The organism is Pseudomonas putida, assembly GCF_028682395.1.
Classification (GTDB): domain Bacteria; phylum Pseudomonadota; class Gammaproteobacteria; order Pseudomonadales; family Pseudomonadaceae; genus Aquipseudomonas; species Aquipseudomonas putida_AB.
Genome location: NZ_JANHLC010000002.1, coordinates 283,124 through 396,063, shown reverse-complemented (window position 1 = coordinate 396,063; position 112,940 = coordinate 283,124). Strand labels below are relative to the sequence as shown.

General features: G+C 62.7%; 104 protein-coding genes and 2 pseudogenes (2 of these 106 running past the window's edge). 35 read left to right on the top strand and 71 right to left on the bottom strand.

Translation table 11 applies throughout. The annotated features are described in order from the left end of the window. Both NPS46_RS07140 and NPS46_RS07135 read right to left on the bottom strand, forming a co-directional pair. Nucleotides 1-456: the 5' end (the start) of an efflux RND transporter periplasmic adaptor subunit gene (locus NPS46_RS07140; protein WP_274105731.1), read on the bottom strand. The gene continues 864 nt to the left of window position 1, outside the view; only the first 456 of its 1,320 coding nucleotides appear in the window; its start codon is at nt 454-456; its stop codon lies off the left edge, out of view. After that, nucleotides 453-1,238, bottom strand: a complete 786-nt coding sequence (locus NPS46_RS07135) for an efflux RND transporter periplasmic adaptor subunit (RefSeq protein WP_274105730.1) — start codon at nt 1,236-1,238, stop codon at nt 453-455. Before NPS46_RS07135 ends, NPS46_RS07140 begins: the two co-directional genes overlap by 4 nt. 174 nt (nt 1,239-1,412) lie before the next feature. Between NPS46_RS07135 and lexA the strand changes: the two genes are divergently transcribed. From lexA to NPS46_RS07115, 4 genes are read left to right on the top strand one after another with little or no spacing between them, the layout of a single operon-like run. Then, on the top strand, nt 1,413-2,030 hold the full coding sequence (gene lexA, locus NPS46_RS07130; protein WP_274105729.1) for a transcriptional repressor LexA: 618 nt from the start codon (nt 1,413-1,415) through the stop codon (nt 2,028-2,030). Continuing rightward, nucleotides 2,030-2,647, top strand: coding sequence for a translesion DNA synthesis-associated protein ImuA (imuA, locus tag NPS46_RS07125; RefSeq protein WP_274105728.1), 618 nt, complete (start codon nt 2,030-2,032; stop codon nt 2,645-2,647). Before lexA ends, imuA begins: the two co-directional genes overlap by 1 nt. A 7-nt stretch (nt 2,648-2,654) precedes the next feature. Further along, complete coding sequence (locus NPS46_RS07120; protein WP_274105727.1) at nt 2,655-4,070, top strand: Y-family DNA polymerase; 1,416 nt, start codon at nt 2,655-2,657, stop codon at nt 4,068-4,070. Then, on the top strand, nt 4,067-7,144 hold the full coding sequence (locus NPS46_RS07115) for an error-prone DNA polymerase (RefSeq protein WP_274105726.1): 3,078 nt from the start codon (nt 4,067-4,069) through the stop codon (nt 7,142-7,144). Before NPS46_RS07120 ends, NPS46_RS07115 begins: the two co-directional genes overlap by 4 nt. Nucleotides 7,145-7,150: 6 nt before the next feature. Here NPS46_RS07115 and NPS46_RS07110 read toward each other — a convergent pair whose 3' ends face one another. Further along, the gene (locus NPS46_RS07110) at nt 7,151-8,305 is read right to left on the bottom strand and encodes a cysteine desulfurase family protein (RefSeq protein WP_274105725.1); all 1,155 of its coding nucleotides are present in this window, start codon (nt 8,303-8,305) and stop codon (nt 7,151-7,153) included. Between the two features lie 90 nt (nt 8,306-8,395). Next, nucleotides 8,396-8,638, bottom strand: coding sequence for a hypothetical protein (locus tag NPS46_RS07105; RefSeq protein WP_274105724.1), 243 nt, complete (start codon nt 8,636-8,638; stop codon nt 8,396-8,398). A 158-nt stretch (nt 8,639-8,796) separates the two neighbouring features. Between NPS46_RS07105 and NPS46_RS07100 the strand changes: the two genes are divergently transcribed. Continuing rightward, nucleotides 8,797-9,807, top strand: coding sequence for a YopJ family acetyltransferase (locus NPS46_RS07100; RefSeq protein ID WP_274105723.1), 1,011 nt, complete (start codon nt 8,797-8,799; stop codon nt 9,805-9,807). A 160-nt stretch (nt 9,808-9,967) separates the two neighbouring features. After that, nucleotides 9,968-10,975, top strand: coding sequence for an Ldh family oxidoreductase (locus NPS46_RS07095; RefSeq protein ID WP_274106033.1), 1,008 nt, complete (start codon nt 9,968-9,970; stop codon nt 10,973-10,975). A gap of 32 nt (nt 10,976-11,007) precedes the next feature. On the opposite strand, the gene NPS46_RS07090 is transcribed toward NPS46_RS07095, so the two are convergent. From NPS46_RS07090 to NPS46_RS06985, 22 genes are all read right to left on the bottom strand, one after another. Next, nucleotides 11,008-12,588 carry an aldehyde dehydrogenase (NADP(+)) gene (locus tag NPS46_RS07090; protein ID WP_274105722.1) on the bottom strand — a complete coding sequence of 527 codons (1,581 nt, stop codon included), beginning with the start codon at nt 12,586-12,588 and terminating at the stop codon, nt 11,008-11,010. Nucleotides 12,589-12,679: 91 nt separating this feature from the next. Beyond that, nucleotides 12,680-13,597 (bottom strand): dihydrodipicolinate synthase family protein, encoded by a 918-nt coding sequence (locus tag NPS46_RS07085; RefSeq protein WP_274105721.1) that lies wholly within the window; start codon nt 13,595-13,597, stop codon nt 12,680-12,682. A 125-nt stretch (nt 13,598-13,722) separates the two neighbouring features. Then, the gene (locus NPS46_RS07080) at nt 13,723-14,751 is read right to left on the bottom strand and encodes a trans-3-hydroxy-L-proline dehydratase (protein WP_274105720.1); all 1,029 of its coding nucleotides are present in this window, start codon (nt 14,749-14,751) and stop codon (nt 13,723-13,725) included. A gap of 9 nt (nt 14,752-14,760) precedes the next feature. Continuing rightward, a complete protein-coding gene (locus NPS46_RS07075) occupies nt 14,761-15,483 on the bottom strand; it encodes an amino acid ABC transporter ATP-binding protein (RefSeq protein WP_274105719.1) in 723 nt (240 codons plus the stop codon). Next, complete coding sequence (locus NPS46_RS07070) at nt 15,476-16,126, bottom strand: amino acid ABC transporter permease (protein WP_274105718.1); 651 nt, start codon at nt 16,124-16,126, stop codon at nt 15,476-15,478. The genes NPS46_RS07075 and NPS46_RS07070 overlap by 8 nt, the downstream gene beginning before the upstream one ends. A gap of 10 nt (nt 16,127-16,136) precedes the next feature. Further along, nucleotides 16,137-16,802, bottom strand: a complete 666-nt coding sequence (locus NPS46_RS07065; RefSeq protein ID WP_274105717.1) for an amino acid ABC transporter permease — start codon at nt 16,800-16,802, stop codon at nt 16,137-16,139. Then, entirely contained in the window at nt 16,795-18,573 is a 1,779-nt protein-coding gene (locus tag NPS46_RS07060) for an aconitase X (RefSeq protein ID WP_274105716.1), read from the bottom strand. Before NPS46_RS07060 ends, NPS46_RS07065 begins: the two co-directional genes overlap by 8 nt. Before the next feature lie 10 nt (nt 18,574-18,583). After that, entirely contained in the window at nt 18,584-19,402 is an 819-nt protein-coding gene (locus tag NPS46_RS07055) for a transporter substrate-binding domain-containing protein (RefSeq protein ID WP_274105715.1), read from the bottom strand. A gap of 247 nt (nt 19,403-19,649) precedes the next feature. Beyond that, nucleotides 19,650-20,399 (bottom strand): AraC family transcriptional regulator, encoded by a 750-nt coding sequence (locus tag NPS46_RS07050; protein ID WP_274105714.1) that lies wholly within the window; start codon nt 20,397-20,399, stop codon nt 19,650-19,652. 74 nt (nt 20,400-20,473) lie between these two features. Further along, the gene (locus NPS46_RS07045) at nt 20,474-21,730 is read right to left on the bottom strand and encodes an NAD(P)/FAD-dependent oxidoreductase (RefSeq protein WP_274105713.1); all 1,257 of its coding nucleotides are present in this window, start codon (nt 21,728-21,730) and stop codon (nt 20,474-20,476) included. Next, entirely contained in the window at nt 21,727-21,963 is a 237-nt protein-coding gene (locus NPS46_RS07040) for a (2Fe-2S)-binding protein (protein WP_274105712.1), read from the bottom strand. The genes NPS46_RS07045 and NPS46_RS07040 overlap by 4 nt, the downstream gene beginning before the upstream one ends. Beyond that, complete coding sequence (locus tag NPS46_RS07035) at nt 21,956-23,071, bottom strand: NAD(P)/FAD-dependent oxidoreductase (protein ID WP_274105711.1); 1,116 nt, start codon at nt 23,069-23,071, stop codon at nt 21,956-21,958. The genes NPS46_RS07040 and NPS46_RS07035 overlap by 8 nt, the downstream gene beginning before the upstream one ends. Further along, nucleotides 23,068-24,015 carry a 4-hydroxyproline epimerase gene (locus tag NPS46_RS07030; protein ID WP_274105710.1) on the bottom strand — a complete coding sequence of 316 codons (948 nt, stop codon included), beginning with the start codon at nt 24,013-24,015 and terminating at the stop codon, nt 23,068-23,070. The genes NPS46_RS07035 and NPS46_RS07030 overlap by 4 nt, the downstream gene beginning before the upstream one ends. A gap of 113 nt (nt 24,016-24,128) precedes the next feature. Continuing rightward, the gene (locus NPS46_RS07025) at nt 24,129-24,812 is read right to left on the bottom strand and encodes a GntR family transcriptional regulator (RefSeq protein ID WP_274105709.1); all 684 of its coding nucleotides are present in this window, start codon (nt 24,810-24,812) and stop codon (nt 24,129-24,131) included. Between the two features lie 188 nt (nt 24,813-25,000). After that, complete coding sequence (locus NPS46_RS07020) at nt 25,001-25,477, bottom strand: MarR family winged helix-turn-helix transcriptional regulator (protein ID WP_274105708.1); 477 nt, start codon at nt 25,475-25,477, stop codon at nt 25,001-25,003. 141 nt (nt 25,478-25,618) lie between these two features. Then, complete coding sequence (locus NPS46_RS07015; protein ID WP_274105707.1) at nt 25,619-27,169, bottom strand: methyl-accepting chemotaxis protein; 1,551 nt, start codon at nt 27,167-27,169, stop codon at nt 25,619-25,621. A gap of 16 nt (nt 27,170-27,185) precedes the next feature. Then, entirely contained in the window at nt 27,186-27,950 is a 765-nt protein-coding gene (locus tag NPS46_RS07010) for a class II aldolase/adducin family protein (protein WP_274105706.1), read from the bottom strand. Between the two features lie 22 nt (nt 27,951-27,972). Then, complete coding sequence (locus NPS46_RS07005) at nt 27,973-28,959, bottom strand: ketopantoate reductase family protein (RefSeq protein WP_274105705.1); 987 nt, start codon at nt 28,957-28,959, stop codon at nt 27,973-27,975. Nucleotides 28,960-29,023: 64 nt separating this feature from the next. Further along, nucleotides 29,024-29,809, bottom strand: coding sequence for an ABC transporter ATP-binding protein (locus NPS46_RS07000; protein ID WP_425312709.1), 786 nt, complete (start codon nt 29,807-29,809; stop codon nt 29,024-29,026). A 5-nt stretch (nt 29,810-29,814) separates the two neighbouring features. After that, entirely contained in the window at nt 29,815-31,611 is a 1,797-nt protein-coding gene (locus NPS46_RS06995; RefSeq protein WP_274105703.1) for a branched-chain amino acid ABC transporter ATP-binding protein/permease, read from the bottom strand. Continuing rightward, nucleotides 31,608-32,645: a branched-chain amino acid ABC transporter permease gene (locus tag NPS46_RS06990; protein ID WP_274105702.1), complete on the bottom strand. Its 1,038-nt coding sequence runs from the start codon at nt 32,643-32,645 to the stop codon at nt 31,608-31,610. The genes NPS46_RS06995 and NPS46_RS06990 overlap by 4 nt, the downstream gene beginning before the upstream one ends. A gap of 98 nt (nt 32,646-32,743) precedes the next feature. Then, nucleotides 32,744-33,892 carry an ABC transporter substrate-binding protein gene (locus NPS46_RS06985; RefSeq protein ID WP_274105701.1) on the bottom strand — a complete coding sequence of 383 codons (1,149 nt, stop codon included), beginning with the start codon at nt 33,890-33,892 and terminating at the stop codon, nt 32,744-32,746. A 791-nt stretch (nt 33,893-34,683) separates the two neighbouring features. Here NPS46_RS06985 and NPS46_RS06980 point away from each other — a divergent pair. The 14 genes from NPS46_RS06980 (at nt 34,684) to NPS46_RS06915 (ending at nt 47,863) form a co-directional block, all read left to right on the top strand. After that, nucleotides 34,684-35,796: an amidase gene (locus NPS46_RS06980; RefSeq protein ID WP_274105700.1), complete on the top strand. Its 1,113-nt coding sequence runs from the start codon at nt 34,684-34,686 to the stop codon at nt 35,794-35,796. Nucleotides 35,797-35,822: 26 nt separating this feature from the next. After that, nucleotides 35,823-36,995: an acyl-CoA dehydrogenase family protein gene (locus NPS46_RS06975; RefSeq protein WP_274105699.1), complete on the top strand. Its 1,173-nt coding sequence runs from the start codon at nt 35,823-35,825 to the stop codon at nt 36,993-36,995. Between the two features lie 27 nt (nt 36,996-37,022). Beyond that, nucleotides 37,023-37,382: an IacB protein gene (locus NPS46_RS06970; protein ID WP_274105698.1), complete on the top strand. Its 360-nt coding sequence runs from the start codon at nt 37,023-37,025 to the stop codon at nt 37,380-37,382. Between the two features lie 16 nt (nt 37,383-37,398). Continuing rightward, nucleotides 37,399-37,929, top strand: a complete 531-nt coding sequence (locus NPS46_RS06965; protein WP_274105697.1) for a nuclear transport factor 2 family protein — start codon at nt 37,399-37,401, stop codon at nt 37,927-37,929. Nucleotides 37,930-37,976: 47 nt separating this feature from the next. Then, nucleotides 37,977-39,251 (top strand): aromatic ring-hydroxylating oxygenase subunit alpha, encoded by a 1,275-nt coding sequence (locus tag NPS46_RS06960; RefSeq protein WP_274105696.1) that lies wholly within the window; start codon nt 37,977-37,979, stop codon nt 39,249-39,251. Nucleotides 39,252-39,270: 19 nt separating this feature from the next. Next, nucleotides 39,271-39,747 carry an aromatic-ring-hydroxylating dioxygenase subunit beta gene (locus NPS46_RS06955; protein WP_274106031.1) on the top strand — a complete coding sequence of 159 codons (477 nt, stop codon included), beginning with the start codon at nt 39,271-39,273 and terminating at the stop codon, nt 39,745-39,747. Nucleotides 39,748-39,757: 10 nt separating this feature from the next. Next, the gene (locus NPS46_RS06950) at nt 39,758-40,498 is read left to right on the top strand and encodes an SDR family NAD(P)-dependent oxidoreductase (protein WP_274105695.1); all 741 of its coding nucleotides are present in this window, start codon (nt 39,758-39,760) and stop codon (nt 40,496-40,498) included. A 91-nt stretch (nt 40,499-40,589) separates the two neighbouring features. Continuing rightward, nucleotides 40,590-41,549 (top strand): PDR/VanB family oxidoreductase, encoded by a 960-nt coding sequence (locus NPS46_RS06945; protein WP_274105694.1) that lies wholly within the window; start codon nt 40,590-40,592, stop codon nt 41,547-41,549. Between the two features lie 20 nt (nt 41,550-41,569). Further along, entirely contained in the window at nt 41,570-42,070 is a 501-nt protein-coding gene (locus tag NPS46_RS06940) for a flavin reductase (protein WP_274105693.1), read from the top strand. 225 nt (nt 42,071-42,295) lie between these two features. Beyond that, the gene (locus NPS46_RS06935; protein ID WP_274105692.1) at nt 42,296-43,573 is read left to right on the top strand and encodes an OprD family porin; all 1,278 of its coding nucleotides are present in this window, start codon (nt 42,296-42,298) and stop codon (nt 43,571-43,573) included. A gap of 160 nt (nt 43,574-43,733) precedes the next feature. Beyond that, entirely contained in the window at nt 43,734-44,912 is a 1,179-nt protein-coding gene (locus NPS46_RS06930) for an alpha-hydroxy acid oxidase (RefSeq protein WP_274105691.1), read from the top strand. 42 nt (nt 44,913-44,954) lie between these two features. Beyond that, complete coding sequence (locus NPS46_RS06925; RefSeq protein WP_274105690.1) at nt 44,955-45,578, top strand: NIPSNAP family protein; 624 nt, start codon at nt 44,955-44,957, stop codon at nt 45,576-45,578. A gap of 120 nt (nt 45,579-45,698) precedes the next feature. Then, nucleotides 45,699-46,184, top strand: coding sequence for a hypothetical protein (locus tag NPS46_RS06920; RefSeq protein WP_274105689.1), 486 nt, complete (start codon nt 45,699-45,701; stop codon nt 46,182-46,184). A gap of 98 nt (nt 46,185-46,282) precedes the next feature. Next, complete coding sequence (locus NPS46_RS06915) at nt 46,283-47,863, top strand: hypothetical protein (protein ID WP_274105688.1); 1,581 nt, start codon at nt 46,283-46,285, stop codon at nt 47,861-47,863. Here the strand turns inward: NPS46_RS06915 and NPS46_RS06910 are convergent. The 8 genes from NPS46_RS06910 to antA form a co-directional block, all read right to left on the bottom strand. Further along, the gene (locus NPS46_RS06910; RefSeq protein WP_274105687.1) at nt 47,848-48,534 is read right to left on the bottom strand and encodes an ABC transporter ATP-binding protein; all 687 of its coding nucleotides are present in this window, start codon (nt 48,532-48,534) and stop codon (nt 47,848-47,850) included. The two genes, NPS46_RS06915 and NPS46_RS06910, sit on opposite strands and share 16 nt — an antisense overlap. Then, nucleotides 48,527-49,276, bottom strand: a complete 750-nt coding sequence (locus tag NPS46_RS06905; protein ID WP_274105686.1) for an ABC transporter ATP-binding protein — start codon at nt 49,274-49,276, stop codon at nt 48,527-48,529. Before NPS46_RS06905 ends, NPS46_RS06910 begins: the two co-directional genes overlap by 8 nt. Next, nucleotides 49,273-50,298: a branched-chain amino acid ABC transporter permease gene (locus tag NPS46_RS06900; protein WP_274105685.1), complete on the bottom strand. Its 1,026-nt coding sequence runs from the start codon at nt 50,296-50,298 to the stop codon at nt 49,273-49,275. Before NPS46_RS06900 ends, NPS46_RS06905 begins: the two co-directional genes overlap by 4 nt. A gap of 11 nt (nt 50,299-50,309) precedes the next feature. Then, complete coding sequence (locus NPS46_RS06895; RefSeq protein ID WP_274105684.1) at nt 50,310-51,221, bottom strand: branched-chain amino acid ABC transporter permease; 912 nt, start codon at nt 51,219-51,221, stop codon at nt 50,310-50,312. A gap of 63 nt (nt 51,222-51,284) precedes the next feature. After that, a complete protein-coding gene (locus NPS46_RS06890; protein ID WP_274105683.1) occupies nt 51,285-52,445 on the bottom strand; it encodes an ABC transporter substrate-binding protein in 1,161 nt (386 codons plus the stop codon). A 117-nt stretch (nt 52,446-52,562) separates the two neighbouring features. Beyond that, on the bottom strand, nt 52,563-53,588 hold the full coding sequence (gene antC, locus NPS46_RS06885) for an anthranilate 1,2-dioxygenase electron transfer component AntC (protein WP_274105682.1): 1,026 nt from the start codon (nt 53,586-53,588) through the stop codon (nt 52,563-52,565). An 18-nt stretch (nt 53,589-53,606) separates the two neighbouring features. Then, entirely contained in the window at nt 53,607-54,098 is a 492-nt protein-coding gene (gene antB / locus NPS46_RS06880) for an anthranilate 1,2-dioxygenase small subunit (protein WP_274105681.1), read from the bottom strand. 2 nt (nt 54,099-54,100) lie between these two features. Next, nucleotides 54,101-55,489, bottom strand: a complete 1,389-nt coding sequence (antA, locus tag NPS46_RS06875) for an anthranilate 1,2-dioxygenase large subunit (protein ID WP_274105680.1) — start codon at nt 55,487-55,489, stop codon at nt 54,101-54,103. 406 nt (nt 55,490-55,895) lie between these two features. Here antA and NPS46_RS06870 point away from each other — a divergent pair, with 406 nt between their 5' ends. The 3 genes from NPS46_RS06870 to NPS46_RS06860 all read left to right on the top strand — a co-directional run bounded on the left by NPS46_RS06870 (nt 55,896) and on the right by NPS46_RS06860 (nt 59,553). Then, on the top strand, nt 55,896-57,152 hold the full coding sequence (locus NPS46_RS06870; protein WP_274105679.1) for an OprD family porin: 1,257 nt from the start codon (nt 55,896-55,898) through the stop codon (nt 57,150-57,152). Between the two features lie 370 nt (nt 57,153-57,522). Next, nucleotides 57,523-58,536, top strand: a complete 1,014-nt coding sequence (locus NPS46_RS06865; RefSeq protein ID WP_274105678.1) for an AraC family transcriptional regulator — start codon at nt 57,523-57,525, stop codon at nt 58,534-58,536. Nucleotides 58,537-58,539: 3 nt separating this feature from the next. Then, nucleotides 58,540-59,553: an AraC family transcriptional regulator gene (locus NPS46_RS06860; protein ID WP_274105677.1), complete on the top strand. Its 1,014-nt coding sequence runs from the start codon at nt 58,540-58,542 to the stop codon at nt 59,551-59,553. Nucleotides 59,554-59,598: 45 nt separating this feature from the next. Here the strand turns inward: NPS46_RS06860 and NPS46_RS06855 are convergent, their stop codons facing one another. From NPS46_RS06855 to NPS46_RS06830, 6 genes are all read right to left on the bottom strand, one after another. Further along, nucleotides 59,599-60,831: a dienelactone hydrolase family protein gene (locus NPS46_RS06855; protein ID WP_274105676.1), complete on the bottom strand. Its 1,233-nt coding sequence runs from the start codon at nt 60,829-60,831 to the stop codon at nt 59,599-59,601. 69 nt (nt 60,832-60,900) lie between these two features. Then, nucleotides 60,901-61,725, bottom strand: a complete 825-nt coding sequence (locus NPS46_RS06850) for an SDR family oxidoreductase (protein WP_274105675.1) — start codon at nt 61,723-61,725, stop codon at nt 60,901-60,903. Then, nucleotides 61,722-62,315 carry a cysteine hydrolase family protein gene (locus NPS46_RS06845; protein WP_274105674.1) on the bottom strand — a complete coding sequence of 198 codons (594 nt, stop codon included), beginning with the start codon at nt 62,313-62,315 and terminating at the stop codon, nt 61,722-61,724. The genes NPS46_RS06850 and NPS46_RS06845 overlap by 4 nt, the downstream gene beginning before the upstream one ends. Then, nucleotides 62,315-62,848 (bottom strand): aromatic-ring-hydroxylating dioxygenase subunit beta, encoded by a 534-nt coding sequence (locus NPS46_RS06840; protein ID WP_274105673.1) that lies wholly within the window; start codon nt 62,846-62,848, stop codon nt 62,315-62,317. The genes NPS46_RS06845 and NPS46_RS06840 overlap by 1 nt, the downstream gene beginning before the upstream one ends. Next, nucleotides 62,838-64,217, bottom strand: coding sequence for an aromatic ring-hydroxylating dioxygenase subunit alpha (locus tag NPS46_RS06835; protein ID WP_274105672.1), 1,380 nt, complete (start codon nt 64,215-64,217; stop codon nt 62,838-62,840). Before NPS46_RS06835 ends, NPS46_RS06840 begins: the two co-directional genes overlap by 11 nt. Nucleotides 64,218-64,264: 47 nt before the next feature. Next, nucleotides 64,265-65,209 carry a PDR/VanB family oxidoreductase gene (locus tag NPS46_RS06830; protein WP_274105671.1) on the bottom strand — a complete coding sequence of 315 codons (945 nt, stop codon included), beginning with the start codon at nt 65,207-65,209 and terminating at the stop codon, nt 64,265-64,267. Between the two features lie 336 nt (nt 65,210-65,545). On the opposite strand from NPS46_RS06830, the gene NPS46_RS06825 reads away from it, so the two are divergent. From NPS46_RS06825 to NPS46_RS06810, 3 genes are all read left to right on the top strand, one after another. Next, nucleotides 65,546-66,760, top strand: coding sequence for a hypothetical protein (locus NPS46_RS06825; protein WP_274105670.1), 1,215 nt, complete (start codon nt 65,546-65,548; stop codon nt 66,758-66,760). A 559-nt stretch (nt 66,761-67,319) separates the two neighbouring features. After that, nucleotides 67,320-68,363: a hypothetical protein gene (locus NPS46_RS06815; protein WP_274105669.1), complete on the top strand. Its 1,044-nt coding sequence runs from the start codon at nt 67,320-67,322 to the stop codon at nt 68,361-68,363. Between the two features lie 386 nt (nt 68,364-68,749). Continuing rightward, entirely contained in the window at nt 68,750-69,565 is an 816-nt protein-coding gene (locus tag NPS46_RS06810) for a hypothetical protein (RefSeq protein WP_274105668.1), read from the top strand. A 56-nt stretch (nt 69,566-69,621) separates the two neighbouring features. On the opposite strand, the gene NPS46_RS06805 is transcribed toward NPS46_RS06810, so the two are convergent. The 8 genes from NPS46_RS06805 to NPS46_RS06770 form a co-directional block, all read right to left on the bottom strand. After that, a complete protein-coding gene (locus NPS46_RS06805; protein WP_274105667.1) occupies nt 69,622-70,539 on the bottom strand; it encodes a biotin-dependent carboxyltransferase family protein in 918 nt (305 codons plus the stop codon). Further along, on the bottom strand, nt 70,536-71,240 hold the full coding sequence (gene pxpB, locus NPS46_RS06800) for a 5-oxoprolinase subunit PxpB (protein ID WP_274105666.1): 705 nt from the start codon (nt 71,238-71,240) through the stop codon (nt 70,536-70,538). The genes NPS46_RS06805 and pxpB overlap by 4 nt, the downstream gene beginning before the upstream one ends. Next, nucleotides 71,237-71,989 carry a 5-oxoprolinase subunit PxpA gene (locus NPS46_RS06795; RefSeq protein WP_274105665.1) on the bottom strand — a complete coding sequence of 251 codons (753 nt, stop codon included), beginning with the start codon at nt 71,987-71,989 and terminating at the stop codon, nt 71,237-71,239. Before NPS46_RS06795 ends, pxpB begins: the two co-directional genes overlap by 4 nt. An 84-nt stretch (nt 71,990-72,073) precedes the next feature. Further along, a complete protein-coding gene (locus tag NPS46_RS06790; RefSeq protein ID WP_274105664.1) occupies nt 72,074-72,925 on the bottom strand; it encodes an urea carboxylase-associated family protein in 852 nt (283 codons plus the stop codon). A 14-nt stretch (nt 72,926-72,939) separates the two neighbouring features. Beyond that, nucleotides 72,940-73,605, bottom strand: a complete 666-nt coding sequence (locus NPS46_RS06785) for a GntR family transcriptional regulator (RefSeq protein WP_274105663.1) — start codon at nt 73,603-73,605, stop codon at nt 72,940-72,942. A gap of 16 nt (nt 73,606-73,621) precedes the next feature. After that, complete coding sequence (locus NPS46_RS06780; protein ID WP_274105662.1) at nt 73,622-75,130, bottom strand: amino acid ABC transporter permease/ATP-binding protein; 1,509 nt, start codon at nt 75,128-75,130, stop codon at nt 73,622-73,624. A 76-nt stretch (nt 75,131-75,206) separates the two neighbouring features. Beyond that, on the bottom strand, nt 75,207-76,061 hold the full coding sequence (locus NPS46_RS06775; RefSeq protein WP_274105661.1) for an ABC transporter substrate-binding protein: 855 nt from the start codon (nt 76,059-76,061) through the stop codon (nt 75,207-75,209). Between the two features lie 404 nt (nt 76,062-76,465). Beyond that, on the bottom strand, nt 76,466-77,308 hold the full coding sequence (locus NPS46_RS06770; RefSeq protein ID WP_274105660.1) for a LysR substrate-binding domain-containing protein: 843 nt from the start codon (nt 77,306-77,308) through the stop codon (nt 76,466-76,468). Between the two features lie 101 nt (nt 77,309-77,409). Between NPS46_RS06770 and NPS46_RS06765 the strand changes: the two genes are divergently transcribed. Then, complete coding sequence (locus tag NPS46_RS06765) at nt 77,410-78,051, top strand: FMN-dependent NADH-azoreductase (protein WP_274105659.1); 642 nt, start codon at nt 77,410-77,412, stop codon at nt 78,049-78,051. Nucleotides 78,052-78,604: 553 nt separating this feature from the next. Here the strand turns inward: NPS46_RS06765 and NPS46_RS06760 are convergent. From NPS46_RS06760 to NPS46_RS06750, 3 genes are all read right to left on the bottom strand, one after another. Then, nucleotides 78,605-78,802, bottom strand: coding sequence for a hypothetical protein (locus NPS46_RS06760; RefSeq protein WP_274105658.1), 198 nt, complete (start codon nt 78,800-78,802; stop codon nt 78,605-78,607). 231 nt (nt 78,803-79,033) lie between these two features. Beyond that, nucleotides 79,034-79,867: a nucleoside-binding protein gene (locus NPS46_RS06755; protein ID WP_274105657.1), complete on the bottom strand. Its 834-nt coding sequence runs from the start codon at nt 79,865-79,867 to the stop codon at nt 79,034-79,036. A gap of 147 nt (nt 79,868-80,014) precedes the next feature. Next, nucleotides 80,015-80,965, bottom strand: a complete 951-nt coding sequence (locus NPS46_RS06750) for a LysR family transcriptional regulator (protein WP_274105656.1) — start codon at nt 80,963-80,965, stop codon at nt 80,015-80,017. Between the two features lie 129 nt (nt 80,966-81,094). On the opposite strand from NPS46_RS06750, the gene NPS46_RS06745 reads away from it, so the two are divergent. Next, nucleotides 81,095-82,645 (top strand): nucleobase:cation symporter-2 family protein, encoded by a 1,551-nt coding sequence (locus NPS46_RS06745; protein WP_274105655.1) that lies wholly within the window; start codon nt 81,095-81,097, stop codon nt 82,643-82,645. A 109-nt stretch (nt 82,646-82,754) separates the two neighbouring features. Here NPS46_RS06745 and NPS46_RS06740 read toward each other — a convergent pair whose 3' ends face one another. Then, the gene (locus tag NPS46_RS06740; RefSeq protein ID WP_274105654.1) at nt 82,755-83,828 is read right to left on the bottom strand and encodes an NAD(P)-dependent alcohol dehydrogenase; all 1,074 of its coding nucleotides are present in this window, start codon (nt 83,826-83,828) and stop codon (nt 82,755-82,757) included. 194 nt (nt 83,829-84,022) lie between these two features. On the opposite strand from NPS46_RS06740, the gene NPS46_RS06735 reads away from it, so the two are divergent. From NPS46_RS06735 to NPS46_RS06715, 5 genes are all read left to right on the top strand, one after another. Continuing rightward, on the top strand, nt 84,023-84,388 hold the full coding sequence (locus tag NPS46_RS06735) for a VOC family protein (protein ID WP_274105653.1): 366 nt from the start codon (nt 84,023-84,025) through the stop codon (nt 84,386-84,388). A gap of 77 nt (nt 84,389-84,465) precedes the next feature. Then, complete coding sequence (locus tag NPS46_RS06730) at nt 84,466-84,774, top strand: PepSY domain-containing protein (protein ID WP_274105652.1); 309 nt, start codon at nt 84,466-84,468, stop codon at nt 84,772-84,774. After that, the gene (locus NPS46_RS06725) at nt 84,774-85,082 is read left to right on the top strand and encodes a PepSY domain-containing protein (protein WP_274105651.1); all 309 of its coding nucleotides are present in this window, start codon (nt 84,774-84,776) and stop codon (nt 85,080-85,082) included. Before NPS46_RS06730 ends, NPS46_RS06725 begins: the two co-directional genes overlap by 1 nt. Continuing rightward, on the top strand, nt 85,082-85,750 hold the full coding sequence (locus NPS46_RS06720) for a response regulator transcription factor (RefSeq protein WP_274105650.1): 669 nt from the start codon (nt 85,082-85,084) through the stop codon (nt 85,748-85,750). Before NPS46_RS06725 ends, NPS46_RS06720 begins: the two co-directional genes overlap by 1 nt. After that, the gene (locus tag NPS46_RS06715) at nt 85,747-87,069 is read left to right on the top strand and encodes a sensor histidine kinase (RefSeq protein WP_274105649.1); all 1,323 of its coding nucleotides are present in this window, start codon (nt 85,747-85,749) and stop codon (nt 87,067-87,069) included. The genes NPS46_RS06720 and NPS46_RS06715 overlap by 4 nt, the downstream gene beginning before the upstream one ends. Nucleotides 87,070-87,096: 27 nt before the next feature. Here the strand turns inward: NPS46_RS06715 and NPS46_RS25275 are convergent. Beyond that, nucleotides 87,097-87,612 (bottom strand): annotated as a pseudogene (locus NPS46_RS25275) (methyl-accepting chemotaxis protein); the annotation flags it as partial. A 342-nt stretch (nt 87,613-87,954) separates the two neighbouring features. Then, nucleotides 87,955-89,025 (bottom strand): annotated as a pseudogene (locus NPS46_RS25270) (HAMP domain-containing protein); the annotation flags it as partial. 560 nt (nt 89,026-89,585) lie between these two features. Between NPS46_RS25270 and NPS46_RS06705 the strand changes: the two are divergent. Further along, a complete protein-coding gene (locus NPS46_RS06705) occupies nt 89,586-90,905 on the top strand; it encodes a Na+/H+ antiporter family protein (RefSeq protein WP_274105647.1) in 1,320 nt (439 codons plus the stop codon). 100 nt (nt 90,906-91,005) lie between these two features. Here NPS46_RS06705 and yegQ read toward each other — a convergent pair whose 3' ends face one another. Continuing rightward, on the bottom strand, nt 91,006-92,349 hold the full coding sequence (yegQ, locus tag NPS46_RS06700; protein ID WP_274105646.1) for a tRNA 5-hydroxyuridine modification protein YegQ: 1,344 nt from the start codon (nt 92,347-92,349) through the stop codon (nt 91,006-91,008). A gap of 145 nt (nt 92,350-92,494) precedes the next feature. Here yegQ and NPS46_RS06695 point away from each other — a divergent pair, with 145 nt between their 5' ends. Continuing rightward, the gene (locus NPS46_RS06695; protein WP_274105645.1) at nt 92,495-93,559 is read left to right on the top strand and encodes an AI-2E family transporter; all 1,065 of its coding nucleotides are present in this window, start codon (nt 92,495-92,497) and stop codon (nt 93,557-93,559) included. Between the two features lie 2 nt (nt 93,560-93,561). On the opposite strand, the gene NPS46_RS06690 is transcribed toward NPS46_RS06695, so the two are convergent. From NPS46_RS06690 to NPS46_RS06615, 16 genes are all read right to left on the bottom strand, one after another. Beyond that, nucleotides 93,562-94,197: a Vat family streptogramin A O-acetyltransferase gene (locus NPS46_RS06690; protein WP_274105644.1), complete on the bottom strand. Its 636-nt coding sequence runs from the start codon at nt 94,195-94,197 to the stop codon at nt 93,562-93,564. Between the two features lie 27 nt (nt 94,198-94,224). Next, nucleotides 94,225-96,342: a TonB-dependent receptor family protein gene (locus tag NPS46_RS06685; RefSeq protein ID WP_274105643.1), complete on the bottom strand. Its 2,118-nt coding sequence runs from the start codon at nt 96,340-96,342 to the stop codon at nt 94,225-94,227. A 216-nt stretch (nt 96,343-96,558) separates the two neighbouring features. After that, entirely contained in the window at nt 96,559-97,800 is a 1,242-nt protein-coding gene (locus tag NPS46_RS06680; RefSeq protein WP_274105642.1) for a YcaO-like family protein, read from the bottom strand. A gap of 520 nt (nt 97,801-98,320) precedes the next feature. Beyond that, nucleotides 98,321-99,784, bottom strand: coding sequence for an NADH-quinone oxidoreductase subunit NuoN (gene nuoN / locus NPS46_RS06675; RefSeq protein ID WP_274105641.1), 1,464 nt, complete (start codon nt 99,782-99,784; stop codon nt 98,321-98,323). Nucleotides 99,785-99,791: 7 nt separating this feature from the next. Next, on the bottom strand, nt 99,792-101,324 hold the full coding sequence (gene nuoM, locus NPS46_RS06670; RefSeq protein ID WP_274105640.1) for an NADH-quinone oxidoreductase subunit M: 1,533 nt from the start codon (nt 101,322-101,324) through the stop codon (nt 99,792-99,794). A 39-nt stretch (nt 101,325-101,363) separates the two neighbouring features. Next, on the bottom strand, nt 101,364-103,217 hold the full coding sequence (gene nuoL, locus NPS46_RS06665) for an NADH-quinone oxidoreductase subunit L (protein WP_274105639.1): 1,854 nt from the start codon (nt 103,215-103,217) through the stop codon (nt 101,364-101,366). Further along, nucleotides 103,214-103,522, bottom strand: a complete 309-nt coding sequence (gene nuoK, locus NPS46_RS06660; RefSeq protein WP_274105638.1) for an NADH-quinone oxidoreductase subunit NuoK — start codon at nt 103,520-103,522, stop codon at nt 103,214-103,216. Before nuoK ends, nuoL begins: the two co-directional genes overlap by 4 nt. A 4-nt stretch (nt 103,523-103,526) precedes the next feature. After that, nucleotides 103,527-104,027, bottom strand: coding sequence for an NADH-quinone oxidoreductase subunit J (gene nuoJ, locus NPS46_RS06655; protein ID WP_274105637.1), 501 nt, complete (start codon nt 104,025-104,027; stop codon nt 103,527-103,529). Nucleotides 104,028-104,036: 9 nt separating this feature from the next. After that, entirely contained in the window at nt 104,037-104,585 is a 549-nt protein-coding gene (nuoI, locus tag NPS46_RS06650) for an NADH-quinone oxidoreductase subunit NuoI (RefSeq protein ID WP_003174725.1), read from the bottom strand. 11 nt (nt 104,586-104,596) lie between these two features. Next, the gene (nuoH, locus tag NPS46_RS06645; RefSeq protein WP_274105636.1) at nt 104,597-105,604 is read right to left on the bottom strand and encodes an NADH-quinone oxidoreductase subunit NuoH; all 1,008 of its coding nucleotides are present in this window, start codon (nt 105,602-105,604) and stop codon (nt 104,597-104,599) included. Then, complete coding sequence (nuoG, locus tag NPS46_RS06640) at nt 105,601-108,315, bottom strand: NADH-quinone oxidoreductase subunit NuoG (RefSeq protein WP_274105635.1); 2,715 nt, start codon at nt 108,313-108,315, stop codon at nt 105,601-105,603. The genes nuoH and nuoG overlap by 4 nt, the downstream gene beginning before the upstream one ends. A gap of 127 nt (nt 108,316-108,442) precedes the next feature. Continuing rightward, on the bottom strand, nt 108,443-109,798 hold the full coding sequence (gene nuoF / locus NPS46_RS06635; RefSeq protein WP_274105634.1) for an NADH-quinone oxidoreductase subunit NuoF: 1,356 nt from the start codon (nt 109,796-109,798) through the stop codon (nt 108,443-108,445). Then, on the bottom strand, nt 109,795-110,292 hold the full coding sequence (gene nuoE / locus NPS46_RS06630; protein WP_274105633.1) for an NADH-quinone oxidoreductase subunit NuoE: 498 nt from the start codon (nt 110,290-110,292) through the stop codon (nt 109,795-109,797). Before nuoE ends, nuoF begins: the two co-directional genes overlap by 4 nt. Nucleotides 110,293-110,294: 2 nt before the next feature. Beyond that, nucleotides 110,295-112,076: an NADH-quinone oxidoreductase subunit C/D gene (gene nuoC / locus NPS46_RS06625; protein WP_274105632.1), complete on the bottom strand. Its 1,782-nt coding sequence runs from the start codon at nt 112,074-112,076 to the stop codon at nt 110,295-110,297. Nucleotides 112,077-112,148: 72 nt separating this feature from the next. Next, nucleotides 112,149-112,823 (bottom strand): NuoB/complex I 20 kDa subunit family protein, encoded by a 675-nt coding sequence (locus NPS46_RS06620; protein WP_274105631.1) that lies wholly within the window; start codon nt 112,821-112,823, stop codon nt 112,149-112,151. Nucleotides 112,824-112,833: 10 nt separating this feature from the next. Then, nucleotides 112,834-112,940, bottom strand: the final stretch of a protein-coding gene (locus tag NPS46_RS06615) for an NADH-quinone oxidoreductase subunit A (RefSeq protein ID WP_274105630.1). The gene runs 307 nt beyond the window's last position; the window shows 107 of its 414 coding nt (coding positions 308-414); its start codon lies beyond the right edge, outside the window; the stop codon is at nt 112,834-112,836.

Sequence of the window (112,940 nt, the reverse complement as noted above, 5' to 3'; positions counted from 1 at the left end):
GCTCAATTGCGTGAACAGGGTCTGCTCGGCTTCGCTCCAGGGCTGTTCGCGGGCGATCCACAGGCCGCCAAAAGCCTCCTGCCGGCGGTCGAGCAGGGGCAGCCACAACGCCGAGCCGGTGGACAGCGCACGCCAGTCCGCCTGACTTTGGACATCCAGTGAATGGGCATCGACGACCTGGGCCTGGGCCGAGCGCCCTTGGGCCAGCAACTGCTGGGCGGCATGCTCGACAAAGGCGACAAAGGGCGCGTTGGGCTCGACCACGCTGATGCCGGTTAGTGCGCGGACCTTGCCGGCAATCAGCAGGGCGCCATGGCGATAGCCGAACAGACGCTGGGCATTGTTGACCATGGCATAGGCCAGGCTGTCGATGTCGGTGGCAGCGCGGGCCTGCTGTTCCAGTGCGAGGAACTGGGCGAAGACCTGCTGAGCCAGCCCTGGCGCCTGGGCTGTCATGGCGTGGGGGTGAAACGTGCGCTGCCGCTCATGCCGGCCAGCAAGCCTTGGGTGCCGGCGGGCAGGCTGCCGATCAGCAGCAGGGTCTGGCTGCCCTCGTCGATACGTGCGCCCAGACGCTTGATCTCGACTTGCAGGGGTTGCCCGGTTTCATCGGGGATAAAGCTGAAGTGCTCGCCCGGCTTGAGCCGACCCTGCCAGCTGGAGGGCACCAATAGGCGAACCTCCAGGGTGCGGTTGTCGACAATCTCCAGCAGCGGTGTGCCACTGGCCACGCTTTCATGGGGCTGGACCTTGCGCTGCACCACCTGGCCATTGAACGGCGCGGTCACGCTGCAACGGCGCACCTGCACCTGGTAGACCTGGGATTCGGCCTGGGCCTGGGCCTGCTTGGCTTCGGCCAGTGCAACCTCGAACCGTCCGACCGAGTTGAGCGCTGCCAGCTGCTTGTTGTGCTTGAGCTCTTCGCTGGTGGCCCGGGCGGCAGCCTGGGACGCATTCAACTGGGCCTGGTAGCCGCTGCAATCGAAGCGCACCAGTACATCGCCCTTGTTGAAAGTCTGGCCGTCGCTGAAGGGCATCTCGACGATGCGCCCGGCCAGTTCGCTGGACAGCGTGGCCTGGTCCCGCGCCCGCAGAATGCCCCGGGCGCTGGCCTCGGGCGCAGTGGTGGCGGTGGCGGGGGTATCCAGGAGGGGATCGTCCTGTGCGCTGGTGGCATGGCCGGTGGCGGCGGCCAGCAGGCTGGCTGCGGCCCAGGCCCAGCGGGTGGTGGTGTGCATGGTGACGTCCCCTCTATTCCTTGAACGGCGCAGTGTACGGAAGTCGCTGCACGCTGAAAATGGCGTTCTGATAGCAATTTAAGATTAATCCCAGGGCGGAGAATGCCGTCCAAATGCTGAGCAAACAGGCAGTCGACTAGCGGTTCTTGTAAGAAAAATCCTAGAGGAGTACAAATGTACTCCATGACGAATCTAACGCCCCGCCGTAGCGCCATCCTGAACTTTATCCGCGAACGCATCGCCGATAAGGGCCAGCCCCCGAGCCTCGCCGAAATCGCCGAGGCCTTTGGTTTTGCCTCGCGCAGCGTGGCACGCAAGCACGTGGTCGCGCTGACCGAGGCGGGATATATCGAGGTCAATGCGCACCAGGCGCGCGGCATTCGCCTGCTTAACCAGCCGGCGCGGCCCGAGCTGCTGGAGATCCCGGTGCTGGGGCGCGTGGCGGCGGGCATGCCGCTGGGCGTTGATGCCGAGGTGCACGACCGGTTGTTGATCGATCCGGGGCTGTTTTCCCGCACGCCCGATTACCTGCTGCGGGTGCGCGGCGACTCGATGATCGGCGACGGCATTCTCGATGGGGACCTGGTCGCCGTGCGGCGCACCCCCGTGGCCGAGAATGGGCAGATCGTCGTGGCTCGCCTGGAAGGTGAAGTCACCATCAAGCGGTTTCAGCGCGAGGCCGAGGTGGTGCATTTGCTGTCGCGCAACCCGGCGTATGCGCCGATTGTCGTGCAGCCCGATCAGGACCTGGCCATCGAAGGGGTGTTTTGCGGCCTGGTCAGGCCTCACTGATGGGCGCCGTGATTGCCCTGGAGGCGCTGCTCGATCAGCGCCGGGTCTGGAAGGGGCGGCCCGCGCCGGCTCCGGCCAGTGCCCAGCCCAGCGGCCATGCCCAACTCGACGCCGTGCTGCCTAGCGGGGGTTGGCCGCCAGCGGCGCTGACCGAGATTTTGCAGGCCGACGAAGGCGTGGGCGAATTGCATCTGGTCTGGCCAACGTTGGCACGTCTGACCCAGGCCGGTGAGCGCGTGGTGTTGGTCGCGCCGCCCCATATTCCCTATCCCCAGGCCTGGTCCCGTGCGGGTGTCGATCTGCGGTATCTGTCGCTGGTCCAGGCGCGTGGCCTGGATATCCTCTGGTCGGCCGAGCAGTGCCTGCGTTCGGGCAGTTGCGGCGCGGTGCTGTGCTGGCCGCGCCAGGCCGATGACCGCGCCCTGCGGCGGTTGCAAGTGGCCGCCGAGAGCGGCCAGACCCTGGCCTTTGTCTATCGCGCGCTCGCCGAGGCGTGCAACCCGTCACCGGCTGCGCTGCGCATTGCCGTGGAGGCGAGCCCGTCCCGATTGCGGGTGCTCAAGTGCCGGGGCGGGCTGGCCCATGGTGCGCCCATCGCCTTCGACGCCAGGCATTGAGGTTGGCATGCGCTGGGTGTGTATCGTCTTCCCTCAACTGGCCCTCGATGGTGTGCTGCGTACTCGCCCGGAACCAGACACGCCGCTGGCGCTGCTCAGCGGTCCTGCGCAGCGTCGGGTCGTGCAGACCGTCAATAGCGCGGCTCGGGACCTGGGCCTGCGCCCCGGGCAGTCATTAGCGGCCGCCCAGGCCATCAGCCGGGACTTTGCCTGGGTTGACTATGAGCCGGCCGAGATCGAACGTTGGCAGCAGTTTCTGGCGGCCTGGGCCTACCGCTACAGCTCCCAGGTCAGCTTGCGCTATCCCCGGGCGCTGGTGTTCGAGATCGAGTCGAGCCTGGGCCTGTTCGGGCCCTGGCCGCCGTTACAAGCGCGCTTGCGCGAAGAACTGACGCAACTGGGGTTTCGCCATCGCATCGTGGCCGCACCCAATCCGGCTGCGGCGCGGGCCCTGGCCAATGTCCACGACGGTTTGGCCGTGGCAGACCCGGCCAGCTTGCTGGCGCATGTGCAGGCTTTGCCGATCGCACGCAGCGGGCTGGTACCCACGGTGGCCACGGCCCTGGCGCGCATGGGCCTGCGCACGGTACAGCAACTGCTGGCGCTGCCGCGCGAGGCCCTGGCCCGGCGCTTTGAACCGCGGGTGCTGGAGCATCTCGATCAGTTGCGCGGGCTGCGGCCATTGCCCCTGGAGTTCTATCAACCGCCGGAGCGCTTTGAGGCGCGGATCGAACTGAATTTCGATGTGCTGTCGCATCAGGCGTTGCTGTTTCCCCTGCGCCGTCTTACCGCTGATCTGGCGGCGTTTCTGGCCGGGCGCGACAGCGGTGTGCAGCGCTTCGAGCTGCTGCTCGAACATGCCCAGTGTGAGCCGACGCGGGTCCCGGTCGGCCTGCTGAGCGCCGAGCGTGAGCCGGGCCTGTTGTTTGAGCTGGCGCGCGGGCGCCTGGAGCAGATTCAGGTCGGCGCCCCGGTACGGGCATTTGGTTTGCAGGCGGCGGACTTGCCACGCTTTGTCCCGCAACATCGGCAATTGTTCGAGGAACGCCCGCAGCAATCGCTGCCCTGGGAGCAACTGCGTGAGCGCTTGCGCGCTCGGCTGGGCGACGAGGCGGTGCGCAGCGTGGGTTGGCAGGCGGATCATCGTCCGGAGTACACCTGGCAATCGGCGGCCGGGCATTTGTCCGGCCCGCCCGCGGGGGATGTGCGCCGTCCTGGCTGGTTGCTGGCGGAGCCGGTGGCCCTGGCGGCGTCGAGCGTGCGCGTGTTGCAGGGCCCGGAGCGTATCGAGTCGGGGTGGTGGGACGGTGGTGATATCCGTCGCGACTATTTCCTGGTGCAGACCGCCACCGGCCAGCAGGGGTGGGCCTATCGCGCCGTGGGCGAGGAGGGGCCCTTGCTGTTGCAGGGCTGGTTCGCATGAGGCCGGAGTATGCCGAGTTGCATTGCCTGTCCAACTTCAGCTTTCAGCGTGGCGCCTCCAGCGCCGTCGAGTTGTTCGAGCGGGCCCGGGACGAGGGTTACCAGGCCCTGGCGGTGACCGATGAATGCACCCTGGCCGGTATCGTCCGCGCCTGGCAGGCGGCCCGGGCCGCCGGCGTGGCGTTGATTGTCGGCAGTGAAATGCAGGTCGAGAACGGCCCCAAGCTGGTGCTGCTGGTGGAAAATCTTGAGGGCTACCAGGGGCTTTGCCGGTTGATTACCCGGGCCCGGCGCCGCGCGCCCAAAGGCCAGTACCGGTTATTGCGCGAAGATTTCGCCGAGCCTTTGCCCGGGTTGCTGGCGCTCTGGCTGCCGGGCCCGCAGGCCTGTGTGGAGCACGGGCAATGGCTCAGCTCGGTGCTGGCCGCCCGAGTGTGGCTGGCGATCGAACTGCACCATGGCCAGGACGATGACGCGCGCCTGGCCAACGGGTCGGCCCTGGCCGCCCGCCTGGGCCTTGGCGCGGTGGCCAGTGGCGATGTGCATATGCATGTGCGCGGCCGTCGGGCTCTGCAGGACACCATAACGGCTATCCGTCATCATCTGCCGGTGGCCGAGGCTGGTCTGCGGTTGTTCGCCAATGGCGAGCGGCATTTGCGTAGCCGTGAGACCCTGGGCCGGCTCTATCCGCAGCCCTTGCTCGACGAAACCCTGGTGATTGCCCGGCGCTGCACCTTCGACCTGAGCCAGTTGCGCTACCAGTACCCCCGCGAGCTGGTGCCGGCCGGCCAGACCCCAGCCACGTGGCTGCGTCACCTGACCGAAGAGGGCCTGCGCCGCCGCTGGCCAGCGGGGGAAAGTGTCGCTGTGCGCGAGTTGATCGAGAAGGAATTGACGCTGATCGCCGAGCTGGCATACGACAGCTATTTTTTGACCGTGCACGATATCGTCGACTTTGCCCGGCGCCAGGGCATCCTCTGCCAGGGCCGGGGGTCGGCGGCCAATTCGGCGGTGTGTTATGCCCTGGGCATCACGGCCATCGACCCGTCGCTGTCGAGCATGTTGTTCGAGCGTTTTCTGTCGCGCGAACGTAACGAACCGCCGGATATCGATGTGGATTTCGAGCACGAGCGCCGCGAGGAAGTGATCCAGTATGTGTTCCAGCGCTACGGGCGGCATCGGGCCGCGCTGACGGCGGTGGTCAGCACCTACCAGGGGGCCGGGGCGATTCGCGATGTGGCCAAGGCCCTCGGCCTGCCGCCGGACCAGGTCAATGCCCTGGCCGATTGCTGCGGCCGCTGGAGCAATGAACCGCCGAGCGAAGAGCGCCTGCGCGAGGCCGGTTTCGATCCGCAGAGCCCGTTGCTGCGCCGAGTGCTGGTGTTGACCGGGCAACTGATCGGCTTCCCCCGCCACCTGTCCCAGCACCCTGGCGGCTTTGTCATCTCCGAAGCGCCGCTGGACAGCCTGGTGCCGGTGGAAAATGCGGCCATGGCCGAGCGCACGATTATTCAGTGGGACAAGGACGACCTGGACCTGGTCGGCCTGCTCAAGGTCGATATCCTCGCCCTGGGCATGCTCAGCGCGCTGCGCCGGACCTTCGACCTGCTGGCCCGTCATCGCGGCCGCGAACTGACCCTGGCGAGCATCCCCAAGGAAGACCCGGCGACCTACGAAATGATCGGCCGTGCCGACACCGTGGGGGTCTTCCAGATCGAGTCGCGGGCCCAGATGTCCATGCTGCCGCGGTTGCGGCCGAAGAATTACTACGACCTGGTGATCGAGGTGGCGATTGTCCGGCCGGGGCCAATCCAGGGAGGGATGGTTCATCCCTATCTGCGTCGGCGCAAGGGCGAGGAACCCATCGACTATCCCTCGCCCGCGCTCAAGGCGGTGTTCGAACGCACCCTGGGGGTGCCGCTGTTCCAGGAACAGGTGATGCAGATGGCGATTGTTGCGGCCGACTACAGCCCTGGCGAGGCCGATGAGTTGCGCCGTTCCATGGCCGCCTGGAAGCGCCATGGTGGGTTGGAGCCACACCGCCTGCGCCTGACCCAAGGCATGCTGAAAAACGGCTACAGCGGCGAGTTCGCCGCGCAGATTTTCGAGCAGATCAAGGGCTTTGGCAGTTACGGCTTTCCCGAGTCCCATGCCGCCAGTTTTGCCCTGCTGACCTACGCCAGTTGCTGGCTCAAATGCCATGAGCCGGCAGCCTTTACCTGTGCGCTGATCAACAGCTGGCCCATGGGGTTCTATAGCCCCGACCAGTTATTGCAGGATGCCCGGCGCCACGGTTTGCAGATTCGCCCGGTGGCGGTCGAGGCCAGTGACTGGGAGTGCAGCCTGGAACCCATCTCTGGCGCGCAACCGGCGATTCGCCTGGGGTTGCGGATGATTCGCGGTTTTCGCGAGGACGCGGCGCGACGCATCGAGACGGCGCGCACGGTGGCGCCGTTCCATGACCTGGCCGACTTCGATGCGCGGGCCGGGCTCGACGCCCAGGCCCAGGCAAGCCTGGCTGATGCGGGGGCCTTGCGCCACCTGGCCGGGCACCGGCATCAGGCGCGCTGGGCGGTGGCCGGGGTGCAGCGACAGCTGGGGTTGTTTGCCGGCCTGGCGAGTACGGATGAGCAGGTGGTCGAGTTGCCCAAACCCAGCCAGGGGGAGAATCTGCAAGCCGACTACGCGATGCTCGGGACCACGCTGGGGGCTCATCCGCTGGCGTTGCTGCGCGACCAGCTGCGTGCAATGCGCTGTCGCAGTGCCCGCGACTTGGCCAGTGTCGAGCATGGACGGCCGGTCAGTGTGGTGGGGCTGGTCACCGGGCGACAGCGCCCGGGCACGGCCAGCGGGGTGACCTTTGTCACCCTGGAAGATGAGTTCGGCAATATGAATGTGGTGGTCTGGCGGGACCTTGCCGAACGCCAGCGCAAGGTGTTGGTGGGCGCTCAGTTGCTCAAGGTCGACGGGCGCCTGGAAGTCGAGGGCGAGGTCCGGCACCTGATTGCCGGGCGGCTGACGGACCTGTCGCCCATGCTGGCCGATATCACCGTGCGCAGCCGCGACTTCCACTAAGGCGCCTTACCAGAGTGCAGGCGCGGCCTCGACCTGGCGGCTGATGGCGGCAATGGCCTGTTCCACATCCTGTTCGCGGGTATAGCGGCCCAGGCTCAGGCGGATGCTGCTGCGCGCCTGGGCTTCGCCAAGGCCCAGGGCCAACAGCACATGGGAAGCGGCATTGCAGGCCGAGTTGCAGGCCGAGGTGGATGACACGGCAAGGTCCTGGGCCAGGCTGGTGCTGCTGAAGCCAGGTCGCTCGATACACAGGTTCAGGGTGTGGGGGATGCGTTGCTCGGCGCTGCCATTGAGGCGCACACCGGGCAGCGCCTGCAAGCCGTCGCGCAGACGTTGGGACAGCCGGGCGATACGCTGGCCTTCCTCGACCATTTCGGCGCTGGCCAGGGCGAAGGCACTGCCCATGCCGACGATCTGGTGGGTGGCCAGGGTGCCGGAGCGCAGGCCCTGTTCATGCCCGCCGCCGTGGATCTGTGCGTGCAGGGCCCCGCGTGCGCGCTCGCCGACATACAGCGCGCCGATACCTTTGGGGCCATAGGTCTTGTGTGCGGAAAACGACATCAGATCGACCGCCAGTTCGCTCAGGTCAATGGCCAGCTTGCCGGTCGCCTGGGCGGCATCGACATGCAGCAGGGCGCCGTGCTCGCGCACGAATTGGCCGATGGTGGCGATATCCGTGGTGGTGCCCAGTTCGTTGTTGATCAGCATCAGCGACACCAGCAGGGTGTCGGGGCGCAGGGCCTGGCGCACGGCGTCAGGCTGGATCAGGCCCTGGCTGTCGGGTTCGAGCCAGGTGACCGGGTAGCCGGCCAGTTCCAGTTGCCGGGCGGTGTCGATAATGGCCTTGTGTTCGATACGGCTGGTGATGATGTGGCGGCGCTCACCCAGGCTGGCCTGGGCCACGCCTTTAAGGGCGAGGTTGTTTGATTCGGTGGCACCGGAGGTCCAGATCAGCGCCTCGGCGCTGGCCCCGACCAACTCGCCGACCTGCCGCCGGGCCTGTTCAACCGCTTGGCGGGCCTGGCTGCCAAAGGCGTGGGAGCTGGACGCGGGATTGCCGAAATTGGCCTCGCGCCCGAGACAGGCGACCATGGCTTGGATAACCCGGTCGTCGACGGGGGTGGTGGCGGCATAGTCGAAATACAGCGGGGCAGTCGGCATGGGCAGGGCTCTTTCAAAACGGGTTATGCCGAAATGGTACTAGCCTGTTAGGCGAAAAAAATTGCTTTGTTGGCGAATTATTCGGTGTTGCTAAGTATTTGATTCTATTTTTTTGTCTTTAAATGAAAATTTATTCCATTGTCCTTTTAAATTCCAACAAGCATATATCTTTATGGAATAAGCGGGCGATAAAACCCTAAGCGAGCAACGGCCCGCCCACGGAATGATCTTCGGCGGGCCGTTGCGTGTGACTTTCCAGCGCAGCGCTATCAGCGCATCTAGGGGGCGGCTTTGCTTGCGCATGACCGGCTGCGGCGTGTTCCAGGAAGTCATCTAACTGCGCGGACTCCTGGGTGTAGATGCCGGCCGCCTGTCTCGACGCCTGCAATGGGCTGGATTGCTGCAAAGGCGACAGGATTTGATAGGTTTCGCCCGGGCGAAAATCCTAGACTTCGGGCTTCAACAGACCCATCAACGTCGAGGCACCGATCATGAACACCCTGTCTGTCGAAAGGGATGTCAACCCAACGCATACGGCTTTCCGGCACGAGGGCCGGGAGGTTCTGAGCAACCCGAGAGCGGCGCTGGTGGAGACGCCCGGGGATGTCCAGACCCTGCTAGGTTTCGCTGAAGCGTGTGGCGGGCCCCGCTCGCTGGTCAAGACAGTTGCCTCTGGGGAGTGCACAGCCCGGCGCTCGTTTCTTTTGAGCTGTATCGCCTGGGTTGAAGTGTCGCTGAACGATGGTACATGGTGCCAAGGCGAGCCTTTTTACAATGTGGAGCGCATGTTGATGGCGGATCTGGTTCAGATGGCCAATGACCGGAAACCAGGGTTGAACCTGGTCTATCTGGAGGCGCCGGAGCCGCTGGGGGCCTTGATCAAACAAGCGATGGAAGGGGCGGATGCCACTCGCTATGTCGTCAATATGGGCGACGATGGCACGCATTTCGCGGTGTTCGATTGCCGGATTCTGGACGGACATGCCTCCGTCATTCTGTTTGAGCCGACAACGTTTGAGAGGATGATGGCGCCGGCGCCGACGAAACTGGCGCTTCGCGCCAAAACGGCCGTGCAGAGGGCGTGCTCGTTAGAGACTTGCCATTTTTTGACCGTTGAGATGAATCTGCAGAGAAGTGTCAGCGAATGTGGGGTGTTCAGCCTGGCGCTGGGTAAGAAGCTGCACAAAGAGCATCAAGCCTTGAGCTCTCTGCATCAGCTGAATGTCCAGAGAGTCTTTTCTGACAACCCCTTCATGCCGCCTTCCGAGGCGGCCCAATACTTGCCGCCGAGCTTCTACAAACATGTTCAGGGCCGTGCGCGAATGGCCGAGTATCTGGAGACCCGTCCGGATGCCGAGCAAGTCATCCTCAATAAAAAACAGCAGACATTGCGCGAGCGCGTTAACGGGCACATGGAGGCGGTGGGGGGGAGAGTCATATCCAAATCCGCGCACGACAAGAGACTCACGGAGTTGAAGGCCCTTGAGCGCTATCTTGCCTGATCCGGCTGTTGGCCTCTGGCCTTCCATTGCCGATCCTGCACGTTGCCCGTGGAGCCCATGCCTGACAACTGTGCCGAATTCGTCTTCGTGCAGGGCCAAAGGGCTCAAGCCGCCAGCCGGTGCCTGGGGCAAGCTGGAACGCCAGCACGAGGACGTGAAGATGATCCGCATGACCCTGGACGAAGCCCGCGAGTTGGCCGAGTCGATTCTGTTGCACAACGGTTTCAGCCCTGCTCACGCCCAGGCGGTGACTGCCACGGTGGTCGCCGGCGAGCGCGATGGCTGTGCGTCCCATGGGCTGTATCGGGTGCTCGGTTGCGTGAGTTCGCTGCGCAACGCCAAGGTCGAGGCCGCGGCCGAGCCTCGGGTGATCGATCAGGCGCCGTCGATTGTGCGGGTGGACGCCGCTGGCGGTTTTTCCCAGCTGGCGTTCCAGGCCGGCCTGCCGTTGTTGGAAGAGAAGGCCCGGCGCAACGGGATTGCCGCCCTGGCGATCAACCGCTGTGTGCACTTTTCCGCACTTTGGGTCGAGATCGAGCAACTGACCGCCGCCGGCCTGGTGGCCCTGGCGTGCAACCCGAGCCATGCCTGGGTCGCACCGGCAGGCGGCAGCCGCCCAGTGTTCGGCACCAACCCGATTGCCTTTGGCTGGCCGCGCGCGGGCCGTGATCCGTTTGTCTTTGACTTTGCCACCAGCGCCATTGCCCGGGGCGATATCGAGCTGCATCGGCGGGCCGGCAAGGCCATCCCCGAAGGCTGGGGGGTGGATGCCCACGGGCAGCCGAGTACCGACGCCAATGTGGTGCTCGACCAGGGCGCCATGCTGACCTTTGGTGGGCACAAGGGCTCGGCCCTGGCGGCCATGGTGGAGTTGATCGCCGGGCCGCTGATCGGCGATCTGACCAGCGCCGAATCCCTGGCCTATGACGCCGGCAGCAAGTCCTCGCCCTACCATGGCGAGCTGATTATCGCCCTCGATCCCCGGCGTTTTCTCGGCGATGCCACCGAGGAGCACCTGGCACGTGCCGAGACGTTGTTTGCCGGGATCGAAGGCCAGGGCGCGCGCCTGCCGTCGCAGCGTCGCTATGAAGCGCGAGCCCGCAGCCTGGTCGAAGGGGTACAGATCCCCGAGGCACTGTACAACGACCTCAAGGCTTTGATGTTCTAAAGGAAGCGGGCGCCCAAGGCGCCCGCTTCGGTCTACAGCGGGTCGCGGCTGTGCTGGCCGTCGACCAGGCGTGCAATGCCCAGCGGGTTGGCATTTTGTAAGGCCTGGGGTAGCAGGGCGTCCGGGCAGTTCTGGTAGCACACCGGGCGCAGGAAACGCTCGATGGCCAGGCTGCCGACCGAGGTGCCGCGGGCATCCGAGGTGGCCGGATACGGGCCGCCGTGGACCATGGCATCACAGACTTCGACCCCGGTCGGGTAGCCATTGAACAGTACCCGCCCGACCTTCTGCTCCAGCACCGGCAGCACGTGGGCAAACGGCACCAGATCGCCCGGCTCGGCAATCAGCGTGGCGGTCAGTTGGCCATGCAGGCACTCCAGGGCCTGGAGCAGTTGCGCCTGATCGGCCACTTCGACTACGACGGTGGCCGGGCCGAACACTTCTTCCTGCAGTAGCGGATCACTTTGGAGCAGCAAGCTGATATCGGCCTGGAACAACTGCGGCTGGGCCTGATTGCCCTGTTGTGCGCGCCCGGCCAGATGCTGCACGCCGGGGTGGGCGAGCAGGGCCTGAATGCCGTGGCCGTAGCTGGCGAGGGTGCCGGCATTGAGCATCGTCTGCGCTGGCTGGTCGCCCAGCAGGCTCGCCAGGCGGCGGGTAAAGGCGCTGAATTCGGCCGAGCGAATGCCGATCACTAGCCCGGGGTTGGTACAGAACTGCCCGCAGCCCAGCACCACCGACGCGGCCAGCTCGGCGGCGATTTTTTCGCCGCGCAGGGCCAGGGCTTCGGGCAATACCAGCACCGGGTTGATGCTGCTCATCTCGGCAAATACCGGGATCGGCTGCGACCTTGCGGCGGCCATGTCGCACAGGGCACGGCCACCCTTGAGCGAGCCGGTAAAGCCGACTGCCTGGATGGCCGGGTGCTTGACCAGGGCTTCGCCGACGCCGGCACCGTAGATCATATTGAATACGCCTGCGGGCATGCCGGTCTGCTCGGCGGCCCGCAGGATCGCATTGGCCACGTGTTCGGCCGTGGCCATATGGCCGCTGTGGGCCTTGAACACCACCGGGCAACCGGCGGCCAGGGCGGCGGCGGTATCGCCGCCGGCGGTGGAGAACGCCAGGGGGAAATTGCTCGCCCCGAACACGGCCACCGGGCCGACGCCCAGGCGGTATTGGCGCAGGTCGGCCCGTGGCAGCGGTTGGCGTTCGGGCAGGGCGCGGTCGATCCGTGCCCCGTAGAAGTCGCCCCGGCGCAGTACCTGTGCGAAGAGGCGCATCTGGCTGCTGGTACGGCCACGTTCGCCCTGGATACGCCCGGTCGGCAGCGCGGTCTCGCGGGTCACCAGCTGGATAAAGTCGTCGTCGAGGGCGTCGAGTTGCGCGGCAATCGCCTCGAGGAAATCGGCGCGGCGGCTGGCCGGCAGTTGGCGGTATGCGGGGTAGGCGGTGGCGGCCGCGCGGGCGGCGGCATCGACTTCTTCGGCGGTGGCCTGGATGAAGCTGTAGGGCAGGGGCTCGCCGCTGCTGGCATCGTGGCTATGGAGGGTAAAACGGCCGGCGGCGCTGCGAGCGCCGCCGATAAAGTTGTGGCCGATAATTTCGGACATGCGCGGGCTCCTGAAAGGCGCGGGGGAGGGGCGAAACGCTACGCGGTACGCAGGGCCCGTCCCTGGCGGAACGGGCCGATTGCGGGATCGATCAGAGACCGACATCCGGCAGTTGCGGACGGTTGGCCAGGGCCTTGGCCATGATCTGCTCGACAAACACCCGATCCGCTTCTGGCAGGGCCAGGCGTGGTGGGCGGGTCAGCGCGCTGCCGCGACCGGCAATGGCTTCGCACAGCTTGATGCACTGCACCAGGTCGGCACGGGCATCGAGGTGCAGGATCGGCATCAGCCATTCGTAGATCGGCATGGCTTCGGCAAAGCGGCCGGCCTTGGCGAGGCGGAAGATCGTTTCGCCTTCCTTGGGGAACACGTTGGACATGCCCGAGACCCAGCCTTCGGCGCCAACCGCGAGGCTTTCGAGTACCACGTCGTCGAGGCCAGCGAACAGCACGAAGCGGTCGCCGACTTCATTGCGGATGTCGATAAAGCGCCGGGTGTCGCCCGAAGAATCCTTGAAGCACACCACGTTGTCGCAGTCGGACAGCGAAATCAGGATGTCCGGCGTCACGTCGTTTTTGTAGATCGGCGGGTTGTTGTAGACCATCAGCGGCACGTCGGCGTTCTTGGCCACGTAGCGGTAGTGTTCGGCGGTCTCGAACGGCTTGGAGCCGTAGACCAGCGCGGGCATCAGCATCACGCCATCGACGCCGACCTTGCGCACCGCGTTGGCCACTTTGGCGGCCTGCACGCTGGTGAACTCGGCCACGCCGCAGATCACCGGTACACGACCGCGCGAGGCGTCGACGGCGACTTCGGTCACGGCGATCTTTTCTTCGGCGGTCAGCGAGGTGTTCTCGCCCACCGAACCGCAGACCACCAGGCCCGAGACGCCGTCACGGATCACATTGGAGATGACCTGGTGGGTCTTTTCCAGGTTGATGGTGAAGTCGTCGTTGAATTGAGTGGTGACCGCAGGAAAGACGCCACTCCAGTTGATGCGCTTGCTCATGGTTGTCTCCGGTTGTGTCTATTGTATTTCGTATACGATATTTTAAAGCCCTAAGTTGGGCCAGTGTTTTTTTCTGTTCAAGCGGTGTTTAAGTTATTTATCCAACTGAATCATTGGCTTGGCTATCACGCACCGGGCCAGGTGTCCGATAGGCGGTAGCCTTGGGGCCACGGGTCGCTCGGATCGAGCAGCAGTTGATGGGTGCCGGTGATCCACGCACGCCCTGACAAACAGGGGTAGATGGCCGGGCGGCCGGCCAGTTCGGTGGCCGAGTCGATGCGGCACTGGAACTCGGAACCAATGATCGAACGGCCGATAAAGCGGTCGCCAACCTTGAGAATGCCCTTGGCCTGCAGCACGGCCATGCGCGCGGAACACCCGGTGCCGCAGGGGGAGCGGTCAATCTTGCCGGGACGGATGACCACGGCGTTGGCGCCGGTAGCGATACCGTCTTGGTAGACGATGGGCGCGGCGATCTGGCAGAACGAGATATGGGACCAGTCCGGGTTCAGCGGATGGACGAAGCCCAACTGCTCGTTGGCGGCCTGGGTGATTTTCAGGCCGATGGCAACGATGTCCTTGGCTTCATCGGGGCGAATCTCGAAGCCCAGGCGTCGCGCATCGACAATCGCAAAACTGTCGCCGCCATAGGCTGTATCGACCTGGATCGAGCCCAGGCCTTCGACCTCGATCCAGGCATCGAGACGGTCGGCAAAGGACGGTACGTTCTTCACCTCGACCCGTTGGACCTTGCCATCGCGGCACTCGGCCACGGCTTCGATCAACCCGCCGGGGGCTTCGAGGACCAGCCGGGTCTGCGGTTCGGTCATCGGCAGGATGCCGCTGTCGAGCAGCACCGTGGACACGCACAGCGAGTTGGAGCCGGACATCGGCGGCGTGTCGGCCGGCTCCATGATGATCCAGCCCATCTGCGCACGTGGATCCTTGGGCGGCACCAGCAGATTGACATGGCGGAACACGCCGCCCCGCGGTTCATTGAGGACGAAATTGCGCAGGGTCTCGTCCTGGGCGATCCAGCGCGACTGCTCCCAGACCGTAGCGCCCGGCGGCGGAGCCACGCCGCCGACAATCACATCGCCGACCTCACCTTCGGCGTGGCAGCTGACCACATGGATGATTTTCGATGAACGCATTGCCGACTCCTATTTGACCGATTTGAGGAAGGCTGCCGTTTCCGGCTGCATGGGGTTGCCGATCACCTGATCGGGCGAGCCGATCTCGTGGACCAGGCCGTTGCGAAAGAACGCCACGCGGTCGGACACATCGCGGGCAAAGCGAATTTCGTGGGTCACCAGGACCATGGTCATGCCGTCTTCGGCGAGCATGCGCATGGTGTCCAGCACTTCGCCGACCAGTTGCGGGTCAAGGGCCGAGGTGGCTTCGTCGAACAGCATGTAGTCCGGTGACATGGCCAGGGCGCGGGCAATCGCCATGCGCTGTTGCTGGCCGCCGGACAGCTTGCCGGGGAACGTCTTGAACTTGTCGCCCAGGCCCACATGGGTCAGTTGCTGGATGGCCAGGGCTTCGGCCTCTTCGCGGCTTTTGCCGAGCACCTTGCGCGGCGCCAGCATGACGTTTTCCAGCACCGTCAGGTGAGGGAAGGCGTTCCATTGCTGGAAGACGATACCGATCTTCTGGCGCAACTGATTGAGGTTGGTGCCCTTGCCGTGGACCTCGATACCGTCGACGCGGATGCTGCCTTTCTGGATCGGTTCCAGGCCGTTGATGCACATCAGCAGGGTCGACTTGCCGGAGCCGGAGCCGCCGATGATCGACACCACTTCGCCCTTGTTGACGGTCAGGCTGACACCCTTGACCACTTCGAGGTCGCCGAAGGATTTGTGTACGTTGTCGATCTCAATCATTTTCTTGCCACCTTCTTTCCAGACGGGCGCCCAGGCGTGCAACCACCAGGCTCATGACGTAGTAAATGAGGCCCGCGATGCACAGCACCAGCAGGGGTTCCTGAATCCGCGTGACGATGGTCTGCGAGGCCCGCAGCAGCTCGACGATGCCGATCCACATCACCAACGCAGTGTCCTTCATCACGCTGAGCACCAGGTTCAGCCAGCCGGGGAAGGCCACGCGCGAGGCCATGGGCAGGACAATCCAGCGCAGGTCCTGCAGGTAGGTCAGCCCCAGGGAGCGGCTGGCCCGGCGCACGGTCGGCGGCACCGAGAGCACGCCGCTGCGCACGATCTCGGTGAAGTACGCGGCGGCATAGACCCCCAGCACGATGCAGCCGACGCTGAAGGCGCTGATGTTCAGGCCGACGATGCTCTTGAACGAGTTGAACAGCACGAACTGGATCAGCAGCGGCACGCTGCGAAAGATATCCAGCACCCAGGCCAGCGGTAGGCTGGCGCGCGGCAGCAAGGCGCGCAGCAGGCCGAACAGCAGGCCGGCGACGGAGCCGAGGATGATCGACCAGAACGTCAGTTGCAGCGTGACCCAGGCGCCATCGAGCATGAACAGCAGGTCATTCCAGGTAAAACTGGTGGCAAACATGCACAGGTCCTCAGTAACGGAACAGCCGCCAGGCCATCAGCCGGGCTACCGCGACGATCAGCTTGGCGATCAGGTAATACAGCACCGCGGCGATGGCGAAGTATTCGAAGGTACGGAAGGTCTTGACGTTGTAGTCCTGGGTCACGCCGGTGAGGTCGTTGTTCAGGCCGACGATCACCCCCAGGGACGTCATCAGCACCGCCCAGACCATCTGATTGCTCAGCGGGTAGAACACCACCCGCAACAGCTGCGGCACGATGATCATCCGATAGGCCTGGAAGGCGCTCATGCCCAGGGAGCGGGCTGCGCGCATCTGTGTGGTGGGCACGGCCTTAAGGCCGCCGCGAAAGTTCTCCGCCAGGTAGCCGGCGTTGTTGAACGTGATCCCCGCCAGCAGGGCGAACCAGGAGCTGACGTGCAGCCCCAGCGAACCCAGGCCGAAGTAGAGGATGTAGATCTGGAACAGCGACGGCGTGTTGCGGGCAATCGACACCCAGCCATTGCCGATGCCGCGCAGCAGGGGCTGCTTGGCTTCGCGCATGACGGTCAGGCCCAGGGCAATCAGCACCCCGAAGATCATCGACAGGGCGGCGGTCTCGAACGTGACCCAGGCACCGCCGAGCATATCGGGCAGGGCGCGCAGGGCCGCTCGCCATTGGAAGGTATAGTCAAACATGCGCGGGGCTCTCCAGAAGGGCAGCAGGTGCCAGCCAGGTCGGCAGGCGGCCCGTGCTCAGGGCGGTACAGGCCGATTCGACACACTCGCCCAGGCTGGCGAAGTGCACCGGCCGACCGGCCAGGCCGGGGGCGTAGTGGGCGTACTTGCCCGAGTTGGTCATCAGCGTGCGGGCGGCAGGCGGGATCACCGGCTCGCCAAGCATGCACCAGCAGGTGTCGGTCACCAGGGTCGCGCCAAAGGCCTCGATGGCCACCAGATAACCGGCGGCGCGGGCCTGTTCCAGCACGGCGCGCCCGCAGGTAATTGCCAGGCTCACCTGCGGGTGTTTGCGGCGGCCCTGGCACAGTTGCGCGAGGCGCGCGAACTCGCTCAGGGAGAAATGCGGGTTGCCCAGTGAGACCATGTCCACGGCCGGGTCGCGGGCGCTGTTGAGTTCGCGCCAGCTGAGCAGCAGGTCTTGCAGGCGGATGCGGGTGACCGGCAGTGGTTGACCCGGCGCGATGACCTGGGTCGGGTCCAGTGCCTCGGGCGTCACGCCGGCGATATGAAACAGCGGTGCGGCCGAGGTGGTGGCGAAGGCTGCGCCAAAGGCCTTCAGGTCGTCCAGGCTCGGCTGGCGTTGCTCCAGGCCGAGGATCAGCGGCACCTGACTGCCGACCAGCGTGCCGATGTGGTAGCCGAGCAGCGGGTAGAAGGCGTCATCCAGTTCGCCCAGGGGCGGTAGTTCGATCTGCAGCCGGGCCTGGCGCTGGGCGTCCAGGTGGCAGCCGATCAGCGGTGCGCGGCCGGTCAGGGCAATGCAGATATCCAGGTAATCGGGGTACTTCTGGGTGCGCGCGCCCAGTACGCTGTTGGCGTAGACCACGGCGTTGGATTCGGCCCAGACAATCTGCTCGCCCAGTTTTGGCGCGCTGTCGAGAAGATAGGGTGCGCAGGTAAAACTCAGTTGCGCGCCCATGGCCATATAGGCATCACCCAGGGCGCTGGCCGGCTCGCCGAGCGCAGCATCGATGCCCAGTTCGCGCCAGCGTCGCTGGTCCACGGAAATCGAGTTGAGGGTGGTCGGCACCCGCACCTGTGCGCCCCACTGCACCAGTTGCTGGGCAAAGCGCAGGCTGGCGGGACCGGTATAGATGCAGCCGTCGATATGGGCCTGGGTCACGTCCACCAGGCAGGGGGCGCCTTGCAACTGGGCCATGCGCAGAACGATCTGCATAGCGACCTGGGCGGCCTGGCCATGGCGGCCATCGAGTAGCGCCTGGTCGAGTTCGCTGAGGGTCAGGGAGGTATTGGTAGCAAGGTCCGGCGGCGCGTCGGGCGTCGTCGGGGAGGATTCGATAGGGCTGTCGTGCAGTTTCAGCTGTTCGCCCAGGACCTCTGCAAAGCCGTGGCCGCGCAGCGTGGCAAAGGCCTCCCGGCCGATGCAGAGCACCGGCAGGGAGCGGTTGAAGAAGGTCTGGGCCACCAGCACGCCCAGGGTCAGGATCTCGTCGGGTTCAGCCAGCACCAGTGCCGCCGGTGCATGGCCATTGCTGATCAGTTCCATCATCACACTGCTGCCGGTGCATGAGCCCCGGCCGCTGGGGATGGCCAGCACGCGGCCAGCCAGGTGCTGGCCGCTGAGGGGGTGGTGCCGATCGATCACTTCGCCGGTAAACGGATCGACGCCGCCCCAGAAACTCAGCCCGGTGTCGGCAAACAGCAGGGCGCCGTGGCCGGCGCCCTCGACCAGGCTATGCCCGGTCAGGGAAGTGGGCGTGCTGGGCATGCCGGTCACCTCAGTAGTAGACGTGTGGCACGGTCAGGTCGGTCGGCGGGATCTCGGTGCCGACCCACTTGACGAACAACTCCTTGTAGCGCCCGCTGCGTACTTGCTGGTTGACGAACAGATTGAGGTAGTTGATCAGGCCGTATTCGTTACGCTTGGCGCCCAGGGACACGTAGTCGATGACATACGGGGCGTTGCCGGCGATCTTCAGGTTTTTGTACTTGCCCGATTTCAGGGTGGCGGCGGCGACGGTGTTGGTCACCACGGTGGCATCGATATGGCCCTGGGCCACGGCGAGGATAGTGTCGTTCTGCGATTGGTAGGCACGGAAGCTGCCGCTGCCCCAGCTCTTCACGTCTTTTTCCAGGGCGATGGCTTCATAGGTGCCGCTGGTGTTGCCCAGGGCCTTGCCCTTGATGTCGTCGAAGCTCTTGATGCCGGTGTCGTCGCGGGTCAGCACGACCATCTGGAAGGCGAAGTAGGGAATGGTCAGGCCGACGGTCTTGGCCCGCTCCAGGGTGTCGGAAGTGGAGGCGACGATGATGTCGGCGCGCCCGGAAATCAGTGCGGGAATACGATCAGGAAAGGGCGTCTCGACCACTTCGGCATCGACGCCGAGGACTTTCGCCAGGTCGTTGCAGTAGTCCACGTCGAAGCCGGCGGGTTTGTTGGCTTCATCGCGAAAACCCATGGGCGGGAAGTCCAGGGTGACGGCGCAGCGCAGCTTGCCCGAACCGATGATGTCATCGAGTTTGTCGGCCTGGGCGGTGGCAACGAAGGAGGTACTGAGCACAGCGCTGAGGGCTACGGCAAATGCGGGGTTTTTCATAGAGGCCTCGTTATCGGAAAAGTGCTGTTGGCTATCGTAGTGAGAATTTCGTATACGATATTTGTTTTGCAATGGCCGTGCCTATTTCCGCTTCGAGTCTCGATTTTTTCACCGGGCCTTAAGCTATATGTCCTACAGAGAAGGTGATTTGCCAGTGGGCGTCAAGGGCGACGAAAGCGCGGGTTGCCGGGTGTTACATAAGGGAGCAGTGCACACCCGCGACGCCCGCTAAAGGAACACCGGCGTCTTAACGGTGGGTATCGCGGTACTGGCTGGGGGATAGGCTGGTCAGGGCGCGGAACTGGCGGCTAAAGGCGCTATGGTCGGTATAGCCGCAGCGCAGGGCGATCTCGGTGATCGGCAGGTCGTGCTCCAACAGCAGGCGCGAGGCTTCTTCAAGGCGCGCCTTGTGGATCATCTGCCGGGGCGTGAGCTGGAAGATTCGCTTGCAGTGACGTTCCAACTGGGCCACGGACAGGCCGGCAATGGCCGTCAACTCGGCGAGGCTGATGGCGCGGGCGAAGTGGTTGCGGATATGGGCATCCACTGCTGCCAGTTTCTGGAACGCTGGGTGGTTGGACTGGGGCAGCTGCAGGTCGCGGGAGATGCCGGCCAGGCCGACCACCTCGCCCTGTTCATTGCGCAGGGCGAGCTTGTGGGTCAGGCACCAGACGGGCTGGTTGGCGTCATACAGGTGCAGTTCCAGTTGGTCGGCCAGCTCACGGCCGCTGCTCAGTACGCGTCGGTCCTGCTCGGTATAAAGCGGGCCGAAGCGCGCCGGGAAGACCATCTCGGCGGTCAGCCCGAGCAGGTCCTGGCTGTGCTTGAAGCCGCAGCGCCGGGCCAGGGTCTGGTTGACGAAGGCGTAGCGCGCCTCGCGGTCTTTGATAAAGAAGACCACGTCCACCAGGGTATCGAGCAGCGGCGCGATGGGTTGCAGGCTGCCCAGTAGGGTAGGCAGGTCGCAGGGCTTGAGCGTGTTGAGCGATAGGTACATGGCGCCGGGGGTCCGAGGAGTACCCCCGGGATCATAGAGATCCGCTGGCGCGGCCGAAAGCCCCGGCGCGGGGCTTAGAGCGGCGGGGTGTCGTCGAGGCACAACAACGTCTCGATACGCGCCGGGCTAAAAGGCGGGCGTGGCACGGGCGGTGTCCAACCAAACAGATGCTGCGCCGCGCCGCCGCAGACCCGGCCCTGGCAGGCGCCCATGCCGCAGCGGCTGGCCAGTTTGGCGGCGCGCCAGTCCGCATGCCCGGCCAGGGCCTGAAAGGCGACATCCTCGCAGCGGCAAACCAGGGTGTCGGGTTTTGCCAGCTGTTTGAGCGCGGGCGCGATGGCGAAGGCGTGGTTTAGCGTATCGGCAAACCCTTGCCAGCGTGCCCGTTGCGGCCACAACCGTTGGGCCGCATCGCGCTCGCCAACGGCGGCCAAACCGGCAATGGCGCCTTCGACCAGGGCCAGCTCGCTGCCGCCAAAGCCAGTGCATTCACCCGCGGCGTAATGATCGGCCAGGCTGCTGGCTTGCCAGGCATCCACCGCCAATGCCGTGCCCGACAGGGCGCAGCCCAGGGCCTGGCCCAGTTGGGTATTGGGGATCAGGCCGAAGCCCACCGCCAGGCGCTCGCAGGCCAGTTCAACGACCTTGCCCTGCTGGTGCAGGCGCACGCCTTCCAGGCGGTCGCTGCCCAGGGCTTCAAGGACATGGCTGCCTGTGCGGTAGTGATGATCGAACAAGCCAAAGGATTGCAGCAGCTTGTGCGGCCAGCGCGGTAATTGCGCGGCGAAGCCGGCGACGGCCCCTCGCGATGCCTGCTCGGCAATCCGCACAATCCGTGCACCGTTGCTGCGTGCCGTGGTGGCGCTGGCCAGTAGCAGCGGGCCGCTCCCGGCGATCACCAGGCGCTCGCCGCTCACTGGCAAACCGCCCTTGATCAATGCCTGGAGGCCGCCGGCGCCGGTCACGCCGGGCAGGGTCCAGCCAGGGAAGGGCAGCAGCAGTTCACGGGCGCCGGTGCACAGGATCAGTGTTTCGTAGGTCATGACCCAGCCGCGCTCGGCGTCTTCGAGCAGCAGTTGTTTTGGGCCGGCCTGGGCGATAACCCGGGTGTCCGCGTGATGGCGCACATTGCTCAGTCCCAGCAGCTGTTCGCGCATCTGCCGTGCCTGGGCGGGCAACTTGGCTTGGGGGCCGTCGCGCCAGATCTGCCCGCCGGGCAGTGGGTTATCGTCCAGCAGCACGATACGCGCACCACTGGGCGCAGCTGCGAGGGCGGCGGCCATGCCCGCAGGGCCGGCACCGATAATCAGCAGGTCGGCATAGTCGCTCATGGTCGGGTCTCCACGTGCATGCCGTCGCGGCAGAGGGTCTGGCAGGCCAGGCGACGCCGGCCGTCGATGGTGACCCGGCATTCCTGGCAGATCCCCATGCCGCACAGCGGTGCGCGGCGTTGGCCGCTGACCGAGGTGCGGCTGCTACCGTCGCCGCCCAGGGCCAGGGCGGCGGCCACGCTGGTGCCGTCGGCGACGCGCAGCACCCGGCCATCGAGGGTCAATTCAGGCATGGGCGGGTTCTCCAAGGAAACGTTCAGGCAAATAGGCTTGCGCATTCAGCGGCGTGGTTTCGCCGAACAACTGGGCCACCAGCAGATCAGCCGTCGCGGGGGCCGTGGTGACGCCCAGGCCTTCATGGCCGACCGCCAGCCACAGCCCCGGTCGTTGTGGGTGCTGGCCAACCAGGGGCAGGCCGTCCGGGCTGGCCGCGCGAAAGCCGGTCCAGGCGCGGATGGCGTTGAGCTGGGCGAGCCCGGGCAGGTATTCGACGGCGCGCTTGAGCATCTTGGCGAGCATCCAGCTCTCGACCGCCGGATCAGTGGTGCCAAATTGCCGCGAAGCGCCGATAAACAGCTGGCCGGTAGGCCGTGGCTGGATGTTGCAGGCGGTCGAAGGGCCGCTGGCATGGTGAGCGCTGGTGACATAGCCCAGCTCGACCAGGGTATGGGTCACGGTGCCGGGGTAGCGGTCAGTAATCAGCAGATGGCCTTTTTTCGGTTCGATGGGCAGTTCCGGGCACAGTTCGGTGGCTTGAATACCGTTGGCCAGGACCACCGCGCCGGCGCCGAGCCACTGGCCGCTGTCGAGGCGCACGCGCTGGCCGTCGACTTCACTGACGCGCGCCTGGCGCTGGCGGATGCCGGGAGTATCGAGCATCCAGCGGGCGGTGGCCGGGGCGTAGAGAATCCCGTCGCCCTTGATCAGCAGGCCGCCGGTCAGGCCATCGCGCAGGTGCGGCTCGCGCTCGCTCAGGGCCGCGCGGGTCAGGAGTTCGCAGGCTTCGCCGTGTTCGCTCAAGTGGGCGAACTTGCTTTCGGCCACGGCCATTTCCTCGCCATTGGCCGCCAGCCACAGGGTGCCGTTGGTGCGATAGGCGCAGCCTTCGGGCAGCGCCGGCGCGGTTTCACGCCAGCGCCGCAGGGAGTATTGGCTAAGGGCCAGTTCGGCCGGGTTGTCATCGAGCACCAGCAGATGGCCCATGCCGGCGGCAGTGGCGCCGGGCAGGCCGGCGTCTAGCACCAGCACGTCGAGGCCGCGCAGGGCCAGGGCCTGGGCACAGGCGGCGCCGATAATGCCGGCGCCGATCACGATCACATCGGCGTCATGGCCCGGGTTCACAGCTGGATGCCCCAGGCGAACGGATCATCCTGTTCGAGGATCAGTGTGGCTTCGGCGCTGATATGGGCGCGGCCGCGAATGGTCGGGATGATGCGCTCGCCGGCGGTGGTGGCGTCGAGCCGTTCATAGGAGCCTTCGAATTCGCTACCGATGACACTGGCCTGGCGCCAGATCTGCCTGGGTTGCAGCTTGCCGTCGGCGGCCAGGCAGGCCAGTTTGGCGCTGGTGCCGGTGCCGCAGGGCGAGCGGTCATAGGCCTTGCCTGGGCAGAGCACAAAGTTGCGGCTGTCGGCGTGTTCGTCGTCGGCGAACAACTCGATATGGTCGATCAAGCCGCCGTCATCCCCGCGGATGCCTTGGCGGTCAAGGGCCTGCTGGACCGCCACGGTGTAGGCGGTCAGGGCTTCGAGGTTGTCGCCGGCGACTCGCTGGCCATGTTCGGCGATCAGGAAAAACCAGTTGCCGCCCCAGGCGATATCGCCAACCACTGTGCCGATACCCGGGACCTGCAGCGTCACGGCCTGGCGATAACGATAGGCCGGGACATTGCGCACGCTGACCGAGCGATCTTCATGGAGGGTCGCCTGGACCGTGCCCACGGGCGTCTCGATGTTGTGCACGCCCGGGCCAATCCGGCCCAGATGGGCGAGGGAGACCACCAGGCCGATGGTGCCGTGGCCGCACATACCCAGGTAGCCGCTGTTGTTAAAGAAAATCACCCCGGCGCAGGCGCTCGGGTCCACGGGTTCGCAGAGCAAGGCCCCGACCAGTACGTCGTTGCCACGCGGTTCGAGCATGCAGGCGGTGCGCCAGGCATCGTGCTGGTCGGCCAGGCGCTGGCGGCGCTCGGCCATGCTGCCGTGCCCCAGGTCGGGAAAGCCGTGGGTAACCAGGCGGGTCGGTTCGCCGCCGGTATGGGAGTCGATCACGCTGATGCGTTGCATGGGGGCCACATCCATTGAGAAGAGTGGCCATCAGAGTGGTGGATCAGTGGTTGATTCGGCTTGATGGATTTGCCGGGTGCCGATGACGAAATCGGCACAGTGACCAAAAAAATTCAGCGGGCGCTGGGCAGGTGGGCGAAGAGGGTTTGGCAGACCCCAGCAATATGTTCGTCGAGCAGGCCCACGGCACGCTCGACATCGCCATCGCGGCAGGCCTGGAGGATATCGCGGTGTTCATGGTCGGCGCGATCCTTGCCGGCGGAAAGGCTCATCTGCATGCGCAGGTAGCGTTCCAGCTTGTCATTGATCGAACGGATCAGGCTGACCAGGAAGGGCCGCTGGGCCGGCTCGTAGAGGCAGGCGTGCAGCTCCCAGTTCAGTTCGGCCCAGCGACCGACGTCGTTTTCGCCGACGAACTCCCGGCAGATGCGCTCGGCGCGCTCGAAGGTCTCCTCGGTCATGTTCGGGATGGCCAGGCGCAGGGCCTTGTCTTCGAGCAGCATGCGCACTTCGAACATCTGCGCCAGCTCGGCTTCGGACATCCGCGTGACCATGGCCCCGCGATTACGCTGGAACAACACCAGGCCCTCGGCTTCCAGGCGCTTGAGCGCCTCGCGCACGGGGATCTTGCTGACATTGAACTGGCGGGCGATATCGTCCTGGCGGATCGGCTCGTCCTCGGCGAAATGCCCGGCCACGATGGCATCGCGCAAGTGCCGGGTGATGATCTCCGACGTCGAAGGGGTGTTGCCCAGGTTGGGCGCATTGAGTCGAGATGGATTCACGGCGGCGATCATTCGAAAGGAGGTTGGGATATGGTATACGAATTTTTCGGCTGTCGCGCTGCTGGCGGGGCTTCTAGAAGGTCGCCGCAGGGGGTGTGCCTCAATTGCCGTCAGGCAGCGTCTGGGCCTGAGAGCGCTGCGCACTCGGCCGCAGCCTGGCAGTAACGGCTACGGGACGGGCGCAACGGGTTGGCGCTCCATCAATCCTGAGGCAGGTTATTGAAGATCTTTTCCAGCGTGCCGTTGAGCTTGGTGATCTGCGCTTCGGTCAGGCCCTTGAAGCTGGTGCGAAAGATATCGCTGGTGCCCAACTGGATCTTTTCGATGGTCTGGCGCCCGCTGTCGGTCAGTGACACTTGGGTCACGCGTCCGTCACTGGCGCAGGTGTTGGTTTCCACCAGGCCGTCGGCCTTCATGCGGTAGACGATCTTGGTGATAGTCGACAACTTGGCGATGGCATGGATGGAAATTTCCGAAATGCTCGATTCGCCGTTTTCCTTGAGGATAAACAGGATCCGCCAACGGGGGATGTCCATATCGATTTTCTTCAGCGCTTTCTCCATGGCCATGGAGTAGCGTCCGTGCAGGCGAGCCAGCCAGTAGAAGGGGAACTCTTCTTTCTTGAAGTCCTCACTGGCGGGGTTGTAGCGGCTCAAGCGCTTTTTTGGGGTGTTCATAAAGATTCGCGGTGCCTTGGCTCGAAGCCGGATTGATAGGGGCGCAGTGCCGATGGCGCGCGTGCAGGGGGGCAGCGGGCGCCATTGTCGCGCCCGCCGTCGCAAAAAACCAGCCGGGGCTGCGGGCCCCGGTGAGGGGACTCAGCCGTCGATAAAGCGCTCGGCCAGGTCCAGTTGGGAGTTGGCCAAGCGGTGCAGCTCTTCGCCAATCTGGGTGCTGCGCCGGGACTGGTCGCTGCTGGTCTGGGCCAGCTCGACGATCTGCGCGATCTGCCCGTTGATCTCCTGGGCTACCTGGCCCTGCTGCTCGATGGCCGAGGCCATCTGCAGGCTCATGCCGGAGATCTGCCCGACTTCCTCGCAGATGCGCTGCAACGCCGTCTGCACCTGCTCGACATCTGTCCGCGAGGCGCGCGCAGCGACTTCACCGCGCTGGGCGGTGCTCAGGGCCTGGGCGCTGCCCTCGCGCAGTTGTTCGATGGACTGCTGGATCTGCTCGGTGGACTCGCGGGTACGGGTCGCCAGGCTGCGTACTTCATCGGCGACCACGGCAAAGCCGCGGCCGCTTTCGCCGGCCCGTGCCGCTTCGATCGCGGCGTTGAGCGCGAGCAGGTTGGTCTGCTCGGCAATGCTGCGAATCACATGGGCCACGCCACTGATCGACTCAATCGACTCGGCCAGGCGGCTGACCGCTGTGCCGATCTCTTCCACCGACTCGCAGAGGCTGGTCATCGATACCTGGCTCTGATCGGAAATCCGGTCGCCGTCATGGGCCAGTTGGTCCACGGCCTGGGTCGCGGCAGCGGTCTGCTGCAGGTTGCGCGACAGTTCCTGGATGGTTGCACTCATCTGGTGGACCGCCGCCGCCGACTGCTCGGCTTCTTCGAGCTGACGCTGCAATTGCCCGGCTTGGGTCTGCACCAACTGCGAGGACTCGGCCGCGCTCTGGCGCAGGGTCAAGCCATTGATCCGGATCCGTGCCATGACGGTACGCATGCGGGTTTTCTGGCTGGTTAGCGCCATGCCCAGGTGCCCGGACGCGCTGCTCGAATCGCCCATCAGCGGCGCCAGCAGGGCGTCGCTGTAGACCAGTTCATGCTGGGCCATGATTCGCTGTACATCGGCGCGTTGGCGGGCGCTGGCCTGCCAACTGGTCGCCGCCAGGCCGGCCAGCAGGGGCAGGCCCCAGGCCGGTTCAAGCCATTGACCAAGCATGGCGGTGGTGACCCCTGCGCCCAGCAGCCAGGCCAGGCCATGGCTGGCCAGTTGTTCGCGCAGGCGCTCGCCAGCACTCAGCGGGCCCTGGCCGGCATTGAGCCGGCTGTACAGCAGGTCGGCGCGCCGGCTCTGCTCGCGGTCCAGCGGATGATAGGCCGTGCCCAGGGCATTGAGCTGACCGCCTTCGAACAGGGGCACCACATAAAGGTTGCACCAGAAGGTCGTCCCCAGCTTGTCGCGGCCCATCAGCGGGCCGGTCCATGGCACGCCGCTGCGCAAGGTCTGCCACATGCGCTCGATGACGCGGGCAGGCATGCCGGGGTGGTTGATCAGCCCGAAGGACTTGCCCTCCAGCTCGGTGCGGGCATAGCCGCACATCGCCAGGTAGGCATCGTTGCAGGCCAGTAGCTGGCCCTGGGTATCCAGGCGCGAAATCGGCACTTCGTCCGGCATCGCTAGCAAGGCTTGACTCATGACAGGCTCCCGCCAGTTACCAGCTCTGGCCGCGCTCGGCGTGCATCTTGCGTACCATGGCGGTGAAGAATTTATCGGCGAAGCCGCTGTCGCGAATCAGCATCGCGGTGAGGTCGGCGCACTTGGCGCTGATGTCTTCGGGCAAGGGATTGTCTTCGCCACCGTGGGCACCGGCCTGGCACTGGATCTCGGCGGCACGCTGGACGGTCCAGAGCAGGAAGAAGGTCTTGGCGATGCTGCTTTCACCGACCGCGATGCCGTGGTTACGCAGCACGAGGATGTGCTTGTCGCCCAGGCTGTCGATCATCCGTGCCTTCTCGTCATCGAACAGCGTGATGCCTTCGAAGGTGTGGTAACCGATGCGTCCATAGAGCTGGGCGCCATAGAAGTCGTTGTGGGCAAAGCCGGCCTTTTTCATGACGATGGCCGAGATCGGCGTGGTGTGCGTATGGATCACACACTCGATGTCCGGGCGCGCGCCATGCACGGCGCTGTGCAGGGCAAAGCCGGCCGGGTTGGCGTCGTAGGGCGAGTCTTCGAGTTTGCGCCCGTGCAGGTCGACCTTGAGCAGGTTGGCGGGCGTCACTTCGGTGTAGTTCAGGCCGAACGGGTTGACCAGGTAGTGGTGCGCCGGGCCGGGCAGGCGGGCGGAGATATGGTTGAAGATGGTCTCGGTCCAGCCGAAAAAGTCCACCAGGTGATAGCAGTGCGCAAGCTCGACGCGCAGGGCCCATTCTTCGTCGCTGCAGTGGGCCGGTTTTTCCAGGGATGCTTGGTTCATAGCGGATTCCTTGTGCAAAACGTCAGAGGCAGGCCTGGTCGCCACGAAAGCGCGCCAGGGCAATCAGATGTCGGGTCAACGGCATGGGGATGGCCATGCAATCGGCCAGCTCCAGCACGGCGTCGCCAATGGCGGCCAGTTCCAGGGGGCGGCCCTTTTCATAGTCCTGCAGCATCGAGGTGCGCACCGCACCCATGCCGGCGCCGAGGTCGAGAAAGGTCTGCGGATCGATGCTGACCCGCGCCCCGTGGGCGGCGGCGGTCAACAGGGTTTCATGCAGCGAGGTACTGACCAGCGCGCGCAGGGCAGGCTGGCCGTAGAGTTGCTCCAGGGTCGCGCCGGTAATCACCGACAGCGGGTTGGAGGTGATGTTGGCAATGATCTTGGTCCACAGATTGTCGCGAATACGGTCGGTGGCCCGGGCCTCGATCCCGGCGCTTTCGATCAGCGCACGGACGCGCTCCAGGCGCGGGCTCAGGCTGTTGTCCGGCTCGCCAAAAATCATCAGGTGCGGGTTGCTGGATTCGACCACCGCGTTGGCCGGGCACTGGGCGGTGATAAACACCACGCAGCCGAGTACCTGCTTCAGGTCCAGGGCCTGGGTCAGGGCACCCGCCGGGTCGACGGCCTCGACGATCCGCCCGTCCAGCCGACCGCCTTCGCCATGGAAGTACCACCAGGGCACGCCATTGACTACCGGCACGACCACGGTATCGGGCCCGATCATCGGCTGGATCTGGGGGAGCAGGCTGGCCAGGGCCGGAGCCTTGGTGCACAGGAAGATCAGGTCCTGTTCACCCAGTTCGGCGGCATTGGCGCTGGCCTGGACCTGGACATGGTGCTGGCCGTCCAGGTCGCTCAGGTGGATGCCGTCACGCTGCAGCGTGGCCAGGGTTTCGCCCCGGGCCAGGACCTTGACGGCCTGGCCGCTGGCGGCCAGGCGTGCGGCGAGGGTGCAGCCGATGGCACCGGCACCGGCGATGCAGATGCGCAGAGGGGAAGCGTTCATGGTGACTCCGCAGATTCTGGGGCGCCCGCCGCCGGCAGGGTGCGCGGCGGCGGGGCCGGGAGGCTCAGGTGGCGAGCATTTCCTGATGCTTGCTGGCCAGGCCCAGGTAGGCCTCGATCACCCGTGGGTCATCGGCCAGCTGCTGGGCCGGGCCCTGCATGGCGATCTGGCCTGTTTCCAGCACATAGGCGTAGTCGGCGACCCGCAGCGCGGCGCGGGCATTCTGCTCGACCAGCAGGATCGACACGCCTTGTTCACGCAGGGCGCTGATGATCCGGAAGATCTCCCGGGTAATCAGCGGCGCCAGGCCCAGGCTCGGCTCGTCGAGCATCAGCAGCTTGGGCTTGGCCATCAAGGCGCGACCCACCGCCAGCATCTGTCGCTCGCCGCCGGACAGGGTCGCCGCCAGTTGCTCGCGGCGCTCCCACAGGCGGGGGAACAAGTCATAGACTTCGGTCAGTGTCTGGCTGTAGTCGCGGTCACCCTTGCGATGGCGCTGGAAGGCGCCGAGCAGCAGGTTGTCGGCCACGCTCATGCTGGTGAACAGCTCGCGTTTTTCCGGCACCAGGCCCAGGCCACGGGAGACCATGACTTCGACCTCCGGCACGGTTTCCAGGCTGCCATCGAAGTTGACCTGGCCGCGCGAGCCGAGCACGCCCATGATCGCCGAGAGCAGGGTGGTCTTGCCGGCGCCGTTGGGGCCAATCACGGTGACGATCTGGCCCTTGCCCACCGTGAGGCTGGCATTGCTCAAGGCCTCGACCTTGCCGTAGGCCACGCTCAGGTCGTTGATCTGCAAGACGGCATCGCTGACCTGGTTGTGGCTGACGGCTTGTGGTTCCACGGACATATTCATTATTCGACCCCTCCCAGATACGCTTCGAGTACCGCCGGGTTCTTCTGCACCTCTTCGGGCAGGCCCTGGGCGATACGCTGGCCGAACTCCATCACCACCACGCGATCGACCAGGCCCATGACGAAGTCCATGTCGTGCTCGACCAGCAGGATCGCCATGCCTTCGCTGCGCAGGCGGCTGAGCAACAGGCCCAGGGCTTCTTTTTCCTTGTGGCGCAAGCCGGCGGCCGGCTCGTCGAGCAGCAGCAGACAAGGGTCGGCACACAACGCCCGGGCGATTTCCAGGATGCGCTGCTGGCCGAGGGCCAGGCTGCCGGCTTCTTCGTACAAGTAGTCGCCCAGGCCAACGCGTTCGAGCTGGCGGCGGGCTTCGTTGAGCAGTTCGGCTTCTTCACGACGCTCCAGGTGCAGGGCTGCGGACAGCACGCCCTGGCTGCCGCGCAGGTGGGCGCCGATGGCCACGTTTTCCAGCACGGTCATGGTCGGCAGCAGCTTGACGTGCTGGAAGGTCCGGCTCATGCCCATGCGGGCAACCTGGCGTGAGCTCAGGCCGTTGATCTTCTGGCCAAGGAAGTGCACGTCACCGGAGGTCGGCGTGTCGACGCCGGACAACTGGTTGAACATGGTGCTCTTGCCGGCGCCGTTGGGGCCGATCAGCGCGAGGATTTCACCGGAGTGGATATCCAGGCTCATGTCGTTGTTGGCGACCAGGCCGCCGAAGCGCTTGGTCACATTGCGCGCTTGCAGAATGACCGTGCCGTGTTCGGGCAACTGGCGACGGGGCAGTTCCTTGGCGCTGTCATCGAGGGCGATGACCTTGCGGCGCGAACGGGTCGGCACCAGGCGTGCGAGCAGCGGCCAGAGACCACCCGGCGCACGTTGCATCAGCACCACGATGAGGATGCCGAAGACGATGGTTTCGTAGTTGCCGGTGTTGCCCAGCAAATGCGGGAGCAGATCCTGCAGCCATTGCTTGAGCATGGTCAGGATGCCGGCGCCGAGCAGGGCGCCCCAGACGCTGCCCACACCACCGATCAGCGCCATGAACAGGTAGTCGATCCCCATGTTCAGGCCGAACGGCGTCGGGTTGACGAAGCGTTGGGTGTGAGCGTACAGCCAGCCGGAGATCGCGGCGAAGACGGCCGAGATCACGAAGATCACCATCTTTGAGCGGAAGGTGTTGACCCCCATCGATTCGGCCATGACCTGGCCGCCCTTGAGGGCGCGGATCGCCCGGCCTTCACGGGAGTCGAGAAGGTTCTGTGTGATCAGGATGGCCACCAGCAGCACCGCCCAGATCAGGTAGAAAATCTTCTCGCCCTTGTCCAGGTCGAAGCCGAACAACGACACTGAAGGCAGGCCGCTGACCCCGGTATGGCCGCCCAGGGAGTCGAGTGTGCCGAACAGGTAGTAGAGCGACAGGCCCCAGGCAATGGTGCCCAGCGGCAGGTAGTGCCCGGAGAGCTTGAGGGTCAGCGCGCCGAGAATCAGCGCCACACTGGCGGTCAGCAGTACGCCGGCCAGCAGTGCCAGCCAGGGCGAGGCGCCGGCCCAGGCCAGCCAGGTCGGTAGCTCGGCACTGGTGGTCAGGTAGGCCGAGGTGTAGGCCCCCAGGCCGACAAAGGCGGCCTGGCCGAAGCTGGTCATGCCGCCGACGCCGGTCAGCAGGACCAGGCCCAGCACCACCAGGGTGTACAGGCCGATGTAGTTGAGCAGCGTCACGTAGTAGGGCGGTAGCACCAGCGGCGCCAGGCCAACGACCAGGAGCAGGGCAAGTAACAGGTAGCGCGGGTTCATTCTTCTTCCTCCACATGCCGGCTGGTCAGCGAGCGCCAGAGCAAGAACGGGATGATCAGCGTGAACACGATGATCTCCTTGTAGGTACTGGCCCAGAACATCGAGAAGGCTTCGATCAGGCCGACCGCCAGTGCGCCGACGGCGGCGACGGGGTAGCTGACCAGGCCGCCGATGATGGCGCCGACAAAGCCCTTGAGGCTGATGATGAAGCCGGAGTCGAAATACAGTGTGGTGATTGGCGCGATCAGGATGCCCGACAGCGTGCCGATCAGGGCCGCCAGCAGGAAGGTCGACTTGCCGGCCAGGGTCGGCGAGATGCCCATCAGCCGTGCACCCATGCGGTTGACCGCGGTGGCGCGCAGGGCCTTGCCATACAGGGTGCGTTCAAAGAACAGATAGAGCCCCACGATCAGGCTCAGGGACACGGCCAGCACCCACAGGGTCTGGCTGTTGAACGTCACCGGGCCCAGTTCCAGGCCAGCGTCGGAGAACGGTTCGGTGCGCGCCCCTTCAGGGCCGAACAACAGCAGGGCGATACCGACCATGCTCACGTGCACCGCAATCGAGACGATCAGCAGCACCAGGGAACTGGCCGAGGCGATGGGCTGGAACACCAGGCGATAGATCTGCGGGCCCAGCGGCACGACCAGTGCCAGGGTCAGCAGGGCCTGGACCGCCATCGGCAGTTCGGCCAGCGGCAGGGTGTTGATCAACACGGCCAGCAGCCCGGCATAGCCGAGCTTGAGGAAGATTCGTTTGGGTAGGCGGAACGCCTGACTGGCCCGCGTCGCGCCCCAGAGGTCGAGAACGCAATCGATCAGGGTCAGGCCCAGCAACAGCCAGACCAGTGCAGTCGGATGACCGCTCTGCAGGGTGGCCATGGTCAGGGCGCCGTAGGTTACGAATTCACCCTGGGGGATCAGCAGGATCCGCGTCACGGTGAACACCAGGAGGATCGACAGGGCCAGCAGCGCGTAGATCGCGCCGTTGGTCATGCCGTCCTGGCCCAGCAGCATGGCTATCTGGAAATTCATATTGAGAACTCTTTTTCTACAGATTGAAAATCAAGCAGGCCCGGACCCGCCGGGTGGGCGGGGCCGGGTCGAGCGCGCAGCGGACTGCGCGCCGGCGATCAGTCGTGCAACAGGGTCCAGTTGCCGTTCTTCACCTGGATCAGCTCGCGGCCACGTTCGTCGAAACCGCTGTGGTCCTCGGGCGTCATGTTGTAGACGCCTTGGGTCGCGGCCAACTCGTGGGTTTGCTCCAGTGCGTCACGCAGGGCGGCACGGAACTCGGGCGTGCCCGGCGCAGCCTTGGCCGCGGCAACCGGAATGGCTTTTTGCAGCAACAGGCCGGCGTCGAACGTGTTGCCGCCGAAGGTCGCCGGTTTCGCGCCGTTGAGTTTCTCGTAGGCCGCGGTGTAGTCGCTGGCGATCTTCTTGGACGGGTGGCTATCCGGGATCTCGTCCAGGACCAGCATCAGGCTGGCCGCCAGGATGGTGCCTTCGACCTTCTTGCCGCCCAGCTTGAGGAAGTCCTGCAGCGCGGCGCCGTGGGTCTGGTACATCTGACCACGGTAGCCCTGGTCGAATAGAGTGGTTTGCGGCATCACGGCCGAGCTGCCGGGGGCTGCGACCAGCACGGCGTCGGGACGGGCCGACAGCACTTTGAGGCTCTGCCCGGTGACCGAAGTGTCCTGGCGCTGGAAGCGTTCGTTGGCGACGATCTTGATGTTCTGCGCGGCGGCGAGGCCGGCGGCGACCTTGGCCCAGTTCTCGCCGTACGGGTCGGCGGTGCCGACGAAGGCCAGGGTTTTGACGCCCTTGCGAGCCATGTGCTCGAACAGGGCCTTGGCGATCAGGTCATCGTTCTGGGTGGTCTTGAACACCCATTTTTTCTGTTCGGTCATTGGCAGCACCACGGCGGCGGTGCCGACCGGGGCCAGCAGCGGTACGCCGGCTTCGGCGACGAACTGGATCACGCCCATGGCATTGGGCGAGCCGCTTGGGCCGATGATGGCGTCGACCTTTTCTTCGTCGATCAGCTTTTTCAGCGCCTTCACGGTGGCAGTGGGGTCGCTTGCATCGTCCAGCGAAATGTATTTCACCGTCTGGTCGCCGGCCTGGGTGGGCAGCAAGGGGACGGTGTTTTTCTGCGGCAGGCCGACCAGGGCGATCGGGCCGGTTGAGGAGGTGATAACCCCGACTTTCACTTCAGCTTGCGCAGCGGCGGCGCAGGCAGCACTCAACAACAGCGTGGACACGGCTTTTCTGAAAAGCATGACTTTCTCCGAAGAGTTGCAAGGCGATGCAAGAGGCTTATGGCCAGCCGGCCCCGCCACATCCTGGCGCTGGGGCGGCCGAGTAAATGGCCTGTTTTTTTGTCGAACTGCTCAGTCTCCCGGTTCCTTGGCGAACACCTGGGAGCGCTGATCGACCCTGAACACTCGGTCGAGGGGCGAGGAGGGCAATAGCAGGTTGCATGCCAGAAAATATTTTGAGGGTGGCGAATGGCCGTTACCGCGGCCGTGCGGCGCGGTGGCAATTCGGCCTTTGGGTGTGTCTGGAAAAGGGCCTGGGAATTGAGATTTTTCGCCGTCAGAAAATGCCCATCACGCCGCGGGAAATAAGGCGTTGATCTGGATCAAGAACGCTGGAAAAGGCCTAAAAAATCGATATTTTTAATGGCAAAAAAAGCGCTTTTTTAAGGTGTTATTTCTGCCGTTTCTATCGGGCTTTTTTATTTTTAAACCTGTTTTTTTGACGATTGGTTTTTGCACCTGTTTCCGTCATGTGCGCGTTGAGAACGGTTATCGTCAACTTTATAACTCCATGTATTTAAAGGTATTTATGCTGTTTTGTAGATATTGGCTGACTGTTTTTGGGTGTTACCAAAGTGCACGGTGACGGTGCAAAAGCTAAAAAAATGCACCGAAAATACACACCGTTTAATTTGGGAAAATTCAATTGACATTTCACGTAATTATTACGATTTTAGATTTAAGCGTTTACCCCGTGATGGCGCCGCAAGGTGGTGCTGACGGGTCAGCGTTCCAATCAGTAGGTAGAAGACATGTCGATCGTTGTCGAAGATTTAGCCCTCGGGGGAGATGGCCCCACGGTCATGGTGAAAGACACCATTGATATTGCTGGCCATGCCACCCGCGCTTCGAGTCGTGCCCTGGCTGACGCGCCGCCCGCCACTGAGCATGCTCAGGTGGTCAAGGCGTTGCTCGCCGGCGGTTGCCGCATTACCGGCAAGACCAGCCTGCATGAGCTGGCGTTCGGCACCACCGGCCTTAATGCCTGGGTCGGCACGCCAGACAATCCGCGTTATCCGGGGCGTATTCCCGGCGGCTCGTCCAGCGGTTCGGCGGCGGCGGTGGCAGCAGGCTTGTGCGATTTCGCCCTGGGCACCGATACCGGCGGCTCGGTGCGGATTCCCGCCACCTGCTGCGGCGTTTTCGGGCTCAAGCCAAGCTTCGGTCGGGTTAGCCGCGTGGGTGTGATGCCGGCGGTGAGCAGCTTGGACTGCGTGGGACCGTTTGCCGCCGATATGACGCGGCTGATCGAAGCCATGCGCTACATCGACCCGACTTTCAAGGCGCTGCCAACGGTCGAAGGTGTGCGTATCGGCGTGATCGCGGTCGAGGCCCAGCCAGAAATTCAGGCGGCCGTCGAGTACGCGCTGGCCCGTAGCGGCTTTGAATTGCACGACCAGGAACTGCCAGGCATGCACGCGGCTTATGGTGCGGGAATGGCGGTGATCAACGTCGAAACCTGGAATGGCTGCGGCCATCTCCTGGAAACAGGCAAGGTCGCCAATGATGTGGCCGATCGCCTGCGCGCCGCCAGCCTGACCTCGGCCGAGGCCCTGGAAGGGGCCGAAGCGGTACGCCGGTCTTTTATCGCGGAAGTTGACGCGTTGCTGGCGCAGACGCCGATCCTCGCGCTGCCGACCATGCCTGATTATCCCCTGCTGGTCGCCGATGCTACCGACACCCGTGCTGCGCTGGGCATGACCTCGCTGGTACGGGCTTTCAATCTTTCCGGTCATCCGGCCCTGAGCATTCCTCTGGAAGGCGCCTCGGGACTGCCGGTCGGCCTGCAACTCATTGCCGCCCATGGCGCGGACGAACTGCTGTGTGCAGTCGCCCGCGAGCTGGTTCGGCGCCTGGAAGACTAATCGTCATGCTTACTATGGAGAAACCCATGACTGCGCTAAGCGAGCTGAACCACCAGCGCTGCGTGCCTATCACGGCGGGTGAAGAGTTCCAGCAACTGCTGGTGGAAATCCGTGCGCGTGCGCGGGCTGAAGAGTTTGACCAGCAGAAGTTCATTTCCCAGGACGTGATCGAGCGTTTCCGCACGCTCGGCGTGTACCGCGCCCTGGTGCCCAAGCGCTTTGGCGGTGACGAGCGTTCGCCAGCCGAGTTCTGCCGGATGGTCGAAGACATCTCCATCGCCGACGGCTCCGCCGGCTGGGTGGCGAGCTTTGGTATGAGCCCGGTCTACCTGTCCGCGCTGCCCCTGGAAACCATCAAGAAAATCTACGCCGATTCGCCGGACGTGGTCTTTGCCGGCGGCATCTTCCCGCCGCAGCCTGCGGCCTTTGTCGACGGCGGCCTGGAGGTCAATGGCCGCTGGAAATTCTCCAGCGGTTGCATGGGCGCCTCGTTGATCGGCGTCGGTGTCGCGCCGAAGAACGGCGACATGCTCGGCCTGCCACGCCTGGCCGTCATGCCGCGCGAAAAGGTGCGGATCGAGGAAACCTGGAACGTGGTCGGCCTGGTCGGTACCGGCAGCCATGACGTCGTGGTCGAAGGCGTGGTGGTCCCGGAAGAGTGGACCTTCGTGCGCGGCGGCCCGTCGAACCTGGACGAACCGTTCTTCCGCTACCCGTCGCTGTCGTTCGCGACCCAGGTGCTGTCGGTCGTCGGCCTGGGCGTTGCCCGTGCCGCCCTCGACGAACTCTGCGGCATGGCCTCGGGCCGGATCTCCGTGACCGGCGCGCCGTCGCTGTCCGATCGCCCGTTGGCCCAGGTTGAAATGGCCAAGGCTGAAGCCGCCCTGCGCGCCGCCCGTGCCTGGTTCTACCAGTCCATCGACGATGCCTGGGACAGCATTCTGGCCGGCGACGCGGTGAGCATCGAGCAGACCAATATGCTGCGCCTGTCGTCGACCCACGCCACCCGCGTGGCAGCCGATGTGGCCCGTACCGCGCAAATGCTGTCGGGCATGAGCGGCGTGTATCGCACCAGCCCGCTGTCGCGTTTCGTCAACGACACCCAGGTCATTACCCAGCACGCCTTCATGGGCGACATGACGTACCAGAACGCCGGCGCAATCTTCTTCGGCAACAAGCCGCTGCCGGGCTACCTGTAATTTTTTCCAACTGAATTGGTGAACCCCATGACTGATAAAAAAATGCTTCGCGTGCTGTTTTGCATCGGCATCAACCAGAACTTTTTTGACGCGCCACGTCCTGAGGCGCTGGAGGTTTGGGCCGCTTTTGGCGAGATGTGGAACGGTATCGCCGACCTGCCGGGTGTGACCGTGATCGGCAACATGGACGACGACCAAAGCATGGTCGGCCCTTCCGCAGGCTGGCCATGGACCACCTATCTGCTGGCTGACGTGCCGGATATCGAGACTGTCCACGCCGCGTGCAACCTGTTCCGCACCACCTCGGTCGGCGACGGTCCGTACAAGCTGTGGAAGTACTGCAAGGTCGAGGCCCGTACCGGCCGCGAACTGATTATCCAGCGCTGAGTCGGTCGAGGTCGTGATGTCAAACCAAGCGAATATCGACGCCCTGTGCCAGCGCCTCGACCAACTGGAGAGCGAGAACGCGATCCGGGCCTGCATGAACCGCTATATGTGGCTGTGCGACGAGCTGGGCGTGGATTCCCCGCTCGACGAACTGGCCGGGCTGTTCACCGAGCAGGCGGTCTGGGAAGGCAAGGGCGCCAAGTACCGTGACAGCTTCGGGGGCTACCGTGGCCGCGAAGCGATCAAGGCGATGTTCGCGACCTATATGGTCGAGCCCGCGCACTTTGCACTGAATGTGCACTTCCTGACGTCGGAGTTGATCCGGGTACAGGGTGACAGCGGCGAGGGCAGTTGGGTGATGTTGCAGACTTCGACTTTTGCCTCGGGCGCTTCGCACCTCAACAGCGCACGGCTGACGGTGCGGTTCGCCCGCGAACAGGGGCAGTGGCGCATGGCGCACTTCCAGACCGAAAACCTGTTCAGCCGTCCGGTGGATCGCTGGAACAGCGACGCGCACCTGCCCGTACCCGGCCAGGCCGGCGAGTAATACCCAGAATTCTTAGAGTCGGCGAGCCATGCCGACGAGGAGTGATCGTGAGTAACCTGATTGAAACCGTAACGTTGGAAACCAACCTGGGCGACCTGGTCCAGCCTGATCGCGTGCACACCTCGCTGTACACCGATGGCCAGATTTTCGAGCAGGAACTGGACAAGATTTTCTACAGCACCTGGATCTGGGTCGCGCATGCCAGCGAGATTCCCGAGACCGGCAGCTACAAGAGCACCTATGTCGGCAAGCAGCCGGTGATCGTGGTGCGCGACCGCAAGAAGGGCGTCAACGTCCTGCTCAACCGCTGCCGCCATCGTGGCGCCACCGTGTGCGAGCACAAAAAGGGCAAGACCAACAGCTTCGTGTGCCCGTACCACGGCTGGAGCTACGCGCTGGACGGCAGCCTGCGTGGCGTACCGCACCCGGAAAGCTACGGTGACTGCCTGGACAAAGGCGAGCTGCCACTGGTGAGCCTGCGTGTCGAGGAATACAACGGCATGATCTTCGCCACCTTCAAGGACGATATCGAGCCGCTGAGCGACTTCCTCGGCCCGGCGAAAAAATGGATCGACCTGTTCATGAAGCAGGGCGCCGGCTACCCGGTCAAGGTCGGCGGCGAGCACCGCTTCCGCTTCCCGGGCAACTGGAAGATCCAGCTGGAAAACACCACGGATGCCTACCACTTCCCACTGGTTCACAAGTCGTTCCTGTCTTCGGTGGACGAACAGACCCTGGAGCTGTTCGACTTCGTCGAAGGCCCGGGCTATGTCGAAGACCTGGGCAACGGCCACAGCGTGATGGTGATGATCCCCGACCTGGTGGATCTGGAAGCCAACCTGGACCTGCCGATCCCCGGTCGTTTCGAAGACCTGGCCGCCCAACTGCGCGCCGAAGGTCACGAAGAAGCCGAAGTCCGTCGCATCGTGCGTGCGGTCGGCGGTTCAGGCTTCAACCTCAACCTGTTCCCGAACATCGCCTGCTCCATGGCGTTCTTCCGGGTCCTGCAACCGATCGCGGTCAATGAAACCGAGATCCACCACGCCGTGATCACCATGGACGGCGGCCCGGCTGTGGCCAACCGCTACCGCCTGCGTCTGCACGAGCACTTCCAGGGCCCGATGGGGTTCGGTACGCCGGATGACTCCGAAGCCTGGGAGCGCGTACAGCGTGGCGCCAGTGCCGGCACCGACCTGTGGATCATGCTGAACCGCGGTCTACCAGGCGAGAAGCCGAGCGAAGACGGGCTGGTCAGCGATGTGAGCGCCGAAACCGGCATGCGCGCTGGATACCAGCAGTGGAAAAAGATGATGTCGGTCTAAGTCGACGGAGAACACCATGATCAACCTGCAATTGCTCAACCAAGTCAGCGCCTTTATCTGGCAGGAAGCGGACATGCTCGACCACGGCGAATTCGCCCAGTGGCTGGACCTGTGGACCGAAACCGCGACCTACATCATCCCGATCGATCCGCTGGAGACCGATTTCGAGAACACCCTCAACTACGCCTATGACGATCACCATATGCGCCAGTTGCGGGTCACCCGCCTGACCAGCGGCGAATCGATCTCGACCACGCCGCGTGCCCGTACCGTGCGCAGCCAGTCGCGTTTTCGCATCCTCTCGGATGAAGACGGGATCATCACCGTGCGCTGCGCGCAGAACCTGCGCGAGTTCCGCAAGGATGTGCTCAAGCAGTACACCGCCGATGTCACCTTCCAACTGGTGCGCAACGGCGACAGCTTCAAGATCCAGCGCAAGCTGATCCAGCTGATCAACTCCACCGATACCCTGGCCGGTATCGGCTACATCCTCTGAGGACGCTGTCATGACGCACGTAGCATTGGTCACCGGCGCCGCTCAAGGGTTGGGCCGCAGCATTGCCGAACAGTTGTTGATCGCCGGTTATCGGGTGGTCATCAGCGACCGTTCGCTGGCGTCTGCCCAGGCCACTGCGGCCGAACTCGACGCCAGCGGTGAGCGGGTGCTGGCACTCAAGCTCGATGTTGCCAGCAAGGCCGACTTCGAGACGGCGCTGGCCGATGTGCTCGCCCACTGGGGGTCGCTGCAGGTGGTGGTGAACAATGCCGCGATGACCATGACCACGCCGGTGATGCAGATCAGCCCGGAGGAGTTCGACCGGGTGGTGAGCGTCAACCAGCGCGGCACCTTTGTCGGTTGCCAGGTGTTCGGCACTTACCTGGCCAGTCAGGGTTATGGGCGGATCATCAATATGGCCTCCCTGGCCGGGCAGAACGGCGGTACGGCCACGGGCGCGCATTACGCCGCGTCCAAGGGGGCGATCATTACCCTGACCAAGATCTTCGCCAAGGAACTGGCCGCGGCCGGGGTGACGGTCAATGCCATCGCTCCGGGGCCGATCGAGTCGCCGGCGGTGCGTGCCGCCGTGCCGCCCGAGCGTCTGGAAAAGCTGATCGAGGCCATCCCGGTCAAGCAACTGGGCAACGCCGCGTTCCTCGGCAAGCTGATCGTGCAACTGGCCAGCGAAGACGCCTATTTCACCACCGGGGCAACCTGGGACGTGAATGGCGGGATCTTTATGCGCTGAGCCCCTTGGCCGGCCACAGGGATCACAACACAAGCAAGTCGCGGGGCCGTTCGAACGGTCCCGCTTTACCAAGATATCGGGATGTTCCTGTATGAGCGATCAACTGTTGAAAGTCGTCGTGCGCAAGCGCGAAGAACAGGGCGAGGGCGTTGTCGTGCTCGACCTGAGCGATCCGTCGGGGCAGCCTCTGCCCGCCTTCGAGGCGGGCGCGCACGTCGATATCCACCTCAAGACCGGCCTGGTGCGCCAATACTCGCTGTGCGGCGACCCGGCCAACGCCGACGCCTATCGCCTGGGCGTGCTCAAGGACCCGGCTTCGCGCGGTGGTTCGGTGGCGGTGCATGAGTTGCTGCTCGAAGGTCGCGAGATCGAGATCAGCCTGCCGCGCAACCACTTCCCGCTGGCCGGCGATGCCCGTCGTTCGATCCTGATCGGTGGCGGTATCGGGATTACGCCCATGGTCGCGATGGCCTACGCGCTCAATGCCCGCGACAGCGATTTCGAATTGCACTACTGCGGCCGTTCCCGCAGCCGCAGTGCCTTTCTCGATGAACTGGGCAATGCCGCGTTCGCCGCGCGCCTGCACACCCACTTCGATGATGAGGCCAGCGAGCAGAAGCTCGACCTGCCACGGGTCCTGGGCGCTCCGCAGGCCGGCGTGCATGTGTATGTCTGCGGCCCGGCCGGCTTTATGGACTGGGTGATCGCCGAGGCCCTGAAGGCCGGGTATGCCGACGATCATGTGCACCGCGAGTACTTCCAGGTTGAAGTCGATGCGTCCGGCGCCGGTTTCGAAGTGGTGGCCCAGCGCAGCGGCAAGACCGTGCAGGTCGCCGAAGGCCAGAGCATCGTCGAAGCCCTGGAGGCGGTCGGGATCAAGATTGAAGTGTCGTGCGAGCAGGGCGTGTGCGGCACGTGCCTGTGCGACGTGCTCGAAGGCGAACCGGATCACCGTGATGTCTACCTCACGGACGAAGAAAAATCCGCCAATGACCAGATCCTGGTGTGCTGCTCGCGGGCCAAGTCCAACAAGCTGGTCCTGGATATCTGATAGACCGGAGGGTTAACACCATGGTCGATACAACTGGATTTCGTAACTCGATGGCAATGCTCGGTGGGGCGGTTTCGATCATCACCACCGACGGTCCTGCCGGGCGTTTTGGCTTCACCGCCTCGGCCGTGTGCAGCGTTACCGATCAGCCGCCGACATTGCTGGTGTGCATGAATCGCTCGTCGTTTTCCAACGTGCATTTCAAGAGCAACGGCGTGCTCAGCGTCAACGTGCTGACCCCTGATCACCGTGAGGTTTCCGGGGTGTTCTCCAATCGCAACCTGGACACCGAGCAGCGTTTCTCTGCGGCCAGTTGGAGCACCCTGGAAAGCGGTTCGCCGCTGCTCGACGAAGCGCTGGTCAGCTTCGACTGCCGGATTGCCCAGGCCCATGAAGTGGGTTCGCACACGATTTTCTATTGTGAAGTGCTGGGCATTCGCAATGGCGAGAGCCAGGAAGGCCTGGTGTATTTCAATCGTGCCTACCATCAACTTGGGGAGTCCACAAAAGCCACTTCCTAAGTTTAGTAAGTTGCCGTGTTAGTTGTTGTAAGCCTTTCCATGTGTCCGTAATAAAAATAATGAGAATGCGCCTTTCGCTGTATTGGTGGAGCGTCGCGTCACAACTTTTTTGCAGTAAGTGGTTATAAAAACAATACTGCGGATTGACTGCCAAAGTTGCACTTTGCTGATTTGATCTGCTTCCACTAGCCGTGCCTGTGTGCGGAAAAAAAGAAGGAAAGTTACATGTTTCAGAAGAGCTGGGTAAGCCGTGGCATCACCACTGCGGCGGTAATGGGGATCTTCGCGCCACTGACGGCCTACGCCGACTTTGTCAAAGACAGCCAGGTCAGCCTGGGTATGCGCAACTTCTATATCGACCGTGACTTCAAGCAGTCGGACGCGCCGAAATCGCGGATCGGCAGTTGGACCCAAGGTTTCGACTTCCGGGCCATCTCGGGTTACACCGAAGGCACCCTGCAGTTCGGTCTCGATCTGTCGGCGCAGTACGCCTATCGCCTGGATGGTGGTGGTGGCCGTGGTCCGGACACGATCATTCCGTACGACACCAGCAAGGGCGAGCAAGTGCGTGACTATGGCCGCGCCGCGTTGACGGGGAAAGTGCGTTACAACAAGACTGAACTGAAAATCGGTGAACTGCGCCCGATGTTGCCAGTCGCCTTCATCGATGACTCGCGGCAGTTGATTACCACGTATCACGGTTTCCAGATCGAATCCAAGGAAGTGGATAACCTGACCCTGACGGGCGGGCGCTTCACCGAAATCAGTTCGCGTGAATCTTCCAACCGGGAAAAGATGTATCTGTTCAACGGGCCTAACGTTCAACACCGCAGCGACGGTTTGAACTTCGGTGGTGCGACGTATGCGTTTACCCCAAACCTGTCGGCCACATACTTCTTTGGGCAACTGGAAGATATCTACCAGCAACAGTACCTGGGCCTGACTCATCTTCAGGATCTGGGTGGCGGCTATGGCCTGAAAACCGACCTGCGTTATTTCGATAACAAGGAAGACGGCAAGGCCATGTACGGCGACATCGATAACCGTTCCTACGGTGCCATGACCACCCTGAAAAAGGGTGCCCATGCCATTGGCGTCGGTTATCAGCGCATGCTCGGCGAGTCCGGCTTCCCGACACTCAACGGCTATGCGCCGCAACCGTACCTGATCAACTGGTCGACGGTGGGGTTTGTCAAACCCAACGAAAGCTCGTGGCAGGTGCGTTATGACTACAACTTTGCCGGCTGGGGCCTGCCGGGCCTGAAACTGATGACGCGCTACTTGCGCGGCAGCGGTATCGACCGTGGCAACAATGCCCTGGACCAGAACGTCGAGAGCGAGCGCAACTTCTACCTCAGCTATGTGGTGCAGTCCGGTCCGTTCAAGGACCTGGGCGTTGAATGGCGCAATATCGACGTGAAAACCCGCTATGGCAGCGGTCGGGCCTCCGGTGCGGACTATCAGGAAAACCGCCTGATCACGACCTACACCTGGAAGTTCTGATCCCGGCCACGTGCTTGACCTCGCGAACCGGCAGCGGTTCGCGGGCAGGCTGCCAGAGCCCGCGCATCTGAGCCCTGGCAGCCGTTTTATTCCTCACCCGGAGCGCTCCCTCCGGGTTTTTTTTCGTTGCGGTTTTGGCCGCCCGCACCAAGGAGCGCCTATGCGCCGCTTCCATACCGGCACCGACCTGAGTCGCGTGCACAGCATCGCCGAATTGGCGGATATGGCCCGTCGGCGGTTGCCGTACTTTGCCTGGGAATACCTCAGTGGCGGTGCCGAAGCCGAGTTGACCCTGGGCGACAATCTGCGCGCCTTCAGTGCCTGGGGCCTGCATGCCCGGGCCATGGTCCCGTGCCATGTGCCGGACACCGGGCGTGCCCTGTTCGGTCGGGTGCTGCCGGTGCCGATGCTGATCGGCCCGACCGGCTACAACGGGCTGTTGCATCGCGATGCCGATATCCATCTGGCCCGTGCGGCGACCACGCGCGGTCTGCCCTTTACCCTGAGCACGGCGTCCAATGTTTCCCTTGAACAGATCGCGGCCGCGGTGCCCGGCGTCGATCTATGGTTTCAGCTCTATGCGATGCGCGATCCAAAAGTCCAAGGCGATCTGTTGCACCGCGCCGCAGCGGTGGGCTGCCGGACCCTGGTGCTGACCAGCGACGCCATGGTGCTGGGCAATCGTGAATGGGACCGACGCAATTTTGCTCGGCCCCGGCAGTTGTCCTGGCGCAACAAACTCGATGTGCTGCGCCATCCGCGCTGGCTCAAGCAAGTGATGTGGCCGGCGGGGTTGCCGGGCATGGGCAACCTGCAAGCCTATCTGCCCGAAAGCGAGCGCAATGCGTTGGGCTCCATGGCCTTTATCGGCAAGCAGATGGACACCTTGCTCGACTGGGACATGCTCGCCCGCCTGCGCGATGCCTGGGACGGTCGCCTGCTGCTCAAGGGGGTGCTGCACCCGGCGGATGTCGAGGCCGCCCTGGCCCTGGGGCTCGACGGTATCGTCGTCTCCAACCACGGCGGCCGCCAGCTCGATGGCGCCTTGAGCAGCCTCGACGCACTGGCAGCCATTGCTCCGGTGGTCGCAGGCAAATTGAGCTTGCTGCTCGACGGCGGGATTCGCCGGGGCAGCGATATCGTCAAGGCCGTGGCCCTGGGCGCCGACGCGGTCTTGCTTGGGCGCGCCACCCTGTATGGCGTGGCGGTGGCCGGTACGGCGGGGGCCGGCAAGGCCCTGGACCTGTTGAGCGATGAGTTGAAGCTGAGCTTGAATCTGATGGGCTGTAGCCATCTCAATCACCTGGATCGCAACGCTCTGTTTGCCCGGCGCCCTTAAGCCGCCGTTGGCCCGATGAATTCACCTGGAACCGAGGATGCTATGCAGTTATTTGAGTTGCTGACCTTTACCGTACGCGTGCGGACCGTGGCCACGGCTATGGCCTGCCTGGAACAGCGCCTGCCCGAGAGTCTGCCAGGCGTGGCGCTGATGGGCTGCTGGGCTTCGGAAATCGGCCCGCTGAACCAGATCGCCGTATTGCGCGGCTTTGCCGATGAAGCCACGCGCCAGGCCGAGCGCGAGCGTTATCTGCTCAGTGCCGATGCCTTTGGCATCGAAACCTACCTGACCGATATGCGTGCCGAGAACTACACGCTGTTTCCGTTTCTCGAACCCCTGGCGGCCGGGGCGCACGGGCCGTTCTACGAGCTACGGGTCTATCACCTGGTGCCTTCCGGGCTGGCGCCGACCCTCAAGGGCTGGGAAAAAGCCGTGGGCCCGCGCACGGCGGCGGATTTCTCGCCGGTCTATGCCGCCTTCTATGCCACCGACGGGCAACTGCCCCGTTATCTGCATATCTGGCCCTACACCACGTTGGAGCAGCGCCTGGAGGTGCGCACTCGCGCGGTGACGGATGGCGTCTGGCCGCCGGAGAACTCCGGCCCGCAGTTGCGCGATATGCACTCGACGGTTTATTTGCCGGCGAGCTTTTCGCCATTGCAGTAGGTGCAGGTGGTCGAGTCTGCATAATCGGTTCACTACAAAATGCATTAAAAAACTCGACGCAATCTGATAGCGGCCGGATCAGTGTGCACTTAACCTCAAAACCTCAATCGGGGTAAGGGTATGTGCGGTGTCTATGAAGCGGATGGTAGTTATGTGTTTTACCTCACCAGCAAATATCTGAAGGCGGATGTTCTTGAGCGTTTCGAATCTGAGACAGATGCCAAGAAGGCATTGGCAGAGGTCAGGAAGAGATTGGTTTGGGTGCCATCTCTTCCTGTCAATAGTCTGCCCTACACCGACCTTCCGGGCATATATTCCAAGGATCCGCAATCTAGTGGCAAGAGCCTGTTAAGTCGAATGAAAGTGGCCCTTGTGTCAGTGCGTGACACCGTAAAGAACTGGTTAGCCCAGCTGCTGGGAAAAGTCGCGTCTAAGGGGGATGGGCTACAGTGGGACTCTAGTTGGGACTGGATGCGCTTGAATTTGAAGTGTAATGGGAAGGTTAATTTTAATAACGGGGAGGTCAGCTTTTACAGGTGGGTCGATTGTATTGGTGGAGTGGCAGCAGTACGCACAAGCGCCTCGGACGTCATTTTTGGAGAGTAATCTATAACGTTTGAACGCTGATTACGATACAGGGGGGGTGGGTTTTCCGATGTTCTGTTCGCCCCTTGGACTATGCGCATTAATAGTGGAGGCGGGTGATGAGCAAAATAGGATTTGAGCAAGCCACGTATGTTTCAGATGCGCCCCCCGTTAGCGGGAGTAAGTCTGCTAAGGGGGTGTTCGTCAAGGTTGAGCCGATCATCAGGATGATAGCCAAGCGCCTGGAGGAAGAGCTTGAGCAGGCCGGAAATGTACTCAAGGACCTTGCCTGTAGGCTGGTTCAGCCATTAAACGACCTGTCCAAGTGGTTCTACAGTGTGCTCGGCAAGGGGGCGTCAGCACCAGGCAAGGAGTCACCAACACCATTTGCCCCGCACGCCAATGCCGCGATGTCCGCCGATCAATATAAGATCATCGTAGATAAGGCTATCTTAGAGAGTGCGCGTGACGGCTTGTGCAAAGCTAACGTTGAAGTCTTATTGAGCATCAGCCGTAACACCCTGGAAAGCAAGCACGCTGTGCTGGCGACCGGCAATGGTGCATTACGCCGCGTAGTTACTGCGTTGTCGGCGCTGTCTACTAAGTACTCTGATACAGACATAAACGCGCGGGCGGGAAAAATTCTGAACCACATTATGGGTACGACGAAGGATAAGAAGGGGCTTGCGTTTTCGCAATGGGGGACAACGGGGAGCATCGCTACGACACTGGTCCAACTCCCAGATCAGTTGCGTGGCAAAGCGGGGGCGGACCAGGAACTGGCTGAGGCTGATGCGTGTCTGGAGCAGGCGGCTGCCGATATTCGTCAGTTGGCTCCCGATATCAGTCAGTTAGCTCTCGATGTGCTGAAACTGTTGGGCGATCCTGAGTCCACGAATAAAACCGCCGAAACCCAGAGTGCACCGCTTGGTGATATAACCGGCGAAGAGAGTGAGCATGAGGCACTGTTCGAGAGCCTGAAGAAGTCGTTATCGGTGGAACAAGACTCCTCGGCGATCACGATCAAGCATTTAGATCTTGCGCTGATGCTCAGAGCCATGCGCGAGGGCTCCATCAGTCCCAACGAATTGGGCGAGCGAGTCAAAACCGGTGCCGATCTGAAAGTGCTGCAGTCGCTGTACCAAGCGCGTGATATCGAGGCGCCGAGTCTTGAGAAGAGCCTGAGTGAATTGGCGACGGGCACGCAAGGCAGTGATACGGCGCTGGGTAATATCAGCGTGGCGCTGATGCGTTTATTTCGGGAGACCGAGACGCGCTGGAAGTTAGCAAGCAAAGCCATGCCGGCGGTGGCGGAGGATGTACTGCGGGCGCGGTTCAACACTCATTTGGAGTTGCAATTGCGTAATCAATTGCAGGGCCTGGACAGTACGATTACCGAGCAGGTTCTGAAACAGTTGCAAAATGAAAGCCTGGGCAAATGCCTGAGTTCCGTTTTTGGAGAGGTGGATAAGTTGCGTCGAGCGTCGTTGTTGGGAGAGCGCACAATGCCCATGGTCAGCCTCATGATCGCGACGTTGCGCGAGCAACTGAAACTGTCGACGCGGGCCCAAGGCGAGACCCAGAGCCAGTCATGGTCATTGCTGGCCCCCGAGGAGCTGGTGGCCCTGGCTCGCGTCATGCAGGAAGACGAACGCGTAGCGGCCCCAGGGCCAGCCGTTCTTGGTCAAACCCCGAGATAACGCTGGGACAGTTCCGGCGTCTGGGCCAGTTGTTCCGGGCTGCCCTGCCAGACCTGGCGGCCCTTTTCGATAATGTGATGGCAATCGACCACGCGGGCCATTTCCTTGAGGTTCTTGTCGATCACCAGGATGGTCTCGCCTTCGGCCTTGAGGCTGGCCAGGCAATTCCATATGGTTTCGCGAATGATCGGCGCCAACCCTTCGGTAGCTTCATCGAGAATCAGCAACTGCGGGTTGGTCAGCAGGGCCCGCGCCACCACCATCATTTGCTGCTCGCCGCCGGACAGCGTGCGTGACAGCTGCTCCTGGCGCTCCTGCAGGCGTGGAAACAACTGGTAGATACGCGCCAGATCCCATTTGCCGCGCGTGGCGGTGGCCAGCAGGTTTTCGCGCACGCTCAGGCTGCCAAAACCGCGCCGGCCCTCGGGCACCAGGCCGAGCCCGGCCTGGGCGATGCGGTAGGGGGCGGCACCGCGCATTTCCCGGCCATGCACCAGAACGCTGCCGGCGCTGGGCTTGAGCAAGCCCATGATGGCCTTGACGGTGGTGGTCTTGCCCATGCCGTTGCGGCCGATCAGCGACACCACCTGGCCTTGTTCGATCTTCAGGTGCATGTCGAACAGCACCTGGCTCAGGCCGTAGCCGGCCTGCAAACCACTGACTTCAAGCATGTTCTTCTCCCAGGTAGGCGGCGCGCACTTGCGGGTCGTTGCGGATCTGCTCGACGCTGCCGGTGAGGATGGTCTTGCCGTACACCAGCACGGTGATCCGGTCGGCGAGGGCGAACACGGCGTCCATGTCGTGCTCCACCAGCAGGATCGCGTAGCGGCCCTTGAGCTCGAGCAGCAACTGGGTCATGCGGGCCGATTCTTCGGCGCCCATGCCGGCCATGGGTTCGTCGAGCAGCAGCACCGAGGCTTCCTGGGCCAGGGCCAGGGCGATTTCCAGTTGCCGGCGCTCACCGTGGGACAATTCGCTGACCAGCGAGTGGCTGCGCCCGCCCAGGCCGACACGTTCCAGGTAGACCGCCGCCGGGTCGAGCAGGCGCCGGTCGCTGGCCAGCGGGGTCCACAGGCCAAAGCTCTTGCCTTCGCGAGCGGCAATGGCCACGGCGACGTTTTCCAGCAGGGTGAACTCAGGGTACAGCTGGCTCACCTGGAAGGCCCGCGCCAGGCCCAGGCGTGGACGCTGGTGGGCGGGCACGTCGGTGATATCGCGACCAGCGAGGAAGATCCGGCCCTGGTCCGGGCGAATCTCCCCGGCGATCTGCGCGATCAGCGTGGACTTGCCCGCACCGTTGGGGCCGATGATCGCGTGCAGCTCGCCAGGGGTGATATCGAAGCTGGCGCCGTTGGTGGCCTGGATCGCGCCAAAGGCTTTCTCCAGGCCCTGGATGGACAGTTGGGCGGTCATGGGCGTACCTCGCTGATTTCGGCATTGACGACCCGTGCCTCGGCCGGCGCCTTGCGCCAGCGGGGCAACGGGGTGAGCAGCAGCCCGTAGAGACCCTTGCGTCCGAACAGCACCACCAGCAACAGCAGCGGACCGAACAGCAGCAGCCAGTGCTCGGTCCACAAGCTCAGCACCTGTTCCAGGCCCAGGTACACCGCCGCGCCCAGGACCGGGCCGAGCAGGGTGCCGACGCCGCCAAGAATCACCATGGCCATCAGCTCGCCGGACTTCTGCCAGGCGCCCATGTCGGGGCTGACGAACATCGCGTAGTTGGCCCACAGAATCCCTGCCAGGCCGCCGCCGACCCCGGCGATGACAAAGGCGCTCAAGCGATAGCGCAGCGGCTCCAGGCCCAGGCTGACGCTGCGTCGCTCGCTCTGCTTGAGCCCGCGCAGGACAAAGCCGAAGCGCGAGCCGACCAGGCGCCGGCAGAACAGCAGCCAGGCCACCAGCAAGCCCAGGCACAGGTAATAGAACTGCACCGGGTTACCCATGTCCATGCCCGGCAGGCTGTTGCGTTCATTGATCAGAATGCCGTCGTCACCGCCGTACACCGACAGCGAACTGAGGACGAAGTAGAGCATCTGGCCGAAGGCGAGGGTGATCATGATGAACTGCACCCCTGTGGTGCGCAGCGACAGATAGCCGATCACCAAGGCGAACAGGGCGCAGACCAGCAGGGCCAGGGGCCAGACGATCAGCGCGCTGTTGGAGCCTTCCCAGCCCCACAACGGCATGAACTGGCTGGTATGGAAACCCACCACCCCGACCACATAGCCGCCCAGGCTGAAGAAGGCCGCGTGGCCGAAGCTGATCATCGCCCCGTAGCCGATCAGCAGGTCGAGGCTGGCAGCGGCCATGCCGTAGATTGCCAGGCGGGTAAACAGGCTGACCAGGAACGGTTCGTGCAACAGGCTGGCGAGCAGCGGCAGGAGGGCGAAGGTCGCCAGGCAAAGCAGGTCGATCAGGACTCGACGGGACATAGGGTCTCTCCTTACGCGCGAGCGGGCAACAGGCCACGGGGTCGAAACAGCAGGACCACGGCCATGACGATGTAGGCGCTGGCTGAAATCAGCCCGGCGCTCAGGGTGCCGCTGATTTGCGCCGGCAGCAGTTGGTCGAGCAACTGGGGGATATAGGCGCGACCCAGGCTGTCGACCATGCCGATCACCAGGGCCCCGGCCAGTGCGCCACGCACCGAGCCCACGCCACCGACCACAATCACCACGAAGGTGGTAATCAGCACGCGTTCGCCCATGCCGATTTCCACCGACAGCAGCGGTGCTGCCATAAAGCCGGCCAGCCCGCACAGGACGCAGCCAAAGACAAAGACCAGGGTGTACAGGCGCGAGATATTCACGCCCAGGGCGCCGACCATTTCATGGTCATCGGCGCCGGCGCGGACCAGCATGCCCAGGCGGGTATGGTTGATCAGCAGCCACATGGCGATGGCCACCACGATGCCGGCGGCGATAAACAGCAGGCGGCTGACCGGGTACATAAGCCCGGGCAGCACTTCGACGAAACTGCCGTACCACTCGGGCGTTGGCATTGCCGTGGGGCTGCGGCCGAAGAGCACGCTGATCAGTTCATTGCTGAAAAACACCACGGCCAGGGTTGCCAGCACCTGGTCCAGGTGATCGCGGTTGTAGAGCCGGCGCATGATGCTGGTTTCGATCAACAGCCCGTACAGCGCCGAGCCGATAATGGCGGCCAGCCCGGCGAGCCAGAACGAGCCGCTGACCGAGGCGGTGTAGGCGGCGCAGAACGCGCCGACCATGTAGAAGGCCCCATGGGCGAGGTTGATCACGCCCATGATGCCGAAGATCAGTGTCAGCCCGGAGGCGAGCAAAAACAGCAGGGCACTGTATTGCAGGCCATTAAGGATTTGTTCAAGTAGCAGCATGCTGGACATCCTACGAGAAGTGCCCGCCGCCTCGGGCGGCGGGCACGCGACCCTGGGGCCGGATTACATGGCGCATTCGGCGGCGAAGCTGTCCACTTGCGAGCGGGCGATGGTGCTGACCGGGACTTGCACCAGCTTGCCGTCGGCATTGGCCTCGACGCGCAGCAGGTACCAGTCGATGACGGCGTGCTGGTTCTTGGCGAAGGCGAAGTCACCGCGGATCGAATCGAACTTCACGTGACGCAGGGCCTGGCGCATGGCGTCCTGGTCCTTGACGTTGCCGTCGACGGTCTTCAGCGCAGCGCCGATCAGGCGCGCGGTGTCGTAGGTCTGTGCGGCATAGACGGTAGGGACGCGCTTGTACTTGTCGGTAAAGGCCTTGACGAACGCCTGGTTGGCCGGATTGCTCGACTGGGGATTCCACAGGCTCACGATATTCATGCCCTTGGCCATGTCGCCGGTGGCCGCGAGCATGCGCTCGTCCATGGAGAACACGGGCACGACCATCGGGATGGTCTTGTTCAGGCCGGAGCCGGCGTATTGCTTGGCAAAGTTGATCCCGGCGCCGCCCGGGTGGAATTCGAAGACCGCATCCGGTGCCAGGGAGCGTACGCGGGCCAGTTCGACCGAGAAGTCCAGCTGGTTGAGCTTGGTGTAGATCTCCGTGACTTCACCTTTGTAGGTGCGCTTGAAGCCTTCCAGGGCATCGCGGCCGCCCTGGTAGTTGGGGGCGAGGATGACCATTTTTTTGTAGCCCAGGTCATTGGCAGCCTTGCCGGCCATCTCGTGGATGGTGTCGTTCTGGTAGGAGGCGACGAAGTAGTTGGGCTTGCACTGCTTGCCGGCCAGGCTCGAGGGACCGGTGTTGTTGCTGATGTAGAAACCGTCCTGGGTCGCCGTGTTGACCACGGCGGCCAGCACGTTGGAGAAGATCACCCCGCTGTAGAGGTTGATGCCGTCCAGGCTCATGCGGTCGACGATCTGCTTGGCCTTGGCCGGTTGCAGGCCGTCATCCTCGACGATCAGCTTGACCGGTACGCCGCCGAGCTTGCCGCCTTCCTGGTCGATGGCCAGTTGGAAGCCGTCGCGCGAGTCTTCGCCCAGGTAGCCGGCGGGGGTGGAGAGGGTGGTGATAAAGCCGATACGGACCGGTTCCTGGGCTTGAGCCAGCAGGGTGGCGGTGGAACCCGCCGCCAGTAGTGCACCCACGAGTAGTGTTTTCATCATGCCGCCTTTTTTGTGAGGTCCACGCCGCGCGGTTGGCGCCGTGGACGGGTTGTTAGTGGAGGGCAGTAAAAGGAGTTCGCGGTTCTGGAATATTGTTCTGGCTGTTGCCTGTGTTCAGGTGTTGCTCTCGGTGAATTTCTCGTAATACAGGTGGGTCTGGTCCAGCGCCTGCTCGCCCAGCCACTGCTTGATCGACTCGACCATGGGCGGCGGGCCGCACAGGTACATGTCCAGGGCCTGGTCGCGAAATTCGGCGCTGTCGAAATGCTCGGTGATATAGCCGCGCCTGCCGCTCCAGTCCTGGCCCGGATCGCTGACCACGGGGATAAACCGAAAGCCGTCGATACGCTCGGCATAGGCCGCGATGCGCGCGGTTTCACAGAGGTCGGCGGCGTTGCGTACGCCGTAGTACAGGTGCACCGGGTGACCGCAGCCGCCACGCTCGGCCAGTTCGTCGAGCATGCCCAGAAAGGCCGAGAGCCCGGTGCCGCCGGCGACGAACACCAGCGGCTTGTCGACATGGCGCAGGTAGAACGCACCAAGTGGGGCCTGCAGCACGATCTCGTCGCCGATCAGGCAGCGCTCGCGGATGTAGTTGCTCATCAAACCGTCGGGCAGCAGGCGAATCAGAAACTGCAACTGGTTGCTGCCGTTGGGCCGGTTGGCAAATGAATAGGAACGCATGCCGACGCTGCCCGGGACCTGCAGCCGGGCGTACTGCCCCGGCAGAAAGTCCAGTTGCTGGCCATCGGCGCCGGCGTCCAGGTGCAGGATCGCGGTGTTTGGCGAGACCTGCTCGACGGCCCGCACAATGCCCTTGAGCTGGTCGGGACCCGGGGCGTTGCACAGGCTGGAAGCGAAGTCGAAATAGAACGCCGCATCGGACTGGACCCGGGTCTGGCAGGTCAGCATCTTGCGTTGGCGCAGGTCGTCGGCCGACAAGGCCTCGTCATCCACATAGTCCTGGCTGTATTGGCCCGACTCGCAGCGGCCCTGGCATGTGCCGCAGACACCTTCGCGGCAGTCCAGGGGGATATTGATGCCGTTGCGCAGTGCCGCATCGAGCAGGATTTCATTGGTCTTCACCGGGAAAAACAGGGTTTTCCCATCGGCAAAACTGAACGCGACCTTGTGACTCATGATCCGCATACCTGCCCGTCAGAGGTGATAGAAATCGAGCACCGAATTGATGGTGTCGTTGAGCAACAGCACGTGCTTGCGGGTGATCTTCCAGCTGTCGCCGGCCGGCTCCAGCCAGTAGGTGGCCCGGCCGTAAAACTGCTCCGAGGTGGCCTGGCGGTAGAACAGCGTGTGCCAGTTGAGCCGCACTTCCAGACCGTCGCCTTCGCGCGGGGCAATCCGCAGGTTGTTGACCAGGTGCAGGGTGCGCGGCATTGGCGTGGCCGAGGCGGCCTTGCCGGTGCGCAGGCGGAACACGCGGTCTTCCAGGCCAGAGCGGTTGGCGTAGTAGATCAGCGACATCTCGCGCTTGGGGTCGCGGGTGTAGACGTGTTCGGAGTCCCACTGGGGCAGGTGGAATTCGCTGCCCTCGGCAAAGAGCTCGATATAGGCGTCCCAGTCCTGGGCGTCGCACAGCTCGGACTTGCGGTAGAAAAACTGTTCGATCTGGTATTGCAGTTGCGGATTCATGCTTAGACCTCGCGCAGTTTCAGGGCTTTGGCATCCAGGCCCTTGAGCAGGAAGTTCTGCCAGTTGCTGTGCTGATTGACGTACAGCCCTTCATGGGTAATTTCGGTGCCGGTCAGGACCGGGGCGATACCGATGGCTTCACTGTTGCGCGTCGGGCCGTCGACCCATTTTTCGTAGCCGCGTGAGATATCGCTCCAGCGCTCCAGGCGGGCCTGGAAACCGCGCTGGGCTTCGCGAAACTCCACCAGGTCGTCGGGTGTGCCGAGGCCGGACACGTTGAAGAAGTCCTCGAACTGGCGGATACGGTTTTCGCGGTCGGCGTCCGACTCGTTCTTCACGCCCAGGCACTGGCTGACGATCTCGGTCTTGTTCCAGGCAACGGGGCGGATAATGCGCAGTTGGGAGCTGATCTGATCGAGGAAGAACAGGCTTGGGTAAATGTTCAGGTTGCGCAGGCGGTGCATCATCCACTCGGCTTTGTCCTGGCCATATTCTTCGATCAGGCGCGGCATGATCGTCGCGTAGCCGGAGCGCACGGATGGGTTGGGCATGTCGCTGAACAGCACGCTGTGGCCATTGTTGAACGAGAACCAGCCGTCATCGGTGTCGTTGTCGCCGGCCCCCAGCTTGCTGTAGTCCAGGTTGCCGGCGCTGTTCAGGCCTTTTTCGGTGTTGACCTGCTGGCGATGCTGGGCGGTGGCGACGTAGTTGTAGTGCACGGTGCTGACGTGATAACCGTCGAGGCCGTTTTCGTTCTGCAGCTTCCAGTTGCCGTCGTAGGTGTACGCCGACTTGCCGGGCAGCACTTCCAGTTCGCCGGTCGGCGACTGGGCGACCATCATGTCGAAGAACACTTTGGCGTCGCCGAGAAAGTCCTGGAGGCTGTCGGTGCCATTGGCATCGAGGCTGATAAAGACAAACCCCTTGTAGCTTTCGATCCGGGCCTTTTTCAGCCCGCGGGTGGCCTTGTCGAAGCCTTCCGGGTATTCACCGGGGGCCTTGACCTTGACCAGGCGCCCGTCGCTTTTGTAGCACCAGGCGTGGAAGGGGCAGGTAAAGGTCGACTGGTTGCCCTTGCCGACGCGGGTCAGGGTGGTGCCGCGATGCTGGCAGGCATTGATCAGCGCGTTGAGTTGGCCTTCGCCATCGCGGGTGATGATCATCGGCTGGCGGCCGGCGCGCATGGTCATGAAATCGTGCTTGTTGGCGATTTCGCTCTCATGGCAGGCGTAGATCCAGTTCTTCTCGAAGATCAACTCCATTTCCAGGTCGAAAAGTTCCGGCTCGGTAAACATGTCCCGGGCAATTCGGAAGATCCCTTCGGCGGGGCGAAAGTCCAAGCAACCTTCAATAAAGCTTTTCCATTGTTCGACGCTTTTTGCACTGCTCATTTATCGATACCTCATTGCATCGGGCGAATTCGTGTCGCTGGTAAGTGCGTTGTGCTGGCATTAAATAAGTTGCCCGTGGGCGGGTCTATCCGCTTTGTCGGCGAACACAGTCCATAAAATTGGTGCCTGGGTTTTTACGGTTTTGCCCCGTAAACGTTGAGGCTGGCGGCTGGGGGAGAATGCCCAGTAAACGGATATGAGTGGCCTATTAACGGGATAGAGAGTCCGTCGTCGATACGGCTTAATCGCTGCTGAAGTTTGGCAATGGCAGGAAGCCCTGTCGCTTCTACTTATAACGACTCACGCTGAATATTTTAATAAAGAAACAACTGCCAACTGTGGGGGCGATCGCCTTGATTGCGCCGCTGATTAATGTGCGCGCACATTAAAATAAGAGGGATAAGTCATGTTTCAAGCGAGTTGGTTAACCCGTAGCGTGCAGGCCGCCAGCCTGGTCGGCTTCTGTGTGCCGCTACTGGCCCAGGCGGACTTTGTTGACGACAGCCAGTTGTCGCTGGGCCTGCGCAACTTCTACATCGACCGGGATTTCAAAGGTGAAAATCCGAAGAATTCCCGGGTTGGCAGCTGGAGCCAGGGCTTCGATCTGCGCTTTATTTCCGGTTACACCGAAGGGCCGCTGCAATTCGGCCTCGACGGCTCCATGCAATACGCCTATCGCCTTGACGGCGGTGGCGGTCGTGGTCCGGACAGCATCATTCCGTACAGCCTGAGCCAACAGGAACAGGCCACCGATTACGGGCGTGGCGGCTATACGGCGAAGGTGCGTTTTTCCAAGACCGAGCTGAAATACGGTGAGCACCGCCCGACGTTGCCGGTGGCCTACACCGACGATTCGCGGCAGTTGGTCACCACCTACCACGGCACCCTGGTGGAGTCCAAGGAGATCGACAAACTGACCGTGACTGGTGGTCGTTTCACCGAGATCAGTGGTCGTGAATCGTCCAACAGCGAGAAGATGTACCTGTTCAACGGCCCGGATATCAAGCGGCGCAGCGATGGCCTGAACTTCGGTGGGGTCAGCTACGCGTTTACCCCGGCGCTGACCGGTACCTATTTCTACGGGCAGCTCGAAGACATCTACCGCCAGCACTACCTGGGCGCCACCTACCTGGCTGATCTGGGCGGTGGCTACGGGCTCAAGACCGACCTGCGCTACTTCAACAACAAGGAGGATGGCGATGCCCTCTACGGGCGCATCGACAACCGTTCCTACGGTGCCATGACTACCTTGCGCAAAGGCCCGCACGCCTTTGGCCTGGGTTACCAGCGCATGTTGGGTGACAGCACTTTCCCGACACTCAATGGCTTCGCACCACAGCCGTACCTGGTGAACTGGTCGGCGATTGCCTTCGTCAAGCCCAATGAAAAGTCCTGGCAGGCGCGTTACGACTACGACTTTGCCAGCCTGGGTGTGCCCGGCCTGAAGCTGATGACGCGCTATATGCGCGGCACCGATATCGACCGTGGTGCGCTGAGCGACAACAGCGAGTCGGAGCGCAATATCTATCTGTCCTATGTGGTCCAGGATGGCCCGCTGAAGAACCTGGGCGTCGAGTTGCGCAACATCAACGTCAAGTTTCGCCATGGCAACAACTTCGACGAGAACCGCCTGATCACCACGTACACCTGGAAGTTCTGGTAAGCACAGAAAACCCGACAGGCGTAAACCGGCTCGCTGCCATCAGGGGCGGGCGCGGCGGTGGGCGCCCGGGGTAACACCCGGCTGCCCATCTGGGCAGGTAATACCCACTGTTGCCGTCGGATTATCCACCTGGCACGGGTGATCTGTGTCCCTTCAGGTGCGCCGTTTTACAGCGGCGTGCCCTGTTTGTTGGCTTGTAGGTCGATGGCCTTTTGTTCTGTAGGTCAATTCCTAGCCATTTAGTCGGTCAATGTTATCCGCATATTTCAAGTCCGCCCTGCAAGGCGGCTCGCGGCATGAAGTTTGCTCCTTCGACTGCAAAGGCGTGCCGTTAGAGCGCGTCCATAAAATAGCCTTGGGTGCCCCCGTGATGAGTACAAGTCCTGACGTGCATGTTCGAGATATTCGTATCGAGCGCTATGACCTCAATGGCGCTCGCCAATGGATGGCCGGTATTTGCGGGCCCCATCTGCTGACCACTTCAACCCCGAACCGTATTCAGTTCCACCACAGTGGCAATGTGCTCAAGTCAATGTCGACCACGCTGGGCGTCATCGAATACGGCACGGATGTCACCGTCGGCATCGAAGATGCCGAACACCTGAACAGCTACAGCCTCAGCCTGCCGCTTGTGGGCGAGCAGTATTTGAGCAAGCAGGGCTGTCAGGTCACCTCCGATGCCGATCGTGGGATCATTCTCTCGCCCCACGAGAGCCAGGAGCTGGCGATCGCCGGCGACTGCCGCAAGGTCCAGGTGGTGATTACCCGTGCGGCCATGCGCAAGTCCCTCGAAGACATGCTGCAGCGTCCCCTGGAAACACCGCTGTTGTTCGATCCGGTCATGGATGCGGTCAATGGTGCGTCGGCGTCCTGGTGGCGCATGGCGCGTTATTTTATTGGTGAACTGGAGCGCAGCCGCGAGCTGTATGACCAGACTTTTTTCAGCCGCGATATCGAAAGCTCGCTGATCAAGGGCCTGATCCTGGCCCAGCCCAATAATTACTCTGAAGAGCTGCGCGATGTGCTCGGCGTCAAGCTGCCGCACTACCTGATCCGCGCCAAGCAGTACATCCACGAGAATGCCCGCGAAGCCCTGCACCTGGAAGATATCGAGGCGGTTTCGGGGGTTTCGCGCTTCAAGTTGTTCGAGGGATTTCGCAAGTACTTTGGCGTCTCGCCCATGGCCTATCTGAAGAAGCACCGCCTGGGCGCGGTGCGCCAGGAAATTCTCGAAGACAATTCGGCGCGCAATATCTCGGTGATCGCCATGGGCTGGGGGTTTACCCACCTGGGACGGTTTTCCAGCGAGTACCGCAAACTGTTCGACGAGACACCGAGCATGACTTTGCAGCGCAACGAAGCGCGCCGCAACCGGGCGTTTTAAGTGATGGCCCAGCTACAGCCCAGCCCGCACCAGGGGGTTGGGCTCGATCTCTCGCGCCTGTGCCAGACCCCGGTCTTCACCAGTCGTTCACGCCAGGAAAGCCACCGACTGTTGGCCCGTGAGCTGGTGGAACACGACCTGAGCTGGCGCGACGGCAGTGTCGACACTGCGTTCTTTCGCGCCGAAGTGGGGCGCTGCCAACTCTTTGTGCTGCGCTATGGCGCCGAGGTCGAAGTGCGGCCGCGGCCCTTTACCGACTTCGTGCTGATGCAGATGCCGTTGCGCGGGCGCGCCAGTCTGGAGTGCGATGGCCTGGAGCTGACGCTGGAGGCCGGGCAGGTCGCGGTGCTGGCGCCCGAGCGCCAGGCGCGGCTGGTCTGGCACAGCGGCTGCGAGCAACTGTTGCTCAAGGTGCCGCGCAGCCTGCTGCGGCTGATGCAGGCGCGGCTGGTGGATGAGGGCGGTCTGGCCGCAGACTTCGCCTTGCCCGCCGCCTACCGTCTCGACACCGGGCAGACCCGCGGCTGGTTGCGCCTGGTCGATAATCTGCTCGGGCAACTGGGGGCCAGTGCTGACGAGCCGTTGCATGGGCACTGGCTGCGACACCTGGAGGAGAGCCTGCCGCTGTTTCTGCTGACGCATCCGCCCCAGGTCGAGAACGGCGCGGGCCTGCGCGTCGAATCGCCGGCGCAGCGCCAGGCTTTGCGTCAATTGCACAGGATCGAAGGGTTGATGCGCAGTCGGCTGGGAGAAACCCTGACCCTGGGTGAGCTGGCGGCGGCGGGCGGAATGAGTGTGCGCAGCCTCAACACCCTGTGTCAGCGCTGCTATGGGCAGACGCCCATGGAGCGCTTGCGCAATCTGCGCCTGGAGGCGGTACGCGAGCGGTTGCTGGGGCGGCGTGATCTGAGTATTACCGAGGTCGCCCTGGAGCATGGCTTCGGTCATCTGGGCCGGTTTGCCCATTACTATCGCGAGCGCTTCGGCGAGTTGCCCCACCAAACCGCCAGGCTGTAACGAAGAACGCCAGGCCGCGCGATCGCACGGCCTGGCGTTTGGCAGTTACTCGGCGCTGCTTGGCCAGTTGCCCATCAGGGTATTGGACGGCAGTTGTTCGTCGAGCAGTTTCTTCGCGGTTTCAATCCCCGCCACCGGCAGGCCGGTTGGGTCGAGCAGGCCGATCTGCACCAGCACGCTGGCCTGGTCCCAGTAGATATGTTCGTGGCAGAGCTTGTCGCCACGGAACTTGATCACCCCCAGCATGGGGATCTCCACGTATTTACCAGTGGGCTCGACGTTGGGCAGCATCCAGTCGATCTGGGTGGTATGGGTAAAGCACATCACGAACTCGTCGACGATCTGCGAGGCGCCGACCGTACGCGAGATCGGCACCAGTTTCATGTCCGGCGGATTGGCGTGGACAAAGTGGTGCTGGTAGAAGCGGCTCAGTTCGCGATAGCCGACGCCGCCGGTCATGGTCGGGATATGGTTGACGTAGGGTTCGGCCACCATGGTTGCCATGGTCTTGGGCACGTCCCGCGCTCCGAACTCGTACTCGATGTGTTTTTCCCAGAGCTCGGAGAGGTTGAAGTTTGGGCCGATTTCTTGCTTGAGGGCGGCAATGCTGCGCTCATGGGCCATCAGTGCGGCGGGTTTGTTGTAGTGCATACCGCCGGCACGGGCAAAGGCGTGGTCGACATCGGCGTAGGTGTAGATCTCAACCTTGTCACGGCCGTTCAGGCGCTGGGCGATCTGGCTGCGGGCGGTGGCGTCGCAGTAACCGTCCTGTTCGGCAAAGTGCAGCACCAGGCGGCCCTTAATGTTGTCGGCCTCTTCGAGCAGGTGCTCGATGCCCATGCCGTAGTAGCCCACGGAGCAGGCCACCGCGGTGCGGGCGGCGGTCAGGTAGGCAAGCCGCCCGCCCATGCAGAAACCGACATAGCCCAGGCCCTTGCCCTCGACGGCGGCCAGGCCGCGCAGGACGTTGAAGCTGGCCTCGATATCGGTCACGGCCAGGTCGAAGTCCATGCGTTGGAACAGGTCGATGGCGCGGGCGAAGTCAGCTTCGGTAAAGCCCAGTTCAATCCCTGGCTCCAGGCGCCAGAACAGATCCGGCACCAGGGCGACATAGCCTTCCTCGGCATAGAAATCGGCGATCTCGCGCATGTTCGCGTTGATCCCGAAAATTTCCTGGCCGATCACCACGCCCGGACCCTTGCCGCTGGCGGGAAGCGCCAGGTAACCGGCGAAGCTGCCACTGCCGTCGGTGGCTGGAATTTCGATCATCTTGCCCATGTCATTTCCTCGTTATCGACTCATCAGGAGGTCGTGTTTGTTGTGTTCAAGGCGCTTGGTCGGTGGATCTTATCGGTCCGCCGGAACCGGGTCACGCAATCGCTCGAACCAGACGCGCGGCGAGAGCCCCTGGTCCGGGCCGAGAATGGAAAAACCGCCGTCCACCGGGATGTCCACGCCGGTGATCCAGGAGGCGCCCGCGCTGCACAAAAAGGCCACGACCCGGCCGATTTCCTCGCCGCCACCGACCCGCCCCAGCGGGTGGAAGGTGGCGCCGACCCGGTCGGCTACACGACGATCGTCGCCACTGAGCCCGGCCACCGAGGGCGACCAGGTCCAGGCTGGCGAGACGCTGACCACGCGGATCGCCGCCGGGGCCAGGCTGACCGCCAGGTTGCGTGTCAGTTGCAGCATCCCGGCCTTGGATGCCGGGTACAGCGCCCGGCCGGCGGTGCCGAACTTGCCGCCGGTGCTGCCTAGGTTGATCACGGTGCCGCCGTTGCGCATGTGGGGCGTGGCTTTTTGCACGAAGATTGCCGCCGAGACCAGGTTGATATTCAGCGTGTGCAGCCACTGGGCCCGGTCCGATTGCAGGCCCTGGTCGTCATAGACGCAGGCATTGTTGACCAGGATGTCGAGACGGCCGAAGGCGGCCAGGGTCGCCTCGATGCAGTCGTCGATATCTTCGTCCAGCTCGACATTGCAGGCGCTGAACCGACAGTGCTCGCCCAGCTCGGCGGCAAGCGCCAGGCCGGCGTCACGGTTGCGGCCGACCAGCATGACCCGGGCGCCGGCCTGCAGGAGTTCGCGGGCGATATCGCTGCCCAGACCCTGGGTGCTGCCGGTGACAATGGCCACCAGGCCATCGAGTTGCGCGGTGGGAATCGGCATCATGACTGGGCCTCCAGAGCGTGTTCGACCGTGCTGATGGTCGCGATCAATTGCATGCTGGCGAGCGCCGCCAGGTGCGTGCTGGGGTTGGCGGCGGTGCAGGCATCGGCGAGCACTGTGACCTCGAACCCGCAATCGACCGCATGGCGCACCGTGCTTTCCACCACCGAGTGGGTGGCGACGCCGGCGACCAGCAACTGCCGGGCGTCGAGCTGGCGCAGCAGGGTGTCCAGCGGCGTGCCGTAAAAGGCGTTGATGCGGTTGTGGGTGACGACAAACTCGCGGGCATTGTCCAGCGGGCACAAGGCGTCATGGAACTGTGCGCCCCAGGTGCCTTCGCGCACCGCGCCGCTGGCCGCCACGGCCCGCAGGATCGGCGCGTTCTGCACCAGGTCGGCGTAGTCCGGGCGATAGGCCACGCGTACGTGGATAATCGGCCAGTCCCGGGCGCGGGCGCCGGCCAGGAGCCGCCCGGCCGCGTCCATGACCGTGGCCCGGGCCGGGTCGTCGGCGCTGAGGCCGACCCGGATCCGCCCGTCCGGGTGCAGCACGTCGTTCTGATAGTGCAGGGCGAGGACGGTCGGGCGGCCCATCAGACAAAGACCTCCAGGTTGGCGAACACATCGTTGCAGTTGATCAGGTCGACCCGCTTGAGCTGGATCTTCCAACTGCCGTTGTCCTGAGTCGCCAGTTTGTAGGTGTAGCGTCCGCCCAGTTGGCGTTGTTCAAGGCGCCATTCACTGACCTGGAAGGTCGCGCTGACCACCAGCAGGCCGTCGCTGTCCAGGCCCTCGACCATCACGTTGCCGATCAGGTGCGCGGTGCGTGTCGGTGGTTGCTGGGACCAGTTGCGTACATTCTCCACGCGGCGGATGCGCACTTCGCGCAGCATGCGGTTTTCCCAGAACAGCGAGATATGGTCGAACGGATCGGCCTGCTCGTGCTGTTGCGGTGCCCAGTACATGCCGGTGTCGGTGAACAGCCGGTCCCATTCCCAGAAGCGACGCTCGTCCAGCAGGCGCGCCTCGGCGTAGAGAAACTGTTCGATCTGGCGCAGGGTTTCGCCGGGCACCTGGGCCGGGGTCAGGTCCCGGGTCGACACATTGAAGGCGCGATCAAGCAACATGGCTGCTCTCCTTGGCAATCAGGCTGGAAGCGGCGGGGCGCGGAGCCGGGGCCGGGGCCGGGGTCACTGGTGGATGGGTCATGTAGTGTTTCCAGGCGGCGAACTGATTGCGCATCGGCAACTCGCTGGTGCCATTGGTCGAGACCGCGCCATCGGCGAGCAACTGGTCGGTGCCGACGTAGCGGTGCAGGCTGACCCACTCACCGCCACGGGTCTGGTTACCTTCCTGGCAACGGGCATAGACCTCGACGTCGTCGGGCATCACGTTGGACGACGGCGAGTTGATCACGTTGGCATAGGTCAGCGCGCGATCGAACACGGCCTGGGGCGCGCCCTTGCAGCGGAAGGTCTGGATTTCCACCAGGGTGCGGTCCACGGCCATCGGGCGGATGACCCGGAACTGCATGAACACCGTGTGCGGCGAGCCACTGCCATAGATCACCGTGTTATGTCGGTTCATGCCCAGGATGCCGCGGGCGCGTTCTTCGCCATAGGCGCCGGTCAGGCACTCGAAGTGGGCCTTGGACACTTCATCGCGCTCGGCCGCGGCCGGGTCGAAGATCGCTTCCATATAGCCGTGGCCATTGTGATAGGCGCGCAGTTCGAGTTTTTCCCAGAAGTCATAAGGCTCGCCGTTGCCGTCCATGATCAGCAGTTCAAAGGGCATTTCGCCCAGTTGTTCGGCTTCGCTACGTGCCGCATCCACCGAGGATTCGTGGGTCACGCGGGCGTGCATGGTGTCGTGCAGGTTTTCGTAGAAGACCTTCCAATTGGAGCGCTGCATCACCCGGAACACGCCGCCGGCGACTTCCACTTCGCCCACCGGCGAGCGGTCGCAGAGGTTGTCGATGGAGCTGATTACGCCGCCCAGGAAACTTTGCAGGTCCGGGCCTTCGGCGCTCTGGCTGGCAAAGACAAAGCCGCGGTAGCTGTCGACCCGGGCCAGGGACACCATGGAGAAATCCGGGTGCGCCGGGTTGAAACAGGTGCCTTCGAAACCATTCTTCAGGGGCGCCGATAGGTGCTGGCCGTCGAGCTTGAAGGTCCAGGCGTGGTACGGGCAGCGGAAGAACTTGCCGACATGCCCATCGCCCTCGGCGACCAGCTTGGCGCCTTTGTGTGGGCAGCGGTTGTACAGCACGTTGACGCGCTTGTCGGCGCCGCGCACGAGGATCACGTCCTGATCGCCGATCCGGGTGGTGTGGTAGTCACCGGGGTTTTTCACCTGGCTTTCATGGCCGACATAGATCCAGGCCTGGCCATAGATGCGCTGCATTTCCAGGTCGAACAACTGCGGATCGGTGTAGACGCTTTTATGCACGCTGTCATCGCGCACCAGGCCGGCGATTTGCTCAATCGAGGGAATCATAAGTGCTCCTTTAAACAACCATCAGTGACGCGCCGCAGGCGGCGCCTTTACAGATCGAGTACCAGCCGCGAGCCACTGGCCCGCGACACGCATGTACAGAAACTGCCCGAGGCCCGTTCGCGCTCGGACAGGCAGATATCCCGGTGCTCGGCCGTACCTTCGAGGACCTGGGCCACGCAGACGCCGCAATCGCCGCGACGGCAATCGAACATCGGGTCCAGATCGGCTTCGAGCATGGCGTCGAGCACGCTTTTTCCGGCCGGCACGTGCAAGGTCACGCCGCTGTTGCGCAGTTCCACTTCGAAGCCGTCATCGGCGGCGCCATCGAGGCTGCCGACAAACAGTTCACTGTGGACCTGGCCATCGTCCCAGCCGCACTCGCGCGCGGTTTGCAGCACGGCGGCGATCAAGGCCTTCGGGCCGCAGACATACAACTGCCGACCCGGGGCGGGCGTGGCCAGAACGCTGTCCAACGGCAGGCGCCGGTGCGGGTCGCCGCTGCTGATCCAGCATTGGGCGTTGTCCAGGCAGCGAACTTCATCCAGATAGGCCATGCGGGCCGCATCGCGACCGGCGTAATGCAGGCTGAACGGTTGCTGGCGTGCCGCCAGTGCGCGAGCCATGCCCAGCATCGGGGTGATGCCAATACCACCGGCGATCAGCAGGAAATCCTCGCCGTCATCCACCAGGGCAAAGTGATTGTTCGGCGCGCGCGCGGTCAACTCCTGGCCGCGCTCAACGCCATGCAGCCAGCGCGAGCCGCCGCTGCTCGGGTCTTCGAGTTGCACGGCGATTTCGTAATGGTCCTGCCCAGGCAGATTGACCAGCGAGTAGGCCCGCCACAAGGGCTTGGTGCCGGGGATCTGCAGTTCGAGATGGGCGCCCGGGGTAAAGGCTGGCAACGGTGCCGGGCCTGTGGCTACCAGGATCAGGCGCCGGATATGGGGGGTGAGCGGGTCGATCCGTTCGATACGCAAGGACAGGCTGGACATGCACGATTCCTGAACGGGGCGAGGGGTTCGCCGTTGAAGTCCTAGCCACTCTAGGCAAGGGCTTCACGGCAAAAAAGCCGCTATCGGCAAGTCGCTATCCGTATCTTGCGCAACTGTTTTGCAAACCATCTGCTGGTTTGGCGAACGGCAATGCCTGTTCAAGGCAAGGAGCGGTCGAGGCGTGATCCGCGACCTGTGTAGGCCGGCTGTCGAGAGGGAATTGGCGTCGGGTTGAGAACGCTCCCGGTGTAAAAACCAAGACCAGTTTTGATAGTGACCGGGTAGCCAGTGAATTTAACGTGGCGGCACTTCCAATCAGTCATTGAGGACACAGCCATGCCGGGCGGAATATCCATATCGACCATGCCATTGAACGTGCCAGCAGAATCATTTCGAGAAAAAGAACCGGTGGTTTCTGGCGGTTCTCCTATCAGGTCGGGGACTCTGGTGGGAACCAACACTGCAGATACAGGCTTACTTCGCAGTGAGGGTATCGGCGCCGCGAAGGGGGGGCTGGCACATTTCAAGGCCTTTATTCTCAGCCCTGCGCAGAAGGCGGCGGAAGTCAGTGCTGTGCTGACACTTGAAACGTACAAAGAGGCGCTGGCCAGCAAGGGAGGAAAAGCGGGGTTGCAGCAGAAGCTGGAACAGGTCGTGCGTTGGGGAAGAACGTCCATTGCTAAGGATGCCTTTGTCCGTGTTGGTGGCCTGCGTGACGTAAGTTTCATTTCCCAGTGGAAGTATACGAGAGCTGCGAAGGGCATTCTAAGGAATATTTTGAAGGGCCTTGATAGTAGGCATGACCTTATTCTGGACGTTCGTCACAACGTTCTGGAGAACGTTGCGAAAAGCGCTGCAAAGATTGTTGTAGAGAGTGATGCAGCGATCGATGCAAAGAAAGTTGCAACGAGCGTTGCAACGAGCGTTGCGGAGATCATTGAGAAGAACTTTAAGGAGGACTTTGTGGCGGGTTTTGACGCGTCTAATGCGTCCCATGCGCTGTACATTGCGGAGGTCGTTTCACCGGCCGTTGCATGTTGCGTTACGGAGAGAGTTGAGTGGTGGATTGGGGAAGTCGTTAAAGAGGAGCAGGCTGTGCTGGCCTCTTCTCTCGAGCGGTTAGCCAAGGCGTCTGACCTGATTGAGCGTAGAAATGTCGAGGCGAAAAGTCCGGCCCCTATGCCGACGTTTAAGGACGTGGAGAATATGAAGACCTGGCTCGGTCCTGAGAATAGCCTGGAGCGACTGAGCAGGCTGCTGGAAGGATTGCTTGGCATCAAGAATGAGCAATCTACACCTTCATCTACGCGTTCTGCTGCTGCCCAGTTACTGGAAGGTGGCGGTTATGGTATGGACTTTGGGAGAGGCGGCGATCAGTCAATTGAGGCCTGGTTCGGATCTACCAGTGCGGAGGGCAGGTTTGAAATGGCCAAGAAACTGAATGACTGGGCGGACGAGGCCACTGAACTGCTATTAAAGTCTGAAGCCGAGAAGTTTGAAGTTAAAGACCCAGGTCAAGAAGCTTTAAGTCTTGGGTTCCAATACGTGTAGTCGTCGTATAGAACCGGAACATTCAGTTAGGCGAGAGTGCTCGTCCAACTGAGTGATCTGATGATCAGGCAATATCGTTGTTCAAATGCAGGCTGAATTGCTGCGGATTCTCTAGTCACCTACACGTTCATTGCGTAACGCTTTTTAAACGCTACCGGCGACAGCTGATTGTTGAAGTCATATCGGCGTTTTGCGTTGTAAAGCATGTAATCGAACGCATCGCTACGAGCATCTTCCAGTGGGGGTGCAGACTATCCGCTGGGCCCATTCCCGCTTTAGACGCAGGGAAAGGTGCTCGGGCATTGTAGTGGCAGTTGTCTCGGCGGCGCATGTGGGTAACTAAGCTGTTCGCCTTATAAACACTGTGCCAATCAGTGCTGCTGTATTGAACTGCCGTCAGTTTTTGCCAGCAGCACCTGAACTACAGTTGGTTTATGACGTGCGGCGAGAGATCAGCCATTACCTTGTCATCGTACAGCTGGATTCGGCCCTGTTAATTCAGCGGTGGGCTGGCGTCAGTTCAGGCCGAGAATAAACTTAACGTTGTGTCGGGGATAGTTTGACTACTACAGATCCCGCCGATCCCAAGTTCGAGAAGGGTGAGCAGGGTTTGCGTATCGGGTTGGAGGGGCTGGATAGGCTTGCCAAGCTCAAGGGGCAGGATAAGAGTGCCTTCGAGTGGCTGCTCGGTAACAGTAAGGGCGAGCCAGAATTGGGGCGGCTGGTCAGCGCGTTGCGGCAGATCGAGCGCGCGCAGATCCGCCCGTGGTGCGAGAAGGCCTGTAAGCTGCTTGATCAGAAGGTAGATGGTGTTGCTTTGAGGCGATGGGGTAGCGAAGTCCTCGACAAGGGATACACCAGGTTGATCAATGGGCGCGAATGGAGGGCACGGCTCGGCAACCAGCTTGCCGAAGTGGTGCGGTTGGCTATGGTTTTGCGTGATGGTGTGGAATGTCATGTGCACGGGGCGCGCGAATTTGAGGCTATGCCGCAAGCCTATGAGGTGTTGGCGGAGTTGCAAAAAATCGCTGAGTCCAGTTCTGCGTTGCAGACTGATTCAACGATAACGCTGGATGCTTTTGGGTTTCGCGCGTTGCACGACTGTATCGTGCGCCGGCAGTTGAGTAGTGCTGACTTTGCCAAGTTGCTCAGGACCAAGGGTGATCTTGAACTGGTTAGCAAATTGGCCCTTGCGCTGAAGGCGGGTGTGGGCGCGGTTGGGGCCATGTTCGAAAGCTTGGCTTCGCCCAAGCCTGAACCGTTACTGGTACTGGAGGGGTTGCGCAGCTTTGCGCAGAGCTACTTGCGGGGCAGAGTGGCTGGTGAGGACCAGAATGCTCGTCTGGATTTCGTCTGGCCGCAGCTTCAGCAGCAATTGGCGAGTGTCGATAGGGCGTCTATCGCGGTGATGGAGGCGCATCTGAGAGGGGCGTTTGTCGAGCGCTCTCTGGTTATCCTCGATGCAGAAATAGAACGCGTGGTTGATCTTCGCGATCAAATGGACGATTTGCGCTTGGCCAGGGCGCTGCTGGTGTGGTGGGCTACGCTCGCGCGGAACCGCAGCTTTGGCAGCCCTCCCGGTAAGATTGACGCCAATGGATAAAGTTGTGCTGGGGCGCTTGCTTCGCAAGTAATGGTGCTCCAGGCGAGCGCCGCTGAAGTGGCTTCCGGCTTAATGGCCTTGAAGCGCCGACAATGATCGCGAACATGCCTGCATGCTGAAAAGGATGCGGGCATGTTTGTTTATGGGCGGTACAGAGTCCATAAAAGCGGACGGATTGTGATAGCGGTGCAGTTACGGATTGCCTAGATTCAAGCTGTTATCCGAATAGGTACGAGGAGTCGAGTATGTGGGAACTAGCGGGAGTATCCGGGCAAGGTCCTATCAATGAATCTAGTTCTCTTGTCGTTCGTCCCAGTCCTCCGCTAGGTGCGCTCCGGGACACAGATCACCATGCGAGGAGCCTGGCCGGCTCGCAGGAGCTGCCAGTGCCGACCGGCCGGCTGGAGCGTCTAAAGACCTTTATCCTGAGCCCCATACGGGCGTTGATGACCTGGGTTAACAGGCTGTTGAACCGCACTGAGTCATCTGGCGAGTGCTCCATTACGCCAGATGCTGCCGACCCGAAGCCCATCTTGAGCTATCTGGGTAAGGGATCGGGGTCGCCGGTCAACAGCGCCAACTATGTGCTGCTGGTAGATGAGGGAGGGGAATTGAATAGGCCGCTCCAAGCGCTTCTTGAGCTCATTGGCGTCGAGCCTTATAGCGGTCAGGCGGAAGAATTGCTTGAGAGCGTCTTGCTTAAGGATTTCACGAATGGAATTGTAATTACTGCCCGGGATTGGGCGGCAGGATCTAGTGAGGCTCATAATTTTGTTGGCAGATGTGAACGCGACATGGGGATCCATCTTGCCCATGAACTCAATTGTTGGGCCGACAGCGCGCTGAAGCTGAGAAATGCTGCATATGCTGAGATCAAGCAAGCCTTGGGCACGGTGTTCGAAAGTGGAGAGGAGCTGGCTAGTCTGTATGGGAGGGTGGTGGATGCCTTTGTGGCCGGTACCGCCGATACCGGAGCGGTGTTCCATGAGCTGATAAACAGGAAAATCGAGGGTATTGAGGAGAATAACAGTATCGGGGAGTGGGCGTGGAGTGCGCAATCGGCAACCGACTGGCTTGAAAATGTCGCGGGGGATAAGCAGCTTTTCGTTGCTCGGCAGTTGAAGGGTTGGACAAATGATGCCACCAAGCACCTGGCTAACGCAGAGGTACGTGCCAGCGGATCCGATGAGCGATCCGCGTAAGGTTGCTTAGGAAAGGGGCACTACCCGGCTTGAGCCGGGCCACGCCCCTGCTGCATTTAGGCCCACTGCGCCAATAGGGCGCGCTGCTGTTCCTGGGCCAGTTCCTGGACCACCGGCGTCAGGCGCAGTTCTGTTCCCGGCAGGCACTGGGCCAGGCGGGCCAGGGCGGCGGGCGTCAGGGCGCCCAGGCGCGGATAGCCGCCGATGGTCTGTCGATCATTGAGCAGCACAATTGGCTGGCCATCCGGTGGCACCTGGATCGCGCCCAAGGGAATGCCTTCGGAAATCAGCGCCCGGCCCTGATATTCCAGGGTCGGCCCCAGCAGGCGAATACCCATGCGGTCGGCCCGTGCATCGACCTGCCAGACGCTGTTGAATGCATCGAACAAACTCTGCCCGGCAAAGTCGCCAATTTGTGCACCGAGCACGGTGTCCAGGGGACGCTGGGGGCTCAGGTCGGGGATTTGTGCAGGGCTCAGTTCGCGCGCAGGCGGGGAGGGGGCGGACCAGTCAAGCAGGTCACCCGCAACCAGTGCCTGGCCGCTACCATCCAGGCCGCCCAGGCCTTCCCGGCAGACGGTCGCCTTGCTGCCCAGCACCGGGCTTGCATCGAATCCGCCTGGCGCCGCCAGGTAGGCACGGGCGCCGTGCAGCGGTTGCTGAAAGTTCAGGCGCTGACCACGACGTACCACAAAACTGCGCCAGGGTTGCAGCGGCTGGTCGTCCAGGCGAGCCCCCAGGTCGGCACCGGCCAGGGCCAGGCAGGCATCGCGCTCGACGATCAGGCTCAGGCCGCCCAGGGTAATCTCAAGCACCGCGGCATCCAGGGCGTTGCCCAGCAGCCAGTTGGCCCAGCCCATGGAAATCCAGTCCGCGGCGCCGCCCTGGGTTACGCCCAGGTGGCGGCTGCCAAAGCGTCCGGCGTCCTGCAGCAGGATCAGGGGCGTACTGCGTTCTACCCGCAAGCCACTCATGTGTTCGCCTCCAGTGGCGTGTCGTCACCGCCCAGGCGGATAAATTCATCATGGCTGACGGGTGCAAAGCGCACGCGATCACCCGGTTGCAACAGGCTGTAGCCGTCCAGTGCCTGGTCGAACAGGCGGACCGGCGTGCGTCCGATCAGGTTCCAGCCGCCTGGCGAGGCTTGCGGGTAGGCGGCGGTCTGGCGTTCGGCAATACCCACGCTGCCGGCCGCGACCCGTTTGCGCGGGGTGCTCAGGCGCGGGCTGGCGAGGATTTCTTCCACCAACCCCATAAAAGCGAAGCCGGGCACAAAGCCCAAGGCGAAGACCTGGTATTCATGTCGGCTGTGGCGTTCGATCACCTGGCTGACGGATAGCCCACTGCGTTGGGCCAGAGCCTTCAGTTCAGGCCCGACGCTGGGGTCGTACCAGGTCGCCAGGCTGTGGCTGCGCCCGGCGGTTCCGGTATCCGGCTGGAGGTCGTCGAGGGCCTGGGCGATCAAGGCCCGGGCGTCGCCCGCGAGCAGGTATCGCAGGTCGTAATGGACCATGAGTGTGGTGTACGAGGGCACCAGGTCGATCAGGTGCTCGCCAAAGCTTTCGCGCAGGCGCCGGCCGGCGGCCAGCATCCAGGGCATATTGGCTTCGTCGATACGGTCGAACAGGCGCACCATCAGGCAGTCGACGGCGACGATTTCAATCCGGATGTTCATGCCGTGCGCAGCTCCCCGAGGGACTGGCGAATGCGCTGCACAGCCGCGATGGAGCTGTCGTTGTCGCCATGCACGCACAGGGTGTCGACGTGCAGTTGCAGGTCGCTGCCATCGGTGGCGACCAGGCTCTCGCCGCGGGCCAGGGTCAGGGCCTGGGCGATCACGGTGTCGGCGTCGTGGTGCACGGCGCCAGGCAGGGTGCGCGAGACCAGATGGCCGGCGGGGTCATAGGCACGGTCGGCAAAGGCTTCGAACCACAGCGCGACGCCGAACTCGGCGCTCAAGGCCAGGGCCGTGCTGTTGTCGCGCTGGGCCATCAGCATCAGGCGCAGCTCGCCCTCGTAGGCGGCGACGGCCTTGAACACGGCGCGCAGCTGGCGGGCGTCGCGCATCATGTCGTTGTACATCGCGCCGTGCGGCTTGACGTAGCGGACCTGGCCGCCCTGGGCCCGGCAGATGCCCTGCAGGGCGCCTATCTGGTAGTGCAGCAGGTCTTCGATTTCCTCGGGCGAGCAGCTCATTGAGCGACGGCCGAAGCCGACCAGGTCCGGGTAGGCCGGGTGCGCGCCGATGGTTACGCCATGTTCCAGGGCCAGCGCCACGGTCTTGCGCATGGTGCTGGGGTCGGAGGCGTGGAAGCCGCAGGCGATGTTGGCGCAATCGATAAAGGGCATGACGTCGGCGTCACGGCCCATGGTCCAGGCGCCAAAGCTTTCGCCGATATCGCAGTTCAATAGGGGGATGTTCATGTCGACGACTCCTGCAAACGGTGCAGCCAGGCTGCGAAACAACCGGGGCGGGCGAGGCCGCCCGGTTGTCAATTTAGCCTGCCTTTACTTTTCCCACTCGGCTTTGGCAATCAGCAGGCCGTGGTTGCCCTTGTAGGCGGCGCGTTCGGGCTGCTTCCAGCCGTCGAGCAGGCTGTCGTCCAGGCGATAGATTTCCACGCCCAGCGGGCGGCAGACCTTCAGCGGGTCCTCGGCGTCCGGGCCCCACATTGGCAGCGACAGGTCGCCACCCGGGCAGGTCGACAGGGCACAGAGCAGGTCGATCTCGGCGAAGAATTCCAGGTAGTCGCCCTGCTTGGCCGGGCAGGCTTTCATGAAATACATGTCGTCGTGGTTCAGGCCGGTGCACTGGAAGATATTCAGGACATCATGCACATCGAACTCGGTCAGGCCGTGTGGCAGGACGGCGCGGGTCAGGTTGGAATGGCAGTGATGGTGGAAGTCTTCGCCGGTGAGCATTTTGTTTACGTACGGGTCGCAACGGGTGCCCAGCAGGTCGTGCAGGCGCCCGCCATGTTCGTCGATGCCGTAGGCGGCGAGGCTGTCGTCGGTGATGGTGACCATCGGCCGCAGGAACGGCAGGTTCGACCACAGGCGGTCATAGGTGGTGACGTGGGCGCCCTGCAACTGGCGGGTGCGTGCGGCCCACATGCGTTCACGCGGGTCGTTGGCGCTCCAGACGTTGAAGTCGCCGACCTGGGGGCCGACCGGGGTGGTCACGCGGAACAGGTGGCCGGCCGGAACTTTCCAGGCGCGGCCGGTGCGGATCGGCACTTCGAACTGCTCGACCAGAGTACGACCGTCCTTGCTTTCGCGCACACGGTCGTAGAACGCCTTGTCGACTTGCAGGGCCGCGCCCTTGCTGACCTGGTAAGCGGCAGGATAATCCTTGTACATGGTGGGTCCTCTTTTCAGTGATGGGGCACGTTGGCGAGAATGTCCAACAGCCCTCTTTCGGAGTCGTTGAGGTAGCTGCTCATGGCTTCTTCGGCGTCTTTCTTGCGGCCTTCGCCGAGCAGATCATGGATGTGGCGGTCGCGTTCGAGCCAGGGTTTCTGGAAGGTTTCCTCGCTGGGGGCATGGGAAAACACCAGGCGCATCTGGGCGGCGACATGGGTAAAGAATTCGTCGAACAGCGGGCTGCGCAGCAGGCCGACGATGTGCTGGTGAAAGCGCAGGCTGTGAGTGCCGAAGGCCTGCCAGTTCTCGCGGTCCTGGGCCAGTTGCGCGGCCTCGATGGCTTCGAGCATCAGGTCGGACTGGTACTCGCGCAGCGGCTTGCTGGCGGCAATCGCCTGCAACTCCAGCGTGCGGCGGACCTTGAAGATATCGCGCACATCATCGATGCCCAGGCGACGGACCATCACGCCTTTATTGCGCACATAACTGGCCAGGCCTTCGCGGCCGAGCTGATGCAACGCCTCGCGCACGGTATTGCGCGAGGCGTTGTAGGCATTGACCAGCTCGCTTTCGATCAGTGGCATGCCGGGCAACAGGCGCCCGCCGATGATGTCTTCACGCAGCTCCATGGCGACCTGATCGGCCAGTGACAGGCTGGGTTCCTTGCTCGTACTCATGGGGCGCTCCTGCTTCTCAGGCCAACTGCACATCTTTGAGGAAGCGCGTCATGCGCTCGCTGCGTTGTTCGAGCATGTCCTTGGGCGCCGCATCCTGGATGATTTCGCCACGCTCCATAAAGACCACGCGGTCGGAGAGCTTGAAGGCGAAGTTCATTTCGTGGGTGACGATCACCATGGTCATGCCTTCGCGGGCCAGTTCTTCGATCACCGCGAGGACATCGCCGACCAACTCCGGGTCCAGGGCCGAAGTCGGCTCGTCGAACAGCATCACCGATGGGCGCATGGCCAGGGCGCGGGCAATCGCCACGCGTTGTTGCTGGCCGCCGGATAACTGGTGCGGGTACTTGCCGGCGTGTTCGAGCATGCCGACCTTGCGCAGCAGGGCCAGACTGAGCAGGCGCAGCTCCTCGCCGCCGCCATGGGCGTGATAGACCGGCGCGAGCATGACGTTTTCCAGGGCGGTCTTGTGTGGGAACAGGTTGAAGCCCTGGAAGACCATGCCGACGTGGACGATGCCCTGCATATGGGTCTTGTGGCTCAGGGCGCCTTCGGCTTCCTTGGTGCCGCGCAGGAACGGTTCGCCTTGCAGGGTGATTTCACCGTGATCGAGGCTTTCCAGGCCGTTCATGGTGCGGATCAGGGTGGTCTTGCCCGAGCCTGACGGGCCGATGATCGACACCACTTCGCCCCAGCGTACATTCAGGTCGACACCCTTGAGCACTTCCAGCTCGCCATAGGCTTTACGAACGCCGCGCGCCTGCAGGGCAAATTCGCCCGGCTCGGCCTGGCCGCTGGCACGTTGGGTCGCGACCGCGCCGAGTTCGGCGGCGGCAATGGCCTTGGGTTTGCGGCGCGTGACGTCCAGATGGTTTTCCAGCACGCGCAGCAGGCGGCTGAACACCGTCACGATCAGCACATAGTAGAAGGCCACCGCCAACATGGTTTCCATCACCAGGAAGTTCTGGGTGTAGAGCTGCTGGCCGACCAGGAGAATCTCCGAGAGCGAGATCACCGAGACCAGGGAGGTCAGCTTGACGATGGTGATGTACTCGTTGGCCAGGGTCGGCAAGGCGACGCGCAGGGCCTGGGGCACCACGATCAGCCGCTGGATGCCGCGATAGCCGACGCCCAGTGCCTTGCCTGCTTCGAGCTGGCCTTTGACCACTGCCAGCAGTCCGCCGCGATGGATCTCGGCGATATAGGCGGCCTCGCTGAGGACCAGGGCGATCAGGCCGGCCGAATAGGGGTTGGACAACAGCACGCTGGTGGAGGGGAACACCTGCGGCAGGTTGTAGACGAAAATCAGCAGCACCAGCAACGGCAGGCTGCGGAAGAACCAGATATACAGGCCGGCCGCATCGCGCAGCCAACGGCGTTGGGATTGCCGCGCCAGGGCGAGGAAAAAGCCGAAGACAATACCCAGGATCCAGGTTTCCAGGCTCAGTTCGACCACGGTGCCCACGGCGCGCCAGAAGTCGGCGTTCCACAGCAGGCCTAAGGTGTAGTGCCAATCGAATTGCATGTACTTACTCCGCGTTACCCTGACCCCTGCCGCGTGCGACAGGGGTCGACAAAACCGCTACCGGCGAGCGCCGTGCCTAGTTCGCAGTACCGCCCAGGGCGGCGCTGATTTCTTCACTGTTCGGTTCGGCCAGGTTGTAGCGTGCGAGCAATGCGCCGTAGCTGCCGTCCTGGCGGATGGCTGCCAGGGCACCGTTCAGCTCGTCCAGCAGGGGTTGGTTGCCCTTGCGGATGGCCAGGCCGATGACCACCGGGTAAATCAGTTCCTTGGAACTGATCTGGATCTTGCCCGGCAGTTTCTCGGCAGTGATCTTGGCCACGGCCGCGTCTTCCATCTGCACGTCGACGGCCTGGGCCAGCAGGGCCTGGGCCGCTTCCGGCGAGGTTGGGAATTCACGGGACTGGATGGCCGGCTTGCCGGCCGGGATGCAGTACTCGGCGGAAACCTTGTTGAGTTTGGGTACCCAGGAGGCGCCCTTGATCGAGGCAACGCGCTTGCCGCACAACTCTTCGGGCTGTTGCGGCTGGAAGTCGCCGTTGCTGCGCACCATCAGCGAGTGGCCGGTTTTCAGGTAACTGATGAAATCCACTTGCTTGGCACGTTCGGGGGTGACGTACAGGGCGGAGGCCACCACGTCGAAGCGCTGGGCGTTGACGCCCAGGATCAGGTTGGCGAAGCGGGTGTCGAGAAAACGTGGAGTGAGCCCCAATTGCTTGCCCATCAGTCCCATGAACTCGGGATCGAAGCCGGCCGGCTGCTTCTGGTCGAGGTAGGTGTAGGGCGGGTAGGTCAGGTCGGAGCCGATGCTCAGTTCGCCTGCCTTGAGAACGCCCTTGCTTTCGGCGGCCGACACGAGCGGTGCCATACACGCCAGAGTGATTGCCAGTGCCAGGTTGCGTTTGCCGTGCTTGCCCATCAGACCTTTAGCCATGTTCGTATCCTCGGTTGCTGGAAAGAAAGAGTGCCTGGGATTGTTCAACAATCATGTAGTTGTACTTAAGCTTTTATCGTGCCAACTATTTGTTTTTGACTGTTTTTACCCTGATAAAGATGTAATAAGGTCTTTTTTGAGGTGCTGTCGCGGCCAAAACGGTGCATGTCGTTACCGAACGCAACATCGTGGGGCGCGGTGATGATGGGGTGTTACCGAGTGAGCCGGAGGAAGGGCACCGCTAGGGCGTGGTGGGGTTTGATTCGCCGCGCCCCAACGGGCTTGACTGCTGTCTGATGGCAGGCGGCTAGCGGGTTGGGTCGCCGTTAGCGTTGCAGTGGGCGTGGCGAGCGCCGGCCGGGGCGTTGGAAAGGAGGGCGCCAGGGTTGTAGGTCGGCGCTCGGCTAATCTGCCCCTCGGCATCCCTGGACAATGGCGTCGGCCAGTTCGTCGAGTATCGGTTGCGGCCCGCTGCTTGAGGTATAGAGGCGAAACTGGGCGTCGGGTAACGCCGGCAGGGCCTCGAGAATTTGCAAGTGCGGGGTGATCTGGCTCAACGCCATCGGTGCCACGGCAAACCCTGTTTGCGCCGCCGCTCGCAGGCTGGCCGTGCTGCTGCAGAGCATGGCGGTGCGTTGCGCTACACCGGCTCGGGCCAGGCTGGCCAACGCGGCTTCGCGATAAGGGCAGGGCTCGGGGAACAGGGCCAGCGGTAGCGGGGTGGGCGGCTGGAGGCCAGCCTGAGAGGACCAGGCCCAAACCAGTGGTTCGCGCCAAAGCAGGCGGCCGGGACCGCTGACTTCACACTGGGAGCCGACGACCAGGTCCAGGGCGTTGGCCTTCATCAATGGCAGCAATGCGCCGGGAATTCCCACTTGCACTTCGATCTCCAGACCTGGGTATTGGCTGGCGAAAGCCTGGACCGTGCGCAGAAAGGCGGTGTGGGCAAAGTCTTCGCTGATGCCCAGGCGGATTCTGCCCTGAAAAGGGGCGCGGGTCAGTTCGGCCAGGGCATCACGGTTCAAGGCCAGTATGGCCCTGGCGTAGCCAAGCAGGCGCTGGCCGTCGGCAGTGATTTCCAGGCGGCGGGTGGTCCGGGTGAGCAAGGGCTTGCCCAGCTGCTCTTCCAGTTTGCGCAGGTGCCCGCTTACGGCCGATTGGGTCAGGTGCAGGTGCGTGGCGGCGCGACTGAAGCCTTCTGCATCGACAACGGCCACAAAGGTACGAAGCAGGATGGGGTCGATCATATAGTTCAATCTGGAATGAGTGCGGTCTTGAGAGTCTGTTTATAGTTTTAAATTGGATATGTTGCAATAAGGCTTCTCTGCTTCTAAACCAAGGCGCCTCGATGACCACGATCCTGCATATTCAAGCTTCGCCCCGCAAACAACGTTCCGCTTCATTGGAAGTGGCCGAGGCCTTTATCCAGGCTTATCGGGAGCGCCACCCCGAAGCTCGAGTCGAGACGCTGGACCTGTGGGCTATCGGTTTGCCGGAGTTTGACGAGTCGGCGATGGCTGCCAAATACGCCGGCCTCAGCGGCACGCCGCGTACCGAGGCGCAATGCCAGGCCTGGGGCGTACTTGAAGCCCTGGCGCAGCAGTTGTTTCATGCCGATGTGCTGGTGTTATCGGTGCCGCTGTGGAATTTCAGCATCCCCTACAAGCTCAAGCACTTTATCGATCTGGTGACGCAGAAGGACATTCTGTTTTCCTTCGACCCGCAGTCCGGTTTTACAGGGCTGTTGCGGGGTAAGCAGGCGGTGGTCAGCTACGCACGCGGGCTGGATTTTTCCAACGATTCGAGTACGCCGGCCCAGCGCTTCGATTTTCAGAAACCGTATATAGAAGCCTGGCTGGATTTTATTGGCGTCACCGATGTGCGGGCGGTGATCGTGGAGAAAACCATCTTTGCCAGTGACGTCGATGCGCTGGCGCGCCAGCAGGCGGTGCTGGAAGCGCGGCAGTTGGTCGATGCATGGTCGGACTAAGCGGTGTTCGCCGGCCCTGGCAGAAGCGCCCGCCAGGGCTCTGTGTGAATGACGACCACCCGCATCCGCAGGCGTGTCCAGGCACGTTGTCTGGAGGTCGGCCTTTAGGGCGCGCTGATACTGAGGTTTTGCAGGGTGACCTTCATGGGCGTTGCGTTCGAGTTCAGTCGATAGACCCCCGCCTTGAAGTAAGGATAAAGATTGTCGTAACTCCCAAAGCGAACGGTCGTGTTATCGACCAGCAGTGTGGGCTGTGCGGTGAATGGATCCAGCGTCTCGACTTTCAGTTGGTAGCTGGTATCGCGTATGTCGGGCCATTTAATGCTGACGCGAAAGTGGGGGCTACGGAAAAACCGCTAAGGATCAGGGCATGCAGTTTCATGGTTGACCTCCACAAAGGCACGAGTTGGCCCGTCGCGGTCATGGGCAGGGCGTTCTCGATGCGCGGTTGTCGTTTACGCAACCTAGAGGTCGGTCGACAGTTGCGGCTATCAAGTTCAAATGCTGTTAAGGAAGGTTTATCAGGGGGGGGCGGGCTGACTCTGTCGGGGAATCAGTGGAGGGTCTGGGAGGACTCGTCTTCGCGGATATTGAAGCGTTTCAAGGTTTTTTCAAATGCTTGCAGCCCATTCAGAAAGGCCCTCGCTTCGCTGTCGCGCCCCTCCAGGCAGAGCTTGACCGCCATGCCGAGCAGGGAGGTGAGGCCAAGGTTCGAGGTGGCAGTGCTTTCCGGGTTTTTGCGGGAATTCATCGCAAGGCTCTCTGCTGGATGTGCCTATGAGTAGGGTCTTGAACGGTTTGAACAGTCGTGGGCTTTTGACTGCGCGCGGAGCTTGAAGTTGCCGGTCTCGGAGGTTGCGGTGAACCTCATGGGTCGTAGCACCGAACACGCACGAATTCACTCAGGTAAAAACAAACACAAGGCCGGCCTGAAGGTGATCTTGCGCGCCGGCCTTGGTTTTTCAAGGGTGCGATTGCCTAGCTAGAACGTGACTTCCATGTTGAGTGTGGGCGCTGACGTCCGGCTGCCCCGTCCGCCATCGACCCCGAATTTGTTGTGCCAGTATTCATAGCCGACGCCGAAGTAGACATTGGGTTTGATGTTCTTGCCCGGCAGGGCAGCGACCATCAGCGCGGTACGCACCAGGGTTTCCGGGGCAGTGTCACGGTAGTTGTAGTCCGTGCCCTTGTCGCCGACATGGTTGATAAAGCCCTGGAACTTGGCAGCGTGGTTGCCGATCTCGAACGGGCGTAGCCACGTCAGGTTCAGCATATAGGTGCTGTCGAAGGTGTGATTGGGGTCTTTCGCGCCCGGGATGCCGGAATGGTTATTTTCCTTGTAGTACATCAGGCTTAGGTCCAGCACACCGATGGTGTTGAATTTCAGCGTCGGGCCGATCACCACCGCGCGCTTCTTCGCCGAGGCGAGGTTGTTGTTACGGTTGACGTCGAAGCCGAAGGTCAGCGCGTAGTCCTTGATGATCCCGCTCCCCAGCGGCCTATCGAACACGCGCGAGGCGTACAGTTGGTGCCGGTAGACCGCATAGACTTCGCTGCCACCGTGGTCGGTGCCTTTACGCTTGTCGTTGGTGTCGGACAGGAAGACGTCCAGGTTCAGGAAGTTGCTGCCGTAGCGATAGCCGCTGGCGTGGGTGAAGCTGTAGATGCGCTTGCTGATTTCTTTCGGGTTGTTGGGGTTGGTGAACTCCTGGCCGTAACGAAATCCGACGCTATTGTTCATCCACTCCACGGCGACTGCCTGCCCACTGCCGATAACGGCGAGTACCAGGGTCGCGCCTTGCAATGCCTTTCTCATTTTTATTATGTCCTATGGCGTTCTGGCTTACGGCGGGCCCACTGGCCGCCGCCCGGGCGCAGTATCGGCACAAGCTCGGCGAGCGCCAAAGAACAGAATATCGAGCGCACTGATGCCGCATTGGCATCGGCTCTCTTGATTTTTCAGTCAGGAAAACCCAGCGGGGCCAGGCATTTCCTGGCGTTCGCGCAGGGCAATTTCTTCGCCCAGCAGGTGGGCCAGGGCCTCGACTGCGCCCGGCAAGATCCTTCCGCTGCGGGCGTAAAGTCCCAGATCGCTGAAGATCCCGCCCTGGTCGTTCAGGGGCAAGTGCTGCAATTGGCCGTTGGCGAGGTCGGCTTCGACGCCGATCCGTGTCTGGAAGGCGATCCCCAGATTGTGCCGGGCCATTTGTCGCGCCAGTTCCATGGAGTTGCTTTGCAACGCCGGCTTGTCGGTGGTGCCAAGACGCTTGTACAGGGGAGTGATCAGGTGGTGCAGGGACAGTTCGGACTTGGCCAGGATCAGCCCATGCTCGGCGCAGGCGGCGAAACTGATTTCGGCATGGCCGGCTAGAGCGTGGTCAGGTGGAACCAGGGCGCCGACGCGAAAATGCCCGACGCTGACCTGACGGATTTCCGCGTTGCGGGGCAGGGCAAAGGCTAAGCCCAGGTCTGCACGACCCTGGCTGACGGCCTCCGGGATGGCCTGGGAGCCTTGCACCGTGACGCCGATGGTGACGCACGGGTGCAGGTCACGCATGCGCTTGAGGACTCGGGGTAGCAGGTCGACGGTCGCGCCCTCGACCGTGGCAATTTCCACGTGGCCGCTTTGCAGCCCCTGCAGCGCATCAAACTCCAGGCGCACCCGCTCCAGGTCCTGCAGCACCAGGGTGACATGGCGCCCCAGCAGTTCGCCGGCCAGGGTCAGGCGCAGACCGCCGGGTAGGCGCTCGAAGAGCGGCGCGCCGATTTCATCCTCGATTTTCAGGATCTGCCGGTTGACCGCCGAGGAGGCGACATTCAGCCGGCGTGCTGCCTCGCGAATCGAGTGGCAACGCCGGACCATGTCGAAGTAGTGGATAGCCGAGGAGTGGATGCGCAGTTTCTGCCGGGTCATTGGGCGAGCCCTCGAAGGCGGGTTGGGGCGGAAAATGCCCTGGATCAGTAATTGTATACAATGTGGTGGACACATCTTTGTTTTGTTGCATACAGTGTTGGCACAACAAAAACAGAGAATCCCCTCACCATGAAGAATCCATTGGATACAAATCAGCGGCCGGAAGATGAAAATCTTGGCGTCGCGGCAAACGTGGCTTACGGTCTCCAGCACGTGCTGACCATGTATGGCGGCATCGTTGCCGTACCGCTGATCGTCGGCCAGGCTGCCGGGCTGTCGCCGGCAGAAATTGGTCTGCTGATCGCTGCCTCACTGTTTGTGGGTGGCCTGGCAACCATGTTGCAAACCATTGGTATACCGTTTTTTGGCTGTCAGTTGCCGCTGATCCAGGGCGTATCGTTTGCGGGTGTCGCGACCATGGTGGCGATTGTTGCGGGCAGTGGCGGTGAGGGTGGCATCCAGTCAGTATTGGGGGCGGTGATGGCGGCGTCCCTGATCGGATTGCTGATCACGCCGGTGTTCTCCCGGATCACCAAATTCTTCCCGCCGCGGGTGACGGGCATTGTCATCACCACCATTGGCTTGACGCTGATGCCGGTGGCGGCGCGCTGGGCCATGGGCGGCAACAGCCGCTCCGCGGATTTTGGCAGCATGTCCAATATCGGCCTGGCCGCCGTGACGTTGTTGCTGGTGTTGGTCTTGAGCAAGGTGGGTAGTGCGACCATCTCGCGCCTGTCGATTTTGCTGGCCATGGTGATCGGTACGTTGATCGCGGTGGCGCTGGGTATGGCCGACTTCTCCAAGGTCGGTGAAGGTGCGTTGTTCGGCCTGCCGAGCCCGTTCCATTTCGGCATGCCGACTTTCCACGTGGCCGCCATTCTGTCCATGTGCATCGTGGTGATCGTGATCCTGGTGGAAACCTCGGCGGATATCCTCGCGGTGGGCGAGATCATCAACACCAAGGTTGATTCCAAGCGCCTGGGCAATGGCCTGCGTGCCGACATGCTGTCGAGCATGCTGGCGCCGATCTTTGGTTCCTTCACCCAGAGTGCGTTTGCCCAGAACGTCGGGCTGGTCGCCGTGACCGGGATTAAGAGCCGCTACGTGGTTGCCACGGGTGGCCTGGTGCTGGTGCTGTTGGGGCTGATGCCATTTATGGGGCGTGTGATCGCTGCGGTGCCGACCTCTGTACTGGGTGGTGCCGGTGTCGTGCTGTTTGGCACGGTGGCCGCCAGTGGTATCCGCACCCTGTCGAAGGTCAACTATCGCAACAACATGAACCTGATCATCGTGGCCACCTCGATTGGTTTCGGCATGATCCCCATCGCCGCGCCGAGTTTCTACGACCACTTCCCCAGCTGGTTTGCGACCATCTTCCACTCGGGCATCAGCTCGTCGGCGATCATGGCCATTGCACTGAACCTGGCGTTCAACCACTTCACTGCCGGCAACTCGGATCAGCAGTCGGTGTTTGTCGCCGGTACCGAGCGCAGCCTGTGCTTCCAGGATGTCGAAGCGCTGCACGAGGGTGATTACTTCATGGACGGCAAGCTGTTCGACGCCCATGACAATGAGATTCCGATGCGGGCGGCCAGCCCGGTCAGTTGCGGCGTAGGCCCTCGTCAGACGGAGGGCGCATCGACGCGCAGCGCGGTGGCCGAAACGAGCGGCACCCACTAAATAAGACGGCAGCCTAAGGCTGCCGTTTTTTTTGCTGCGAGCTACGAGCTACGGGCGAGCCCAGGGTGCTTTTGCTGGCCGTCTGTAGTCTTGGTGCTCCCGGTGGCTCTCAAGGTTTTATGGCGATTTTCATGACACCGTCGCGCTGATTGGCGAACAGATCGTAGGCCGCCTCGATCTCGTCGAGCTTGAAGTGGTGGGTGACCAGCGGCTTGAGGTCGACCTGGCCCGAGGCAACCACGTCCATCAGCCGGCGCATGCGTTCCTTGCCGCCCGGGCACAGGGTGCTGACGATGGATTTATCACCCAGCCCGGCACTGAAGGCGTCCACCGGAATGCGCAGGTCCGTGGAATACACCCCCAGGCTCGACAGCGTACCGCCAGGGCGCAGTACCCGCAGCCCGGCTTCAAAGGTGCTTTGCAGGCCCAGGGCTTCGATGGCGACGTCGACCCCGCGGCCATCGGTCAGGCGCATGATCTGCTCGACCGGATCACCCTGAGTGAAATCGACGATATCGCTGGCCCCCAATTGCCGCGCCATGGCCTGGCGAGCCGGCACCGTGTCGACCCCGATAATCCGCGTGGCGCCCTTGAGTCGCGCACCGGCCACTGCACACAGGCCGATGGGGCCCAGGGCAAAGACCACCACGCAATCGCCGATCTGGACCTGGCCCCGCTCAGCCCCGGAAAAACCGGTGGACATGATGTCCGGGCACATCAGCACTTCTTCATCGCTCAGGGCATCGGGGATGGCGCACAGGTTGGCCGTAGCATCTGGAACGAGCAGGTACTCGGCCTGGCTACCGTCGATGGTGTTGCCGAACTTCCAGCCGCCGGTGGCCTTGAAGCCGTGGCGGGTATCCGGGCCGTCTTGGGAACCACAGCCGCACAGGCAGGCAAAGCTATGGCCGCTGGGGGTAATGGCGCCGGCGATGACGCGCTGGCCTTCCTCAAAGCCGATCACCGCCGAGCCCAGCTTCTCGATGATGCCCACCGGCTCGTGACCCACCGTGAGGCCACGGGCGACCGGGTACTCGCCCTTGAGAATATGCACATCGGTGCCGCAGATCGTGGTGGTGGTGATGCGAATCAGGGCATCCAGTGGACCCACCTCTGGGATGGGCTTGTCTTCGAGGACAATGCGGTTCTTTTCGACGAAGACTGCAGCTTTCATAAGGGCCATGGGGGAAACCTCCTGTGGATGAGCACCGCTCAAGGGTAGACGTCGTGACGCACCTGTACAGGTTCTACGCGCTGACACCTGATGGGCGTTGATCGAGGTCAAGGGCGAGGCCCTCCACGGATGTGGGCCGATGGCTGGACAAAAAAAAGCTTAAGTGGGATGTTCGCTCTCCCCAGACATTCCAAGGATCGGCCATGGCGCCCGCCATCTCTCGCATTACCCTCTATACCCGTGATATGTCGGTCACGGCCGCGTTCTATCAGCGCTATTTCGGCTTTGAAGTGGTGCCGGACGAGGCGGGCGGGATGATCGAGCTGCACTCGCCGATTGGCGGCCTGGCGATCTATCTGCATCCGGCAGCCAAGAGCATCAAGCTGGGCCATGTCGGGATCAAGCTGGTGTTCGATGTCGAGGATGTGGAGGCGTTCAAGCGTGAGAGTGCCGAGCGCGGGCTGGTATTCGGCCCGACTCATCAGGGTGACGGCTACTGCTTTGCCAATGCCAAGGATCCGGACAAGAATTCCCTGAGCATTTCCAGCCGCGCCTGGCGTCAGCGCTAGGGCTTATTCAGCTTGGTTTAAGCGATCGAGGGTAGGGTGCCCGATGTGGATATTTCACAATATTACGGAGACTGACCATGAAAGCCCTGATCGCATTGATAACCGCCGCCACTTTCAGCCTGGGCACCGCCTCTGCCTTTGCCCGCGACCTGGGCCCGGATGTCGCGCTAAAATTGCGCGATGCCGGGACTATCCAGTCCTTCGAGCAGCTCAATGCCACGGCCTTGGCCAAGCACCCGGGAGCCACGGTGGTCGAGACCGAGCTGGAAGAGGCCTACGGCAAGTACATTTATCAAGTCGAGCTGCGTGACGCCCAGGGCGTCGAATGGGACGTGGAGCTGGACGCCACGACCGGGCAAGTGCTCAAGGATCATCAGGATACGTAATGAAGGCAAAATATCGCGCCTGGGCCATGCTGGCACTGCTTGCCCTCTGTTCGCTGGCGATGGCGCGTGACCTGGATCAGGACGAGGCCCTGCGCTTGCGTCAGGAGGGCTTGATCCTGCCTCTGGAGCACTTGCTGCAACAGGCCCTGGGGCATTACCCCGGGGCCCGCTTGCTGGAAGCGGAGCTGGAGGAAGAGGACGATATCTACGTCTATGAAGTCGAGTTGCTGACCCGCGAAGGCGTGGTGCGCGAACTCGAACTCGATGCCCGCACCGGGCGCTTGCTCAAAGACAAGGAAGACAACTGATGCGCCTGTTGCTGGTCGAGGACAATGTACCACTGGCCGATGAACTGCTGGCGGGCCTGCAGCGCCAGGGCTATGCCGTCGACTGGCTGGCCGACGGGCGCGATGCCCTGTATCAGGGCGCCAGCGAACCCTATGACCTGATTATTCTCGACCTCGGTCTGCCGGGGCTGCCGGGCCTGGACGTGCTCAGGCAATGGCGCGCCGACGGGCTTGCGGTGCCGGTACTGGTGTTGACTGCACGCGGTTCCTGGGCCGAGCGCATCGAAGGGCTCAAGGCCGGGGCCGATGACTACCTGAGCAAGCCGTTTCATCCCGAAGAGCTGCAACTGCGGATCCAGGCACTGTTGCGCCGCTCCAAGGGCCAGCCCAATCAACCGACCCTGGAAGTGGCCGGCCTGCAGCTCGATGAGGGGCGTCAATGCGTCATTCGCGACGGCGAACAGATCCAGCTGACGGCCGCCGAGTTTCGCCTGCTGCGTTATTTCATGCTGCATCCCCAGCGGATTCTTTCCAAAAGCCATCTGGCCGACCATCTCTATGACGGTGAAACCGAGCGCGATTCCAATGTGCTGGAAGTGCATGTCAATCACCTGCGCCGCAAGCTGGGCCGTGAGGTGATTGAAACCCGTCGTGGCCAGGGCTATGTCTACGGCGCCCAGGCGTCGTGAGGTCGATCCAGCGGCGGTTGAGCCTGGGGCTGGCCAGTGTGATCCTGGTGGTCGGGCTGGGGTTGGCGCAGACCAGCCTGTGGCTGTTCGAGAGCGGGCTCAAGCGCTATCTGCAAGATGAGCTGCGCAACGACAGCGAAAGCCTGCTGGTGGCCCTGGTCCGTGGCCCGGCGGGCATCCAGCTGGATGAACAGCGCTTGTCGCCGGCCTATCAACGGCCGTTTTCGGGGCATTACTTTCGTATCGACTTTGCCGGCAACCACTGGCGCTCGCGCTCCTTGTGGGATGCCGAGCTTGAACAGCCGGCCAGCCCCGGTCTGCTCGACACCCTGCAGCAGGGGCCGGAAGATCAGCAACTGCTGGTACTGCGCTCGGACTACCGGCGCCTGGGCCAGGCGATCTCCATTACCGTTGCCCAGGACTACAGCCCGCTACGGGAGAATTTTGCCCGGGTGCAGCGGATCGGTTTCGGGCTTGGCCTGCTCGGCTTGCTCATGATTGTTCTGCTGCAACGCCTGACTGTGCGTGGCGCACTGCGTCCCTTGGAGCGCGCACGCGAACAGATCGCCCAACTGCAGCAGGGCCAGCGCTCGCAGCTCGATACCCAGGTGCCGGTCGAGTTCGAGCCCCTGGTGGCGCAGATCAATCATTTGCTGGTGCATACCGAGGCGAGCCTGACCCGCTCGCGCAATGCCCTGGGGAACCTGGGGCATGCGCTGAAGACGCCGCTGGCGGTGCTGGGCAGTGCGGTGCAAGGTCCGGCCCTGGATCAGCATCCCGAACTGCGGCGCGTGCTGCGCGAGCAGTTGGAACAGATCCAACAGCGCTTGGGCCGCGAACTCAATCGCGCACGACTGGCCGGCGAGGCCTTGCCGGGTGCGCGATTCGACTGCGACCGCGAGCTGCCGGCGCTGTTCGCCACCCTGCAGATGATGCATGGTGGCCATCTGGATCTGAGCTGGCAGGCGCCGACGGGGCTGGGCCTGCCCTGGGATCGGGAAGATCTGCTGGAGCTGCTCGGCAATCTGCTGGACAACGCCTGCAAGTGGGCCGATAGCCAGGTCCGGCTGAGCGTCGAAACCCTGCCGGGCGGTTATCGCCTGAGTGTCGAGGATGATGGCCCGGGAATCCCGGCCAGCCAGCGTGACAAGGTTTTTGGTCGTGGCGCACGGCTGGACGAGCACACCCAAGGCCACGGCCTGGGGCTGGGGATCGTGCGCGATATTGTCGAGGCCTGGGGCGGCCGCTTGAGTTTGCGCGACAGCGAGCTGGGTGGGTTGCGGGTGGATGTCGAGCTGGAGAAAACCCTCTCGCCGTAGCCATGGTACGGCGAGAGGGTGAGTGCCCTAGACGCGGAACTGGTCCATCAAGCCTTGCTGGTGATTGGCCAGGCTGTTGAGCGCCTGGCTGACCCGCGCCGACTCGTTGGCCTGCTCGGACAGCGACTCAGTGACATCGCGAATGCTCGTCACATTGCCATTGATCTCTTCGGCCACGGCGCTCTGCTCTTCGGCGGCGCTGGCAATCTGCAGGTTCATATCGGTAATTACCGTAACGGCATTGCCGATCTGTTGCAGCGCGGTCACGGCGTGGCTGACCTGGTCGACGCTGTCCTGGGCCTGGCGATGGCTGTTGCCCATGGACTCGACTACATCGCGGGTGCCGGCCTGCAATTGTTCGATCACCTGGCGGGTTTCCTCCACCGACTCCTGGGTGCGGCGAGCCAGGTTGCGCACCTCATCGGCGACCACGGCAAAGCCGCGTCCGGCTTCCCCGGCCCGGGCCGCTTCAATGGCCGCGTTGAGGGCCAGCAGGTTGGTCTGCTCGGCGATGGCACGAATCACTTCCAGGACCGAGCCGATTTTCTCGCTATTGGCCGACAACCCTTCGACTTCGCCCATGGCATCGCTCATGTCGGCGGCCAGATGGCCAATGCTGGCCGTGGTGCGATCAATGACCTTGAGCCCCTCCTGCGTCGCCTGGTCCGCTTCGCGGGCGGCCTGGGCCGCCTGGGCGGCGCTGCGTGCGACATCCTGCGCCGTGGCGCTCATTTCGTGGGAGGCGGTGGCCACCTGATCGACCTGGCGGTACTGCTGCTCCATGCCGGCGCTGGTCTGGCTGGCGATGGCGGCCGACTGGTCGGCGGTGCCACGGGCGTCCTGGACGGTGCGCTTGACCTCGGCAATCACCGGTTGCAGCTTGTCGAGAAAACGGTTGAACCAGCCCGCCAGTTCGCCCAGCTCATCGCGTTTGGCGTAGTCCAGGCGGCGTGTCAGGTCGCCTTCGCCACTGGCGATATCTTCGAGCATATGGGCCACGGCGAGGATCGGCCGGGTCACGCTGCGGGCCATCAGCCAGATCAGCAGCAGGCCGAGCACCGCAGCCAGCAGACCCAGGGTCAATTCGATCAGGGTGCTTTCGTGGTTGCTTGCGTCCAACTGGTTTTTGAGGTGCTCGGCGGGGCCGACCAGCACCGGCTCCGGCACGTCGAGCAGCACGCCCCATGGCTTGCCATTGGGGATGGGCAGGAAGGGCGCCAGAATTTTCAGATTGCCATGGCTGCGCAGGCTTTGCGGCTCCAGGCCACGGGTGAGCAGGCCGAGCAGTTGTGGACCATCGGCGCCATCGACCTGGACCAGGCGCTGGCCGAGTTTGCCGGCATCGGCACTATGGCCGGCGAGCAGGCCCAGCGGGCTGATGATGCTGACGTGGGTCTGGCCGTCGTACAGCTTGGCACTGGCCTGCTGGCTCAGGGTCTGCAGGCTGTTGAGGTTGATGTCCACCGACAGCGAGGCAATGACTTTGCCGTCATCCATCAACGGGAAGACGATGCTGGTCATCAGCACGTTCTGGCCATTGATCTCGTAGAAGTAGGGTTCGATCACGCAGGGCTTGAGGGTGCTGCGCGGGCAGGTGAACCAGGCATTGTTCGCCTCGCCGCTGGGGCCGGCGCTGGTATCGGCGATATCGCGCTCGGGCAGGCTCATGGCGGTGATCTGGCCGGGGATCGGTTGCGACCAGTAGAGTGCAAAGCGCCCCTTTTCATTGCTGCCCAGATCTTTCTGGTCAACAAACAACTCATCCTTGCCATCCAGGGCATTGGCTTCGAAGACCAGGGACAGGCCCAGCAGCTCCGGATTATTCTGCAAGGCGGTCTTGACCTGGCGGGTCAGGTCTTCGCGCAGGTCGAAGGCGTCGAGAAAACGTTTTTCCGCCTGCTCGCGCAAAAACAGGACCTGGCGGGAGAAGCCGCTGCCGTATTGGTAGGCGTCCATGAACTGGCGGCGAATACCCAAGGCCTGGACTTCGCCCTGGGCCTCGATGCGCGCCTGGGCCGAGCTGTCGAGCATCTGCGCGCTGGCGGCTTTGACCTGGTCGGCGTTGTGTTCCATGCGATAGAGCGACAGGCCCACCAGCAGGCTGACGATACCCAGCAGGCACAGCCCGGCGAGGAGGGTGATCTTCCATTGAATGGAGAGTTGTCGAAGAAACATGGGTCCATCCTTGAGCAGTTAGGCAAGGTAATAGCGGATTGTAACGACATAAGAATCTGTTTCTTTATGTAATGCGGCAAATCAGTACGAACTTGGCACTATTACGCTAGGAAAATTGAAGGATTGTCGGACGAACGCTGATGACAAGCGCGTATTTTCCTTTAAATGATCATTGGGCAACTTTGGTCGGGTGGCGGGTCCAGCGCTTTGACAAGCTGTCGGACCTGCTGCAAAGTGCGCGCCCTCGAATAAAAAACCTCCTTTAGTTCGGCAACTGCCTATGCGGTTCGTGGCCGAAGCCATCACTTATTGCTGTTGTTTCTGGTTGTGGAGTAACAAAGATGAATGCAGTCATCGCTGCGGTCGGCATCATGCTGGTCCTCAGCCTGTCCCGTGTGCACGTGGTCATCGCACTGATCGTCGGTGCCATTGCGGGTGGTCTGGTCGGAGGGCTGGGCATGGCCGACACGCTCAAGGCCTTCAATGCCGGCCTGGGTGGCGGTGCTACTGTTGCATTGTCGTACGCCTTGCTCGGCGCCTTCGCGGTGGCGATTGCCAAGTCGGGCCTGGCCCATGCCCTGGCGGACAAGGCGCTGGCGATGGTTGGCCGGCAAGAGGCGGCGGGCGGCGGCGGGATGAAATGGCTGTTGATCGGTCTGCTGCTGGTCGTGGCGATCTGCTCGCAGAATGTCCTGCCGATTCATATCGCCTTTATTCCGTTGCTGGTGCCGCCGCTGCTCTATGTATTGACCAAGTTGGAACTTGATCGACGTCTGATCGCCTGTGTCATGACCTTTGGCTTGATTACGCCGTACATGTTTTTGCCGGTCGGCTTTGGCAATATTTTCCTTAACCAGATCCTGCTGGCCAATGTCAGTAAAAGTGGTGTGGACATTAGCCAGGTCAATGTGAGCCAGGCCATGGCCATCCCCGCCCTGGGGATGTTGGTGGGGCTGTTGACGGCGGTTTTTATCAGCTATCGCAAGAAGCGCCGTTATGACTTGAAGAAGATCGAACAGGCCGAGCAGGTGGCGGTGCAGTACAACCCCTTGACCCTGCTGGTCGCCGGCGTGGCGATTGCGGCAGCGTTCGTGATCCAGTTGCTGCTGGACTCGATGATTGTCGGTGCACTGGCCGGCTTCCTGATCTTCTCGGTTTCCGGAGTTGTGCGTTGGCGCGAGACCGACGATCTGTTTACCGAAGGCATGAAAATGATGGCGATGATCGGCTTTATCATGATCGCCGCCTCGGGGTTTGCCGAAGTGATGAAGGCCACGGGGGAGGTCAAGACGCTCGTTGAATCCTCGGCCAGCTGGATTGGCCATAGCCGTGGCGTTGGTGCGTTGCTGATGTTGCTGGTGGGGTTGCTGGTGACGATGGGCATCGGTTCGTCGTTTTCGACCGTGCCGATTCTGGCCGCGATTTTTGTGCCGCTGTGCGTGCAACTGGGCTTTAGCCCGCTGGCGATTGTCTGCATCGTGGGCACGGCTGGGGCGTTGGGTGATGCCGGCTCACCGGCCTCGGATTCGACCCTGGGGCCGACCTCGGGCCTGAATATCGATGGCCAGCACCACCATATCTGGGACACCGTGGTACCGACCTTCCTGCATTACAACCTGCCACTGCTGCTGTTTGGCTGGGTGGCGGCGATGGTGCTCTAACGCTTCTTTCAGACGGCGGCCATCGCCCGGTGGGAGCCGGGTGGCCGCTCGAGCATGTTGAGTGCAGGGTGTTTGCTCTGGGCGTCAGCCTGGCCCGGTCTTACTGATCGCCGCCGTGCTTAAGGTCGCGCATCAGCAGGCCATAGGCCAGGTCGACCTGATCGGGGATCGGCAAGTACACGGTATGCCCGTCGCCCGGTGCGACGTCGATGGCTTCGCCGCGGGCGTTGTGCAGTTGGTTCAGGTCGAAGTGGAAGTTGCCCTTGGGGGTCATCAGTTCCAGGTGGTCGCCCACTGCGAAGCGGTTCTTGACCTTGACCTCGGCCAGCCGGTCACGGCGCTCGCCGGTCAGTTCGCCGACAAACTGCTGACGCTCGGAAACCGAGCTGCCGTTCTGGTAGTTCTGATATTCGTCATGCACATGGCGGCGCAAAAAGCCTTCGGTGTAGCCACGCTGGGCCAGTGACTCCAGGTCGGTCATCAGGTGGCGGTCGAATTCGCGGCCAGCCACGGCGTCGTCGATGGCCTGACGGTAGACCTGGGTGGTACGCGCGCAATAGAAGTGCGATTTGGTGCGCCCTTCGATCTTCAGCGAGTGCACGCCCATTTTCGTCAGGCGCTCGACATGCTGTACGGCGCGCAGATCCTTGGCATTCATGATGTAGGTGCCGTGTTCATCCTCGAAGGCCGGCATCAGCTCGTCGGGGCGATTGGCCTCCTGTAAAAGAAACACTTGATCGGTCGGGGCGCCAATGCCCAGGGTGGGCTCGGCGATGGCCGGGTCGAAGCGCTGGACAATATCGCCGACGGCATTTTCGCTGGCCTCCTGGGCGGAGTATTTCCAGCGGCAGGCGTTGGTGCAGGAACCCTGGTTGGCATCGCGCTTGTTCATGTAGCCCGACAGCAGGCAGCGCCCCGAATAGGCCATGCACAAGGCGCCATGGACAAAGACTTCCAGCTCCATGTCTGGCACCTGCTGGCGGATCTCGGCGATTTCCTCCAGGGACAGTTCGCGCGACAGGATGATCCGGCTCAGGCCCATCTGCTGCCAGAACTGCACGCTGGCCCAGTTCACCGTGTTGGCCTGCACGGAAAGGTGAATCGGCATCTGTGGGAAGTGTTGACGCACCAGCATGATCAGCCCTGGGTCGGACATGATCAACGCGTCCGGGCCCATGGCGATCACCGGCTCCAGGTCTTTGAGGAAGGTGCGCAGCTTGGCGTTGTGCGGCGCGATATTGACCACTACGTAGAAGCGCTTGCCCTGGCTCTGGGCTTCGGCGATCCCCAGTGCCAGGTTGGCATGGTCGAACTCGTTGTTGCGCACCCGCAGGCTGTAGCGAGGCTGGCCGGCATAGACCGCATCGGCGCCGTAGGCAAAGGCGTAGCGCATGTTCTTCAGGGTGCCGGCAGGCGCGAGGAGTTCGGGGGAGGCAAGGGGCATGGTCGGATCGTTCGCAAAAGGTCGCGATATTAATGGGCTGGAGAGTGGGTTTTATTGACCTGGATCAGGTGGCCCTGAACCAATGCGGCGCGTGTGCGGACTAACGATCAGGCGCACTGCGGCGCCTGGCCGACCGGGACTGTCCATGAACGAAAACACCCTGCAATTTAAGACGCTGATCCTGCTGCTGGTGCTGGTGAGCATGGCTTTTGTCTGGATCCTGCTGCCGTATTACGGCGCGGTGTTCTGGGCGGTGATCCTGGGGATTGTCTTTGCACCGTTGCAGCGGCGTCTGCTCGCGCGGTTCAACGGCAGGCGCAACCTGAGTTCGTTGTGTACGCTGGGCATCTGCCTGGTGATCGCGATTCTGCCGGTGATCGTGGTCAGCGCGCTGCTGGTACAAGAAGGCACAACGCTCTACAAGAATATCGAGAGCGGCCAGCTGGATATCGCCGGCTACCTGGAGCATTTCAAGGGCCTACTGCCATCCTATGCGCAACACTGGCTGGACCGCCTGGGCATGGGCAACTTCGAGGGCTTGCGCGACAAGATTGCCAAGGGGGCGATGCAGGGCAGTCAGTACTTCGCCAGCCAGGCGTTCAGCTTCGGCCAGGGCACCCTGGATTTTGTGGTGAGCTTTTTCATCATGCTCTACCTGTTGTACTTCCTCCTGCGCGACGGCGCTGAGCTGGCCCGCAAGGTGCGCGCCGCGGTGCCCCTGGCGGAGCCGCAGAAACGCCGGTTGCAACTGAAATTCAATCGGGTGGTGCGCGCTACGGTCAAGGGCAACCTGCTGGTTGCGGTGACCCAAGGTGCACTCGGCGGGTTGATTTTCTGGTTTCTCGATATTCCCAGCGCGCTGCTCTGGGCGGTCTTGATGGCGTTTCTATCACTGCTGCCGGCGGTGGGCGCTGGGATTGTCTGGGCCCCGGTGGCGGTGTATTTCCTGCTGAGCGGGGCGATTTGGCAGGGGGTGCTGCTGTCGCTGTTCGGGGTGTTCGTGATTGGGCTGGTGGACAATGTGTTGCGCCCGATCCTAGTGGGCAAGGACACCCGGATGCCCGACTACCTGATCCTGATCAGTACCCTGGGCGGGCTGGCGGTGTTTGGCCTGAACGGCTTTGTGATTGGCCCGCTGATCGCCGCGCTGTTTATGTCCAGTTGGGCGATCTTTGCGCAGACCAAGAAGCAGGTAAGGCTGCCGGGCTAACTTCAGTCGCGGCACCGCAGCAGCGCGTCGATATCGGCCGCCACGATCAGGGGCAGGTGCTGACTGATGGTCTCGATCGGCCAGTCCCACCAGGCCAGCGCCTGCAAGGCGGCGATCTGCTCGGGGCTGAAGCGCTGCTTGAGCGGTTTGGCCGGGTTGCCACCGACAATGGTGTAGGCCGGTACATCGGCGGTGACCACCGAGCGTGCGGCCACAATGGCGCCGTTGCCGATCTGTACGCCCGGCATGATCAAGGCTTCGTAGCCGATCCAGACATCGTTGCCGATCACCGTATCGCCCTTGTAAGGCAGCTCGGCCAGCGTCGGCATCACCTGTTCCCAACCGCCGCCGAAGATCTGGAACGGGTAGGTCGAGGCCCCGGCCATTTTGTGATTGGCGCCATTCATGATGAATTTGAGGTCGCGGGCCAGGGCGCAGAATTTGCCGATGATCAGTTTGTCGCCGATAAACGGGAAGTGGTAAAGCACGTTGCGCTCGAAGTTTTCCGAGTCCACCGGGTCGTCGTAATAGGTGTAGTCGCCAATGCTGATATGGGGGTTGTCGACGGTATTACGGATAAAACACACCTGGGGAAAGCCTGCCATGGGGTGCTTGTTGCGCGGGTCCGGGCCGTACATCCGTGTCTCCTCGGGTGGTGTGGGCGTTTACCTGAAACTGTAGGACACGCCGGCATAGATGCCGCGTCCTTCGCCCGGTGTGGAGCGCGCCAGATCGGCGCCCTTGTCGTTGTAGCCGGGGGTGACCGTGGCGGCGTAGCGCTCGCCGCTCAGGTTGCGCAGGTCGAGCCAGGTGTGCCAGTCCTGTTGGGGCGAGGCATAGCCCAGGGTCGCGCCATAGAGGTGGTAGGACGAGGCATAGCGCGAATTGGCGTAGTCCACGGCGATGCGCGAAGCCAGTTGGGTGTTGAGCCCCACATAGAAACCGAGAGGATGGTCGTAGCGGATCTCTGCTTGGTAGTAGTGCTGTGGGATGCCCGGCAGGCGGTTGTCGCCAAAGGCGGCATCGTCGCGGTAGTGGAAGTCGCTGAAGGTGTAGGCCTGGCGCAGCGCGAGCTTGCCGACATCGGCCCGTTGCCAGAGCAGGCTGTCCAGGCTGGCTTCGATGCCCTGGTGCACGGTGGGGCTGGCATTGCGTTCGCTTTGGACCGTGCTGCCGTTGGGTTCCAGGGTTTCGACATTGAGCAGTTCATGGTGCACCGCCGCGTAGTAGGCGGCGATATCCCAGTGGCCCGGGGCAGCCTCCCCGCGGGCACCGATTTCCAGGGTGGTCGCGGTCTGATTGCGTAGCTCGATCGGCGTGCTTTGCAGGTTGGCAGACGGCCCCGCCGCAGCCGGGAAGCGCAAGCCGCCGCTCCAGATCAGCGCCCACGGGTGGGGTGGCTCGACCGAACGGGACAGGTTGGTGTAGACCTGCAGTTGCGGGCTGAACTCATAACGCAGGCCGAGGCGCGGGGCGTAGTCCCAGTCGTGCTGGCTGACCTTGCCGCCAGTGGTCGGGTAGCTCACCGCGCTTTCGCGGCGGGTGTAGATCAGCGCCAGGCCACTGCTCAGCCAGAGATCGGGGACCAGTTCCAGGTCATTACCCGCATGCAGCACACTATCGGAGCCCTGGTAGCTGAAATCCCGGGTACGGGTGCCTACCGGGTAGGTGGCGGTCGTGCCTTCCGGGACGCGCACAAATTCCGATGCGCCGCTATTGGGCAGGTGTTTGGTCGAGCGCAGGCCCAGGGTGCTTTGGCTTTGTAGGCCGAACAGCGTGTCGCGGCGGCTGTAGTTCAGGCTGGCGCTGATATCGGTGTAGGCGACTTTCAGGCGATTGGGGCCTTCGCGCAGGTCCATCGGGTAATCGTGGTAGACCAGGCCGGCTTCGAGCTTGGCGTCGTCATCCAGATAGAAGGTGGTCTTGTTGCCCAGCCAGGTACTGCCTGGTTGCGGGCGACTGGCATCGCGCCGGAGGTAGGCCGGATTGGCCGACCGTGGCGCGTGCTTGATCTGCGCCTGGGTGACCCGCCCGGCCAATTCGTTGTCGGTTTCGCGGTAGCGCAGATAGAAACGGGTTTCCAGGTTCGGATTGAAGCGGTAGCCGATATTGGCGGCAATCCCCTTGCTGCTACCTCGGGTGTGGTCCTGATAACCGTCGGTGTCGGAATCGGTCAGGGCGACGTAGTAATCCAGATCGCCGAGAACCTGGCCGGAGCTGATCTGGCGCTTGCGATAGCCATAGCTGCCGGTCTCGTAGCGCACCTGTAACGGCGCGGCGTCGCGACCGGTATGGGTGATGTAGTCAATGGCGCCGCCCAGGGCCAGTGCGCCCTTGTCGAAGCCGTTGGCCCCGCGCAGCACCTCCACCCGGCTAAGCCACAGGGGTTCGAACAGCTCGTAGGGGGTGCCGCCGGGACCGGTCAGCGGCAGACCGTCGAAGGTGACATAGACGCCGGAGCCGTGGCTGCCCGGTGCGCGGTTGATCCCCGAGCCACGGATGGAAACCTTGGCGCCATCATTGCCGGCCGACTGGGCGTAGATTCCCGGTTGGTAGGCCAGCACATCCTGATTGCCGGCGACACGGCCACGCTCGACCTGTTCGAGGTCGATCAGGTTGCTGGCCCCTGGGGTTTGTTCCAAGCGCGCGCGGGCGTTGTCCAGCTCACTGCTTTCATCACTGCGCACCTGCACGGCACCCAGTTCGACGCTGGTCGCACTGGCCGGCAGGGGAGTGACACAGAGCAGAGCGAGGGGCAGCAAAGACGGTAGGCGGGCACGCATCGACGGGTTCCAGAGGCAGGCGCATAGGCAAGCCGCGCAGCCTATCGCCTTGAAGAATCGTTCGCAACAAACAGGTTGTGGTCCGCCGTCGGTGCCTCGGGCACGCTGACCTGTCGGTCGGGCGCCTGCCATACAGGGAACGTGAACAGCTCGCTGTGGCGACTTGCTGATGGATCGTACGGATGACTTCGCGCTCGCAGGGGCGTTGCCTGAGGCTTATGCGCTGACGCCATGTCGCTGGCCATAGCGCGCAAGACCACGGGCCTGGGGGACCACGACATTGCCACTGCCGACGATAAAAAAGCGCTCGAGCCCGGGGATGACGACGCTGACCAGGGAGGTACCCGACTCCGAGCGGTACAGGGTGCAGACGCCCAGTTCGCGCCGGTGGGCGCGCAGGTCCTGGGCCAGGCGGGTGATCTGGCGGCGCAGGGACGGCAAGGCTTCGTCAGCGGGCAGTGCGACCCATGAGGACGGGCGTGAAAGTAGGTAGTGGGTATCGAACAACTGGCAGCGTTGCAGCCTGGGGAACGCGGCGAGGTTGTGTTGTGCCTCGACCAGGCTCTGGCGCACGGCCTCGTGCTGTGTGGCCAGGTGCAGCTGGACCAGTTCGCTCAGGGCGTGGCTGAGTGCCGAGTGGGCGTTGAGTGACGTGCCCGAGCCGAACACACAGGCGTGGGGATATTCGGTGCGGGTAAAAGCCAGGTAAGTCTTGGCGGCGAACTCGCTGCTGATAGTGAGCACCACGACTTCGGTATCCAACTGCCGCTCCACGTCATGCCACAGCTGCCCCAGAGGGCTTGCCGAATCGACCGGAAGCACGCGGTGCAGCGGTACGTCATGGCCATAGTAGAAATGTGCCAGCAGGAACAGCGAGACCGCATCGCGGCCGATGCATTCATTGATGCCGTGCAGTACCGCTTCGTCGTGGGTCGCGCCAATGGCGGTCCCGCTATCGCTGCTGTAGCGCCTCAGCGCGCGGTAGTCGAAGTGGTCTTCGGGCAGGGGGCTGTCGGCATAGTGGGGCTGAGTAAGAATCAGCGGATAGGAGAAGCTCTTGCCATCCAGGGGATTACTGTAGTGTCGGCAAGCCAATGTGCAGGGTGACTGTTGTGTAATGAGGTCCAGCAGGCTGTCGTCAAATAAAAAGCCCAGTTGTTTGAAGTAACTATTACTTTGATAGTGAATGTGGGTGTCCTGATAGTGATGTTCGATCAAGTAATGTTCGAGGGCTTCATACAAGGCACCGACCAAGGCGGCGTGTTTATAACCCTTGCCCGAACCCGATGAATAACGCTCCGCCAATATCGATCTGAGTTGGACATGGGCAAAGACAAGCCTGTCGCCGTACTCGGCAATATCGGCCTGCAGGTTCAAGCGGTTCAGCTCGTAGAGTATCTGCTGATGCGCTTGGTTTAGCGGGCGCTCGCGCTCGGGTGGCGGACTGAGTGTATTCATGCCATCTCTGGATAGGTTGAGGGCGGGCGTGGTTTTCCCCGCAGATTTAACCGGCGCTCTGTTCCAGCTCTCTTTCATTTCGGTTGGCGACAGCATTGGCGAGCCACGACAGCATGTAGCTCATAAATAAAATTACATGACTAGGTATCTGATTGTGCTTGCATCAACCACTTACATTTGAGTGTGGCGCGCCGAAATTTAGGCGGCGATGAAAGTTACTGTCAATAAACGCTTTGTTGGGTATTGGTTGTGACGCGTTTAGCTGTGTTGGTTGGTATTGTAGGAATAGGTTTGTATAACTTTTATAGGTGCGTAAATTTGTGTGTGGCGGGCGAGGGCGTCGTGCCGATGCTGGCTTGCGCTTGCCTGGAGTGGCGCAGTGATGGGTTGGGATGTTTATCCGATCCGGCCAGGCCAGGCGGCTGGACTTCGTGGTGTGTAGACGCAGAGGTCTCGTGCGGGCGAAAAAAAACCCCGCCGAGTCGCCTCGTGCGGGGTGTCTTGGGTTCGACAGTGATGCTTAGCCTGCCAGTACCGCCTGCTGAACCAGTTCCAGCAACGGTTGCGGGTAGATGCCGAGGAAGAACGCGAGTACCGCAATCGCCAGCAACATCACGCCACCGGCACGTTGTTCCCAGTGCAACTGGGCATCGTGGCGACGCAGGTTGGGTTCGATCAGGTACAGGGTCACCATCACGCGCAGGTAGTAGAACACGCCGATGGCGCTACCGATGATCAACGAACCGAGCAACCACCACTGCTTCGACTCGACGCCGGTGGCAATGATGTAGAACTTGCCGATAAAGCCGGCGGTCAGCGGGATACCGGCCAGGGACAGCATCATCACGGTCAGCACGGCGGTCAGGTACGGACGACGCCAGAACAGGCCGCGGTACTCGTACAGGGCGTCGGCGTCACGGCCTTTGTAGGGCGAGGACATCAGCGTGATCACGCCGAATGCACCCAGGCTGGTGATCACGTAGGTGACCAGGTACACGCCCATGGCTTCCACGGCCAGACCTTTGCTCGCCACCAGGGCGATCAGCAGGTAGCCGAAGTGGGCGATGGACGAGTAACCCAGCAGACGCTTGAGGTTGCTCTGGGTCAGGGCCAGCAGGTTACCGATCAGGATCGAAGCCACTGCAATCACGGCCAGGACATCGCTCAGTACGCCACTGTTGGCCGCAGGCGAGAGCTGGAACAGACGCACCATGACCGCGAAGACCGCCACTTTGCTCGCTGTGGCCAGGAACGCCGCGACCGGCGCCGGGGCACCTTCGTAGACGTCCGGGGTCCAGAGGTGGAACGGCACCAGGGACAGCTTGAACGCCAGGCCGACCAGCATCATGGCCAGGCCAAGCTGGGCCAGTGGGGCGGGCATGCCGGTGGCGGCCAGGGCGTGGCCGATGCCGCTGAAGCTCAGGCTGCCGGCTTCGGCGTACAGCAGCGCCATGCCGAACAACAGGAACGCGGAACCGGCAGCCGACAGCACCATGTACTTGATGCCGGCTTCCAGGGAGCGCTTGTTGAAGAAGGCATAGGCCACCAGGCCGTAGACCGGTACCGAGAGCAGTTCCAGACCGATAAACAGGCCCGCCAGGTGCTGCGCGCTGACCAGTACCAGGCCACCCAGGGCAGCCAGCAGCATCAGCAGGTACAGCTCTTCGCGGTTACCCGGATAACCCGTGCCGCCATCGCCGAGGTAGGCGTGGGCCAGGGTGACGCAGGCCAGGGTCGCTACCAGGATCAGGGCCATGTATAGGCAGGCGAAGTTGTCGAACTGCAACAGTGGGGTCACTGCCAGGGGCGCAACCTTGAGGGCTGGCAGGATCGACAGCAGGGCCAGATTAAGACCGCCCACCGACAGCAGGAATGTCTGGGAGTGATTGCGGCGCCAGGCGATAGCCAGCATCACCACGACAATGGTGAGGCTGGTAATCAGCAGCGGCGCAAGCGCAATAAAGTGTTGAATCGTCAGGTCCATAGCGCTCTTACCGGGCCGAAGCGAGTTGAGTGAAGGCGGTACCGATCCACTGCTGCACGCCATGCATCGTCGCGGCAGAGGTATCGAGGAACGGTTGCGGGTAGACGCCGATGTAGATCAGCAATACCGCCAGTCCCAGCACCATGATCAGTTCGCGGGCATCCATACCGTGCAGCACCGCGTCCGACTTGGACGGGCCGAAGTAGGCACGGTGAATCATGATCAGCGAGTAGACCGAACCGAACACCAGGCCGCTGGTTGCGATCGCCGTGATCCACGGGGCACTGACAAAGGTGCCGATCAGGATCAGGAACTCGCCGACAAAGTTGCCCGTGCCCGGCAGCCCCAGGGAGGCGGCGGCGAAGAACAGGCTGATGGCCGGCAGGTAGGCGATGCGCGACCACAGGCCGCCCATTTCACGCATGTCACGGGTGTGCAGGCGCTCATACAACTGGCCGCTCAGGATAAACAGCGCGGCGGCCGAGACACCGTGGGCGAGCATCTGGATCACGGCGCCCTGCAGGGCTTGCTGGCTGCCGGAATAGAGACCGATCAGGACGAAGCCCATGTGCGAGACGCTGGAGAAGGCGATCAGACGCTTGATATCGGTCTGGGCGAACGCCAGGAACGCGCCGTAGAAGATCCCGATCAGACCGAGGGTCATGGCGATCGGCGCAAACTCGGCCGAAGCATTCGGGAACAGCGGCAGGGCGAAGCGCAGCAGGCCGTAGGCGGCGGTTTTCAGCAGGATACCGGCCAAGTCCACGGAACCGGCGGTCGGTGCCTGGGCGTGGGCGTCCGGCAGCCAGGAGTGGAATGGCACCACCGGCAGCTTGACCGCGAAGGCGATGAAGAAACCGAGCATCAGGATGTACTCGGTGGTCAACGACATCTTGGTCTTGAGCAGATCGGCGTAGTTGAACGTCAGCACGCCAGTGTCGTTGTAGTTGACCAGTACCAGGCCAAGGATCGCCACCAACATGATCAGGCCGCTGGCCTGGGTGAAGATGAAGAACTTGGTGGCTGCGTAGATCCGGGTCTTCTTACCGTCCGAGGAGCTGTGACCCCAGAGCGCGATGAGGAAATACATCGGCACCAGCATCATTTCCCAGAAGAAGAAGAACATGAACAGGTCGATGGCGAGGAACACGCCGACGACACCGCCCAGGATCCACATCAGGTTCAGGTGGAAGAAACCCACGTGACGCTGGATCTCTTTCCACGAGCACAGCACCGACAACACGCCGAGCAGGCCGGTCAGCAGGATCATCAGCAGCGACAGGCCATCGAGCGCCAGGTGGACGCTGATGCCGAAGCGTTCGATCCAGATGTGCTTGAACTCCAGCGCCCAGGCCGGATCGGCGCCAGGCGCCGGGGCCAGTGTGTAGTTGCCGTGGGCCCACAGCCAGAGGCCGAGCGCGAGTTCCAGGGACATGGTCAGCAACGCAATCCAGCGTGGCAGGGTGGAGCCGAAGCGCTCACCCAGCCAGCACAGCAGGCCGCCGATAAAGGGGATCAGGATTAGCCAAGGCAGAATCATGACGGGCTCAATTCCTTTCGCAATTTCGCAAGGTTCATATCAGACCGCTACCAGTACGACGGCGCCAAGCACCAGCACCGCACCGGCTGCAATCGACGCGGCATACCAACGCAGTTGACCGGTCTCGGTACGGCTCAGGGCATCGTGTCCACCCTTGGCCATGCGCGGGATCAGGCCAATGGTCTGGTCAAGCGGGTCTTTGCGCAGCATGTGGCTGATCATCAGGTACGGCTTGACGAACAGCTTGTCGTAGATCCAGTCGAAGCCCCAGGCGGCGAACCACCAGGCCGACAGCACGCGACCGATACCACTGTTGGCGATGGCGCTGACGAAGCGGCGCTTGCCCAGGAACAGCAGGGCCGCCAGCAGGATACCGGCCAGGGCGATGGCGCCCGAGGCGATTTCCAGGCTGTGCTTGGCGTCGCCGCCGGCATGGCCGACGCTCTGCGGCAGCACACCGTGCAGGGGCGGAACGATCATGGCGCCGACAAAGGTCGACAGCACAATCAGCACCGACAGCGGCAGCCAGTGGGCAATGCCATGGCCCGCGTGGGCTTCGGTCTTGGCTTCACCGTGGAATGCGATGAAGATCAGGCGGAAGGTGTACAGCGAGGTCATGAATGCACCGACCAGGCCGGCGTACAGCAGGCCGTGGTTGCCGCTGGCAAAGGCCTCCCAGAGGATCTCGTCCTTGGAGTAGAAGCCGGCGGTCACCAGTGGCAGGGCCGAGAGCGCCGCGCCGCCGACGATGAAGCTGGCGTAGGCCAGTGGCAGTTTCTTCCACAGACCGCCCATCTTGAAGATGTTCTGCTCGTGATGGCAGGCCACGATCACCGCACCGGAAGCGAGGAACAGCAGGGCCTTGAAGAAGGCGTGGGTCATCAGGTGGAAGATCGCGCCGTCCCAGGCACCGACGCCCAGGGCCAGGAACATGTAGCCGATCTGGCTCATGGTCGAGTAGGCGAGGATACGCTTGATATCGGTCTGGACTAGGGCCGCGAAACCGGCCAGGACCAGGGTCACGCCGCCGACCACGCCGACCAGGTGCAGGATGTCCGGTGCCAGGGTAAACAGGCCGTGGGTCCGGGCGATCAGGTAGACACCGGCGGTGACCATGGTTGCGGCGTGGATCAGGGCCGAAACCGGCGTCGGGCCGGCCATCGCGTCCGCAAGCCAGGTCTGCAGCGGCAGTTGTGCCGATTTGCCGACCGCACCACCCAGCAGCATCAGGGTTGCCAGGGTGATCCAGAAATCACCGGCCTGGAACTTCTGCGGGGCCAGTACCAGCAGTTCCTGGACATTGAGCGTGCCCAGTTGCTGAAACAGGATAAACAGGCCGATGGCCATGAACACGTCGCCGATACGGGTGACGATAAAGGCCTTGAGGGCAGCGTTGCCGTTGTTGCGGTTGCTGTAGTAGAAACCGATCAACAGGTAGCTGCACAGGCCCACGCCTTCCCAGCCGAAGTACAGGAACAACAGGTTATCGCCCAGGATCAGGAACAGCATGCTGGCGATAAACAGGTTGGTGTAGGCGAAGAAGCGCGAGTAACCGTCTTCACCGCGCATGTACCACGAAGCGAACAGGTGGATCAGGAAGCCGACGCCGACGACCACGCCGAGCATGGTGACCGACAGGCCGTCCAGATAGAGGGCGAAGTTCGGCGCGAAGCCGTCCACCGACATCCACTGCCACAACACCTGGGTGTAGTGGCCGCCTTCGGGCGGCGCGACGTTGAACTGCCAGATCACCCAGGCGGTGACGATGGCGGACAGGCCGATGGAGCCGACACCGATCAGTGCCGAGAGGTTTTCCGAGAAGCGTCCACGGGAGAACGACAGCAGCAGGAAACCGATCAGGGGGAATACGAAAGTCAGAAAGAGAAGGTTCATCCGCGCATCTCACTGGCAGCGTCGATATCGAGCGTGTGGAAGCGGCGATACAGCTGCAACAGGATCGCCAGGCCAATACTGGCCTCGGCGGCTGCCAGGCTGATCACCAGGATGAACATGACTTGTCCATCCGGTTGCGCCCAGCGGCTGCCGGCCACGATGAATGCCAGGGCGGAGGCATTCATCATGACCTCCAGGCTCATCAGCACGAACAGGATGTTGCGGCGCACCATCAGGCCGACCAGGCCGAGGCAGAACAATACGCCGGCAACTGCCAGGCCGTGTTCTAGAGGGATAGCAGGCATAGTCTTACTCCTTCGCCTCGTTGCGGCCCAGGTGGAAGGCCGTGATGGCTGCAGCCAGCAGCAGCATCGAAGCCAGCTCGACCACCAGCAGATAAGGCCCGAACAGGCTGATGCCCACGGCCTTGGCGTCAATGGTGGTATGGCCGATGCTCACGCCACTTGGGTGGGCGAACAGCACGTAGAGCAGTTCGGCCAGCAGCAGGGCGGCGAGTACCGTCGGTCCACCCCAGATCCCGGGCGTAAGCCAACTGCGCTCCTGCACCACCGCGGCAGGGCCGAGGTTGAGCATCATCACCACGAACACGAACAGGACCATGATGGCGCCGGCGTAGGCGATCACTTCCAGAACGCCGGCGAACGGTGCGCCGAGGCTGAAGAAGGTCATCGCCACGGCGATCAGCGAGATAATCAGGTAGAGCAGGGCGTGCACGGGGTTGGTGTTGGTGACGACGCGAAGCGTGGCCACCACTGCAATACCCGATGCGAAATAGAAAGCGAATTCCATCTTTCTTCCTTAAGGGAGCAAGCTCTTCACGTTGATCGGCTCGGCTTCGTTCTGGGCAGCCCCTTTGGGCTTCCCGGCAACCGCCATACCAGCGACGCGATAGAAGTTGTAGTCAGGGTTCTTGCCGGGGCCGGAGATCAGCAGATCTTCTTTCTCGTAAACCAGGTCCTGACGCTTGAACTCGGCCATTTCGAAATCCGGTGTCAGCTGGATGGCGGTGGTCGGGCAGGCTTCCTCGCAGAGGCCGCAGAAAATGCAGCGCGAGAAGTTGATGCGAAAGAAGTCCGGGTACCAGCGACCGTCTTCGGTCTCGGCCTTCTGCAGCGAGATGCAACCCACCGGGCAGGCCACGGCGCACAGGTTGCAGGCTACGCAGCGTTCCTCGCCGTCGGGGTCGCGGGTCAGGACGATACGACCGCGATAACGCGGCGGCAGGTAGACCGCTTCTTCCGGGTATTGCAGGGTGTCGCGTTTGCGAAAGCCGTGACCGAACACCATCACCAGGCTGCGCAACTGGGTACCGGTACCCTTAACGATGTCACCAATATATTTGAACATGGGTCAAATCCTCACTGAACCGCGGCCGCTGGCGTGTGCAACAACACAACCGCAGCGGTCACCAGCAAATTGATCAGGGTCAGTGGCAGGCAGAATTTCCAGCTGAAATCCATCACCTGGTCATAACGCGGGCGCGGGATAGAGGCGCGCAGCAGGATGAACAGCATGATGAAGAACGCGGTCTTCAGGGCGAACCAGACGAAGGACAGTTGCGGCAGGATGCCGAACGGACCGTGCCAGCCACCGAAGAACAGGGTGACCAGCAGCGCCGAGATCAGGATGATGCCGATGTATTCGCCGACGAAGAACATGCCCCATTTCATGCCGGCATATTCGATGTGGTAACCGTCGGCCAGTTCCTGTTCCGCTTCCGGCTGGTCGAAGGGGTGACGGTGAGTCACGGCTACGCCAGCGATGAAGAAGGTACAGAAACCGAAGAACTGCGGAATGATGAACCACAGGTTCTGAGCCTGGTACTCAACGATGTCGCGCATGTTGAACGAGCCGACCTGCACCACGATGCCCATCAGCGCGAGGCCCATGAACACTTCGTAGGATACGGTCTGGGCCGAGGCCCGCAAGGCGCCCAGCAGGGCAAACTTGTTGTTGCTCGACCAGCCGGCGAACAGCACCGCGTAGACCGACAAACCGGCCATGGCGAAGAAGAACAGCAGGCCGATGTTCAGGTCCGCCACGCCCCAGGTCGGGGTGATCGGGATGATCGCGAAAGCGATCAGCAAGGCGCTCATGGCGACCACCGGGGCCAGGGTGAAAATCACCTTGTCGGCGAACGGTGGGGTCCAGTCTTCCTTGAAGAACATCTTCAGCATGTCGGCGGCGATCTGGAACATGCCGAACGGGCCAACGCGGTTCGGACCGTAGCGGTCCTGCCACCAGCCCAGCAGACGTCGCTCGACGAAGCTCAACAGCGCACCGGCAACGACCACGGCCAACAGAATGACGATGGCCTTGATCACCGTGATAATCACGTCGATCACATCAGGTGTGAACCAGGTCATTGCGCCGCCTCCTGCAGACCGTCAACGGATGTGCCGACGATGGCCGGTGGAATACCGGCCAGACCTGCCGGCAGTGCCACCAGGCCAGCGCCCAGTTCTTCATTGATGCGCAGGGGCAGACGCAGGGTCTTGCCAGCGACGTTGAAGCTCAGCAGGGCACCTTCATTGACGCCCAGGCGATCGGCTTCAGCCTTGGCCAGTGCGATGTAGGGCGCAGGAATGCGCTCTTGAACCGGCGCGGCGCGGGAGGAGTTTTCCTCGCTGCCAAACAGGTGGAAGAACGGCACGACCTGCCAGGTACCCTGGGCCGGGGAGAAGGCCCGCGGCACGCTGGCGAACCAGCTCAGACGGTCGCCCTGGGGCTCGATCAGACGGGTGCCCGGGTCACCGGCACGCAGATGACCCCCGACTTCGTCCTGGAACTTGTTCCAGGCCTGTGGCGAGTTCCAACCCGGCGACCAGGCAAATGGCACTTGCTGGCGCGGTTCGGCGGAGCCCGAGTAGCCTTCCATGGAGAAGGCGAACGCGGTGTCCGGGTCTTGCGGGGTGCGTGGTTCGTGCACGCTGATATTGGCGCGCATGGCCGTGCGGCCGCTGTAGCGCAGAGGCTCGCGGGCCAGTTTCATGCCTTTGATGCGGAATGCGGCGGACGGTGCGGCGTCGACGATGGCGGCCAGTTCGGCAGTGCTCGCGGCGCAGGCAGCGGTCACGTGGTCGAGTTGGGTCCAGTCCACCGGCTTGTTCAGCAGGGTCGCGCGCAGAGCGTGCAGCCAACGCCAGCCTTCGTGCACGAGGATCTCGGCATTCAGGTATTGCGGGTCATAGACCTGGAAGAAGCGCTGGGCGCGGCCTTCCTGGCTGACCAGGGTGCCGTCGCCTTCGGCGAAGCTCGCCGCTGGCAGTACCAGGTGGGCGCGTTCGGCGGTGGCGGTCTTCTGGTGGTCGGCGACGATCACCACTTTGGCTGCGGTCAAGGCTGCATCGACCTTGGCTGCGTCAACGCGGGTGTACAGGTCGTTTTCCAGCACGACGATGGCGTCGGCCTGGCCATCGATCACCGCTTGCAGCGCGGCATCGGCGGACTCGCCACCCAGCAGGGCCAGGCCCAGGCTGTTGGCTTCCGGTACGACCAGGCTCAGGGAGCCGGCCTTGTCACGCAGCTTGAGGGCCTTGGCGATGTTGGCAGCGGCTTCGAGCAGCGCCTTGGAACCCAGGGAAGTACCGGCAATGATCAGCGGGCGCTTGGCGGCCAGCAGGGCATTGGCGATGCGTTGCGCCAGTGCCAGTGCTTCGCTGTCCAGGCCTTCAACGGCCGGGGCGCTGGCGTCGAGGGCGTGGGCCACGGCGAAGCCGATACGGGCCAGGTCGTCAGGGGCGGCATGGACGCACTCTTCGGCTACGTCGTCGAGCTTGGTTTCAGCCAGGCTGGCGATAAACAGTGGGTTCAGCGCGTGCTGGCCAATGTTTTTCACCGCAGCGTCGAGCCATGGCTGAACGCGCATGGCTTCGGCCATTTCCTCGGCCTTGCCCTTGACCGACTGGCGCAGGGACAGGGCGATACGGGCGGCGGTCTGGGTCAGGTCTTCACCCAACACGAACACGGCGTCGTGATCTTCGATCTCGCGCATGTTCGGAATCGGCAGCGGGCTGTCCTTGAGGATCTGCGCGACCAGGCGGATGCGCTCCAGCTCGCCGGCTTCGATGCCCGAGTAGAAATGCTCGGCACCGACCAGCTCGCGCAGGGCGTAGTTGCTCTCCAGGCTGGCACGTGGCGAACCGATACCGACGATGTTACGGCCGCGCAGCAGGTCGGCGGCCTTGTCCAGGGCGTCGTCCAGGCTCAGCTTGGTACCATTGGCGAGCAGCGGCTGGCGGGGACGGTCTTCACGGTTGACGTAGCCGTAGCCGAAACGGCCGCGGTCGCACAGGAAGTACTGGTTCACCGAGCCGTTGAAACGGTTCTCGATGCGGCGCAGTTCGCCGTAGCGCTCGCCCGGGCTGATGTTGCACCCGCTGGAGCAGCCATGGCAGATACTTGGCGCGAACTGCATGTCCCACTTGCGGTTGTAGCGCTCGGAGTGGGTCTTGTCGGTGAACACGCCGGTCGGGCAGACCTCGGTGAGGTTGCCGGAGAACTCGCTTTCCAGGGTGCCGTCTTCAACGCGACCGAAGTACACGTTGTCGTGGGCACCGTATACGCCCAGGTCGGTGCCGCCGGCGTAGTCCTTGTAGAACCGCACGCAACGGTAGCAGGCGATGCAGCGGTTCATTTCGTGGGAAATGAACGGGCCGAGGTCCTGGTTCTGGTGGGTGCGCTTGGTGAAGCGATAGCGGCGCTCGTTGTGGCCGGTCATCACGGTCATGTCTTGCAGGTGGCAGTGACCGCCTTCCTCACAGACCGGGCAGTCGTGGGGGTGGTTGGTCATCAGCCATTCGACGACGCTGGCCCGGAAGGCCTTGGATTCTTCATCGTCGATGGAGATCCAGGTGTTGTCGGTGGCGGGGGTCATGCAGGACATGACGATACGACCACGGGTGTCGTTTTCGTCGGTGTATTGCTTGACCGCGCACTGGCGGCAGGCACCGACGCTACCAAGCGCGGGGTGCCAGCAGAAATACGGGATGTCGAGGCCTAGGGAGAGACATGCCTGTAATAGGTTGTCTGCCCCATCGACTTCGAGCGCTTTGCCGTCTACGTGGATAGTGGCCATGGTTCAAAGTTCTTCGTTGGCCCGCGTCTGCGGGCGTGGCTAATGGAATCCTGGTGCTCGCCTGGCGCATCAAGGGTGCGGCTTCAGGCGAAGGGAGGGCGGCACGGACCGCCCTCGCTCGATACGGTTACGCGCCGACGACGATCGGCTTCGCCAGAGGCGGTACGGCAGCGCTGCTAGGCGCGATGCCGGCCTCGAACTCCGGACGGAAATACTTGATTGCGCTGCCCAATGGTTCCACGGCGCCCGGTGCGTGAGCACAGAAGGTCTTGCCTGGACCGAGGAAGCCGACTAGACCCAGCAGGGTCTCGATATCGCCGGCCTGGCCTTCACCGTTCTCGAGGGCGCGCAGGAGCTTGACGCTCCATGGCAGGCCGTCGCGGCACGGGGTGCAGAAGCCGCACGATTCACGGGCGAAGAACTCTTCCATATTGCGCAGCAGCGACACCATGTTGACGCTATCGTCGACCGCCATGGCCAGGCCGGTACCCATCCGGGTGCCCACTTTGGCGATGCCGCCTGCGTACATTTGTGCGTCCAGGTGCTCGGGCAGCAGGAAGCCGGTCCCGGCGCCGCCTGGCTGCCAGCACTTGAGCTTGAAGCCATCGCGCATGCCGCCGGCGTAGTCTTCGAACAGCTCGCGGGCGGTGACGCCGAATGGCAGTTCCCACAGGCCCGGGTTCTTCACCTTACCGGAGAAGCCCATCAACTTGGTGCCGTGGTCTTCACTGCCTTCGCGGGCAAGGGATTTGTACCAGTCGGTGCCATTGCCGATGATCGCTGGCACGTTGCACAGGGTTTCGACGTTGTTTACGCAGGTCGGCTTGCCCCACACGCCAACGGCGGCAGGGAAGGGCGGCTTGGAGCGCGGGTTGGCGCGGCGGCCTTCGAGGGAGTTGATCAGGGCGGTTTCTTCACCGCAAATGTAACGCCCGGCGCCGGTGTGGACGAACAGCTCGAAATTGAAGCCGCTGCCCAGAATGTTCTTGCCCAGCAGGCCGGCGGCCTTGGCTTCTTCCACGGCACGGTTGAGGTGCTTGGCGGCGGTGGTGTATTCGCCCCGCAGGAAGATATAGCCGCGGTAGGTCTTCAGCGCGCGGGCGCTGATCAGCATGCCTTCGATCAGCAGATGGGGCAGTTGCTCCATCAGCATGCGGTCCTTCCAGGTGTTGGGCTCCATTTCATCCGCGTTGCACAGCAGGTAGCGGATGTTCATGGATTCGTCTTTGGGCATCAGGCCCCACTTTACACCCGTGGGGAAGCCTGCGCCGCCGCGGCCCTTGAGGCCGGCGTCCTTGACGGTCTGGACGATATCGTCCTGGGACAGGTCGGCGAATGCCTTGCGCGCGGCGGCATAGCCGTCCTTGGCCTGGTATTCGTCGAGCCACACCGCTTCGCCGTCGTCACGCAGACGCCAGGTCAGTGGGTGGGTTTCTGCCGAGCGCGCGATGCGGTTGGCAGGGCCGAAGGAAGTCAGGGTCATACGTAGCCCTCCAGCAATTTGGCAACGCCGGCCGGCTGTACGTCACCGAAGGTGTCGTCGTCGATCATCAGCGCCGGCGCCTTGTCGCAGTTGCCCAGGCAGCAGACCGGCAGCAGGGTGAAACGCCCGTCTGCGGTGGTCTGGCCGAGGCCGATGCCCAGGGTGCTCTGGATCTGACTGACCACCGACTCATGGCCGCCGATATAGCAGACCATGCTGTCGCACACGCGGATGATGTGGCGACCGACCGGCTGGCGGAAGATCTGGCTATAGAAGGTGGCCACGCCTTCGACGTCGCTGGCGGGGATGCCGAGGATCTCGCCGATGGCGTAGAGCGCGCCGTCAGGCACCCAGCCACGTTCCTTCTGGACAATTTTCAGGGCTTCGATGGACGCCGCGCGCGGGTCCTCGTAGTGATGCAGCTCGTGCTCGATGGCCGAGCGCTCGGTTTCGCTGAGGGCGAAACGGTCTGTCTGGATAAGCGTGCTGTTCATGCTTAGCGGTCCACGTCGGCCATAACGAAGTCGATACTACCCAGGTACGCGATCAAGTCCGCGACCATGCTGCCTTTGATCACCGAAGGGATCTGCTGCAGGTGCGCAAAGCTTGGGGTACGAATCCGGGTGCGGTAGCTCATGGTGCCGCCATCGCTCGTCAGGTAATAACTGTTGATGCCCTTGGTCGCTTCGATCATCTGGAAGGATTCGTTGGCCGGCATGACCGGGCCCCACGAAACCTGCAGGAAGTGCGTGATCAAGGTCTCGATATGCTGCAGCGTGCGCTCTTTTGGCGGCGGCGTGGTCAGCGGGTGATCCGCCTTGTACGGGCCGGCAGGCATGTTGCGCATGCACTGGTCGATGATCTTGATGCTCTGGCGCATCTCCTCGACGCGGACCATGCAGCGGTCGTAGGCATCGCCATTGGCGGCCAGCGGCACTTCGAACTCGAAGTTCTCGTAGCCCGAGTAGGGACGCGCTTTGCGCAGGTCGAAATCGCAACCGGTGGAACGTAGGCCTGCACCCGTGACGCCCCATTCCAGGGCCTCCTTGGTGTTGTAGGCGGCGACGCCGATGGTCCGACCCTTGAGGATGCTGTTCTGCAGGGCGGCCTTGGTGTACTCGTCGAGGCGCTTTGGCAGCCAGTCGACGAATTCCTTGACCAGTTTTTCCCAGCCGCGAGGCAGGTCATGGGCGACGCCGCCGATGCGATACCAGGCCGGGTGCAGACGAAAGCCTGTAATGGCTTCGATGACCTTGTAGGCGCGCTGACGGTCGGTGAACGTGAAGAACACCGGGGTCATGGCGCCGACGTCCTGGATATAAGTACCCAGGAACAGCAGGTGGCTGGTGATCCGGAAGAACTCGGCCATCATGATGCGGATGGTGTCGACCCGGTCCGGGACCTTGATGCCGGCCAGCTTCTCTACGGAGAGCACGTACGGCAGGTTGTTCATCACGCCGCCGAGGTAGTCGATCCGGTCGGTGTACGGGATGAAGCTGTGCCAGGACTGGCGTTCGGCCATTTTCTCGGCACCACGGTGGTGGTAGCCGATGTCCGGTACGCAGTCGACGATTTCTTCGCCATCGAGTTGCAGGATGATGCGGAAGGCACCGTGAGCCGAAGGGTGGTTCGGGCCCAAGTTGAGGAACATGTAGTCCTCGTTGGCGCCGGAACGCTTCATGCCCCAGTCTTCAGGGCGGAAGCGCGCGGCTTCTTCCTCAAGCTGTTGCTTGGCCAGGTTCAGGGTGAACGGATCGAATTCGGTGGCGCGGGCCGGGAAGTCCTTGCGTAGCGGGTGACCTTCCCAAGTCGGCGGCATCATGATGCGCGACAGGTGCGGGTGGCCGGCAAAGTCGATGCCGTACATGTCCCAGACTTCGCGCTCATACCAGTTGGCGTTGGGCCAGATTCCGGTCACGGTCGGCAGGCTGAGGTCACTCTCGCTGAGGGCCACCTTAATCATCACGTCGCTGTTACGTTCGATCGACAGCAAGTGGTAGAAGACGCTGAAGTCAGCGCCCGGCAGGCCCTGGCGCTTGGTGCGCAGGCGCTCGTCCACGCCATGCAGGTCATAGAGCATGACGTACGGCTTGGGCAGGTTGCGCAGGAAGGTCAGGACTTCGATCAGTTTGGCGCGGGTCACCCACAGTACAGGCATGCCGGTACGGGTGGCCTGGGCGGTGAACGCCTCGGGGCCAAAACGGTTGTTCAGTTCGACGACCACATCTTGGTCGTCAGCCTTGTAAGGCGGGATGTACAGAGCGGTGTCTGCAGTCATGGTCTCGGTCGCTTTCGGTCAACGTAAAGAATGAAGCCAGTTACTCGTTTCTGGATAAGAAGCAGGTCTGGATCAGACTTCGTCGGGGCTGCGCAGGTTGGTCACCTGAATACGCTGTTCGCGGCGCTGTTCCTTTTGCGACGGCATCTCGGCGCGGTACACGCCTTGATCGCCGACGACCCAGGAAAGTGGGCGACGCTCCTTGCCAATCGATTCCTGCAACAGCATCAGGCCTTGCAGAAATGCTTCTGGGCGGGGCGGGCAGCCAGGCACGTAGACGTCCACGGGCAGGAACTTGTCCACCCCCTGAACTACGGAGTAGATGTCGTACATGCCACCGGAGTTGGCGCACGAGCCCATGGAGATGACCCACTTGGGTTCGAGCATTTGCTCATAGAGACGCTGGATGATCGGAGCCATCTTGATAAAGCAGGTACCGGCAATGACCATGAAGTCGGCCTGGCGCGGTGATGCCCGGATGACTTCGGCGCCGAAGCGGGCGATGTCGTGGGGCGCCGTGAAGGCGGTGGTCATTTCCACGTAGCAGCAGGACAGGCCGAAGTTGTACGGCCACAGGGAGTTTTTACGCCCCCAGTTGACTGCACCGCTCAGCACGTCTTCGAGCTTGCCCATGAAGATGTTTTTGTGGACTTGATCTTCTAACGGATCGGAAACGGTTTCCCGCTCGCCGATCGGATACTGCTCGTTAGGAGCATCGGGGTCGATCCTGGTGAGATTGTATTGCATTGCCAAAGCCTCATTGTTTCAGCTTCGCTTGCCGCTTAAGACGAGCTTGCGGAGCCCAATCAAGCGCCCCCACTCGGAAAAGGTAGACAAGGCCTGCCAACAGAATTGCTATGAAAA

What these genes read in the sequence shown, in the direction of transcription:
- NPS46_RS07135 (WP_274105730.1), bottom strand. Translation starts at nt 1,238, where the DNA reads ATGCACACCACCACCCGCTGGGCCTGGGCCGCAGCCAGCCTGCTGGCC.
- lexA (WP_274105729.1), top strand. Translation starts at nt 1,413, where the DNA reads ATGTACTCCATGACGAATCTAACGCCCCGCCGTAGCGCCATCCTGAAC.
- imuA (WP_274105728.1), top strand. Translation starts at nt 2,030, where the DNA reads ATGGGCGCCGTGATTGCCCTGGAGGCGCTGCTCGATCAGCGCCGGGTC.
- NPS46_RS07120 (WP_274105727.1), top strand. Translation starts at nt 2,655, where the DNA reads ATGCGCTGGGTGTGTATCGTCTTCCCTCAACTGGCCCTCGATGGTGTG.
- NPS46_RS07115 (WP_274105726.1), top strand. Translation starts at nt 4,067, where the DNA reads ATGAGGCCGGAGTATGCCGAGTTGCATTGCCTGTCCAACTTCAGCTTT.
- NPS46_RS07110 (WP_274105725.1), bottom strand. Translation starts at nt 8,305, where the DNA reads ATGCCGACTGCCCCGCTGTATTTCGACTATGCCGCCACCACCCCCGTC.
- NPS46_RS07105 (WP_274105724.1), bottom strand. Translation starts at nt 8,638, where the DNA reads ATGACTTCCTGGAACACGCCGCAGCCGGTCATGCGCAAGCAAAGCCGC.
- NPS46_RS07100 (WP_274105723.1), top strand. Translation starts at nt 8,797, where the DNA reads ATGAACACCCTGTCTGTCGAAAGGGATGTCAACCCAACGCATACGGCT.
- NPS46_RS07095 (WP_274106033.1), top strand. Translation starts at nt 9,968, where the DNA reads ATGATCCGCATGACCCTGGACGAAGCCCGCGAGTTGGCCGAGTCGATT.
- NPS46_RS07090 (WP_274105722.1), bottom strand. Translation starts at nt 12,588, where the DNA reads ATGTCCGAAATTATCGGCCACAACTTTATCGGCGGCGCTCGCAGCGCC.
- NPS46_RS07085 (WP_274105721.1), bottom strand. Translation starts at nt 13,597, where the DNA reads ATGAGCAAGCGCATCAACTGGAGTGGCGTCTTTCCTGCGGTCACCACT.
- NPS46_RS07080 (WP_274105720.1), bottom strand. Translation starts at nt 14,751, where the DNA reads ATGCGTTCATCGAAAATCATCCATGTGGTCAGCTGCCACGCCGAAGGT.
- NPS46_RS07075 (WP_274105719.1), bottom strand. Translation starts at nt 15,483, where the DNA reads ATGATTGAGATCGACAACGTACACAAATCCTTCGGCGACCTCGAAGTG.
- NPS46_RS07070 (WP_274105718.1), bottom strand. Translation starts at nt 16,126, where the DNA reads ATGTTTGCCACCAGTTTTACCTGGAATGACCTGCTGTTCATGCTCGAT.
- NPS46_RS07065 (WP_274105717.1), bottom strand. Translation starts at nt 16,802, where the DNA reads ATGTTTGACTATACCTTCCAATGGCGAGCGGCCCTGCGCGCCCTGCCC.
- NPS46_RS07060 (WP_274105716.1), bottom strand. Translation starts at nt 18,573, where the DNA reads ATGCCCAGCACGCCCACTTCCCTGACCGGGCATAGCCTGGTCGAGGGC.
- NPS46_RS07055 (WP_274105715.1), bottom strand. Translation starts at nt 19,402, where the DNA reads ATGAAAAACCCCGCATTTGCCGTAGCCCTCAGCGCTGTGCTCAGTACC.
- NPS46_RS07050 (WP_274105714.1), bottom strand. Translation starts at nt 20,399, where the DNA reads ATGTACCTATCGCTCAACACGCTCAAGCCCTGCGACCTGCCTACCCTA.
- NPS46_RS07045 (WP_274105713.1), bottom strand. Translation starts at nt 21,730, where the DNA reads ATGAGCGACTATGCCGACCTGCTGATTATCGGTGCCGGCCCTGCGGGC.
- NPS46_RS07040 (WP_274105712.1), bottom strand. Translation starts at nt 21,963, where the DNA reads ATGCCTGAATTGACCCTCGATGGCCGGGTGCTGCGCGTCGCCGACGGC.
- NPS46_RS07030 (WP_274105710.1), bottom strand. Translation starts at nt 24,015, where the DNA reads ATGCAACGCATCAGCGTGATCGACTCCCATACCGGCGGCGAACCGACC.
- NPS46_RS07025 (WP_274105709.1), bottom strand. Translation starts at nt 24,812, where the DNA reads ATGATCGCCGCCGTGAATCCATCTCGACTCAATGCGCCCAACCTGGGC.
- NPS46_RS07020 (WP_274105708.1), bottom strand. Translation starts at nt 25,477, where the DNA reads ATGAACACCCCAAAAAAGCGCTTGAGCCGCTACAACCCCGCCAGTGAG.
- NPS46_RS07015 (WP_274105707.1), bottom strand. Translation starts at nt 27,169, where the DNA reads ATGAGTCAAGCCTTGCTAGCGATGCCGGACGAAGTGCCGATTTCGCGC.
- NPS46_RS07010 (WP_274105706.1), bottom strand. Translation starts at nt 27,950, where the DNA reads ATGAACCAAGCATCCCTGGAAAAACCGGCCCACTGCAGCGACGAAGAA.
- NPS46_RS07005 (WP_274105705.1), bottom strand. Translation starts at nt 28,959, where the DNA reads ATGAACGCTTCCCCTCTGCGCATCTGCATCGCCGGTGCCGGTGCCATC.
- NPS46_RS07000 (WP_425312709.1), bottom strand. Translation starts at nt 29,809, where the DNA reads ATGTCCGTGGAACCACAAGCCGTCAGCCACAACCAGGTCAGCGATGCC.
- NPS46_RS06995 (WP_274105703.1), bottom strand. Translation starts at nt 31,611, where the DNA reads ATGAACCCGCGCTACCTGTTACTTGCCCTGCTCCTGGTCGTTGGCCTG.
- NPS46_RS06990 (WP_274105702.1), bottom strand. Translation starts at nt 32,645, where the DNA reads ATGAATTTCCAGATAGCCATGCTGCTGGGCCAGGACGGCATGACCAAC.
- NPS46_RS06985 (WP_274105701.1), bottom strand. Translation starts at nt 33,892, where the DNA reads ATGCTTTTCAGAAAAGCCGTGTCCACGCTGTTGTTGAGTGCTGCCTGC.
- NPS46_RS06980 (WP_274105700.1), top strand. Translation starts at nt 34,684, where the DNA reads ATGTCGATCGTTGTCGAAGATTTAGCCCTCGGGGGAGATGGCCCCACG.
- NPS46_RS06975 (WP_274105699.1), top strand. Translation starts at nt 35,823, where the DNA reads ATGACTGCGCTAAGCGAGCTGAACCACCAGCGCTGCGTGCCTATCACG.
- NPS46_RS06970 (WP_274105698.1), top strand. Translation starts at nt 37,023, where the DNA reads ATGACTGATAAAAAAATGCTTCGCGTGCTGTTTTGCATCGGCATCAAC.
- NPS46_RS06965 (WP_274105697.1), top strand. Translation starts at nt 37,399, where the DNA reads ATGTCAAACCAAGCGAATATCGACGCCCTGTGCCAGCGCCTCGACCAA.
- NPS46_RS06950 (WP_274105695.1), top strand. Translation starts at nt 39,758, where the DNA reads ATGACGCACGTAGCATTGGTCACCGGCGCCGCTCAAGGGTTGGGCCGC.
- NPS46_RS06945 (WP_274105694.1), top strand. Translation starts at nt 40,590, where the DNA reads ATGAGCGATCAACTGTTGAAAGTCGTCGTGCGCAAGCGCGAAGAACAG.
- NPS46_RS06940 (WP_274105693.1), top strand. Translation starts at nt 41,570, where the DNA reads ATGGTCGATACAACTGGATTTCGTAACTCGATGGCAATGCTCGGTGGG.
- NPS46_RS06935 (WP_274105692.1), top strand. Translation starts at nt 42,296, where the DNA reads ATGTTTCAGAAGAGCTGGGTAAGCCGTGGCATCACCACTGCGGCGGTA.
- NPS46_RS06930 (WP_274105691.1), top strand. Translation starts at nt 43,734, where the DNA reads ATGCGCCGCTTCCATACCGGCACCGACCTGAGTCGCGTGCACAGCATC.
- NPS46_RS06925 (WP_274105690.1), top strand. Translation starts at nt 44,955, where the DNA reads ATGCAGTTATTTGAGTTGCTGACCTTTACCGTACGCGTGCGGACCGTG.
- NPS46_RS06920 (WP_274105689.1), top strand. Translation starts at nt 45,699, where the DNA reads ATGTGCGGTGTCTATGAAGCGGATGGTAGTTATGTGTTTTACCTCACC.
- NPS46_RS06915 (WP_274105688.1), top strand. Translation starts at nt 46,283, where the DNA reads ATGAGCAAAATAGGATTTGAGCAAGCCACGTATGTTTCAGATGCGCCC.
- NPS46_RS06910 (WP_274105687.1), bottom strand. Translation starts at nt 48,534, where the DNA reads ATGCTTGAAGTCAGTGGTTTGCAGGCCGGCTACGGCCTGAGCCAGGTG.
- NPS46_RS06905 (WP_274105686.1), bottom strand. Translation starts at nt 49,276, where the DNA reads ATGACCGCCCAACTGTCCATCCAGGGCCTGGAGAAAGCCTTTGGCGCG.
- NPS46_RS06900 (WP_274105685.1), bottom strand. Translation starts at nt 50,298, where the DNA reads ATGTCCCGTCGAGTCCTGATCGACCTGCTTTGCCTGGCGACCTTCGCC.
- NPS46_RS06895 (WP_274105684.1), bottom strand. Translation starts at nt 51,221, where the DNA reads ATGCTGCTACTTGAACAAATCCTTAATGGCCTGCAATACAGTGCCCTG.
- NPS46_RS06890 (WP_274105683.1), bottom strand. Translation starts at nt 52,445, where the DNA reads ATGAAAACACTACTCGTGGGTGCACTACTGGCGGCGGGTTCCACCGCC.
- antC (WP_274105682.1), bottom strand. Translation starts at nt 53,588, where the DNA reads ATGAGTCACAAGGTCGCGTTCAGTTTTGCCGATGGGAAAACCCTGTTT.
- antB (WP_274105681.1), bottom strand. Translation starts at nt 54,098, where the DNA reads ATGAATCCGCAACTGCAATACCAGATCGAACAGTTTTTCTACCGCAAG.
- antA (WP_274105680.1), bottom strand. Translation starts at nt 55,489, where the DNA reads ATGAGCAGTGCAAAAAGCGTCGAACAATGGAAAAGCTTTATTGAAGGT.
- NPS46_RS06870 (WP_274105679.1), top strand. Translation starts at nt 55,896, where the DNA reads ATGTTTCAAGCGAGTTGGTTAACCCGTAGCGTGCAGGCCGCCAGCCTG.
- NPS46_RS06865 (WP_274105678.1), top strand. Translation starts at nt 57,523, where the DNA reads ATGAGTACAAGTCCTGACGTGCATGTTCGAGATATTCGTATCGAGCGC.
- NPS46_RS06860 (WP_274105677.1), top strand. Translation starts at nt 58,540, where the DNA reads ATGGCCCAGCTACAGCCCAGCCCGCACCAGGGGGTTGGGCTCGATCTC.
- NPS46_RS06855 (WP_274105676.1), bottom strand. Translation starts at nt 60,831, where the DNA reads ATGGGCAAGATGATCGAAATTCCAGCCACCGACGGCAGTGGCAGCTTC.
- NPS46_RS06850 (WP_274105675.1), bottom strand. Translation starts at nt 61,725, where the DNA reads ATGATGCCGATTCCCACCGCGCAACTCGATGGCCTGGTGGCCATTGTC.
- NPS46_RS06845 (WP_274105674.1), bottom strand. Translation starts at nt 62,315, where the DNA reads ATGGGCCGCCCGACCGTCCTCGCCCTGCACTATCAGAACGACGTGCTG.
- NPS46_RS06840 (WP_274105673.1), bottom strand. Translation starts at nt 62,848, where the DNA reads ATGTTGCTTGATCGCGCCTTCAATGTGTCGACCCGGGACCTGACCCCG.
- NPS46_RS06835 (WP_274105672.1), bottom strand. Translation starts at nt 64,217, where the DNA reads ATGATTCCCTCGATTGAGCAAATCGCCGGCCTGGTGCGCGATGACAGC.
- NPS46_RS06830 (WP_274105671.1), bottom strand. Translation starts at nt 65,209, where the DNA reads ATGTCCAGCCTGTCCTTGCGTATCGAACGGATCGACCCGCTCACCCCC.
- NPS46_RS06825 (WP_274105670.1), top strand. Translation starts at nt 65,546, where the DNA reads ATGCCGGGCGGAATATCCATATCGACCATGCCATTGAACGTGCCAGCA.
- NPS46_RS06805 (WP_274105667.1), bottom strand. Translation starts at nt 70,539, where the DNA reads ATGAGTGGCTTGCGGGTAGAACGCAGTACGCCCCTGATCCTGCTGCAG.
- pxpB (WP_274105666.1), bottom strand. Translation starts at nt 71,240, where the DNA reads ATGAACATCCGGATTGAAATCGTCGCCGTCGACTGCCTGATGGTGCGC.
- NPS46_RS06795 (WP_274105665.1), bottom strand. Translation starts at nt 71,989, where the DNA reads ATGAACATCCCCCTATTGAACTGCGATATCGGCGAAAGCTTTGGCGCC.
- NPS46_RS06790 (WP_274105664.1), bottom strand. Translation starts at nt 72,925, where the DNA reads ATGTACAAGGATTATCCTGCCGCTTACCAGGTCAGCAAGGGCGCGGCC.
- NPS46_RS06785 (WP_274105663.1), bottom strand. Translation starts at nt 73,605, where the DNA reads ATGAGTACGAGCAAGGAACCCAGCCTGTCACTGGCCGATCAGGTCGCC.
- NPS46_RS06780 (WP_274105662.1), bottom strand. Translation starts at nt 75,130, where the DNA reads ATGCAATTCGATTGGCACTACACCTTAGGCCTGCTGTGGAACGCCGAC.
- NPS46_RS06775 (WP_274105661.1), bottom strand. Translation starts at nt 76,061, where the DNA reads ATGGCTAAAGGTCTGATGGGCAAGCACGGCAAACGCAACCTGGCACTG.
- NPS46_RS06770 (WP_274105660.1), bottom strand. Translation starts at nt 77,308, where the DNA reads ATGATCGACCCCATCCTGCTTCGTACCTTTGTGGCCGTTGTCGATGCA.
- NPS46_RS06765 (WP_274105659.1), top strand. Translation starts at nt 77,410, where the DNA reads ATGACCACGATCCTGCATATTCAAGCTTCGCCCCGCAAACAACGTTCC.
- NPS46_RS06760 (WP_274105658.1), bottom strand. Translation starts at nt 78,802, where the DNA reads ATGAATTCCCGCAAAAACCCGGAAAGCACTGCCACCTCGAACCTTGGC.
- NPS46_RS06755 (WP_274105657.1), bottom strand. Translation starts at nt 79,867, where the DNA reads ATGAGAAAGGCATTGCAAGGCGCGACCCTGGTACTCGCCGTTATCGGC.
- NPS46_RS06750 (WP_274105656.1), bottom strand. Translation starts at nt 80,965, where the DNA reads ATGACCCGGCAGAAACTGCGCATCCACTCCTCGGCTATCCACTACTTC.
- NPS46_RS06745 (WP_274105655.1), top strand. Translation starts at nt 81,095, where the DNA reads ATGAAGAATCCATTGGATACAAATCAGCGGCCGGAAGATGAAAATCTT.
- NPS46_RS06740 (WP_274105654.1), bottom strand. Translation starts at nt 83,828, where the DNA reads ATGGCCCTTATGAAAGCTGCAGTCTTCGTCGAAAAGAACCGCATTGTC.
- NPS46_RS06735 (WP_274105653.1), top strand. Translation starts at nt 84,023, where the DNA reads ATGGCGCCCGCCATCTCTCGCATTACCCTCTATACCCGTGATATGTCG.
- NPS46_RS06730 (WP_274105652.1), top strand. Translation starts at nt 84,466, where the DNA reads ATGAAAGCCCTGATCGCATTGATAACCGCCGCCACTTTCAGCCTGGGC.
- NPS46_RS06725 (WP_274105651.1), top strand. Translation starts at nt 84,774, where the DNA reads ATGAAGGCAAAATATCGCGCCTGGGCCATGCTGGCACTGCTTGCCCTC.
- NPS46_RS06720 (WP_274105650.1), top strand. Translation starts at nt 85,082, where the DNA reads ATGCGCCTGTTGCTGGTCGAGGACAATGTACCACTGGCCGATGAACTG.
- NPS46_RS06705 (WP_274105647.1), top strand. Translation starts at nt 89,586, where the DNA reads ATGAATGCAGTCATCGCTGCGGTCGGCATCATGCTGGTCCTCAGCCTG.
- yegQ (WP_274105646.1), bottom strand. Translation starts at nt 92,349, where the DNA reads ATGCCCCTTGCCTCCCCCGAACTCCTCGCGCCTGCCGGCACCCTGAAG.
- NPS46_RS06695 (WP_274105645.1), top strand. Translation starts at nt 92,495, where the DNA reads ATGAACGAAAACACCCTGCAATTTAAGACGCTGATCCTGCTGCTGGTG.
- NPS46_RS06690 (WP_274105644.1), bottom strand. Translation starts at nt 94,197, where the DNA reads ATGTACGGCCCGGACCCGCGCAACAAGCACCCCATGGCAGGCTTTCCC.
- NPS46_RS06685 (WP_274105643.1), bottom strand. Translation starts at nt 96,342, where the DNA reads ATGCGTGCCCGCCTACCGTCTTTGCTGCCCCTCGCTCTGCTCTGTGTC.
- NPS46_RS06680 (WP_274105642.1), bottom strand. Translation starts at nt 97,800, where the DNA reads ATGAATACACTCAGTCCGCCACCCGAGCGCGAGCGCCCGCTAAACCAA.
- nuoN (WP_274105641.1), bottom strand. Translation starts at nt 99,784, where the DNA reads ATGGACCTGACGATTCAACACTTTATTGCGCTTGCGCCGCTGCTGATT.
- nuoM (WP_274105640.1), bottom strand. Translation starts at nt 101,324, where the DNA reads ATGATTCTGCCTTGGCTAATCCTGATCCCCTTTATCGGCGGCCTGCTG.
- nuoL (WP_274105639.1), bottom strand. Translation starts at nt 103,217, where the DNA reads ATGAACCTTCTCTTTCTGACTTTCGTATTCCCCCTGATCGGTTTCCTG.
- nuoK (WP_274105638.1), bottom strand. Translation starts at nt 103,522, where the DNA reads ATGCCTGCTATCCCTCTAGAACACGGCCTGGCAGTTGCCGGCGTATTG.
- nuoJ (WP_274105637.1), bottom strand. Translation starts at nt 104,027, where the DNA reads ATGGAATTCGCTTTCTATTTCGCATCGGGTATTGCAGTGGTGGCCACG.
- nuoI (WP_003174725.1), bottom strand. Translation starts at nt 104,585, where the DNA reads ATGTTCAAATATATTGGTGACATCGTTAAGGGTACCGGTACCCAGTTG.
- nuoH (WP_274105636.1), bottom strand. Translation starts at nt 105,604, where the DNA reads ATGACCTGGTTCACACCTGATGTGATCGACGTGATTATCACGGTGATC.
- nuoG (WP_274105635.1), bottom strand. Translation starts at nt 108,315, where the DNA reads ATGGCCACTATCCACGTAGACGGCAAAGCGCTCGAAGTCGATGGGGCA.
- nuoF (WP_274105634.1), bottom strand. Translation starts at nt 109,798, where the DNA reads ATGACCCTGACTTCCTTCGGCCCTGCCAACCGCATCGCGCGCTCGGCA.
- nuoE (WP_274105633.1), bottom strand. Translation starts at nt 110,292, where the DNA reads ATGAACAGCACGCTTATCCAGACAGACCGTTTCGCCCTCAGCGAAACC.
- nuoC (WP_274105632.1), bottom strand. Translation starts at nt 112,076, where the DNA reads ATGACTGCAGACACCGCTCTGTACATCCCGCCTTACAAGGCTGACGAC.
- NPS46_RS06620 (WP_274105631.1), bottom strand. Translation starts at nt 112,823, where the DNA reads ATGCAATACAATCTCACCAGGATCGACCCCGATGCTCCTAACGAGCAG.